The organism is Chromobacterium sp. Rain0013, from assembly GCF_015291765.1.
Classification (GTDB): domain Bacteria; phylum Pseudomonadota; class Gammaproteobacteria; order Burkholderiales; family Chromobacteriaceae; genus Chromobacterium; species Chromobacterium haemolyticum.
Map to the genome: position 1 here is coordinate 793,587 of NZ_CP031514.1, position 108,645 is coordinate 902,231.

Sequence of the window (108,645 nt, forward strand, 5' to 3'; positions counted from 1 at the left end):
GCGCGCAGCCCGCCGCCGCTGAGCGCGCCGAGGATGGACAGCGTGCCGGCGCCCGGCGTGACCACCAGCAGCAGCGAGGCGGCGACAAACGGCCACCAGTCGATTGCCGTCATCAGGGCTGTCCTTTCATTGTTTGGCGGTTCAGGTACGGAAATCGCCCACCAGCGCTTCCAGCCGCGCCGACAGTTCGCGCAGATGGCTGACCGAGGCGGCCACTTGGCGCACCACGTCGCTATTGCTCTGCGCCATGCTGCTGATGCGCTCCACGTTCTGAGCGATCTCCAGGCTGGCCGCGGACTGCTCGCGAGTGGAGGAGGCGATGTCGACGATGCTGCCCACCAGGCCGTGGCTGCGATCCAGCACGGTTTGCATCGCCTGGTTGGCGTCTTCGGCGATGGCGACGCTGTTGCCCACCAATTGGCTGCTCTTTTGCACGTCGCTGACGGCGTCGCGGGTTTCCTGGCCGATGGCGTTGACGATGCGGCTGATCTCCACCGTGGCCTCGGCGGTCCGGCCGGCCAGGTTGCGCACCTCGTCCGCCACCACGGCGAAACCGCGGCCCATCTCGCCGGCGCGCGCGGCTTCGATCGCCGCGTTCAGCGCCAGCAGATTGGTTTGGTCCGCGATGTCCTTGATCACGTTGACGATGGTGCTGACCTCGGTTGAGCGCGCGCCCAGGACATTCACCCGATCCGCCAGCGCGTGCATATTGTCGGTCATGCGGCGGATTTCGGCGGTGACCTGGTTGACGGTGGAAACGCTCTGCTCGGTCAGTCTGCCGGTTTCCCTCGCGGTGCTCTCCGCCAGCTGCGCGGTGTTGGCGATGTGCTGCACGCTGACGGTGACTTCCTCCACGCCGGCGGCGGTGGCGCTGGCGGCGTCCGATTGAGAAGCGGAGGCGCTTTCCACCTGGCGAGCGGACTCTTGCAAGGAGACCGCCGCCGCGGTGACCGCCTGGCTCTGTTCGCGCACCTCCACGAACATATCGCGAAGGCTGGCGATAAATCGGTTGAAGGCGTCCGCGGTGCGGCCGATTTCGTCGCGGTTGCTGATCGGGATGCGGATGGTCAGGTCGCCTTTGCCGGAGGCCAGTTGCTCCATGGTGGCGGCCAGATGGTTCAGCGGCCGGGTCAGCGCGCGCACCACGCCGGCCAGCACCAGCAGAATCAGCGCCAGCGCCACCGCGCCTATCAGCACCGCGGTCAGGCTTTGCCGCTTGGCGTCGGCGGTGATGGCCGCGGTGGGTATGCTGACACCCAGCGTCCAGAACTGGCCGGTATTGGCGACTTTCACAGGGTGGAAGAAGTGGGTGAAGCCGCCTGCCTCGTAAACGAAGTCCTCGCCTTGCTTGATCTTGCCCAGATAGGGCGTCAGCGGGCTGTCCTTGGGCGCGGGTTTGCCCAGCAGGCTGGCCTCTGGATTGACCACGTAGAGGCCGCCTTCGGACAGCATGCTGACATAGCCGGTTTCATATAACCGGATCTGGCCGAATTTCTTTTGCAGGTCGTCCAGCGCGATGTCGGTGGCGGAGACCCCCAGCATTTTGCCCGCGGCGTCTTTGATCACCACGGCCAGCGAGCTTTCCAGGATCTTGCGGTTCTGCACCTCGTAGGGGTAGGGCTCGGTGATGGTGTCGCGGCCGCGTTGCTTGGGCACGTAGTAGAAATCGCCCCAGCCCGGTTTTTCGTAGTCGGGCTGATAGCTTTCCGGGTGATCCTTGAACTTGGGGAATTCCTTGACGCGGTCCGCCGACATCATCACGTCCATTTGCGCTTTGCCCTTGTCGTTCTTGGTGATGTAGGGCTGATAGCGGCCGGTGGGGTCGTGGCGAGGCCAGTCCATGCGGAAGCTGTTGTCGTTGCCGTCGAAGGCGTTCGGCTCCCATAGCATCCACAGGCCCACCGACTGAGGCGCGTTGTCCAGCATCTGCTGGATGGTGTTGTCGGTGTGTTTGCGGTCCGGATGCGCGACGCGTTGTATGCCCAATACCGCGTCGGCCAGGTGGCGCGGCAGGGTGAAGTTGCGGGCAAAATCGCTTTCCGCGTCCTTGGCGTAGCTGCTGGCCTGCTCAGAGGCCAGTTTGTAGCCTTGCTCCACCGCCGAGCGGTAGCTTTGCCAGGCGATCAGGCCGATCATGACGGCGAAGCCGACGGCGATGGCGGCGGCGGCCACCAGAATGATGCGGGTGCTCAGGCGGCCCCATTTCTGCTGTTCCATTCTTCTTTCCCCAGTAGCTTGCGAAGCTTGTTATATGGCGGCTTGCCGCGGCCGCGCGCGAGCGGAGGCGAGGTTCGGTGTCTTGCCCTTATTTATAGACATTAAAGCGATAAGCCCGCACCGGTCCATGCCGACGCGCTAAAAGGCGGACGTTGCTCGGCGGAACGTGGGAACCGCGCCACAACGGCCGCGGCGGCAATATTTACAGCAGCGTGACAAGCGGCGGCGCATTGCGTTATCTAGCAGGCTTTGCGCGAGTTTGACGTCGAATTCGCATGTCATTGTGCGCCGCTTATTTAGCCGCCGGGCTAATGGAATACCTTGCAAATGCCGATAGCGGAGTTGATGCTGAAAGAAGGCGCGCCCGGGCGGCACTGGGCGCGCAGGTCCATTTGCGCCGGCGATTGCGGCCGGCGGGGTCCCGGTGACAGGGTGGCGGAGACGCATGCGCGCGGCCGGCGGCACAGACGCGCGGCGGGATAAAGAGCACAGAATGATCAAGTGCATAGAAGTGGCCGATCTCAAGGTGGGCATGTACATCCACGATCTGAACTGCGATTGGATGTCGCACCCCTTTTTGCTTAAGCGTTTCCTGATCAAGGATGAGGAAGAAATCCGCAAGATTGCCGATTCCGGCATTCACGAGGTGTACATCGACACGCGCAAGGGAATGGATTTGCCCTCCGCGCCCAGCGCCACCGAAGTGAAAAAGCTGTTGGAGGAGCAGATCCGCGAATTCGGCAGCAACGAGACCATTCTGGAGCCGCAGGTGGAGGCGGGCTCCGAGTTTGGCCGCGCTCAACTGATCCACAGCGAAGCCAATCAGATCATCCAGGGCATTCTCAAAGACGTGCGTCTGGGCAAACAGGTGGAATTGGAAATGGTGGAGCCGTCGGTGACCAAGATGACTTCGTCCATTCTCCGCAACGGCGGCGCGCTGCTGTCGCTGTGCCGCATCAAGGACAAGGACAATTACACTTTCCAGCATTCGGTCAGCGTTGGCGCGTTGATGGTCAGTTTTTGCAACGCAATGGGAATGAGCAAGGAGGTGATTCATCACGCCGGCATCGGCGGCATGCTGCACGATATCGGCAAGATGAAGATTCCGGACCGCATTCTCAACAAGCCGGGCAAACTGACCGAGCAGGAGTTCGTGGTGATGAAGTGCCATGTGGTGGAGAGCAAGCAGATTCTGCTGCAAACCACCGGTATTTCCGAAACCGCGGTGCTAGTGGCGGCGCAGCACCATGAGCGTCACGACGGCAGCGGCTATCCGGCGGGCCTCAAGGGAGAGGAGATTTCACAGCTGGGACAGATGGCGGCCATCGTCGACGTATACGACGCGCTGACTTCGGACCGCTGCTACCACAAGGGCATGGCGCCCACCGACGCCCTGCGCAAGATCTACGAGTGGTCCAAGTTCCACTTCAATCCGCAGTTGGTGCAGGCGTTCATGCGCAGCATAGGCATTTATCCTATCGGCACCCTGGTGCGCCTGGAGAGCGGCCGCCTGGGCGTGGTGGTGGAGCAGAACGAAAGCAACCTGATCTCGCCCAAGGTGAAGGTGTTTTTCAGCACCAAGAGCAATGTCTACATTCCGCCGGAGATGGTGGATTTGTCTCGCGGCATGGGGTTTGGCGGCGGCGACCGCATTGTCAAACACGAGTCGCCGGATAAGTGGAAGATTGATCCGCTGCGCTTTCTATAGCGGGCCTAGCTCCCGCGCCGCTCCGGCTAGCGGTAATCCCCCCACACTGTTTGTATCGCCGCCACCGCGGCCAGCGCCGCGGTTTCGGTGCGCAGGATGCGCGGCCCCAGTTTCAGCGGCGTCCAGCCTGCGTCCAGCGCCGCGGCCTCTTCGCGGGCGGAGTAACCGCCCTCCGGGCCGGCCATCAGCCAGGCGCGTTTAGGCTCGGCGGCGATGTCGGCCAGGCGCTGACTGCCCACCGGGGACAGGATCAGCCGCGCGTCGGCGCTCGGCGCCTGTTTCAGCCATTGCTCCAGCGACAGAATGGGCAATACTTCAGGAATGGCGTTGCGACCGCTTTGCTCGCAGGCGGAAATCACGATTTCCTGCCAGCGCGCCACGCGCTTGTCGGCGCGCTCGCCGGACAGTTTGACGATGGAGCGCTCCGCGGCGATGGGCTGAAACGCGGATACGCCCATTTCCACGCCCTTTTGCAAGGTAAACTCCATTTTGTCGCCGCCGGAAATGGCTTGGGCCAGGCCCAGCCAAATCGGCGTTTCACGTGAAACGTCGTCGAAGCCTTCGATGCGGCAATGGGCGTCGCGCTTCATCACCGCGTCCAGCACGGCGGCGTACTCGCCGCCGCGGCCGTTGAACAGGGTGACGGCGTCGCCGGCGTTGAGCCGCAGCACCTGTACATGGCGCACCACCGTGTCTGGCAGGGCCAGCGTTTGGCCGACGCAGAGGTCGGCGTCAATGTAAAACCTGGGCATGACGTATTGAAAGTCGCTGTTGATACCGGTATTTTGCTTTGTTTGCTGCGATTGCAGCAAATAGGATTGCAGCGGCCTTGGGGGAAAACGAATGCAGGTGCTGGAACAGGTGATGCAGGTGCTCAGGGAAGTGGCGCGCGACGAGGTGATGCCGCGCTTTTTGCACGTGGGCAAAAGCCGCAAGGACGACGGCACGCTGTTCACCGAAGCCGATATGGCTTGCCAGCAAGCCTTGCAGGCCGCTTTGCCCCGCATTCTGCCTCACCCGGTATTGGGCGAGGAGATGGAATTGGCCGAGCAAGACCGGTTGTGGGCGGAGAATCAGGACGGCTTGTGGGTGGTGGACCCGATAGACGGCACCACCAACTTCGTCAACGGACTGCCGTATTTCGCTATTTCCGTCGGCCTGATGGTGGGCGGCAAAAGCCGGCTGGGCGTGATCTACAACCCGGTGTCCCAGGAAATGTTTTACGCCAGCCGCGGCGAGGGCGCCTTTCTGAACGGCCAGCGGCTGCCCTTGAAAACCGTGGTCAACACCATGTGCGACGCCATTGCCAGCGTGGAGGTCAAATATCTGCGCTCCGGCAAGCTGGCCGCGCGCATCGGCAGCACTTGCCCGTGCGGCAGCTTGCGCAATCTGGGCTCCAGCACGCTTGACTGGTGTTATCTGGCGGCCGGCCGCTACGATCTTTACCTGCACGGCGGCCAGCGCTTGTGGGATTACGCAGCCGGAGCGGTGATTCTGGAGGAGGCCGGCGGCCAGATCGCCAGCCTCAACAGCGACGACTACTGGAGCGATGTGATCTGGAAGCGTTCCGCCATCGCCGCGCTGAATCCGGAGCTGTTTTCCCAATGGCACCGCTGGGTGCGCGCCAACCAGTAGCCAGGTTTTAGCGCCAGCTCCAAAGTCTCGCGAGCAAGGGCGAGACAAGGCGAAAACGAGCGAAAAAGCGGAATGGTTGAGTGGTATACGGGCATTTCGAGCGTGTTCTCGCCGTACAACGCCTTACCAAGCGCAGCAGCGCTTTGAACAAGCGCTCAGCCGCGGAACATGAAGTAGACCGCGCCCACCAGACACAGCCCAGCCCATACGTAGTCCCAGCGGAAAGGCTGGTTCATGTAAAAGACCGCGAACGGTATGAATACCGACAGCGATATCACTTCCTGAATGATCTTCAGCTGCGACAGCGTCATCACGCCGTAGCCGGCGCGGTTGGCCGGCACCTGCAGCAAATACTCGAACAAGGCGATCCCCCAACTTGCCAGCGCCGCCAGCCACCAGGGTTTGGACGACATGTCCTTCAAGTGGGCGTACCAGGCGAAGGTCATGAACACATTGGACAACACCAGCAGCAGCGGCGTCAGAAGATAGGGCGAGAGATTCATGATGCGTGCTCAGCGGGAGGCGTTCCAGTTGGCGACGGCTTCTTTTTTGTTGTCGGCCTGAGCGCCGATGGCGCTGCAATTGCCGTTGTCCGGGTAGCGGCTGCATTGCACCCAGAAGCGACGGGAGCCCGCCTTGACCAGCAGTGCGGGCGCGCCGCATTTGGGGCAGGGTTTGAGGACAATTTGCGGAGCTTGGTTCATGGCGGGATGTCCGGCTAAAACCGGCATCTTACCCCAAGCCGCCGCGCGATGGCGGCGGCCTGGGGGCTCATTCGCCTAGCGCCGCGTCTTCAGCGCCGCCGTGGCGGAGACCGCCGGATCCGCCGCCTTGACGAAGTTGGCGATGTAGGCGCCCAACAGCTTATGGGTGTGAGTGGTGGGGTGCAGCACGTCCCAAAACACGAAGGCGTCCGGATTGCCGCATTCCGCGCGCGGTTTCTGTTCCCAGATATAGGGCAGGCTGGCGTTGGCGGCGATGTCCAGGCAGGACTGAGTGGCATTGCCGACCTGATACTTGGCCGGGTTGTCGAGCAGGTCGTCGAACAGGGCGTTGCTGTCGAACAGGTTCAGCTTCAGCGTGCTGCCGTATTTCTGTTGCAATTGCGCCACCAGCAGCGCCAGTTTGGCGTTGTAGTCGCGCACCTGCGGCGCCAGTGCGGCGGCCTTGCCGCTGGCCTGGGCCGCCGGGGTGCGGGCCAGGTTGGGCAGGTTCAGCACCACGATGTGGCGCGCGCCGGCGGTGATGATGCGTTCCAGCGCCTTGCCTTGGTCCGCGATCACCTGGTCCACGGTGCGGCCGTAGTTGAGCAGGTCGTTGCCGCCGATCAACATGGTGAACAGAGTGTTCTCCGGCCGGTAATTGGCGGCTTTCTGCATGTATTGCGACCACGACTCCACCTGCTGCAGCAGGCCTGGCACCACCAGATGCTGATCGCCGGCGGAGCCGCCGATCGCCCAATTGTAGATCGGCAGCTTCAACTGCTCGGCCAGATATTCCACCCACACCCGATCATTGCTGAAGCGGCCGATGAACCAGCTTTTGGCGTTGGGCAGCCGCCATTGGGACGCGCCGTACATGTTCTGAGTGTCGGACAGGCTGTCGCCGAACACGATCAGCTTGTTGACGCGCGCCGGCTGGCTGGCGCTGTCCTGGCTCCAGATAGTGTGGTTGTAGGACATCTGGTTGTTGGCGGCGGCGTAGAGCGCCACCGGACGGTTGATTCCCTTGGCCGCCAGCGTTTTCTGGCAGACGGCGGCCAGGGTGTCCTGAGCCACATCGCTATAGAACATATTCTTCAGCGCGACGATGCTGCCGGACCACCAGTAACCGTTGACGCGGTAGTAGTCGCCGCTGCTGGGGTCCAGCGCCCAGTGGTAGCTGGTTTGCGGCTTGGCGGGGCTCATGTCCAGCCGGTAATAGCAGCGCAGATAGGTGTAGGTGGCGGCTCCCAGTGCCACGGCCGGTTTGGCCGCAGCGGCCTTGACCTGGGCTTCGCTGAGCGGCCCGCCTGGAGACAGATAGTCCAATTGCGGGTCCAGCTGGGCGTGAGCCTGGCAGGCGGTGAACAGGCCTGCGGCGGCCAGCAGGCCGCGTAGCAGTTGAAGTTTCATAGTGATTTTCCCGATACGTGATTTGAGTCAAGCTGTCTGTTGCATGCCGTCTAGCGCGGCTGTTTCGGCGTGGTGCCGTATCGGGATCTTTAAGTATTTACAGGTGGAAATAAACGGTAATTTTAAGATGTGAGTAAAAATGCCATATGGTTTAAATGCTGTGGCTTTTTATGCGAAAACGCCCGCGCAAGGCGGGCGTTTGGCGAGATTGGATCTGGCCGCGGCAATCCGGCCGGGACCGGCAGCCGTCAAGAGCACAGATCAGACGCTGAGCGCGACAATCTTCAAGGGATGCTTGCCGTCCGGGCTGGGAAAGTCCGCGTCCGGGATGATCCATTCCGCCGCGCGCACTTCGCGGCCGGCCTTGGCCGCGCTGCGCTTGAGCGCATCCAGCCAGGCGTCGCCGTCCACCTGCGCGACGTTGTTGCAGCAAATCAGCGTGCCGCCCGGCGCGGTGGTCAGCAGCGCCGGTTTGAACAGCGCCTGGTAATCGTTGATCAGGTCCACCACGCCGAAGGGGCTCTTGGAGTAGCGCGGCGGGTCCAGAAACACCAGATCGAACTGACGCGCTTCCAGTTTGGGGAAGGGCGGCATTTTCTTGCCGCGCACGCGCTCGGGCTGGCCGATGCCGGACAGCTGGCGGATGGCGGCGAACACATCGCTCTGCACGCAGCGCGGGCGGGTGGTCAGCAGATTGAGCTTGGCGTTGGCGCGGCCCACGCTGAGGCTGGATTCGGCGAAGTCCACGTTCATCACGAAGCTGGCGCCGGCCTTGGCCGCGGCTACGCCGACGCCGCAGGTGTAGGCGAACAGATTCAGCACGCTTTTGCCGGCCGCCAGCTCCATCACGCGGCGGCGCGCGGCGCGCAAATCCAGGAACAGCCACGGGTCCTGGCCTTTATGGCGAGCGCGGTAGTGGTAGTTGACGCTTAGTTCGCGAATGGTGTGGTCGGCTTCGGCCTCGGCTTGCTGTTCCAGCGTCAGCGCGTTGCCGATGCGGGAGTTGCCGGCGCTGCGGTCGTTGTAGACCAGCGGCAAGCCGGGATGGCTGGCCTGGTAATGGGCGCGGACCGCCGCCAGCTCGTCTTCGCTCAGCGGCTGGTGGAAGGTCTGGGCCAGCAACTGTTCGCCGTAGCGGTCTACGGTCAGGCCGGGCATGCCTTCCACGCTGCCGTGGAATAGACGATAACAATTGGTGTCTTCGGCTTGCAGCCGGGCGATCAGTTCTGCGCGCGCGGCTTCGGCGCTTTGCAGCAATGGGGTCAGGGAGGACATCTGGGGCCTTCGCTTGCGGTTCCGGGCCGGCTCGCTGCGCGGAGGCGGGCGCGCCGGAAAATCCTTCATTGTATGCGCTGCCGTCGTCGCGCTCAAATGCGTGTCCGGAAAAGCCCTTGCAAAACAACAGGCCGCCCGCAGGCGGCCTGTCTGGTGGCGCGGCTTGGCCGCTGCTCGATTCAAGCGGTTTTAGTACCTGCCCAAAGCTTCGCGAACCACAGCGAGACAAGGCGGAAACCGCTGGGAAAGCGGAATACGCATAGGGCGCATCGCGAAGCGATGGTCGCCGTATGGTGGTTCACAAAGCGCGGCAGTCACTGAACGGTCTCAGCGTCGCGGCAGGGCGGCCAAGCCGGCGGAGCCGTTCATGAAGCCGTACACCTCGTCCGCCAGCACCTTATGCGTGCGAGTGGTGGGGTGCAGGGTATCCCAGAACACAAAGCTGTCGGGATTCACGCAGTTGGCCCGCGGGCTCTGCGAACTCAGATAGTTGGTGCTGGAGTCCGCGTTGATGTTGAGGCAAGACTGGGTGGTGTTGTTGAACTGATAGGCGGAGGGGTTGCCCAGCACCTTGTTGAACAGCGCGTAGCTGTCGAACACGTTTAGCTTGAGGCCGCTGCCGTATTTGAGACGCAACTGAGCGGCCAAGGCGTTGAGACGCTGGTTGTAGTCGCGCACCTGGACGGCCACCTGGGCCGCGCCGGACTTGAACTGGAACACTGGCGCCCGTGATACGTCGGGCAGGTTGAGCACCAGAATGTTGCGCGCGCCGGCGTCTATCAGGCTGGTCAGCGCCTGGCTCTGGCCGCTGATCACTTTATCCACCGAGTTGTTGTAGTTCACGAAGTCGTTGCCGCCGATCAGCATGGTGAACAGCGTCGTGGCCGGATCGTAGTCTCGCGCCTGCTTCATGTAGTCTTTCCACGACTGCACCTGCTGTTGCACGCCGGGAATCACCAGTTTTTGCGTGTCCACGCCAGCGCCGCCTATCGCCCAGTTGTACACCGGCAACTGCAGACGGCCGGCCAGGTATTCCACCCACACCTGGCCGTTGCTGAAGTGGCCAAGGAACCAGCTGTTGCGGTTGGGCAGCGTCCACATGGAGGCGTTGTAGACGTTTTGGTTGTCCGACAGGCTATCGCCAAAGGCGACGATCTTGTTGATGCCGGAACCCTGGCCGGCCTTGTCGTTGGTCCATACCGTGTAGTTGAACGACAGTTGGTTGTCCGCGGCGAACACCATCGCCGGGTTCTGCTGAATGCCCTTTTTCTGCAAGGTGCTGCGGCAAACCGACTGCAGCGTGCTTTGCGCCACGTCGGTGTAGTACATGTTCTTCCAGTCCAGCGCGCTGCTGGACCACCAATAGCCGTTCAAGCGGTAGTAGTCGCCGCTGCTGGGGTCCAGGCCCCACACGTAGTCGGTGGTGGGTCTGGCGGCGTCGCCGGTGCGGTAATAGCAGCGCAGATAGGTATAGGTGGAGGGGCCGGGCACCGACATCAGCTCGATATTGGCGTCGCCGCGCGCGGCGCGGCTCATGGGCGCCGGCGGGGCCGTTTTCAAAAGCTGTTCGCGGCTGAGCGGGCCGGACGAAGACAGCACGTGACTGTAGCGAGGGTCGGGCTGAACCGGTTCGGCGGCGGCGGAGTGGCTCAGCGGGCTCAGGGCAAGGCCCAGCAATAGCAGCGATTTCATTGTTGTCTCCTCGTGTGGGGCGCCGTCAGGCGACGGCGCGAACGCATGGACCGCGCCGTTGGCGGCGCGCGATCCGCGTGCCGTCTAGGCTAGCCAAGAAAAATGAAAATTTCATGCAAATGGAATGATTGCTCTATTTCCGGGCGCTCGACTGTCGTATTGCTGCCAGCGCAGCAAAGCCGCATTGATATGCCATATTGAAATCATTCGGCCTGAGTCGCCGCGGGAGCGCTTGCAGATATCGCTCTAGCGGCCGGGTTCCATCGGCATGCGGGGATGAAAGATGCGACAAGCGCGGGAGCTTCTGAAAACGCTGTACACGATGGCGATGATGGTGGAGGCGCGCGACGCCTATACCGGCGGGCATTTATGGCGGGTGTCGCGCTTGTGCTATGCGCTGGCCGACAAGCTGGGCCTGCCGCAGTCCGAGGTGGAGCGCATTGCGCTGGGCGGCTTTTTGCACGACCTGGGCAAGGTGGGCGTCCCTGACGCGGTGTTGAACAAGCCGGACAAGTTGAGCGACGCCGAATACGAGGTCATCAAGACCCATCCTCGAGTGGGCGCCGACTTGCTGAGCGATCATCCTTTGGCTGAGTTGGCGCTGGACGCGGTGCTGAGCCACCACGAAATGCCGGACGGCCGCGGTTACCCGCAGGGATTGAGAGACAAGGAGATACCGCTGGCGGCGCGCATCGTCGGCATCGCCGACGCCTTCGACGCGATGACCAGCACCCGGCCGTATCGGCGGGGCATGCCCAAGGAACGCGCGCTGGCCATCATACGGGAGAATCTGGGCACCCAATTCGACCGCGAACTGGGCGAACGTTTCATCCAGTTGGGCGAGGCTGGCCGGTTCGATCACGTCATCGGCCATAGCGAGCCGGGCATTCCCTTGCAATCCTGCGCGGGCTGCGGCCCCATCATCGCCGTGCCGCGAGCGGCAGCCGACGGCGAGGAGATCTTCTGCCCCAGCTGCGCCGGCGGCTACAGGCTGACGCGGCGCGGCCCGCTGCTGGAACTGGCCCCGTCAGGCCATTCCAACCCGGCGCTGGCTCGCCAGCCGCGTAGCGACCCAGGGCTGATAGACGATTTGCTGTTGGGCGCCGAGCAGTTGTTGCAAACACGCAAACCCAGCCTGCTAGAGCGTTTGTTCGGCTGAAGGGGCACCGGCGCGGCCCGGCCGGCGCAAGTGCCATGGCAAGCCTCCTGGCGCGCTTGCACGGCAATACCAATGGTATAAGCTGCTCAAGTCCCCAGACGGACCGATCGCCTGCGCCGGGCGCGGCAACGGCCCATGCCGGGCATTCCTCTTTCTTTCGCTTGCGCCCGCGCGCCGTCCGTCACGGCTGGGCCGATAGGAGTTTGCATGCATCAGCTTGATCCCGCTCTGGCCGTCTGGCTGGAAGCATACAATCGAGAACTGGCCGAACTGGTGGCCAAAGGTTACAAGGCGACCCCGATCGGCGCGCGCGAAGCGCTGGCCAATCTGACGAGACAGATGGTGACGTCGGGACCGGACATCGCTTGGGTCAACGACGACCTGGTGCCTGGGCGCGATTTCACCGTGCCGGTGCGCATCTACCACCCGAACCCGCAGCGCGCGCTGCCGGTGCTGGCGTTTTTCCATGGCGGCGGACACATGGTGGGCAGCGTCAGCGTTTACGATCCGATTTGCCGGCGGCTCGCCGCCGCCAGCCAGCACGTGGTGGTGGCCGCCGACTACCGTTTGGCGCCGGAAAGCCCGTACCCGGCCGGTTTGCAGGACGCCGCCGTCGTGGCCAAGGGCTTGTGGCAGGCGCTGGACGCGCGCGGTCTGCCCTATGCGCGCGAGCTGTCCCTGGCCGGAGACTCCGCCGGCGGCGCGCTGACGTCCAGCCTCAGCGCTTTGGGCCAGTACGACGCATCCTTGCGGATCAAGCGCCAAGTGTTGATCTATCCCAGCGTCGACTACACCTTGAGCCAGCCGTCGGTGGACGAGAACGGCGAAGGCTATTTGCTGACCAAGGCGCGGGTGGCCTGGTATTTCGATAACTACTTCCAGCACGCGGAGAACCGCTTGCAGGCCTCGCCGCTGCATGGCGAGTTCAGCCGCAAGCTGCCGTCAACCTTGCTGGTGTCGGCCGGCTTCGACCCGCTGCGCGACGAGGCGTTTCTCTACGCGGACAAGCTGCGCGCGGCGGAAGTGGAGGTGGAGCACCTGCACCTGGAAGGCATGGTGCACGCCTTTCTCAATCTGGAGGCCATCGTGCCGGAGGTTTGCCGCGAGGTGTATCAGCGCATCGGCGCCTTCCTCAACCGTTGAGCTATTCAATGTTTGCCGCGCTTTGCGGAGCGCGGTGGGCTGTTGTAACGCGGAACCGCCGCCGGAGAGTCCGGGCGGCGGTTTTTTTGCGGCCGGCGCATGCCTTTGTACTGACAGGCGTCGCTTAGGGCGCGGGGCGTGCCGTCAGCATAATGGCAAGCGTGACGGAGCGGGGAAACTCAATAGTTTTCCGGGCAGAAGTGGCGTTCCACCAGTTCGATCAGAATATGCAGCACCTTGATGTGCAACTCCTGCACCCGGTCAGCAAACTGGCCGCCTGGCGTGTTGACGTAAACATCGGCCAGCGGCTCCAGCCGCGTGCCGGCGCGGCCGGTGAGGATAATCACCTTGACGCCCATTTCGCGCGCCACCTGCGCGGCGTTGACGATGGTCTGGCTGTTGCCGCTGGTGCTGATGCCGATCAGCACGTCGCCGGCGCGAGCGTGGCTTTCCAGATAGCGCGAAAACACGAACTCGTAGCCGTAGTCGTTAGCCACGCAAGTCATGTGGCTGGGGTCGGAAATCGCGACGGCGGCCATGCCGCGGCGGTTCTTGCGGTAGCGGCCGGTCAACTCTTCGGCGAAATGCATGGCGTCGCACATCGACCCGCCGTTGCCGCAGGAAAAAATGCGTCCGCCGGCGGCAAGGCTGGTGATGAGGGTTTGCGCCGCCGCGTCGATGCTGGCTAGCGCTTCCGGGTTGGCCAGCAGATTGGCCAAGGCGGTTTGAGCTTCGACCAGGCTGGCTTCGATGTGTTGAATCATGGTGGTGTCCGTTTCATGCGGTGCGGCAAAACCGCAGTTTACACCCGCAACGTCGGGCTCTGAACCTGTTTGCGCTCTCGCGAACACAGAGCGGGACCAGGCGAAAACGATTGAGACAGCGGAACGCACGCGCATTTCGGAGCGGTGCTCACCGTGTGACGCTAAGCGAAGCGCAAACCGGCTCTTAGCCAATCTGCCGCCCAAACCAGACCACGCGGCCGATGACTTCGAACTCGCCGGTATTGCGCTGCAAGTCCACGGTAAAGGTCTCGTACAAGGGGTTGGCGCTGCGAACCTGCACCGCGCCGCCTGGTAAACGTTGCAACTGCTTGACGAAGATGTCGTCGCCCATGCGGATCACGTAAAGCCCTTCGCCGGGAGAGTGTTCGGCGGTGTTGACCAAGATGGTATCGCGGTCCTCCAGCACGCCGCTCATGCTGTCGCCCTTGACGCTGATTACCGCCAGATCCCGGGCGGAAGCGTTCAGGTGGTTCTTGATCCAGTATTTTCGGAACGCCATATAGAACATCGGCGCTTCTTCGCTGGCATTGGAACCGAAGCCGGCCGAGGCTTTCAGGTTATAGCGCGGGATAAAACAGAACTCTTCATGAACGTTGTCCGGTACAAAACAATCCGGATCTCGTTCTAGTCGGATGGACGCGCCGGGCGGAGGGGCCGCGTCGTACTGCGGGCCGCTACCGTGCAAAAGCCACTCCAGCCTGCACCCGCTAGCCTCCGCGATCTTGCTGGCGGTGGCTGCGCGCGGCACGCCGCCGTGATACCACATATTGGTGAACGAACCTTTGTTGATTCCAATGCGGGTAGCCCAGGCGTAGGGCTTCTCCGCCCCAATCAGCAGTTCCAGCCGCTGTTTGAAGTCACTCTGTTCCAAGTTTTTTTCCATGTAGAACTCCATTTGGCGTGCTAGGCCGGCGCCACGGCCCGGTCAAATGCCCTGTACAAAAGGACAGGGAGTGACATCGTACTAATTGATCAGTTTTATGTTTTGAACTAAAATAGCACTTATGAATTCGAGAAAAGTTCAAAAGTAACCGGGGTTCAGCCAGTCATGTGTCTCAGGGGCTGCCAACACATCCGATTTCAATAGAATTCATGGGCTTGCCCGTGTTTAGAACGGCAGTTCTAAATGCAAATGGCGTGCTTGGCCTTGATTAATTATAACTCATTTAGAACTTATCGTCTTTGTCCCGTGATTCCTAGGAGATCTTCGCGATGACCGTAGCCAATATCGCCCCGGCCCTGCCCGAAACCATGCGCCTGGTGGCTGAGCTGATCGGCTTGCCGCGCACCTTGCAACTGGTGCAGGCCTTGGGCGGCACTACCTTGCCCATTTCCAAAAACCAAAGCAAGGCGGGTCAGTTGCGTTTTGCCGCTTTAGTGGAAGTGATAGGCGAAGACGCCGCCGCCAGCCTGACTCATCACTTTGGCGGCGACATCCTGTACGTGCCGCGTTGCAGCCAGGCCTTGCGTCTGGCGCGCAATCAGCAGTTGTTGAATGACTTCGACCAACTGCTGGAGCAAGGCCTGGGCGCCAACGAAGCGGTCAGCGTGCTGGCCATCCGCTTCCAACTGAGCGACCGCATGGTGTGGCGCGTGCTGAAAACGCCCAGCCAAGATCTGCATTAAGGCTATACGCCGCCTCTCCCTCTCTTCCGATTTCTCCTGTTTGTTTTTAGCCGGTTCCGTCCATGCCTGGCAGGGCTGCGCGCGCGCCGCGCATGACGGCCGGCCAATGTGCCACGTTTCGTCAACAACAAGGAGTCTTCATGGCCAGCAGAGCTATTTCCGACCTGCATCCGCAGTTGCAACCCTTGGCCGAAGCGTTTGTACGGCGCTGCCGCGACGCCGGCGTGGAGGCCTTGATCACCTGCACCTGGCGTTCCGGCGCGGAACAGGACGCCTTGTTCGCTCAGGGCCGTTCCCGCCCTGGGCCGAAGGTGACCAACGCCCGCGCGGGCCAGTCCGCGCACAACGCCATGTTGCACGGCAGTCCGGCGGCGCGAGCTTTCGACATAGTGCCGCTGATCGGCGGCAAGCCGGTCTGGGACGCCCACCATCCGCACTGGCAGGTGATGGGCGAGATCGGCGCCGCGCTGGGCCTGAACTGGTACGGCAGGGCCGATGCGCCGTTCCGCGAGTTTCCCCACTTTGAGTTGAATTCGACCAGCCTAGACAAGGAGAAGAAATGATGCGTCTGTCCGATTTGCTGACCCGGCCCGGCGGCCGCCGGCTGAGCCATTCCCGGCTGTGGGCGAACATCGCCTGCGCGGCCGCCACGCTGTTGTTCGTGGTGGAAGGGCTGCGCGGCACCTTGGGCGCGGATATCTGGCTGATTTATCTCGGCATTGTCGGCGGCTACTCCGCAGGTTTGCGTCTGATCGCCGCCTGGCGGGATCGAGGCGGCCGCTGATGGGCCCGGTGCCCGCGTGGTTGAAGCTGGGAAGCTGGCTGCTGCCGCCGTTGTTGGCGGCGTGCCTGGCCTATCCGCTGGGGCTGCGCCACGGCGCGGAGGGCTGGCGCGCGCGCTTGGCCGAACAGCGGGCGGCGGATCAAGGCCGTCAGGCCGCCGAGGCCGAGCGCGCCCAACGGCAATTGCAGGCCGCTTTGCAGCAGCAGCAACGCTTGCGCGAACTGCTGGGCCGGCAAGAAGCGCGCCTGCTGAGTCAACAACGGGATCTGCAGCAGCGGCTGCAAGACCAGAAACAAAGGATCGAATATGTCGTGCAACAGGATGGCGGCCGCTATGGCGGCCTTGGCCCTGACAGCCTGCGCCTCTACCGGCAAGTCCTCGGTTATTCCACCGCCTCAATGTCCGCAACCGACTCCGTTTCTATTGCAAATCCCAATCAAGCCGCCGCCGCCGGCGCCGGGCTACCGGCAGCAGACCTCCTGGCTCATGCCGCCGACTACGGCGCCTGGTGCCAACAGCTGGAACAAAGGCTGACGGCGCTCGGCGGGCTGTTTACTTCCGAAGGACCACAACCATGAGCGATTTTTTCGATCGGGCCAGCGAGCTGGAGACCGAGTTCCGCGAGCAAGCCATTGCCCGTCATTACCAACAGTTTGATCAGGCCGGCTACAGCCACTGCGAGGATTGCGGCGACCCCATCTCGTCCGCGCGCAGGGCAATCATGCCCAGTTGCACCCGCTGCGTGATTTGCCAACAACTGGCCGAAGGCTGAAAGGTGGGTTTCACGTGGAACATGACAATCTGATGGCCCTGGGCCGCATAGAAGGCAAGCTCGACATGATCGTGGCGCACCTCGCCAAACAAGACAAAAAACTGGAAGAACTGGATGGCCGCCTGCGAGACGTCGAAGTCCAGGCCGCGCGCAGCGGCGCCATGTCCGGCGCTTTGTCCGCGTTGGCGGTGACGCTGCTGGGGGAATTCCTCAAGCGGCTGCTGCACTGAGATCGCAAGCAGGTACTGAGCGGAAGCCTGTCGTTCCCTCCGCCGCCATCCGTGCGGCGTCAAATTTCCCCCATCGTTTTCACTTCGAGAAAGGGCGCCAGATGTCGCCAGCGACGATCTGTATCAAGCCGCAGCCGCTGTTCAAGCCGGCTTGCGGCGAGGGCGCTGTCCGTCCCCGCGGTCGTCAGTCCACTGACATCGCTCAGCTAAGCCCAAAACCGCGGGCGCGAGACAATAGCCTTATCGATAAACCGATGAATCATTGAGGAAATCATGTCCCAGCTGATCCAACTGCAAGACGCCATCGCCGACCGCCTGCGCCAGGGTCTGGGCCGCATGGTGCGCGAAGTGGCGGCCGACTTGGACGAAACCGGGCTCTGCGGGCTGGATCTGGCGCAAGGCCGTCACCAAAGCCGGCTGACGCCGGCGGCGGGCAGTCCGGGCCTGAATCCGCAGGCGCTGGCGCGCTTGCCGGCCTTGTGGACCGTAGCCGGCGGCGTCACCGCCTGCCAGCCCTCGGCCAGCCAACGCCAGCGCTACAAGACGCAGGCCCGTTTCACCGTCATTGTCGGAGATCGGCTGCAGGCGGATCGCGGCTACGCCGGCGCCGGCGTCTGGCAGCTGGTTTACGCGGTGCGCCGCTTGCTGGCGGCTCAGGATTTCGGCCTGGCGGTGTCGCCCTTGATGCCCGAGCAAGTGCGCCCTCTGGGCCAGGCGCAGCGGGACGGCGAACCGTGGAGCCTGGTGGCCTGCGATTTCGCCACTCACTGGCTGGACGAAGCGCTGGACAACGGCCATTGGCCGTCGCCTCAGGGCGAGGCCGATCCGGACCAGTTGTTCGCCCGCTTTGGCGGTCGGCTGGAAGGCACCGCCGCCGAATGGCGCAGCACCCGGCTGAATTATCGCTTGGACGGCAAGCCGGGCGCCAAAGCCCAGGATGTCGTGTTGCAGCCCAAACCGCCCGTTAGTTGATTTTTCGCAGCATCCCGTCGCGCCGTCCGGCGCGGCGACTTTTCCCCAACCGCATCAATCAGGAGCCCATACTTTATGGCCAGCCCCAACATCAGCTTCGACCAGATTCCGGCGTCCATCCGCAAGCCGGGCAAATACTTCGAGTTCAACACCAAGCTGGCGGTGCGCACCCTGCCGGGCAACCCGCAGCGCGTGCTGGTGATTGGCCAGCGTTTCGCCGACGCCGCTCAGCCGGCTCTGGCCGCGCTGGACGTGTTCAGCGACGAGCAGGCCGCCCAGGCTTTCGGCCGCGGCTCCTACGCCCACCTGCTGGCCCGCGCCGCCATCAACGCCAACCCCTATCTGCAACTGAGCGTGATCGCGGTTGACGACGCGGACAGCGCCGCCGCCGCCGTCGGCTCCTTCACCTTTACCGGCCCGGCCACCGGCGCCGGCGTGGCCAGCCTGTTTATCGGCGGCCGCCGTATCGACGTGGCCGTGGCCGCCGGCGACGACGCCGCCAAAATCGCCGCCGCCGCCAAGGCTGCCGTCGACAAGCTGGCGGATTTGCCGGTGACCGCCGCCGTCGCCAAGGAAGTGCTGACCCTCACCGCCCGTCACAAGGGCGCCGCAGGCAACGCCATCACGCTGAAAGCGCAGGAACAGATTGCCGGTCTTGGCATCACCGTGGGCGCGATGAAGGGCGGCGCAGCCGATCCGGACATCGCTCCGGCGCTGGCTGCCGTGGTCAGCGGCGGCCACCACATCGTGGTCAACCCGTTCAATAACGACGCCGCCTTCACCGCGCTGCGCACCCATCTGGACTTCGTGTCCGGCCCGATGGAGCAACGCGGCGCCATCGGCGTGGTCGGCGCCGTTGGCGCGCTGTCGGAAGTCAGCGCCGTCGCGTCCAAACTGGCCAGCGGCCGCGTGAGCGCCGCCTGGTATCGCGGTTCCGCCAAGCTGCCGGGCGAATTGGCCGCCGCTTACGCCGCGGTGATCGCCAGCGAGGAAGATCCGGCCCGTCCGCTGAATACCCTGGAACTCAAAGGCCTGGACGTAGTGGAACTGGCCGCCCGCACCAGCCGCACCGAGCAGGAAAACGCGCTCTACAACGGCGTGACTCCGCTGGAAGTGGGCCCGGGCGAACGCGTGCAGATCGTGCGCTCCATCAGCACTTACACCAAGGACGCCCAGGGCGTGGACGATGTGTCGCTGCTGGATCTGACCACGATCCGCACCCTGGACTACGTGCGCCGCGCCTGCCGCGAACGCGTGGCCTTGCGTTTCCCACGCGAGAAGCTGTCCGACCGCACCCCGTCCAAGGTCCGCTCTGAGCTGCTGGATGTGCTCTATAAGCTGGAAGAGCTGGAAATCATCGAGGCGGTGGAAGCGAATAAGGACGGCCTGATCGTCGAGCGCGACGCGCAAGACGTGAACCGTCTGGACGCCAAGATCCCGGTGGACGTGGTCAACGGCCTGCATGTGTTCGCCGGCCGCATCGATCTGCTGCTGTAAGCGGCGCGGGGTAAACGCGCCGGATGCTCTGCGTCGCCTTGCCGTAGCAAACCTACGGTCCGCGGCGGCGCGGCTGACCCCTGCGCTTTTACCCGAGCGGACCCAGTTTTCCCCGTTAACGCTTGATCCGGCTGCCCGCCGCCAAACCGGCCGGGCCGCCTACATGAAACCGAAAAGGACATTCACATGGCTTTGAAAGAATACGCAGGTTCGATCGTACTGGAAGTCAACGGCCAGGAAATCGACGTCATTGATCTGAACGTCAGCAGCAAGACCGGCCGCAAGCTGGTGAAAACCATGAACAGCAGCGGCCGCGCCCGCGGCTTCGCGCGCGGCATCTCGGAATACGAGCTGTCCGTCACCGTCTCCATCCCGCTGTCCGGCGAGCTGGACTGGGAAGCGATCGAAGGCGCCAAGCTGACCGAGTTCCCCGCGGCGCCAGGAGGCAAGCGCACCAGTTACCTGGACTGCTTCACGCTGGAAGTGGGCGAAAAATACGGCGTGGAAAGCGAAGCGCGTCGCGATATCAAGCTGTTGTCGCTGCGTAAAGTTCAGGAGTGAGCTCAAGCTTATTTAATCGGCTGATTAAATAATGAACGGCTAGATGTGGAATGTGATGCGACAGGAAGCATCTAGCTGTCTTCTCATATATTCCCGCCTTGTCGCCTCAGAAAATCATATGAGCGAATACGCAGTTTTTAGCTGCGATAAAACATCAGTGTATTTTGACAGGTATAGAGCCTTATCTGATGAGTAGCTGATTTCACGGGGCGGTGAAGCATTGACCTGGAGCAGTTATGCTTAAATTAAGCCCGGAGCAGTTGAAGAAGCTAGAAGAAATGGCCGCCAGGAAAAGAGGGAATTATGCGGACATCTACTCTTTTCTGAAGGGCGCGGTTGCAGAAAAGATGAAGCAAGAAGCGCACCAAAGCGCAGTGCTGCCGCATGAGAAAGCCAAGGCAATCAAGCGTTCGCATGAGCTGGATGGGTTGTATCTATGGCTGTCCGTGGCGGAGTCGACCAATGGCGGGTCAGGTGATATTTATGACTCTTTTCTCCGTGCGTCAACCAAGAATTTAATGAAGAAGCATGGGAATAAGCCATACTCCGATGCGATTTACAATCAAGCCTCAAATAAGCTCGCCAAAGAAATCATCCCCCAGATCCTCAAGGATCAGGGTATGGATATCAAAAAAATAGTCCAGGCGGACGCCAAAAATTTTACCGAGGCTTTTGGCTTGCCCGAAGGCAGCTGGCCTGGAACCGCTTTCGATACATTTGCCTTGGGTGGAGACCATGTATCCCTGCCCAAGGACGGCAAGATTGGCCTTGCCGACACGCTGTTGAATGCGGCGGAAAGTTCCATGGATGTGGTCGGCGAGAAAGTCAGCGAAGTGACCGGCCCGATTGAAAAGAAAGTCACAGAATCGCTGGCTGGCGCAGGGCTGGGATTGTACGACACATTCTTTGGCGACAAGAAAAGCCAAGAGCCTGTACCACCGAAAAAACAAGTGCCGAAAAAACAAGCACCTAAAAAATTGCCTCGTCCAGCCAAGGCTCTTGAGGATCTGCCCGCCGGACAGAAGAAAATCCAGCTGGAACAGTTAAGAAAGAAAGTGGCCAGCAAACAGGCCATTCCCGATGCTGCGACATTGGCGGCATCCATTTTGGGGAAAGAGGCCGTGCCGGGCGCATTGGCAAAATTGATACCCCGACTACCCTCGATGATGCCTGGCGTGGCACAGGCCTTGAGCGCGACCAATGATGTTATCGGATTTGGCGATCATGTCATTAATGGCCGATTCCACGAAGCAATGACCGAGGGACTTGGCATCGCTGCTTCTATGGGCGTTGGCGGTAAGGCTGGAAAACTGATGCAGGGCGCCGTTGCGCAAAGGGCCGCGGAAGCCATTGTGGGCAAGGCTGCGGGGGATAGTGTCAAATTAATAACCCAAGGCTTGACCGGTGGAGATTACGTTAATAAATGGGGCCCTCCTCGCACGCTGCCTAATGATGTCGATTTGAAAAAAACCTTGGAAGATAAAGACGGCCACGCTTATTCCGCAGTGGATGTGGATGGCACAGGGGTATTTACTTGGTTTGCTCATAACGACCGCAGCGATCTGATGGGGGCGAGATATACGGAAGTTATGGTCGGAGAGAAAATAGCGGAGCTAAACAGAGACTATGTTAAATCCGTTGAAAAAGAATATGCGGCCAAAACAAGACGGGCAAAGGCAGAGCAGAAACAGGTAGAGCAAGAAAAGGTAGTAAAGCAAGAGCAGCGGAAGGAAGCCAATCTGCCTCCAAAAGTCGGCGTGCAGACGGCCCCTAAAGAGGCAGCCCAAAAAACGACGAGGGATAAGCCGCGAACCACACCAAAAAATGCGTCGCCAGCGCAAAAGCCAGTAAAGAAGACAGCGGCTGCGGAAGGCGTGGCGCTGCCTGGGGCAGAGGGTATTCAGTCTATTCCCGCCGCCCAGGCCGCATTGGCTTCGGCCTCTACACCGCTATCCAATACCGGCCCGTCCGGCGGTCCAAGCGGCAATGCTTCAAACGAGCAGTTGCTGATCGTCATGTCGCAGATCCAGGCCAGTTTGAGTCAGTTGGTCAGTCATCTAGCGCAGCCCACCAATATCACCATTGATGTCCAAAACGGCAATATCGTCGCCGCCGTCAACGCCGCCAATAGCCAACAACAAAGGAGAAGCTGATGTTCAATCTCGGTCTGTTTACCGGCTCCGCCGCCGGCGCGCTGGTGGACGCCAGTTTTCGTGGTGTGCGCTTTGAATGCCTGCGCAGCGTGGACAGCGCCCAACGAGACCAGGCGATGCACGAATACCCTTATCTGGACGGCGCCGACGTAGAAGACCTGGGCCGCAAGGCGCGCAAGGTATCGCTTAGCGTCTTCTTCTGGGGCCGCGATTATCAGCAGCGGCTACGTGACTTTGTCGCCGCGCTGGACCAGGCCGGGTCGGGCGAGCTGATCCATCCGGTATTCGGCAGCATGCCCAAGGCCCAGGTGCTGGATTACCAGATCAGTCACGAGGCCGACGCGCCGGACTCCTGCACCGTGGAAGTGAACTGGGTGGAGGCCACGCCGGGCAATCCCTTTTTCGCCAGCCAGCATCCCCTGCAGCAGGTAGAGGCCATCAGCGCCTTGGCGGCCAAGGCGCGCAGTTTGGGCGGCGAGGCCTTCGCCAAGGCTCAGGGCCTGTTGCAAAACGCCAATACGGCGCTGACTCGCCTGGGCGCGCTGCGCGTTCGCTTGAGCGACACCGTGCGGCAGCTTGCCGGCATGGCGCAGCAAGGCATTGCCCAGGTGGTGGACTTGTTGGCCTACCCGCAAGCCTTCATCGGCCAGGTGACGTCCTTGGTGGACGAGGTCGCCAATTGGCGTTTTGGCGTCAAACTGGATATCTGGCCGGGCCTGAAGTGGGAGGCGGAAGCCAAGCTGCCGCAGGCCACTCTGGCTGATTGGAACGCGATGAAGGACAGGCTCAACGGCGTGTCCAAGAAAATCGGCCGCGCGTCCGATACCTTGAACCAAGCCGGCAAGGCGCTGGAAGTATGGACCGAGGACGAGATTCGCATCGACGCCTTGCTCAAACTGACGGTATCCACCTCAATGGCGAACGCCGCCGCCGACCTGTTCCGCTCGGAAGCCGCACAACCCACGTTGACGCCGCCGGCGCTGGAGCAAGTGGCGGGCGACGTGCGCGCCACGCTGCAGCAAACCATAGAGCAATGGCGCAAGGCGCTGCCGGGCGAGGACGCGCGCCAGGTGATTGAAAGCCTGCGGGATTTGGGCCTGCAGGTGCAACGCAGCGCCGCCGGCCTGGTGGCCGCCAAACCGCCCATCGTTACCCGTAAAGTGGAGTCCGCCGCCAATCTGCGTCAGCTGGCCCACCTGTGGTACGGCGACAGCGGCCGCGCCGCCGAACTGCTGCGCTTGAATCCGCAGCTGGCGCATCCCAACCATCTGCAAGCAGGAGAGCTGATCCATGGCTACGCCCGCTAAGCCCGCGTCGGACAAAAACGAGGTCAGTCTGCAGATCGCCGGCAAGACCCATCGTTACTGGACCCAGTACAGCATCGATTCCGATCTGACCGTGGCCGCCGACGCCTGGCAGGTGTCGCTGGGCCTGCCCGGCGGCGAGGTGCCGCCGGCGGTGGAGCCGGGCGCCGAGGTCAAAGTGCTGGTGGGCGCGGACGTCGTGCTGCTGGGGCGCGTGGACGACATCAGCCACAGCATAAGCGCCGGCAGCCATCAGCTGACGCTGTCGGGCCGGGACCTGGCCGGCATGTTGCTGGACTGCAGCGCGCCGTTGCTTACCGGCAAGGGCATGACGTTGAGCGATGTGCTGGAGAACGTGATCAAGCCGCTGGGCGTCAGCCGCCTGCGCGTGGACGCCAAGGGCAATGGCCAGATCGAGAAAATCAGCGTGGACCCGGGCAACAGCGCCTGGGACGTGCTCACCCGCGCCGCGGCGGCCAACGGCCTCGCCGCCTGGTTCGATCCGGACGGCACTCTGGTGGTGGGCGGCCCGGATTACAGCGCGCCGGCCAAGGCCAAGTTGATCTTGCGCCGCGACGGCAAGGGCAACAATGTGCTCAGCCTGATGGAAACCCGCTCCCACGCGCCGCGCTACTCGCAGCTAACCCTGTTGGGTCAGGGCCACCGTCAAGCCTTGACCCCGGGCAGACACGATCTCAAGCACCAGTCCGCGGACCCGGATGTCCGCTATCACAAACCGCGCATCGTGGTGGAGCCGGACGCCGCCAACCCGGCGGAACTGGCGGCGCGCGCGGACAAGATGCTGGCCGACGCGCGGCTGGCCGGCTACACCCTCAGCGCCACCGTGGCCGGCCACCGCAACAGCGCCGGCGAGTTGTGGACCCCCGGGCAGCGCATTCAGGTGGAAAGCGAGCCGCACGGCATCAAGGGCTGCACTTATTTCCTGATGGCGCGCACCTTCAGCGGCGGGCGCGGGCAGGGCTGCACCACCCGGCTGACGCTGAAAGAGGACGGCCGCTGGCTGCCGGCGATGCACAAACGCTGACGATAGAAAGGTTGAAACGATGTGGAATGACGTAGACCAAAGAATCCGCCGCGCCTTCAGCAATGTGAGGCAAGGCTTTCGCGCGGTGCTGACCCGCGTGGACAGCGCCGGCGATGTGCAAACCGTGCAGGCCGACGCCTTGGCCGGCGAGCAGTTGCAGGACGCAGAACTGTTTCAACACTACGGCTACAGCGCCAATCCGCCGCCGGGCAGCATGGCGGTAGTGCTGCCCTTGGGCGGGCGCAGCAGTCACGGCGTGGTGATCGCCACCGAGCACGGCAGCTACCGGCTGAAACAGCTCAAACCCGGCGAAGTGGCGCTGTACAGCGACGAAGGCAGCAAGATCGTGCTCAAGCGTGGCCGCTTGATTGAGGTGGAGTGCGACACCTTCAGCCTGCGTTGCAAGAACTGGCAGGTCAACGCCAGTGAACAAGCCAGCTTCACCACCCCCACGCTCAGCACCAGCGCGCAGCTGGTGGCCCAAGGCCAGATCAACGGCAACGGCGGGATGGCCATTCAGGGCGGCAACGGCGCCAGCGTCAAGGGCAGCGTCACCGTGAGCGGCGACGTGGTGGCCGGAGGCAAGAGTCTGGTGGGCCACCAGCATAACGGCGTGCATGGTACGACCAGTCCGCCGTTGTAAGAACCTGTTTACGATCTGCTGCGCGTCAGCGATACAGCGTTGAAAACTTACCCTACATGCATTCAGTTTCTTCTGCCGTTTTCGCCAAGAGCGCCGTTGATATCGCTTGGTGGAACGCCTGCCGGCACTGACCCGCGTCCCTTATCCCCAATCCTTTCAAACCCGGAAAATAACGCCATGGACCCTCTATTGGACCCCATTACCGGCGATTACGCCGGCGGCGCCACCGACACCCTGGCCAACGCCGTCTACCTGAGGTTGATGACCCCGCTGGGTGGTTGGTGGGCCGATCCCGAACTCGGTTCCCGCCTGCACCTGTTGTCCCGCAGCAAGGACAGCAGCCAGATCGACCTGCTGGCCTGCCAATACGCCGAGCAAGCCTTGCAGCCGCTATTGCGCGACGGCCGCGCTCGCCGTGTCGGCGTTGAGGCGCAGCGTCCCGGCAGCGGCCGTTTGCTGCTGTTGGTCGAAGTGGAAGAGGCCGGCGGCCAGACCCGACATTTCCAACACCACGTGAGGATAGCCTGATGCCCCTGTCCACCCCGGATTTTGAAACCATACGCGGCGCGCTGCTGCGCGATCTGCAAAACCTGCGCGCCGACGCCGACGTCGGCCCCGACAGCGATTTCTACGTGCGCGCCAGTTCGGTCGCCAGCGCGGTGGAAGGCTTGTACCAGCATCAAAGCTGGATCGCCCGCCAGATCTTTCCGGACAGCGCCGACCGCGACTATCTGGAACAGCACGCCCGTGTGCGGGGCCTCAGCCGCAAGCCTCCGGTGGCGGCCAAGGGCCTGTTGCAACTGAGCGGCAATCCCGGCGCGGGTTTCGCCGCCGGCCTGAAAGTACGGCTGGGCGAGCAGCTCTACACCACTCAGGCCGGCGGCCAGCTGGATGTGGATGGCCAGGCCCGCGTGGCGGTGGCTGCCGATCTGCCCGGCCTGGCCGGCAACGTGCCGGCCGGCACGGTTGCCGAACTGATGGCCGCGCCCAGCGGCCTGGCTAGCCGCGTCAGCTTCGTCAACATGGACGGCGGCGTGGACGAAGAGGACGACGCCGCCCTGCTGGCGCGGCTGTTGGAACTGATCCGTCGTCCGCCGGCGGGCGGCAACCGCCACGATTACCGCCGCTGGGCGCTGGAAGTGCCGGGCGTGTCCGCCGCCTACGTCTACCCGCTGCGCCGAGGCCTAGGCACCGTGGACGTGGTGATCACAGCCCAGAACAGCCTGCCTTCGGCCGACACCCTGGCCGCGGTGCAAGCCCATATTGAAGACCTGCGCCCCGTCACCGCCAAAAACTGCCTGGTGCTGGCGCCCACACCGCGGCCGGTGGACATTGAAGTGGGGCTGGCGGTGGACGGCACCACGCTCCAGGCGCTTACCGAACCGCTGCGCCAGGTGTTGGCCGCCCACTTCTCCAGCCTGGCCCCCGGCAGCAAGCTGTACAAGAGCAGGCTGGAGGCTTTGATCTCCGACCTGCCCGGCGTGGTGGACCGCCAACTGCTGTCGCCTGGCGTCAATATCGAGCCGACGGTAAACGAAACAACGGTGGAATGGCTGCGCCTGGGCAAACTCACGGTGAAGGGGATGCAATGAGCCCGCAAACCCCGCATAGCGAACTACTGACGCGCTTGCTGCCGCCGGTCAGCTACAGTCCTGACGGGCCGCGGCTGCAAGCCGAACTGGGCAGCGAAGGCGCGGCGCTGGACCGGGCGCAGAACAGCGCCCGGCAGTTGGTGGGCGCCACCACGCCGCTGCTGGCCGAAGGCCTGCTGCCGGACTGGGAGCGGGTTTGCGGGCTGACCCCGCCGACGGACGCGCCCTACCAGCAGCGCCAGCAGGCGGTGTTGGCCAAGCTGGCGGAAACCGGCGGCCTGTCCATCCCGTACTTCACCCGGCTGGCGGCTGGCATGGGCTACCGCATCGCCATCAGCGAGCCGCAGCCCTTCCGCGCCGGCATCAACCGCGCCGGTCAGCAGCTGTGGACGGCTGACATCCCCTGGGTGTGGCAAGTCACCGTGTTCGGCGCCAAGACCCGGCCGTACTTCTTCCGCGCCGGCCAGTCGCTGGCGGGGGAGCGTCTCACCACCTTCGGCGATCCGCGGCTGGAAGACCTGTTCAAGGACCTCAAGCCGGCCCACACTCACGTTTACTTCGCCTACCAGCCTTAACGCTCCCGCGCGGCCCCTCCCGCCGTATCCCCCTTCCCCTCACAGCCCCGTCCTCAGCGGGCGGGAGCCTGTGCTCTTTATCCTTTTCCTCAGGAGCGCCTCATGCAAGAAACCATCAAGCCCATTCCCACGCCTGACAAGTTGTTTCACGACGGCAACCCGGTCAGTGGCGAACTTGGCACCATCGTCAGCGCTGAATGGCTGAATGGCATGCAGTCCGCCGCCCAGGCCACTCAGGACGAAGTGCTGGCCGTGATCAAGGACAGCGGCCAGAGCGCCGATCCCAAGCGCAAGGACCAACTGCTGCAGGCGGTCAAGCAGATTGCCTGGGGCGGCAACAACAAACCAACTACGTTGGCAGGCTATGGCATCACTGACGCTTTGCCGTTGAAACCGGCGTTGGGTGTGGTGGATCTGAACGATATGATCGCTCCCGGCATCTATAATCAGCGTGAAAACGCCAAAGCTACCAGCGGCAAGAACTATCCAATGCCCTATGCGGGCAAGTTGCAAGTCTATGCCGATGAGGAGATGGTGTATCAGAGCTATCAGGCTTATAACAATGCTGGCATCTGGTACCGCTGTTGTTACTTGGGTAATTGGGCGCAGTGGCAGAAACAGGCCGACGCCGCTTCCACGTTGGCCGGTTACGGCATTACCGATGGCGCGACCAAGGCCGAGTTGAAGGCCGCGGTGGATGGCGTGGTCAACGGCGCGCCGGGCGCGCTGGATACCTTGCAGGAGTTGGCTGCGGCGCTGGGCAATGACAAGGACTTCGCCGCCACCATCACCAACAAGCTGGCCGGCAAGGCGGATAAGGCCGATTCGCTGGCGGGTTACGGTATCAATACTTTGGCGTTGTCTACCCCGCAGACCGTGCATGTTCAAAAGACCACACCGAATAACTACGACGCAAATATATTCAGCAGCGGCACGATGGAACTGCGCTCCGCCGGCGTGGATTTCCCATCTTTAGGCCTGCATCGGCCGGGATATAGCGCGGTGGCCTTGGTACACATGAACTATGGCGATGACACACTGGTGTTGAAGGAAGCTACGGGGAATGAGTTCCGGGTATGGCATGCCGGGAACGATGGACAGTTTCTCAAAAAGCGCCGTTTCCGTATTGATCCGCAGGATGGGACCTCTCTGGATACCTCTATCACCGGCGGGGAAATGGGATTCAACTATGGCACCTCCAGCGGCGTTACCGGCCCGTTCATTGCCTTTGGTGGGCTGGGAGGCCAGATTGACTACTCCTGCCAACTGACTGCCGACTATCAGCGGGGAAGCACCATGCGTTTTCGTACCCGCAACGACGACGCCAAGCGCTGGAACCCCTGGCATACCTTGATACATGACGGCCATCTGACCGGGCAAGTCGCCTACTTTGCCACGGGCGATGCGCCGGAGGGCTGGCTGAAGGCCAACGGCACCGCGGTAAGCCGAACCGAATACGCCGCTTTATTCGCGGCGATAGGCACCAGGTTCGGCGTTGGGGATGGGGCGACTACGTTTAATCTGCCTGACTTGCGAGGGGAATTCATCCGTGGTTGGGATGATGGGAGAGGGGTCGATGCGGGACGTAATCTGGGGGCATCTCAGAATCCTACCTACATTCGCAATTTGATCGACAAGTTGAGTGGAAGTTATCCGGTAGGTACTTCCGCCATCGGGGCTTGGAATACGGAGGGGTGGTCCACCAATGTCGAGGGCAACAAAACACCCACGGATCTGAGCAATACCACTTTCTACGTTGCAGCTGCCTCTGCTGTCCCTGGCGGTGGAGATAATGGGGCTTTTTCCACACGTCCCCGCAACGTCGCTCTGCTTGCCTGCATCAAGTTCTAAGGAGACCCTCATGCAAGAAATCAAAAACAAAACCGTCTACGCTTACCACCCGCAAACCGGGGAATATTTGGGGGTCACACAGGCGGACCTGTCTCCGTTGGAAAAGGATGTCTGGCTGCTGCCGGCTCATAGCACCGAACAACAGCCGCCGGTTGTTGCGGAACGTCAGACCGCAGTATTCCGCGATGGCGGCTGGGAGGTCATGCCGGATTGGCGTAGTACCAAGCTGTGGAGCCAGCAGACCGCGCAACCGGTCCAGGCCAAACTGGGCGAGACCCCGGACAGCTTGCGCGCCACCTTGCTGGAGCCCTGCGAGTTCGCGGCTTGGGATGGCAAAGGCTGGATCATCAACAAGGCGGCCCAGGCAGCGGCTCTGGCGGCGCAAACTCAAGCACAGTTGAAGCAGCGTATGGCCGAGGCCTATGCCAGCCGCCGTCCCTTGGAGGATGCGGTGGAAATTGGCATGGCGACGGAAGCGGAGTTGGCGCGGCTGCTGGGGTGGAAGCGTTACTGCGTCGAGCTGTCGCGTTTGCCGGAGTTGGCGATGTGGCCGCGGCTGGTGGAGACGGACTGGCCGAAGCAGCCAGCCTGACCCAGAGTTAAAGAATCAAAACGGTAGCCGCGCGCTGCCGTTTTTTGTTTAGAGCCGCTAACAAAACCTCGCAGCGTACCTGAGCCAAGGCGCGCCGACGCAGGCAGTACAAGTGGTACGACAAGGAGGCGCAACGCAGGATCAGGGGTTTTGTTAGCGGGTCTTAAGCCACTGTGGAGTGTTGTCTGATCCATTGGGGCAGGAGGGATAGAACCTTGCTACGTTTCAGAAACAGGAGGGACCAAGTACGAGTTCCGCTTATAGCTCACGCACCATATATGTCTTGCTAAAAGCGATTCGCCAGATTTTGCACAGGGTATAGCGGTTTTTACGGTACTATCCGCCCCCCGGCCCGTCGCCGCCTTGACGCTCCCGCCATCCCCCCTTACTCTCGCCCTTGCGCTGTGACAATCCACAGCCGCGGGACTGGGAGGTCCTATTTCAGTGTGGTAGCAATCGCTAGCCAGCGATTCGCTACGTCCATGCGTCTGCCGCAAACAGGGCAGGTCATGGCACTGAGTCCCCGCAAGGGGGCTGCCGTGCACACTGCGGTCCTCCCACTTTGTCATGAGCCTGCCCACGCCTTCCGCGCGTGCCGCGCAGGCATCCTTATGCAGATGTTTGTGGAGGCTACAATGAATATATTTATTTTCTGCCGACAACACCCTCGTCATCCCCGGTTCGTAGCAACAGAGGCCCAGCCATGAGCGCCCCCATCGCCAAGCTGGAACTGTCGCGCTTGCAGCAGCTGCATGAGCAGATCAAGCAACTGCGCATCATCACCGCTGGTCAGGACGAAGTCTATGACCTGGTCAAGCTTTTGGAGCAGCGCTACTTGCAGGCCGATGAAGGCCTGATCCATGGCATCCTCCACGTTCACGCCGCCAACCAGGGCCTGCACGCACTGATGACGCTGCTGCAGGACAGCCAGGAGAATAAGCAAGTCAATTGCGATCAAATGGCGGCGCTGCTGGAGCCTATCCGCCAAGAGTTGCAAGCCGGCTTTGTACAGATTTCCGATGTGATATAAGGCAGAGCGCCGTGGTTACAGCCGCGGCGTTTTGTCATCACGCACTGACATTCGTCGGCTGCTGGCCCATGCGCGCTTCCCGCAAAATCCCCTCCAATCCTTTCAGTAACGACACCTGTCATCGGCCATGGCCGATTCTTCATTTCCGCGGGAGGCGATTCCATGCAAGAAGCACTCAAGCCCATCAACACGCCGGACGCTTTGTTTCATGACGGCAACCCCACCACTGGCGAGCTGGGCACCATTGTCAGCGCCGACTGGTTGAACAACCTGCAACTAGCGACGCGCTCAGCCCAAGAAGAGCTGATCTCGCTGATCAAGGACAGCGGCCAGACACTGGACGCCAACCGCAGGGATCAGCTGCTACAGGCGGTGAAGCAATTGGCTTGGGGTGGCAATAGCAAGCCCACCACGCTGGCAGGCTACGGCATTAGCGACGGCGCCACCAAGGCCGAGGTGTCGGTCAAGGCCGACAAGGCCAGCACCCTGGCGGGTTACGGCATCCAGGACGGCATTACCGTGAGCATGTTGCCGCGCCGCAACCTGCTGGCGGATGGCGGCCGCTTCTTTGATCCGTTCACACCCGAGGGCATGGTGCAGGCGCGAACCCTTCAGATTACAGTTCCGTTTGCTACCCCCATGCATAACGTTTTATTTAGCCAAAGCGTGGGCTCGGTGGGGCGTTTCATTCACGATAATGGCTCGTTTGAGGGCACGGGTCCCAAATTGGCGCAACCGGTGGTGGACTTGCTGAATAGCATGGGACGTGATCAAAAACGTTATGGTTATGAGTTTTATATTGCGGAACTGCGTTGTGCGGCATTGACTTATTCGCCAGTGTTGATTGATGGCAAGAATATGGCGGTGGCGATGGCCTACGGTGCCGGCACCGAAGGGCCGATTACGTTTATGAACTGGTTGCGTTGCATCAGTGGGTCTATCTACTATGACTACGGCCAATATCGTAATGGCAAGCCCATGGAGAACAGGCGCATCACGCCAAGCGATGGCTGGGTGCACATGGCCGGGGTGGCGGAGTGGGGCGGCGGCTACAGTAACAGCCATGTTTATGCCGAGAATAACTCGATCTTCCAACTGGCCTTGCCGTCGGCCGTATCCGGCAACCATCTTGGCTATGTGCACAAAGCGCCGATCGCGTCATAAACCATTCCAGTTTTCAGTCATGGCAATCCTGTGGGATTGCCATTTTTTTTGCCCGCGCACCACTGACATCCGTCCACTGCTGACGCGCGTCGCTTCCCGGCAAAATCACTGTATTGATTCATTAGCGAAGCAGGTCAGCGGGTAGTTTGCTAATCACCCGCCCGGCCCGGAGTCCGCCCCAAGCCGCCAGCCCGGCCAGCGGGCCAACCCTGTAAATGGAGCGAGAGCGCGATGCAAAATACGATGAAGCCGATCAACAGCCCGGACGGGCTGTTTCATGACGGCAACCCCTACACCGGCGAACTGGGCACGGTGGTGACCTCGGAATGGCTGAACAATGTCCAGTCCGCCGCCCAGTCCAGCCAGGACGAGTTGTTGACGGTAATCCGCGATAGCGGCCAGAGCGCGGACCCGGCGCGCAAGGACCAGTTGCTGCAAGCGCTGAGGAAGCTGGCTTGGGGCGGCAACAGCAAGCCCAATACGCTGGCTGGCTACGGCATCACCGACGCCTTGCCGTTGAGCGGCGGCAAGATGAATGGCCGGGTGGATTTTCAGCCCAATTCCCGTTTCCTGGCGGAAGGCGGGGCGGAAGGCGGGCAGTTCATGCTGCAAGCGCCGCAAGTGAACAGTCAACTCGGCGACGTCATCGTTGATATCAGCAGCAATGCATTTCGCGTGTTTGACAATGGTAAAACACAATCGCGTGGTTTTTATGTGGACCTGACTCAATGCGAGCATGGCCCGACCACCAATCTGCTGACCATGTCCGGCGCGCCTGGCATGGTGGCCCACTTCGCAATGCCTTACACGCCGCCAGGTTGGTTGAAGTGTGACGGCTCGCTAGTCAGCCGCGGCACTTATCCCGGCTTGTTTGCCGTGATTGGAACCACTTATGGCGCCGGGGATGGCTCGACGACGTTCAATCTTCCGGATTTGCGTGGGGAATTTATCCGCGGTTGGGATTATGGTGGCGGGGTGGATGATGGTCGGGCATTTGGTTCATGGCAAAAAGGGACGCTAACAATTTCTGATCCAAGTCTTGACTCCGTTGGCGTTGCGAGTCTGATTCATGCAAATAACAACACCCCAATCGGATATGTGGATTTAGGCGCGGATAAAACCAAGAAGGAATATTACGAGATGCGACGAGCCCAAATGGAAGGTTACGGCATCGTATACGATGTGGACAGTAATGGCTGGGCTGGCGGTTATGGCTCCACCCGCCCCCGCAACGTCGCCCTGCTCGCCTGCATCAAATACTAAGGAGACCGCCATGCAAGAACGCAAACAGAAAACCGTCTATGCCTACCATCCGGAATCCGGCGAGTATCTGGGCACCACCACGGCGGACCTGTCGCCGCTGGATGTTGAGGAAACCTGGTTGATTCCGGCCAACGCCACCGAGCAGGAGCCGCCACAGGCGGGGGAGCGGCAGGTAGCGGTCTACCGCGATGGCGGCTGGCAGCTGGCGGTGGATTTCCGCGCCCTCAAGCTGTGGAGCAAGGCCAGCGCGCAGCCGGTGACGGCGCAAATCGGCGATACGCCGGATAGTCTGCAAGCTACTGAACTGGAGCCGCCGGCCTTCGCGGTATGGAACAAGAAAGCCTGGAAAGTGGATGCCGACGCAGAGCGCTCGGCGCTGACGGCGCAGGCGCAGCAGGAGCTGCAGCAGCGCTTGGCTACTGCTTACGCTCAGCGCCGGCCCTTGGAGGACGCGCAGGAGTTGGGGCTGGCGACGGCGCAGGAGCAAGGCTTGCTGAGCGCGTGGAAGCGTTACTGCGTTGAGCTGTCGCGCCTGCCGCAGCAGGCCGCTTGGCCGCGGTTGAGCGAGGCAGACTGGCCGAAGCTGCCGGCCTGAGGATTTGAAGTAAAGCGCCGTTCCACGTGAAACCACCCGCGCCGGGCATGCCCGCGCGGTTTTCTTAGGGCCTGTTCAAAGTCTCGCGAGCAAGGGCGAGACAAGGCGAAAACGAGCGAAAAAGCGGAATGTACAAGTGGTACATGAGCATTTTGAGCTTGTTTTCAACGCCGTATCGCCAAAGCGCAGCAGACTTTGAACAGGTTCTTATGGCCGCGCCAGTGTGATCTCCACCCTTTCCTTGCCCTGGCCCACGTTTTTGCGTTTGAGCTTTAGTTCTCCCACTTCGCCGCTGCGCCGCAAATGGGTGCCGCCGCAGGGCACGCGGTAAAGGCCGGGCAGTTCCCAGTAGCGGCGCTGGTTTGCTTCGTCGGAATAGGCGCTGACGATGGCGAGATCGGCGTCTATCAGCGCCTGCACCTTGGCTGCGATGGCGGGCAATAGAGGGGTGATGGGCTGCGCCAGCGCAAAATCGATGCGCGCCTTGTCCTCGGCGATGTGGGCGCCAATCTTCTCGGCGTCGGGCAGCTCGCGGCAAATGGTTTCCAGTACCAGTTCGGCGGCGAAGTGCAGCCGCATCAGCCGGTAGCGGCGCGGCCAGTCTATCGCCACCGTCACCGCGTCGCCGGCGCTCAGGCCATGGCCGTCCGGCAGGGTGTAGGCGATGTCCAGGCCCTGTTTCTCCGCGCGCAGCACCGGCAGCCCGGCGATGCTGCCGGCGTCGCTTTCCTGGCCGCCGGAGAAGGCGTAGAAGACGGTGGCGTCCAGCCAGACCTGAGGGCCGTCCACCAGCGCCACCGTGGTGTGCAGCTCGGTCTGGTAGGGATCGGCCCAGAACTGTTTGCGCACGCTCATGCCGCGCTTCCGGCGTCCGCCGCCAGCCGTTGGTAAACCTCGGCGTCCAGCCGCTCCATTAGCCGCTCCGGCCGCGACAGCGCGCCAAAACCGAACTGAGCGTACAGGCCGTGGGCGTCGGCGGTGGCCAGCAGCATACGGCGCAGGTTCTGCAGGCCGGGGTGGGCATTGACCGCCGCCATCAATTGCTTGGACACACCCTGGCCGCGCCAGGCTTCGACCACGAACACGTCGGCCAGATAGCCGAAGGTAGCGTAGTCGGTGATCACGCGGGCGAAGCCGATCTGTTCGCCATCAGCGGCGTAGGCGCCGAAGCATAGCGAATGGGCGAGCGAGCGCTCGAAGATGTCGCGGGGCAGTTGGCGCGCCCAGTAGGACTGTTCAGACAGGTAGCGGTAGATACGCTCGCGGTCCAGCCGCGCGGGGTCGGTGTCGATGTGGAGGATCATGGCGCAGCCAGCCGGGCGAGGGGAATGCCATAAAGATAACACGCTCGGGCTGGCGGGAGCGGACCGGCTTGCCGGCGCCGCTCCCTGCTGTTAGTCGCTTAGAGTCTGTTCATAATCTGCTGCGCTTCGTGAGGCGTGACACGGTGAGTACCGCTTCGAAATGCTCATGTACCACTTGACCATTCCGCTTTCTCAGCCGTTTTCGCCTTGTCTCGCTCTTGCTCGCTAGATTTTGAACAGGCTCTTATAGATTTTTGATTTTTTCCAGCTCCTCCGGGCTGTACTTCTTCTCGCTGGCCTTGGTCAGGTCGGTGAGCAGGCCGGCATGGACGTCGCGCGCCGATTGCACCGCGCTCAGCATATTGCCGCCGCTCCATTGGCCGGCGAAGCCGATGGCGGTTTGCGGCTGGCTGGCGTAGAGGCTGGTCAGCATCGCGTCCACCGCCGGCTGCTGGTCCTGGAACTGCCGCTCCAGCCGCGTCTGCCATTGCGCCAGCACCGGCAGATACTTGTCCGGCTTGGCCTGGGCCAGCGTGGCGTTGGCGCGGAAGGCCCAGTAGGCGGAGCCGCTTTCGTAAGTGGCCGCGCCGGCGCGCAGCGGCGCGGGGATGTCCTTCATCGCGTTTTCGTACATTGGCACCAGCACCGCGCCGGCCGGGCTGCCGAAGGATTGCCAGGTCAGCGCCGCCAGCTCCTTGGGCAGGCCGGCGCGCAGCTGGATGACGTGGGTTTCTATGGTGCGGTCCACGCCCATCGGCCGGTCCGCGTCCTTCAGTTTGGCCAGCGCGGTGCCGTGGAAGGTGGCGCGCAGCACCTTGGCCACGTCGGCCACCGCTATTTTGCGCTCAGGCTTCAGCGTCAGCGGGTATTGAGTCTGCCGCGTGGCTTGGCGCAGCCCCGGGTTCAGCAGGTGCTGGCCCAGCCATTCGCGGTCCACATTGTATTTGTCGCCGACGACGCCGAAGGCCTGGGCGAAGTTGAAGCGCTTGGCGTCTACTTTGGCCAGCAGCTGGTGTTTGGCGGTGAACTCGGCCAGGCCGGGGCTAGCGATCACATTGGCGCGGTCGGCGAGGTCGATGTCGTGCAGGCGCAGGCCGTTGGCCACCATCAAGTAACTATCCTGAGGCACGCGGTAGGCCAGCCAGTGGTGGCCGGAGCCAATCTCCATATACCAGGCTTCGTTCGGATCGGCGATCAGCACGCCGTTGCCTTCCCCTGCGCCGTATTGGTTGAGATAGCGGCCCAGCAGCTCCACGCCTTCGCGCGCGGTCTTGGCCTGCGGCAGGATCAGCGAGGGAATCACCGCTTCCACCACGCCGTTGTCCAGCAAGGGGTCCGCTTTTTTGGCGCGGACGTTGATTTCCGCGCTATTGGTGGCGGATACCGCCACATTGAATTCATTGACGCCGCGTTCCTCGTACAGCCCGTCGCCGCCGGCGGTGTCGCCGTTCCAGTCCATTAGTCCGCTGTAGCGGTAGAACTGTGCCGGAGCCGGCACTTTCAGGCCGTTTTTGAAGCTCAGCGTTTCCTCCTTGGCCGCCGCGCGCGCCGGGTGAAGCACCAGGCGCTTGTTCCAGTTATTGATGTAATAATCCTCGTTGCGGGCGATGATGATGGAGCCATCGGCGGAGGCCTGTTTGCCGACGATCAGCGATGAGCAGGCGTCGGCGAGCGGAGCGGCCAGCGCAAGGGCGGTGGCCAGGGCAAGCAGGGTAGGGCGCGGCGTCATGATGCATTCCTCTTATGGAGCGGTCAGTCGCGGGGGGTGACGGCTCGTGGTGGCCGCGCGCTTTGCGTGCGGCGGTTTGGCGGTGAGGGCAAGCAGATTGTAGGCCGATGGTTCGCGTTAGTTGAAATGAGAATCCCATGCTTGCCTGATGCATATCAATCTTGCGCCGTTTCATTAAAATGTGGCGCAAAGTGTCTGATTTATGCAATTGATTTTGCCATCCGGACGGAAGTCTTATTAAGCTTGGCATTTCATTGTGGCGGCGTGTTCCGCCGCGGCGGGAACGGAAGAAATATGAAAATACTGACGATGGCGCGCAAGCTGTTCTTCACGGTGCTGGCCGCGGCCTTGGCGCTGTGGGCTTACGGCGCTTACAGCGGCGAGCCGCAATGGCAGCAATGGGCGATGTATCTGGGCAATGCGCTGGCCCTGGGCGGCGCCTACCTGGTGCCTACCCTGACCGCGGCGCTGGTGGGCAGCCCAAGGCTGAAGCTGGTGGCGGCGCTTAACGTGCTGGGCGGTTGGCTGATCCTGCCGTGGATTGCGGCGATGATGCTGGCGCTCAAGCGTGACGATCTGGCGGCCGGATCCTGAATCCGTCTGGCACAATAGCGTGTTATTACCGCCCCGTTCAGAGGGCGGCGTAAGAACCTGTTCACGAAGCGCAGCAGACTATGAACCGGTTCTGAATGATTGCACGAGGCGATACCACACTACTCAAGGAGAAACGCATGTTCCAGCACGTCGACGCCTACGCCGGCGATCCCATCCTGTCGCTGGTCGACGCTTTCGGCAAGGACCCGCGCGGCGACAAGGTGAATCTCAGCATCGGCCTGTATTACGATGAGCAGGGCCGCATTCCGCGTCTGAACGCGGTGCAGCAGGCCGAGGCCAAACTGGCGGCTCAGCCGACGCCGCCCTGCACTTATCTGCCGATGGATGGTCTGCCGGCCTACCGCAAGGCGGTGCAGGAATTGTTGTTCGGCGAGGGACACCCGGCGCTGGCCGCCGGCCGCGTCGCCACCATCCAGACCCTGGGCGGCTCCGGCGCGCTGAAAGTGGGCGCGGACTTCCTCAAACGGTATTTTCCCGACGCCCAAGTGTGGGTTAGCGATCCCACCTGGGATAACCACGTGGCCATCTTCGAAGGCGCCGGCATCGCGGTGAACCGCTATCCCTATTTCGACGCGCAAACCCGCGGCGTGAACTTCGCCGCGATGCTGGACACGCTGGAAACCCTGCCGGCCGGGAGCATCCTGCTGCTGCATCCGTGTTGCCATAACCCCACCGGCTCGGACCTGGACAATGCGCAGTGGGACCAGGTGGTGGCGCTGGCCAAGCGCAAGCAGCTGATTCCCTTCATGGACATTGCCTACCAGGGCTTTGGCGCCGGCTTGGATGAGGACGCCTACGCCATCCGCGCGATGGCCGACGCCGGCGTGTCTTTCCTGGTCAGCAACTCCTTCTCCAAGATCTTCTCGCTGTACGGCGAGCGCTGCGGCGGCTTGTCGGTGGTGTGTCCGAACCAAGCCGAGGCGGAGCTGGTGTTGGGCCAGCTCAAGGCCACGGTGCGCCGCAATTACTCCAACCCGCCCACCACCGGCGCGCGCTTGATCGCCACGGTATTGGGCGATGCCGAGCTGAAAGCGCTGTGGGTATCCGAGGTGAACGAGATGCGCGGTCGCATTCTGGAAATGCGCGGCATTCTGGTGGAAGTGCTGAAGCAGGCGCTGCCGGAGCAGGACTTCGCCTATCTGGTCCATCAGCGCGGCATGTTCAGTTACACCGGATTCAGCCAGGCGCAGGTGGACGCTCTGCGCGAGCGTTTCGGCGTTTACCTGGTGGGTACGGGCCGCATGTGCGTGGCCGGTTTGACCCGCGCCAACGCGCCTTATGTGGCCAAGGCTTTCGCCGCGGTGCAGTAAGAACCTGTTCAAAGTCTGCTGCGCTTCGTGGAGCGTTGAACGGTGAGTACAAGCATCAAAATGCTCATGTACCCCTCGTACACTCCGCTTTTTCGCTCGTTTTTGCCTTGTCTCGCTCTGGCTCGCGAGACTTTGAACTGGCTCTAAGACCAAGAGCGGCTGACAAAACCGCTGATGTTGTGTTGCGCCGATTGATGTACTGTCTACGTCGGCGCGCCTTGCCTCAGCCGTAAAACGGAGTTTTGTCAGCCACTCTTAAAACAGGCCCTCAGTCGGCGGCCAGGGCTTGCTTCAAACGGGCCAGCGCCGGCTTGGCCAAGGCGTCCGGCGCGTAGCACAGGCCGACGCGGCGGCTGAGTTCCGCCTGTTCCAGCCGCACGCAGCCCAGCTCGGGGTGGTCCTTGGCCAATCCTTGCGGGACGAAGGCGATGCCGGCGCCGGCCGCGGCCAGCGTCGCCGCCTGTTGCAGGGTGGCGCAACGCGCGGCCACGGCCAACTCCCGCGCCGCCACGCCCAGCAGACTGGCGAAGCGTTGGTGCGAGGGGTGATCCGGGCAGGCGATCAGGTCCTGGCCCAGCAATTGTCCCGGCCGCAGCAAGGGCTGTGCCGCCAGCGGCGAGTCGGAGCGCATCGCCAGCACATAATCCTCTTCCCACAACGGCAGGAACAACTCGTCCTCGCAACGGTTGGCCTCCTCGTCCAGCCGCGCGTCGCCGGCGCAGCCGGCCGCCAGTTCCAGCAGCAAGCCATCCACCGCACGGTAGGCCGCCGCCAGCACGCGCGCCACGTCGGCCTGCCCCAGGTCCGCCGCCACGCCCAGCATCAGCGGCTGGCAGTCCTGCCGGCCGCGAAACAGCTGCGTCAAGCTATCGGCTTCCTCCACCAGCCGCCGTGCCGACGGATAGAGCAACCGGGCGGCGTCGGTCACCTCCACGCCGCGCGGCTGGCGTTGAAACAGCACGGCCCCCAGCTGTTCTTCCAGTTGTCGGATAGTGGCGGACAGCGCAGGCTGGCTCAGATAGAGACGCGCCGAGGCCTGGGTGATGTTGCGTTCTTCGAACACGGCGATAAAGGCTTTTAGCGAGCGAATATCCATAAGTTAAACCGATGACAGCGAGTGGAATAAACGATTTTTAGCGGACTCAAGAGCGGATTATAGTGCTGCTCAACAGTTTGCCATCAGTTATTTCTATTGCTTAAGGAGTGTTGTCATGAGTCAAGGCTTGATCGTCATCACCGGAGCCAGTTCCGGCATCGGCGCCGCCACCGCCCGCTTGCTGTCGCAGCAAGGGCATCCGCTGCTGTTGCTGGCGCGCCGGATCGAACGCCTGGAGGCGTTGACGTTGCCGAATACGCTGTGCCGCGCGGTGGACGTGACCGACCGGGCCCAGTTGGCCGCCGCGGTGGCGGAGGCGGAGGGCCGCTTCGGGCCGGTGGACGCCATCGTGAATAACGCCGGCGTGATGCTGCTGGGACAGATGGCCGAACAAGCGCCAGAAGAGTGGAAAACCATGTTCGACGTTAATGTGCATGGCCTGCTCAACGGCATCCATGCGGTGCTGGGGGGCATGGTGGAGCGCAAGCGCGGCACGGTGATCAATATCAGCTCGGTGGCCGGACGCAAGACCTTCCCCAATCATGTGGCGTACTGCGGCACCAAGTTCGCGGTGCACGCGATGTCGGAGAACTTGCGCGAGGAGGTGGTGGACCACGGCGTGCGGGTGGTGACGATTGCGCCGGGCGCGGTGGACACCGAACTGCTGTCGCATACCAGCAGCGAGGCGATCAAGGCTGGCTATGAGGCCTGGAAACAGGAGATGGGCGGCGTGCTGGCGGCGGAAGACGTGGCTCGCGCCATCGTCTACGCTTATCAGCAGCCCCGGAACGTGTGCATCCGCGAGATCGTGCTGGCGGCGACGCGGCAGCAGCCCTGAGAACCTGTTCCTAGTCTGCTGCGCTTCGTGGAGCGTTGCACGGTGAGTACAAGCTCAAAATACTCATGTACCCCTCGACCATTCCGCTTTTTCGCTCGTTTTCGCCTTGTCTCGCCCTGGCTCGCGAGACTTTGAACAGGCTCTGAGAAGCTGTCAGTCCGCCACGTACAGCTGAGTCTCCGCTTCCCGCATCAGCTCGACGACGGCGGGCGGCGGCGGCTGGTCGGTGAATAGCGCGTCTATCTGCGACAGATGGCCCAGCTCCACCAGGGCCGGACGGTCGAACTTGCTGTGGTCGGCGGCCAGGAACACATGGCGTGATTGCTGAATGATGGCTTCGGCGCTGCGTACTTCGCGGTAGTCGTAATCGCGCAGCGTGCCGTCAAGCTCGATGCTGGAAATGCCGATGATGCCGTAATCGACTCGGAACTGGCGGATCAGCTGCACCGTGGCTTCGCCGGTGATGCCGCGGTCGCGTTTGCGCAGCATGCCGCCCAGCACGATGACTTCGCAGTCCGGGTAGTCGCACATGGTGTCCGCCACGTGCAGATTATTGGTGATCACCCGCAGGCCGCGGTGCTGGTGTAGCGCCTTGGCCACTTCCTCGGTGGTGGTGCCCAGGTTGATGAACAGGGAGGCGTTGTCCGGGATGTGGCGCGCCAGGCATTCGGCGATGCGGCGTTTTTCGTCTATGCACAGCACTTGCCGCGCCTGGTAGGCCACGTTTTCCACGCTGGACAGCACGCTGGCGCCGCCGTGATAGCGTTGCAGCAGCTGGTGCTCGGCCAGCAGCGCGATGTCGCGGCGTATGGTCTGCCGGGTGACGGAGAAGTGTTCGGCCAGCTTTTCCACGCTGACGTAGCTATCGCGTTTGACCATGGCCAGCAGTTCCTGCTGGCGTTGATTCAGAATGAGCATAAGCGGCAAGGCGGCGGGTTGAGACCGTCCGATTGTAAGCGGACAACTCCTCCCGGCGCTATGCCGTCAGCGTTGCCGCCGCGTATTCGGCCAGCGCCAGGCTGGCGGTGAGGCCGGGGGATTCGATGCCGTAGAGCTGGAGCAGGCCAGGCACGCCGTGCTGCGCCGGCCCCTGGACCAGAAAGTCCGCGTCCGCCACTCCAGGGCCGGCGATTTTGGGACGGATGCCGGCATAGGCCGGGGCCAGCGCCTGTTCAGGCAAGGCCGGCCACCAGCGGCGGACGCCAGCGTAGAAGCGGTCGGCGCGGGCTGGGTCCACTTGGTAGTCTATGCGGTCCACCCATTCCATATCCGGGCCGAAACGCGCCTGGCCGGCCAGGTCCAGCGTCAGATGCGTGCCCAGGCCGCCGGCCTCGGGCAGCGGATAGATCAGGTGCTGGAACGGCGAACGGCCCTGCAGCGCGAAATAGGCGCCGCGCGCGTAATAGGGGGTGGGGATGGTTTCACGTGGAACCCCGGCCAGACTGGCCGCAACCCGCGGCGCCCAGAGGCCGGCGGCGTTGACCACCAAGCGCGCCTGGAGCCGCATGCCGGCGATGTCCAGCTCCAGCCCGTCGCCCGCTACACGGCCGCCGTGCAGCGGCGAGTTCAGCGCCAGCGTCGCGCCATGAGCCTCAGCGTCAGCCAGCAGGGCCAGCATCAGGCCGTGGCTGTCCAGGATGCCGGTGGACGGCGACAGCAGTGCGGCGTGGGCTTGCAAAGCCGGCTCCAGGGATTGCAGTTGCTCCGCGTCCAGCCAGCATAGGTCGGTCACGCCGTTGGCGGCAGCGCGTTGTTGCAAGGCTTGCAGACGCGGCAGCTCGGCCTCGTCGACGGCGACAATCAGTTTGCCGCAGCGGCGGTGAGGGATGGCGCGCTGGGCGCAGTAGTCGTAAAGCCGCTGGCGGCCGGCTACGCACAGCCGCGCTTTCGAGCTGCCGGGCGGATAGTAGAGCCCGGCGTGGATGACTTCGCTGTTGCGGCTGGAAGTATGTTGACCGATGGCGCTTTCCGCTTCGACGATGACGACTTCGCGGCCGGCCATCGCCAGCTGCCGGGCCACGGCCAGGCCAATCACGCCGGCGCCTATCACCACGCATTCCACGGTTTCCATCGCGCTCTCCATGCCGGATTGAATAAGGCATGGTGCGACGCCGCGGCGGCGGCGTCCAGCCCGGCGGCGCACAAGCCTATGAGACGGTGGACTGCGGTTGCTGGCCGAGGTGGAGGTGGTGCAGATGCCGTTCGTATTGGTCCAGAATGTCGTCGATGATCTGTTCCTTGCGGTAGCTCCACAGGCTATAGACTTGGCCGCCGTCCTGCAGGTGCACTTCCAGCCGGCAGTCATGGCCGGGCGCTGCGCGGATGGTGAAGGAGGGCGTGGCTGCCACGGCGGCCTGGATGCGGTAGCGAAAGGCGGTGTCGCCGTTGATGAACAGGCCCAGCCGCGGCAGGCCGGTCTGCGGGTCGGTTTCCTGTTCCAGCCGCGCCTTGACGCCGCGCTGGCGCAGCGCGGAGCACACCTCGCGCAGGGCCGGGAGACAGCTGTGTTGCAGCATGGTCCGGGCTCGGTCCGGATCCGGATGGCTCAGCGCCCGGCTCAGCCGCTGTTGCCATCGGTTCAGCCGCCGATCGGCGTGGACGCGGGTACGGCCGGACAGCGAGCCGGCCAGGCTGGCCTGGAGGCTGTCTTCGCGCATGCCTTCGCTTCGCAGCGCCTTGTACAGCCCGGCCATGATGAAGAACATCACGAAGGAGAACGGCAAGCCCATGATGATGGTGGCGTTTTGCAGCGTGGGCACGCCGCCCACCATCAGCATGGACAGCGTCAGGATGCCGATGGCCAGGGACCAGAAAATGCGCAGCCACTTGGGCGCGTCGCTGGCCGGGTCTTTGAGGAAGGAGGTGAAGTTGCCCAGCACCAGCGCGCCGGAGTCGGCTGAGGTAACGTAGAACAGCAGGCCGGTGACGGTGGCGAGCAGGGCGCTGAAACCCGTCCATGGGTATTGCGCCAGCAACGAATAGAACGCCCGTTCCGGCGTTTCCATCGCTGTCTTGCCAAAGCCCTGGTTGCCGGACAGCACCAGGTCAAGCGCGCTGTTGCCGAAGATGGAAATCCAGATCAGCGTGAACACGAAGGGGATGACCAGGGTGCCGATGATGAATTGACGCAGGGTGCGGCCGCGCGAGATACGTGCCAGGAACAGGCCGACGAAGGGCGCCCAGGCCACCCACCAGGCCCAGAAGAACAGGGTCCAGGCATTCAGCCAGTTCACTGGGCGCTGGAAGGCGAAGGTGTTCAGGGTCATGCCGGCGAAGCCGTTCAGGTAGTCGCCCACGTTCAGCACCAGGCCGTTGAGGAGGAACACGGTATTGCCGCTGAACAGCACGAACAGTATCAGCAGGATGGCCAGCAGCACGTTCAGTTCCGAGAGCCGGCGGATGCCCCTGTCCACGCCGGAGACCACGGACAGGGTGGCCATCGCCACCGACAGCAGGATCAGCAAGGCCTGCGGCAGCACCCCTTCCGGAATGTCGAACATGAAGTGCAGGCCGTAATTGAGCTGCACCACGCCTATGCCCAGCGAGGTGGCGATGCCGAAGATGGTGCCGAGCACGGCGGCGATGTCTACGCCGTGGCCTAGCGCGCCGTGAATGCGGCGGCCGAAGATGGGATAGAGGGCCGAGCGGATGCTGAGCGGCAATTGATGGCGATAGCTGAAATAGCCCAAGGCCATGCCCATCAAGGCGTACATGGACCAACCGGTGATGCCGTAGTGGAATAGGGTCCAGGACATGGCCTGGCGCGCGGCGGCGTGGGTGCCGGGCGCGCCCTCGGGAGGGGCCAGCAGGTGGGTGACCGGTTCCGCCACCGAGAAAAACATGAGGTCGATGCCGATGCCTGCGGCGAACAGCATCGCGCCCCAGGTGAACAGATTGTATTCCGGTCGAGAGTGAGTCGGTCCCAGCTTGATGTTGCCAAAGCGGGAGCAGGCGATGACGAGGACAAACAAGATATAGAGCGTGGCGGCCAGGAAGTAGTACCAGCCAAAGCCTTCGGTGATCCAGCCCAATATCAAGGCCATGGCGCGGGAGGCGGCGTCGGCATCCAGCATCGCCCACAGCGCCAGCGCAAGAATGCAGCTGGACGAGCCGAGGAACACCGTGCGGTTGAGGCGGTCTGCCGCCCCGGTTTCCGGTAATGCAGCCATGTTGGGGTCTCCCGATGCTAGCGCAAGGCAAGGCTGAGACTAGCATCGGCCCCAGGAGGGGGCTGGTCAGAATGCGACGCGGGGGCGAGCGCAGGCGACCGGACGCGAAAAAGCCGCCCGTGGGCGGCTTTGGAGTCGTGTGGCGACCGGCTCAACCCGCCATCGCGGCTTCGATTTCCTCCACCGTTTTGGGAATCGGCGCGCCCAGCACGCGGCTGCCGTTGGCGGTGACCAGCACATTGTCTTCGATGCGGATGCCGCCGAAGTCGCGGTATTCGCGGAATTTGTCGTAGTTGATGTACTGGCTGTGGCGGCCTTCGGCGGCCCAGGCTTCGATCAGCGCTGGGATGAAGTACATGCCGGGCTCCACCGTCACCACCATGCCTTGTTTCAGCGGCTTGCCCAAGCGCAGGTAGCCAAGGCCGAACAGCGGGCTGCGCTCGGTGTCTTCGCCGTAGCCCACCAGATCTTCGCCCAGCCCTTCCATATCGTGCACGTCCATGCCGATCTGATGGCCGAGGCCATGCGGGAAGGCGATGGCGTAAGCGCCGGATTCGACGATATCGTTGGCGTCGCCGCGGAAGAAGCCCAGCGCGCTCATTCTTTCCACCATCAGGCGCGCGGACAGCTTATGCACGTCCAGATAGCGTACGCCCGGCTTCATCGCCTCAATGGCGGCCAGCTGCATGTCCAGCACAATGTTGTACAACTCGCGCTGGCGCGGACTGAATTTACCGCCCACCGGGAAGGTACGGGTGATGTCGCTGGCGTAGCCGCCGCCGGAGGTACAGCCGGTGTCGTTCAGCGCCAAGTCGCCGCTTTCCAGACGGTTGTCGTGGTGATGGTTGTGCAGCACTTCGCCGCGGCGCGAGAAGATGGATGGATAGGCCAGTTGCCAGTCGCGGCGGCGCATGATGCCTTCCATCTCGCCCACTACCTCGTATTCCATCACGCCGGGTTTGGCGTGGCGCATTGCGGCGATGTGCATGTCGCGGGTCACCGCCAGCGCCGCTTCCATTTCGGCGATTTCCTCGTCTCCCTTGATCTCGCGCAGCGCCACCACGGCGTGGGTCAGCGGCGCGGAGAAGCCTTCCTTGACCTGGGCCGGATGAACGTTCAGCAGGCGGCCCATTTCGATCAGGGTCTCGCCGCGGTACGGCGCCAGGTAATGCACGGCGCGGCCGGCGGCGCGCGCGGCGGCTACCGTGGAGGCCAGGTTGGCGTAGGCGTTGCTGCGGTCCAGGCCGGCCAGCGCGGCGCGCTCGGCCAGGCTGGGCAGCGGGCCGGTCCAGACGATGTCTGCCACGTCCGGGTCGTTGCCGAACAGCGTCGCTTCGCCGCTGTCGGCGTCGATGACGCCGGCCAGGCCCGGCTCGTTCAGGCCGAAGAAATAACGGAAGCTGGAGTCCTGGACGAAGGGCAGGGTGTTGTCGTGGTAGTTCATCGGCGAATCGACATTGCCGACAAACAACAGCAGGCCGGACAGGCCGGCCGCTTGCAGACGGGCGCGGCGTTGCGCGTATACGGTGGCAGCGAACATGGTTTCCTCGAGGGTGGGCAGGGTCCGCCCGGTCGGTCGCCGCGCGGAATATTGTATCCAGTCCCTTAACTTATCATGCCCGCCGCCGGGCTGCCAGTGCCGGTTCAACCACGCTGGACGATGGCGGCTTCGGCCTGCCGGGGCTTGGCCGGGCGCAGGATCAGCGCCACCGCGCCGCCGGCCAGCAAGGCCCACAGCGGCGCGCCCAGGCCGGCGATGCTGACGCCGGAGGCGGCCACCACGAAGGTGATCAAGGCCGCCTCGCGACGGCCTTCGTCGGCTAGCGCAGCGCTCAGGGAGGACGCCAGGGTGCCGAACAGCGCCAAGCCGGCGGCGGTGGCCACCAGCGCCTTGGGCAAGGTCAGAATCAGGCTGGCCAGCGCGCCGCCGGCCACGCCCAGCACCAGATAGAGCGCGCCGCAGATCACGCCGGCCACGTAACGGCGTTTAGGATCGGGATGGGTTTCCGGCCCGGTGCAGATGGCGGCGGTGATTGCCGCCAGCACCACTCCGTGGCCGCCGAAGGGGGCGGTCAACATCGACACCGCGCCCAGCAGCGACACCGGCGAGCGCGCCGGAATGGAGTAGCCGGAGGAGGACAGCACGGCCATGCCGGGCAGGAACTGGCCGGTCAGCGCCACCAGCGCCAGCGGCAGGGCCAGGTTGAAGAAGGCGCTCCACGACCACTGCGGCGGAGTGAACAGCGGACCGCCGCCGCCGCCATGAGCCGGCAGCGCCTGGAACAGACCTTGAGCCGCCGCCAGCGCAAGCCCCAGCAGGATGGCGGCCGGCAGCGCGTAACGCGGGAAGAAGCGGCGGCCAACGAAGAACAGCGCGGCCATGCTGACCACCAGCAGCGGGTCGTGACCAGCGGCGCTGGCCAGTTCCGCGACGAAGCGGAACAGGATGCCGGCCAGCATCGCCGCCGCCAGCGCGGCGGGAAAGACCTTCATCAGCCGGTCGAACAGGCCGCTGACGCCCAGCAGGGTGACGATGGCGGCGGCGGCCAGGAAGGCGCCCACCGCTTCGCCGTAGGGCACTCCGGGCAGGGCGGCCAGCAATAGCGCCGCGCCGGGGGTGCTCCAGGCGGTGATCACCGGAGCTTTCCAGCGCCAGGACAGCCACAGGCCGGCTACGCCGGAACCGATGGAGACCGCCCAGATCCAGGACCCGAGCTGGGCCGGGGACAGGCCGGCGGACTGCGCGGCGTGGACGATGATGAGGAAGGGGCCGGAGTAGCCTACCAAGAGGGCCAGCACCGCGGCCAGCGCGGCGGAGGGCGACAGGTCGCGCCAGAATGAGGACGGCATGATGCGCTTTCTTGCAATGAAAAGTAGCGCCCAGCCTAGCGCAAGCGCCGGTCCGCGCCTTCCCACAGTCGGCGTAAACAGTTTATGCTGCGCCCAATCTGTTCTATATAACAGCCATGAGTGATTCCCTGTATTTGCGCATCGCCGCCGAAGTCGAGCAAGGATTGGACAGCGGTGAATATCCCCCCGGCAGTCGTTTGCCCTCGGTGCGCCGCCTGGCCGCCGAACACGGGGTCAACGTCTTGACCGCGCTGGCGGCCTACCGTCATCTGGAGCGTCGGCAACGCGTCAGCGCTCGCCCGCGCGCCGGCTTCTTCGCCGCCTTGCCCAGCCGCGCGCAGCAGGCGAGCGCCGAGGTGGACGGCCTGCCGTCGGCCGCTACCCTGGTGCGGGTGGACAGCCGCATGTCGCAATTGATCGAGTGGTCCGGCCTGGACATCGGCACCCAGCTGCACATGGCGGAAGCGCATGGCAGCATGTATCCGGCGGCGGCGTTGGCGCGTCGGCTGCAGCAGACGCTGAACCAGCGCCCGGAACTGATAAGCGCCTACTTGCCGCGCGGCGAGCAGGCCCGGCTGCATCGGCTGGTGTGTGAACTGGCGGCGCAGTGGCAGTTGGAGCTGGAGCCGGACGCCATCCTGTTCACCCACGGCATCACGGAGGCGATCAGTTTGTCTCTGCGATTGCTGACCCGGCCCGGCGACACGGTGGCGGTGGAGACGCCGGTGTACTTCGGTCTATTGCAAACCCTGGAAGCACTGGGGTTGAAGGCGTTGGAAATCCCGTGCACGCCGGATGCCGGCCTGTCGCTGGAGGCGCTGGAGTTCGCTTTGCGCCACGGACCTGCGCCGCGTTGTCTGGTAACGGTGACCAATTTTCAGAACCCCACCGGCGCGCTGATGCCGGATGAAGCCAAGAAGCGATTGCTGCGGCTGGCTTACCGTCATGGCCTGACCATCATCGAGGACGATGTGTTCGGCGAGCTTTACTTCGGCGAGCAGCATCCAACGCCGCTGAAAGCCTGGGACAGCCGCGGCGAAGTGATTTACTGCTCGTCCTTCACCAAAAGCTTCGCGCCTTCCTTCCGTCTGGGCTGGCTGTCCGGCGGCCGCCATCATGCGGCATTGGCGCGGCTAAGCAATAGCAGCAGCCTGGTGAGCTCGGCCTTGTATCAGGGCATGCTGGCGGATGTGTTGGCCAACGGCGATTACACGCGTTTCGCCGAGCGTTTGCGGCGGCAGTTGGCGCGGCAGATGCGTCAGCTGGCCGACGCGGTGCTGGCGGCTTTTCCCAAGGGCACGCGGCTGCGGCGGCCGCAGGGCGGCCTGCTGTTGTGGGTGGAGTGTCCGGAAGGGCTGGACACGGGCCGCCTGTTGGAGCGGGCGTTGGCCGAATCCATCAGCTTCGCGCCGGGCCTGGTGTTTTCCGCCGAACCGCGCTTCGGCCATTGTCTGCGGCTGAACTTCGGCCAGCCGTGGTCGCCGGCGTTGGAGAGAGCCATCGCCACCTTGGGCCGCTTGGCCGGCGAGCAGCTGAGCCAATGAAAACGGCGGAGCGCATGCTCCGCCGCGAGGCAGTCGGCTTGGCGCCGGCTCAGTCTTGACGCGCGCGGCGCGCCTTTACCGCGTCGGCCAGCGTGGTCAGCAGTTTCTCGGTGTCGTCCCAGCCGATGCAGGCATCGGTGACGCTCTGACCGTAGGTCAGCTCGCAGCCCGGTTTCAGGTCCTGGCGGCCTTCCACCAAGTGGCTTTCCACCATCACGCCAAAGATGTTGGCGTTGCCGGCGGCCAATTGGCCGGCGATGTCGTCGGCCACTTCCATCTGGCGACGGTAGTCCTTGCGGCTGTTGGCGTGGCTGAAATCCACCATCAGTTTTTGCGGCAGGCCCACGGAGACCAGTTCCGCCGCCGCGGCGCTGACATGCTCGGCCGAGTAGTTGGGCTCCTTGCCGCCGCGCAGGATCACGTGGCAATCCGGGTTGCCGCCGGTGGAGACAATGGCGGAGTGGCCTGTCTTGGTCACGGACAGGAAATGGTGGGGCACGCTGGAGGAGCGGATGGCGTCCACGGCGATCTTCAGATTGCCGTCTGTGCCGTTCTTGAAGCCCACCGGGCAGGACAGGCCGGAGGCCAGTTCGCGGTGCACCTGGCTTTCAGTGGTGCGCGCGCCGATGGCGCCCCAGCTGATCAGGTCGGCGAAGTACTGCGGGGTGATCATGTCCAGGAATTCGGTGGCAGCCGGCATCCCCATGTCGTTCAGGGTCAGCAACAGGCGGCGCGCGATGCGCAGGCCGCTGTTGATGTCGAAGGATTCGTTCAACAGCGGGTCGTTGATCAGGCCTTTCCAGCCGACGGTGGTGCGAGGTTTTTCAAAGTAGACGCGCATCACCACCACCAGCTCTTCCGCCAGCTTGTCGCGCAGCGGCGCCAGTTTCTTGGCGTACTCGATGGCGGCTTCGGTGTCGTGAATGGAGCAGGGGCCGATCACCACCAGCAGGCGGTCGTCTTCGCCGCGCAGCAGCGCGGAGATATCGCGGCGGGTGGCGTAGATCACTTCCGAGGCGGCTTCGGTGATTGGCAGTTCGTACAGGTGGGCGATGGGCGGCAGCAGTTCCTTGATTTCGCGGATTCTGACGTCGTCGGTCTGGCGTTGCATAAAGCGTGTCCCTTGCTATTTCAGTTTTTGCATAGCAGCAAGATAACCGGATTCGACGACGCTAGACAAGCGGCCGGCCTGCTTTAATGCTCTAAATTCATACTAGACGATCATTAGAGGCAAGCTATCGTCTGTTGATTTATCTGCTTGTTTTTGTTGAACAGAGGAAACGCGGGCATGAAAAACGCCCTGGTTGCGGCCAGGGCGTTTTGCGGGCGAGAGCCGGAACAATCAGTCGGCGTACTGACGCTTCATGCGCTCGCGGCGCTCCTGGGCTTCCACCGACAATGTGGCGGTGGGGCGGGCCATCAGGCGGCGCAGGCCGATCGGCTCGCCGGTATCTTCGCAGAAGCCGTAAGAGCCGTCTTCGATCTGGCGCAGCGAGGCCTGGATCTTCTGCAGCAGCTTGCGCTCGCGGTCGCGGGTGCGCAGTTCCAGCGCGTATTCCTCTTCCAGCGTGGCGCGGTCGGCCGGATCCGGTGTGGCTTCCTGCTCTTGCAGGTGGTTGGCGGTCGCATTTGCGTTAGAGAGCAACTCCTGCTGCATCTGCAACAACCGGTCTTTGAAAAACTCAAGATGGTCGGCGTTCATGTAATCGTCGCCGGTCCAGTTGAGGATATCCTGTTCGGTTAGTTTGGCCATATTTGGTGCTTCCAGCATAGAGTTGGCAACAGGCGGAGAAGATTACCGGCGCCCCGCTATTTCTGCAACTGTCTTAGGCGCTTAGGTGATATTAACTCCCTGTTGCTGACAATCGGTATAGCGTTGTTTTACTCCGGTAACAAGCCTGAGACATCGTTAAAAGGGTATTGGCGCAACAGGCTAGGACATAAAATGTCCCGGACAGTTCAAAGGCGGCAATCCGCCGCCTTTTTCCGTGGGCCGGCGCGCCGCGCGGCGTGCCGGATCTGCAATGTCTGGATGAATTATTTCAGCGACAACACCCACTTGGCCAGCGCGCGCAGGTCCGCGTCCGGGATATTCGGATGCGGGGTCATCGGCACCGGGCCCCATACGCCGGAGCCGCCGTTCTTGACCTTGGCCATCAGCATGGCTTCCGCGCCTTTCTGGCCGGCGTATTTCTTGGCCACGTCCTTATAAGCCGGGCCGACGATCTTCTTGTCCACCGCGTGACAGGCGGTGCAGCTGTACTTTTGCGCCAGCTGCATATTGGCGAAGGCGGGTGCGGCGACAGCGCTCATCAGGGCGGCGGCGAGCAAGGCTTTTTTCATTGGAAGTCTCCTGTGTGGTGATGCAAATCGGTTGTCAGATGAACGGCCGTAAAGCACGGCCGCGAAAAAATATGACAAATAACCTGAATTGCTACAGTACTACCTTGAGTTGGGTCAAGAAGCTTGTTTCAAGCATGCGAACCGGCAGCATCAAAATCACCTGGATGATCAGGAACAGCACGAGCGGCGACAGGTCCACGCCGCCGATATTGGCCTTGCGGAACGGGCGCAGGAAGGGCCGGGTCAGCGCATCCAGCACCGGCATCAGCGGGTTGTAGGGGCTGACCCAGCTGAGCACGGCCTGCACGATGACGCTGCCCATCAATAGGGTCAGCGACTGTTTGAACACTTCCAGCAGCGACAGCAAAGACAAGGCCACCCACACCTGCGGAAAGGTGAAGACTTCCGGCACTGAACTCAGCAGGGTGACCAGCACATTGGCCAGCAGTGAAATCAGCCAGGCCAACAGCATGGTGGCGCTGTCGTAGCCGCGCATTGCCGGCACCAGCTTGCGCATGGGCAGCACCGCGAAGTTGGTGGCGGCCATCACGAACTGGCACAGCGGATGTTTGAACGGCGCGCGCGCCACTTGCAGGTAGAAGCGCAGCAGCAGCACCAGCACGAACAGGCCGGAAAGGGTGTGGATCAGAAAGCGCAAAGTGTCGAAGAACATGATGTGGCTTAGTCCTGGCTGAGTTGTTGGCCCATTTCGATGGAGCGGTCGCGGCAGTCCAGCATGCCGGCGATGATGGCTTGTTTGACGCCTTCCGCCTCAAAGCGGGCGATGGCGCGCTCGGTGGTGCCGCCCTTGGACATCACATTGGTGCGCAGTGCGCTGACCGGCAGCGGGCTTTGCTTGGCCAGCTCCACCGCGCCTTCAAAGGTGGCCAGCACCAATCGGCGCGCCTCGGCTTCGGAGAAGCCGGTCTGTTGGGCCGCCTCTATCATGCTTTCGATGAAGTAAAACACATAGGCCGGGCCGCTGCCCGAAACAGCGGTAATGTCGTCGATGCGTTGCTCGTTTTGCAGCCAGAGCGTGATGCCCGCCGCCTGCATGACGGTGTTGGCGTCCTGGCGGTCGTCTTCGCTGACGCCCACCGATGCGAACAGGCCGGACACGCCCTTGCCTATCATCGCCGGGGTGTTGGGCATTACCCGCACCACGCGCTTGCTGCCAAGCCAGCGGCACAGCGCGTCCAGGCGGATGCCGGCGGCGATGGAGATGACCAGCGCGCCGTTGAGTCTGGGTTCCAGCTCCAGGCACAGGTCGCGAAGGTGCTGCGGTTTGACCGCCAGAACCACGATGTCGCCAATGTCGAAGGCGTCCGGCAGCGCCGCGCCGCCGCTGACGTCGTATTCCTGACGCAGCCGCTCCACCTTGCCCGCGTCCGGGTCCACCACATGGATGCGATGCGCCGCCTGCTTGATCAGGCCGGCGATGATGGCGTTGGCCATATTGCCGCCGCCGATGAAGGTAATCCGCATGATCTTTCCTTAATAAACCGGTCTGAACGTCTGCTGTTTCAAGCCGATGTCATTCAATGATAATGGCGCGCGCCGAAAATGGCGGTGCCCACCCGCACCATGGTGGCGCCCTCAGCGATGGCGACGGCCATGTCGGCGGACATGCCCATGGACAAGGTGTCCAGCGTCAGCCCTTCTGAGTTCAGTTGTTCGCGCAATTGGCGCAACAGGGCGAACTGAGACGCCAGTCGCGCCGCGTCCTCGGTAGGCTCCGGGATGCACATCAGACCGCGCAGGGTCAGGCGCGGCAAGGCCGCCACCGCGCGCGCCAGTTCCAGCGCCTGTTCCGGCGCGCAGCCGCTTTTGCTCGCCTCGCCGGACACGTTGACCTGAATGCACACGTTCAGAGGCGGTAGTGCGTCTGGCCGCTGCGCGGACAGCCGTTCTGCAATTTTCAGCCGATCCACCGAATGGGCCCAGTGGGCCAATTCCGCCACCGCGCGGGTTTTATTGGATTGCAACGGGCCGATGAAGTGCCATTCAATCTCCAGACCGGCCAGCGCCTCGGCCTTCTGCTGCAATTCCTGTACGTAGTTTTCACCAAAGGCGCGCTGGCCGGCAAGATAGGCTTGCTCGATGTCCGCTGCGGGAAAGGTCTTGCTGACGGCCAGCAGGCGCACCGTTCCCGCCGGCCGGCCGGCGGCGTGTTCCGCGTCCGCCAGGCGCTGGCGGACTTGCTGCAAGGGTTGGGAGATGGAGTCTGTCATGGCGTCGAGAAGTTGTGTGCAGCCGGCGGTGCGGTTTGTTGGGGTTTCTACAAAGCAGCATGGCCGCGCATCGTTAATAATATGGGGTGACGGCGATATCCCAAATGGCTGAGTTGAGCTTACAATCAGCGCCAGAGCCGGAAATGCCGAAAGTGGGCCGGCGTCTTGTTTGGACGCGTTGCCGGCGCGCGGCGGTACTTTATGTTAAGTGGTCGCCTGGCGGCTGAAACCATGGCGGCGTCGCAGTCATCGTGGAGATTATATTATGGAAATTTCGGAGCTCTTGGCCTTTACGGTCAAGAACAAGGCGTCCGACCTGCACTTGTCCGCCGGGCTGCCGCCGATGATCCGGGTGAACGGCGACATCCGTCGCATCAACCTGCCGCCGATGGACCACCATGACGTGCACGACATGGTGTACGACATCATGAACGATTACCAGCGCAAAATCTTCGAAGACACCTTCGAGTGCGACTTTTCCTTCGATCTGCCCGGCATCGCCCGTTTCCGCGTCAACTCATTCATACAGAACCGCGGCATGGGCGCGGTGTTTCGGGTGATTCCGTCCAAGGTGTTATCGCTGGAACAGCTGGGCGCGCCCAAGATCTTCCAGGAAATCGCCGCCTTTCCGCGCGGGCTGGTGCTGGTGACCGGCCCCACCGGCTCCGGCAAATCCACTACGCTGGCGGCGATGATAGATTTCATCAACGACAACCACTTCTCCCACATCCTGACTGTCGAGGACCCGATCGAGTTTGTCCACGACAGCAAGAAGTGCCTGATCAACCAGCGTGAACTGGGTTTGCAGACACACAGCTTCGCCAATGCCTTGAAGTCCGCCTTGCGGGAAGACCCGGATGTGATCCTGGTGGGCGAACTGCGCGATCTGGAAACCATACGCCTGGCTTTGACCGCGGCGGAAACCGGCCACCTGGTGTTCGGCACCCTGCACACCAGTTCCGCGGCCAAGACCATAGACCGCATCGTCGACGTGTTCCCGGCCGGGGAAAAGGAGATGGTGCGCTCCATGCTGTCCGAGTCGGTGCGCGCGGTGATCGCCCAGACCCTGCTCAAAACCAAGGACGGCAGCGGGCGGGTGGCGGCGCATGAAATCATGCTGGGCACCCCGGCGATCCGCAACCTGATCCGCGAGAACAAGATTGCTCAAATCAACTCCATGATCCAGACCGGCCAGCAGCATGGGATGCAGACGCTGGACCAGTGCCTGCAGGAGCTGGTGCGGCGCAATATGGTGTCGCCGGCGGACGCCAGGCAAAAGGCCGCCAACAAGGATCAATTCTGAGCGGGCGCTGCTCTACACTTAAATGGCGACCCGCGGGACCTCATCATGGAAAAAGACCAGGCTTCCAAGTTCATACTGGATCTGCTGAAGCACGCCACCGGCAAGAACGCCTCCGACGTTTTCATCGCCGCCGATTTCCCGCCGGCGATGAAGATAGACGGCAAGATCACTCCGGTGGCGCCGCAGCCTCTGTCCGCCCAGCACACCAAGGAACTGGTGCGCGCGGTGATGAACGACCGGCAGACCGAGGAGTTCGAATCCAAGAAGGAGGCGAACTTTGCGATCAACCCGCCGGGTCTGGGGCGTTTCCGCGTTAGCGCCTATGTGCAGCAGGGCCATGCCGGCATGGTATTGCGCAAGATCAACACTGAAATCCCCACCTTCGACCAGCTCAACCTGCCGCTGGTGCTGCGCGACATCGCGCTGATCAAGCGCGGCCTGGTGATCTTCGTCGGCGGCACCGGTTCAGGCAAATCCACCTCGCTGGCCGCGCTGGTGGACTGGCGCAACAGCCATAACCACGATCACATCATCACCATCGAAGATCCGATCGAATACGTGCACCAGCACAAGAAGTCCATCATCACCCAGCGCGAGGTGGGCGTGGACACCGATGATTGGGACATCGCCTTGAAGAACACCTTGCGCCAGGCGCCGGACGTGATTCTGATGGGCGAGATTCGCGATCGCGAAACCATGGGTTACGGGTTGCAGTTCGCCGAAACCGGCCATTTGTGCCTGGCCACGCTGCATGCCAACAACGCCAACCAGGCGCTGGACCGCATTCTCAACTTCTTCCCCGAAGAGCGCCATCAACAGGTGTTGATGGATTTGTCGCTGAATATGCGCTCCATCATCTCTCAGCGGCTGGTGCCGATCAAAAGCGGCCGCGGCAGGGTGGCGGCGGTGGAAATTCTGCTCAACAGCCCGCTGGTGTCCGACATGATCTTCAAGGGCGAAATCGCCGGCCTGAAGGAAGTGATGGGCCGCTCGCGCGAGAACGGCATGCAAACCTTCGATCAGTCCTTGTTCGAGTTGTACGAAGCGGATCTGATCAGCTACGAGGACGCCCTGCGCAACGCCGACTCCATTAACGACCTGAGGCTGAAGATCAAGCTTTACAGCGAGGGCTCCAAGTCGCGTGACCCGCTGGAAGGCATAGACCACCTCGACATCGTCTAATAACCTGTTCACGCGCTGCCGCGCGTCGTGAGACGGCTCACGGTGAGTACCGCTTCGAAATGCTCATGTACCGTGTGTGCGCTCCGCTTTCTTAGAGTCTGTTCACGATCTCGCCCTGGCTCGCGAGACTTTAACCCCCGGCTTGCAAGGCCAACGCAGCCGATGCGCTTTTCAGCAACCGGTCGGAGAGCGCTTCGTCCGAGATGGCGCGAGACAGCAGCAAGGCGCCCACCATCAGTGCCAGGCAGGCTTCGGGCGCCAGCGCCGGCCGCGCTCCGGCCGCCGTGTCGCATTGTTGCGCTTGGCGCAAGGTGTGCAGCAAGGCCTGCAAGCCCTCGGAAAACGCCTGGCGGGTGGCTTTGTCGTGGCGAGCCAACTCCCCGGCCAGCGCGGCGGCGGCGCAGCCGGAGTCGGGAAAATCCCTGTGCGCCGCGCTCAAATAATCCTTGGCAAGCCGTTTCAGCCCGGCGCCGCGCGGCGCCTGTTCCAATTGAGCCTGCCAAATCTCGTTCATATCCAGCAATGCCTGGCGACAGGATTGCGCCACTAGGTCGTCCTTGCTGTGGAAGTGGGCGTAAAAGCCGCCATGGGTCAGTCCCAGATCCGCCATCAGATTGGCGATGCCGACATTGGCCACGCCTTCAGCGCGAAAGCGCAGCGAGGCCATGGTCAGGATCCGTTGACGGGTTTCGGTCTTGTGAGTTGAGCTGTAGCGCATCGTTGACCTTCCTGTTCGACTACGGGGTGGCGCAACGCAATGACGAAGCGGTGATTCCGTTTTAGATGATAAGTATCATTTCTTCAATCGCGATGTGAATCAGCAAGATAGCGCGCCGGCTGTCGCGCGCTCGCAATTGGCAAGCCAATAAATGACGGTGGAATCGTATAGGAATATCTATATTGACTAAAAAGCGGCGTTTCCCGTCTCGCGTCCCATTCCGGGCGCGGTCTGGAACATCGGCCGCGCTCAGAATGTGTTGACGGTCTCGCGAGCTAAGGCGAAAACGGCTGTGAAAGTGGGATGCATGCGTGGTACATGAGCATTTCGCTCACCATGGGGCGTCTCACGATGCGCAGCAGATCGTAAACAGGTTCTCACAGCCGGCTTGTGATCGGCAGAAGTCCTCCTGCGTCCGCCAGCCGCCGCGGCTGCGCGCAGAGAAGGTGGAGACATGCATGCAGCGATGGAGGCGTTCCGCCGCGGGTTTCCTGGCGGCCGCGTGGCGTCAGTTTGGCGTCGCCGCGGCCTATTGGGGCTTGGCGCGGCTATTGATGGCGGGTTTCATGGACGCGGAAACCTGGCTGACGCCAGCCTGGTTTCCGGCCGGCCTGGCCATGGCGGTTGCCTTGCGCGGCGGGCAGCGCTACGGCGTGGGGCTGGCTGCGGGCTCCTTGCTGTTCAGCCTGACGTCGCGCCAGCTGCCGCTGGCGGACGCCTTGTTGATTGCCGGCGCCAACACGGTGGGCAGCTTGCTGGGCGCTTTGCTGGTGCGCTACCGCTGCGGCCGGCGCTTGCCCTTGCGCAGCCTGTCTTATGTGTTGGCCTTCATCGCCGGCGCGGCGCTGGCCGCCGCCATCGCCGCCATGGGCGGCACGGTGGCTCTGCTGCATGGCCAGCCGCAGCCCTTATTGCCGCTGGGTCGCCACTTTATCGCCTGGTGGCTGGGGGACTTGGCCGGTATTTTCAGTCTGGCGCCTAGTCTGCTGCTGTTTAGACGCGCGGGAGCCGGCGAAGGCCAGGCCGGCCTCAACACGCTGGATGGTCTGATCGCCTGGATGACCTTGCTGGCCGCCGGATTGGCCATGTTGGGCATAGACGACAGCACCGGGCGATACGCCGCGCTGCCTTATTGTTTCAGCCTGCCCTTGCTATGGTTCGCGTTCCGTCAGCGGCTGCGGCTGGCGCATGGTTTGTCGCTGGGCATTTTGCTGCTGGCCTTGGTTGGCGCGGTGTTTGGCCGCGGCGCTTTCGGTCACGGGGGGCAGCAGGCTTTGCTGACCCTCAGCATGCTGATGCTGATCCAGACCTCCACCCTACTGGTGTTTGGCGCGTTGGCGGTGGATCTGCGCCGCACCGAGGCCAGGCTGCGAGTTGTCAACCGCCAGCTGGAGGGCAAGGTCCGCGCCAGAACCCGGGATTTGGCGGACAGCGAGGCGCGCTTGAGGCTGATGGCGGACGCCGCGCCGTTTCCGTTGGCGATGAACCGTTTGCAAGGAGGCGAACTGATTTACGCCAATGTCCGCGCCGAGGAGCTGTTCCGCGAGCGCCTTGCGCCCGGAAAGCCGCTGAAGGTGCAGGACTTCTACGTGGACCCGGCCGAGCGCGAGCGCGTGTCCTCGCTGCTGCGCGTAGGCGGCTGCGTGCGGGATCGGGAAGTACGGTTGCGCGCCGCGGACGGCCGGGAGTTCTGGGCGCTGATTTCCTGTTCCGTGGTTCGCGCCGACGACGGCTGGTTCGTGATCAACGGCATCAAAGATATTAGCGAGCGCAAACGGCTGGAGCAGGATTTGCTGCAAGCCAATCAGGCGCTGCGCCAGAATCTGAACGAAATAGAACTGCTGCAACAAGGCTTGCGAGAGCAGACGCTGCGCGATCCGCTGACCGGCCTGTTCAACCGCCGCCATCTGGACGACATTTTGCCGCGCGTCCTCAGCCATATGCTGGCGGTGCATCGCGATGTTGCGGTGTTGATGGTCGATGCGGATCATTTCAAGCATATCAACGATCAGTACGGCCATCAGTGCGGGGACGCGGTGTTGACGACGCTGGCGGCGCATCTGAGCGACGCTTTCCGTAGCGGCGACATTGTCTGCCGCTACGGCGGCGAAGAGTTTTTCATCTTGCTGCCCGGCGCGTCGCTGGACGATGCCCACGTCAAGGCGCAGCAGCTGTGCCGCGATGTGCGCGCCTTGCCCATCGCAGCCGGCGGCCACGACATCCGCGTCACCTTGTCGGTGGGGTTGGCCCTGTGTCCATTGCACGGCACGGATGCCGACAGCGTGGTGTCTGCCGCCGACGCGGCCTTGTATCGGGCCAAGAAAGAGGGGCGCGACCGGGTGTGCGTGGCGGACCCGGCGCAACCGCTGGTGTCCTGACGGCGGAGGGCGCGCCAGGGGCGGTGTGCTACCATCCGGTGATGGAACTTTACCGACTACTGCAACAACAAGGCTTTGGCGGCCGCAAGGAATGCAAGCAGCTGATTGAGTACGGCCTGGTCGAACTCAACGGCGAGATCGTCGACAACTACCGCCAGCAGGTGGAATTGGCCGAGATCCGGCAATTGGTGGTGGACGACAAACCCTGGGACGTGGTGAGCGGCCCGCTCTACCTGCTGTTTCACAAACCGCCCAATTACGAAACCTCGCACAAGCCGCAGCATAATCCCGGCATCTACCGGCTGCTGCCGTATCAGTTCGGCAATCTGGGCATCACTGCGGTGGGCCGGCTGGACGTGGACACCACCGGTCTGATCTTGCTGACCAACGACGGCCAGTTTGTGCATGCGCTCAGCTCTCCAAAGAAGCAGGTTCCCAAGTGTTACCAGGTCACGCTGAAGCACGCGGCCAGCGAGGAGTTCATCGCCAAGCTGCAAAGCGGGGTCTACCTGAATGATGAAGGAGAGGAGTTTGCCGCCGACAGCATTGAACAGCTGGACAGCCACGTGATCCTGCTGACCATCACTCAGGGCAAGTACCACCAGGTCAAACGCATGGTGGCGGCGGCCAGCAACCGCGTGGAACAGTTGCATCGCATCAGCTTGGGCAGCGTTGAGCTGGGTGAACTGCCGCAGGGCGAATGGCGGCATCTGAGCGCGGAGGAATTGGCCGGGCTGGGGTGGTCTTGACGTTATACCCTGCCGCATGAGAACAGGCCGCCTTCGGGCGGCCTTTGCTTTGGCCGTGGGTGGGGCTTTGAGCCGTATGGAGAGGCATGACAATCCGCATGACGCGCGGTATGGCCGATCTGGGTAGCTTGCCTCGCCATTGATATGAACTTCATCGATTGGAAAAAAACATGCTCCACCACATCTCTTTCGGCGTTCACGATTTGGGTCGCTCCGGCGCTTTTTACGATGCGGCACTAGCCCCTCTGGGCTACGTCCGGGTGTTTGAGCACGACACGGCCGTGGGATACGGCAAAGCAGGTGGGGGTGACAAGTTGTCTCTCAAATGGGTGCCGGAGCTCGTGCTCCCCGGAGATGGATTTCATCTGGCTTTTGCCGCCGGCACACCCGAGCAGGTCCGCGCGTTTCATGCGGCGGCCCTTCTGCACGGCGGACGCTGCAACGGCGCGCCGGGCTTACGGCCCCATTATGGGAGTCATTATTTCGCGGCCTTCGTTGTGGACCCGGATGGCTACCGCATTGAAGCCGTCATTAATCAGGCTGGTTGAAACGCGAATTGTCGGAATAAACATGGCAAACGCCGTTGAGTGAGGCCAGTCAATACTTGCTTTTGTCATGATTTGGGGAGTGGGAGGCGGGAGTGTGGATAGAAGCGCGGCGTCTCGAAAATTGGGTACTGGCCTGAGTCTTAATTGAGTCGTTCGCTCTGCGACTTGGAACCTCTTTACGATTTGCTGCGCGTCGGCGTGCCTTGGCGCAGTTTTTCTGCGAGGTTTTGTTAGCGGTTCTTAATTCAACCCCAGGATGGCGTGGTGGCGCCCCTGGGGTTTTTTGCGTTCCGGACCGGGGTGGCGTGAGGTGGATTTGCCTGGTTTTTGGCGGGTATGGAAATTTACAAAACTATCAAAACAAAGGCATCGATTGCCATGATTGTAAATTTTAAAATGAATAACATTTATTATTTACTGCAATAAATTACTGGTCGTGCGAGTGCGTGCTGACACCGGGGGCCATAGTGAGAGTCAAGAGAATGCAGGGACGCGGGCGTCGGGAGGCAGCGGTGATAGGGGAGGGGATTGCGGGTTGGCGCCCAGCGCCCCCCGCGCGGCTTAGCGTTGTGTTGGGTGTTGCTGTGCCAGCCGAGCCGGCAGATGGCGTGAGCTGAAGTAGCCCAGGCGGAAGGTGTCGAAACCGGCGGCGTAGGTCTGTTTGTCGCGTACAGCGGCGTTGTTGGCCAGGAGGGGATTAGCCAACACTTTGGTCATCATGGGCGCGTCGGCCTTGAACAGCATGATGCAGCCTCTGCTGGCCACACGTGTTAACGACCCTTGGGTGTGCGCAAAGTGGGCAGATTGCTAGTCTGTGGGTGCGACGGAGGCGTCGGTATTTTGCTTAGGCGCGGCGCAGGCGCTCAAGGGCAGGGCTCAGCCATAAGCGAAGGACGCCGCGCCGTGGGAGGGAAAAATCGGAGGCCATGGAAATCCTTAGGATACGCGTGTGTGATGGCTCCGATTTTATTTCAGCAAGAATTATCAATATGTATATCGAATGGTCAGCGGCACCAGAGCCTGCCTTGAGCTCATTCATGTTGTTGTTTGAGCCAGCTTTCTTCCTGTTGGCGCATGAGTGTGAACCACTGTTGGCGCATGTGACGGGCAAAGGCCGGCGGCGCTGCGGTGAAGTCGTTCTCGTCGGTGTAGCAGCCGGGCAAGTAGGGCGGTTCGAAGTCTTTTTCCCAACCTTTGGCTTGCAGCGCCCGTTGGCCCTGCGGGCTGCAGTCGTCGGGTAGCGGAAGGCCGGTCAAGTGGCCGCTGTCCGGGTCCAGCCAGCGCACGCCTTGGCGGTCCAGACCGCGCAGTCCGTACTTGGTTTTGCCCACATGAAGGATCAGCTTGTAGTCATTGGGGCTGACGTCGCTGGCGCAGGCGCTGCGATAGCCGACAATGGTTTCCAAGGCGCCGTCGCGGTTGAGGTCCGGAAAGCCGATGGCGTCTAGATCGAAGGCCGCGCTGGCGTCGAACTCGCAACGCGTTACTCCGTCGCTGAGCATCCACAGCCTTCGCGGCCTGTCTTGGCCCAGCACATATTGCGCGGCGTAGAGCGTCGCGTTTTGGGTGCCGTCGGCGCCGCGGGCTTCCTGTTGCTCCGCCAGCACCAACAGGTTTTCGCCGACGTTGTCCGTCCAGCCGTAGGCGGCGCTTAGCTTGCCACGCAGTTCGACGCCGGCCGGCAAGGCGCTCAAGCGGCGCACCTGGCCGGCGGCGGTCGGTGAACTGGCCGTGTCAAGTCTCGTGGCGGGTGGCGGCGGCTCGGCTTTGCAGGCGACGAGCATTAGCGTCAGGCCGATTAGCAGCGAGGTGCGCAGGCCGGCGATGGAGGGCGCGGGAAGCGGTAGCATGCCGTTCTTCTTGTCATTGATAAAACAGGAATAGTACGGAATAGCGGCGGCACGGGACAGCGCCGGTGGCCGTAAAAGGACTTGGGGGCAGGAAAAAGACTGACCGATTTGCCGACTAAACATGACATTGGGGTGATTTTTGCCGGCGGGCAGCGCCATAATCCAGGCGGAGCGCGGGCTTCGCGCGAAAGGGGGACTTATGTTGAAACTGGGCTGGTGGTGGGGAGGGGCGCTGGCGTTGACGTTGGCGCAGATGGTTGCGGCGGCGGAGCCACTGCCGGCGTATCGCGGCGACGCTCGGCAGTCGTCGGTATCCGGCCTGTCGTCCGGGGCCTTCATGGCGGTGCAGTACCAGGTGGCGTTTTCCGCCTCGGTGCGCGGCGTCGGCGTGGTGGCGGGCGGGCCCTATTATTGTTCCAAGGGCACGCTGGCGGGCGCGCCGGCCTGCATGAGCGGACCGCCGCCGGCGGTGGGCGGCCTGGTATTGGCGACCCAGCAGTTCGCGCTGAGCGGGCAGATCGATCCCTTGTCCAATTTGGCCAAGCGTCGCGTCTATCTGTTCAGCGGCAGTCAGGACAACACCGTGAAGACGGCGGTGGTGGACAGCGCTGAGAGCTATTTCCGCAAGCTGGGGGTGCCGGCGGCGCGCATTGAATATCCGCGCGGCCTGCCGGCCGGCCATGCCCAGATTACGCCCACTTACGGCAATGACTGCGGCGAAACCAAGTCGCCTTATGTCAACCATTGCGACTGGAAGGGCGAAGGCTACGATCAGGCGGGCGCGATCCTAAAGCAGATTTACGGCCCCTTGCAGCCGCGCGCTGCCCAATTGAGCAGCCAAGTGACGGTTTTCGACCAGAAGCCGTACGCGCCGCCAGGCAGCAGCTTGGCGGACGAGGGCTATTTCTATGTGCCGCGCGTCTGCGCCGAGGGCGAGGCCTGCAAGGTGCATGTGGCGCTGCACGGTTGCCGGCAGTACGCCGGCGCCGTCGGCGACGCCTATTATGCTCATGCCGGCTACAACGAGTGGGCGGACAACAACCGCATCATCGTGCTGTACCCCCAAACCACGGCGATGCCGCCCGGCAACCCGAACGGCTGCTGGGACTGGTTTGGCTACACCGGCGTGAATTTCGCCTGGAAGAGCGGGGTGCAGATGAGGGCGATCAAGGCAATGGCGGACCGGCTGGTGTCGGCGCCATGAGCCTCTCAGAGCTTGTTCAAAGTCTGCTGCGCTTTGTGAAGCGCTGCACGGTGAGTACAAGCTCAAAATGCTCATGTACCCTTCGTACACTCCGCTTTTTCGCTCGTTTTCGCCTTGTCCCGCCCTTGCTCGCGAGACTTTGAACACGCTCTCAGCCCCCGGGGAAGCCGCGCTCGGCAAAGAAGTCGATGAAGGCGCGCAGCCGCGGAGGCAAATAGGGTGCGCTGGGCCATAGCAGGTAGAGGGTGCCGCGGCGTTCCGCCCAGGCTTCCGGCAGCGCTTGCAACCGTCCTTCCGCCAGTTGGCGGCGCACGGTGAAGTCCGGCAAGCAGGCGATGCCGGCGCCTTGTTCGGCCAACTGGATCAGCGCGTCGCCTGTGTTGCCGCAGGCGTTGACCGGCAAAGTCTGGGCATCGACGCCGCTCAGCGGCCACGGCGCCAGCTTGCCGCTGCGAGGGTAGCGATAATGCAGGCAGCGGTGTCGCGCCAGATCTGCCGGCGACGCAGGCTCGCCGCAGCGGGCGAAGTAGGCCGGCGCGGCCACCAGCCGCATGCGATAAGCGCCCAGCCGGCGAGCGCTCAAGCGTGAATCGCCGGGCTCGCCGCCGCGGATCACTACATCGAAGCCTTCGCCTATCACATCCACCAGGCGGTCGTTATAGTCCAGATCCAGCTCAATTTCCGGGTAGCTTTGCATGAAGCTTGCCAGATGCGGGGCCAGCACCCCGCATTCGTGCGGCAGACCGACTTTCAGCCGGCCGCGGGGAGCGGCCTGACCCTGTTGCAGCTCGCGTTCGGCGGCTTCCACTTCATCCAGAATGCGCAGGCATCGTTGCAAGTATTGTTCCCCGGCCGTGGTCAGGGTCAGCCGCCGCGTGCTTCGCTGAACCAGGCGGGCACCCAATCGTGCCTCCAGCCGCGCCAGCCCCTTGCCGGCGGCTGAGGCGGAAATGCCCAATTGCCGTCCGGCTGCCACCAGGCTACCTTGCTGCGCGATGTGGGCAAACAGCTCGATGCCGCTCATTTTCTCCATGCAAACCTCGCTATTACAGAAAATTTTTCCGTTATCTAAGGAATTAAAGACTATTTTTCCGTTTCGCCAAGAAATCTAGCATAAGCCTTTATTCAATGGCGATACGGGAGAAGAGGAATGGCGGGCAAAAACGGCGAGGCGGCGATGCCGGCAACGGTGTATCTGCTGGGTTTATGCATTTTTGCGATGGCGACGTCGGAGTTCATGGTGGCGGGGATGATGCCGTCGCTGGCGGTGGCCTTGGGCGTCGGCTTGCCGGCGGTGGGCAATCTGGTGTCGGCCTTCGCCGCCAGTGTCGTGCTGGGCGGGCCGGTGCTGACTTGGCTGCTGCGCGCGGCGCGGCGCAAGCACAGCCTCATTGGTCTGTTGCTCTTGTTCCTGGCTGGCCAGGTTTTGGGGGCGTTGGCCGGAGATTACCAACAAATGCTGTGGTCGCGGCTGATCTGCGGCGTGGCGCAATCGGCCTTTTTCGGCGTGGCGCTGGCCTTGGCGGCGGAGTTGGTGGGCGAACATCGGGTGGCGCGCGCCGCCGCGCTGGTGCTCAACGGCTTGATGCTGGCTTCGGTGGCCGGCTTGCCGCTGGCTGCCTGGGTAGATCAGCACTGGGGCTGGCGCTTGAGCTTTTGGTTCGTGGCGATGATGGTGGTGCTGGCCGCGGCGGGCATTGCCGCGCTGACGCCGTCCGGCTCCGCGCCGCGCGCCCTGAGCCTGGGCGAAGAAGGCCGACGGCTGGCGCGTGGCAGTTTGTGGGCGGCTTATCTGAGCAGCGGTCTGATCATAGGCGCGGTATTCGCCGCCTTCACCTACCTGGCGCCCTTGTTTACCCAGATCAGCGGCTTCGACGCCACGACGTTGCCGTGGCTGTTCGCCGGTTATGGGCTGGCGACAGTGGCGGGCAATTTATGCAGCGGCAGGTGGGCGGATCGTCATACCCGCTGGGTGCTGCGCGTTGGTTTGCTGACGTTGTTGGCGGCTTTGGTGGCGCTGGCGTTGTTGGCGCAATGGCGGGCTGCCGCAGCGGCTTGCGTACTGCTGTTGGGCCAGGCTGGTTTGCCGATGAATCCGGCGATGGTGGCGCGGGTAGTGCGCGCCGGCGGCAGCGGACCTATGGTGAACAGCTTGCACATGTCGGTGGTCAACCTGGGCTTGATGTTGGGATCCTGGGGCGGCGGCGCGCTGCTGGACGCCGGCTGGAGCCTGCGCGCGCCGGTTTGGCTGGGCGCGGCTCTGGCCGCTTTGGCGTTGGCCAGCCTGGGGCTGGACCGCGCCGGTCACAGCTGGCAGGTCACCGGCAACTCGGCCGGTTTGCCCAGATAGAAGCCCTGGTAGAGCTCTACGCCCAGCTCCTGCATGGCCAGATGTTGTTCCCGGCTCTCAATGCCTTCCACCGCCATGCGGCAGCCTATCTGCCAGCCCAGTTCCAGCAGCACCGGCAGCCGGTGGCGTTCGCCGGACATATAGTCCAGCAGCAGGCTGCGGTCGATCTTGATCAGGTCCGGGCACAGCAATTTGACCTTGCCGTGACGCGCGGCCACTGCGCCAAAGTCGTCCACCGACAGGCCGAAGCCTGCCTCTGCGGTCAGGCGCAGGCTGTTGATCAATGGTTGGCCGTGGTGCTCCACCTCGTATTCCGGCAGCTCGAAAATCACGCCAGCACTGTCCAGTTCCAAGGAGTCCAGCAGACCTTGCAGCAGGGGAAGGTGACTGCGGCCGTGGTTGTCCACCACCGCTGTCTGGGCCAACAGGTTCAGGCTCAGACAGCCGGACTGGCCGCTTTGTGCGAAGTTGCGGATGTGGATCAGCCGGGCCAGTTGGTCGGCTTCCAGCGCCAATTCCGGCGGCAACCCGGACAAAAAGGCGTCGGGGGGCGGCGTCTGGCCGTCTTGCGTGCGCACGCGCAGCAGCGCTTCATAGCCGAACACGCCGCCGCTGCGGTAGAACAGAGGCTGGAACACGCTGCTGAATTGATAGCCGCCCAGCCGCGCGCAATAGCGGCCGTCCGCGTCGCGGTACAGCTGGCGTTCGGGATGAGGGTCTTGGGGTGGAACCATGGTTTTTTAGCCGCGCGGGGTGGACTTTCAGCATAGCAAGCATTGCGCGGCGATTCTCGGCGTCGGTTCAGGCGCGCGCGCCGGTGCGTGGACGTCTGGCTAGCCACAACCCGGCCAGAAGCAGCGCAGCGCCCAGCAACTGGGTCAGCGCCGGGCGCTCAAGGCCGGTCAGGCGGTCTAGCAAGATGCCGGTCAGCATTTGACCGGTTATCACCAGCAAGGTGGTTTTCATCATGCCCAGCCGCGTCAGCACGTGGCTGTTGACGGCGACGAACAGCGCGCCTAGCGCCCCGCCCAGATAGGCGCTGGCCGGCGCGTTGGCCAGGCCGCCGACGGGCGCGCCGCTTAGGATCGGCAGCAGCGCGCTAAGCAGCAGGAAGCCTATCAGATGGTTCCACCAGGAGGCGGCGAAAGCGCCGCGTTCTTGGGCCATGCGGCCGTTGACGGCGCGGCTGGCGCCGATGCAAACGCCGTTGAGCAGGGCCAGCAGGATGTAAGCGGTCATGTCGCCTCCTTCAGATGGCGGAGATCAGGACGGCGCAACCGCTCAGCACTAGCAAGGCGGCGTGCGCGTCGTGGCGGGTCAACGCGCGCCGCGCGACGAGAAAGCCGCAGCGTTCGCACAGCAGGCTGAACAGCAATTGGCCGGCGATGGCCAAGGCCAGGGTGCCGGCCAGCGCCAATGGGCTATTGACCGCGACAGCGGCCAGCGCCACCGTCAGCGCGCCGGGCAGGCCGCCCAGATAGGCCCAGCGAGGCGGCGGGCGGCAGGAGGCCGGCGCAGGATTCGATCGCGTCGTCGCGCGCCATAGCACCAACGCGGTCAGCGCGCCCAGGCCGTGCGCCAGCCACGAGGCTTGCAGCGGGCCGCTGTGCGCGGCCAGCAAACTATTGCAATGAATCATCCAGGCGAGCATCGCGCCGGCGGCGAGCGCCAGCGGGCTGTCCAGTTGTTTTGCGTCCATGGCTTTGTTCCGTATGAGGCATTACGGACACTATATATCGTGGCGCTTTAGGCGATAATCCGGCTTGTTGGAAACGGATAGTGGAGTAAAAGTGGACAATACGGACGAGAGCGAACGTTTTGCCGCGCTGCCCTTGTTTGTCGCGGTGATCGAATGCGGGAGCTTTGCCGCCGCCGGCCGCAAACTAGGCTTGAGCAAATCCGCGGTCAGCAAACGCGTTTCCTTGCTGGAGGCGAGGCTGGGTGTCCGACTGTTGCAGCGTACTACCCGGCGCTTGCATCTGACCGAGGCCGGCGCGCAATACCATGCTTACGCGCGCCAGGCGTTGGTTCTGGCGCGCGAGGGCGAAGACGCCATTGCTCGTTTGCAGAGCCAGCCGCGAGGGTTGCTGCGCATCAGCGTGCCCATGGTGTTCGGCCGGCTGCATTTGTCGCCGCTGGCGCCGGAGTTCCTGGCCGCTTACCCGGGGGTGCAGCTGGACATGCAGATGGACGACAGGATGGTGGATTTGGTGGAAGGCGGCTTCGACCTGGCGATCCGCATCGGCCATTTGCCGGAGTCCAGCTTGATCGCCCGCCGTATCGCTCCTTGTCGCAGCGTGATCTGCGCCGCCCCCGCCTACCTGGCGCGCCATGGCCGGCCGGAAACGCCGGCGCAGCTGGCCGGGCACAACTGCCTGCGCTATGCCTATTACCGCGGCGGCGCGGCGTGGACGTTGCAAGGTCCTGACGGCCCGGTGGCGGTGGAGCCGCGCGGCAATTATCTGGTCAACAACAGCGAGGCCCTGCGCGACGCGCTCTTGGCCGGCGCCGGTATTGCTCAAATGCCCACCTTCATTGTGGGGGCGGATTTGGCCGCCGGGCGGCTGCTGCCCTTGCTGGAGCGCTACCCTCTGCCGCTGCACGCGGTGTACGCGGTGTTTCCCGAGCGCAAGCACGTGCCGGCCAAGGTGAGCGCTTTTCTGGAGTTCATCGATAGACGGCTGGGCGGCGAGCCGCCGCCGTGGGAACGGGCGCCGACAGATTTCCCCGCCGCCGCCGACTAAGCTCTCATAACCTGTTCATCGTCTGCTACGCATCGGCGCTACCGCGTTGAAACCGGCTTCGAAATGCTCATGTACCCCATGTACATTCCGCTTTCTCAGCCATTTTCGCCTTGTCTCGCTCTTGCCCGCGAGACTTTGAACAGGCTCTCAGGACAGGCTGGTGGGGAGAGCGGCGATGAAAGTGTGGGTAGGCGGGATATTGGCGATGTGGGCCTTGGCGTCGCTGGCTACGGAGGTGGCCGGCTGGGCCAGTTATCAGCATGGGGACTACGCCGCCGCGCGAAGGCAGTTCGAGCAGGCGGCCCAGGCGGGCGACCGGGTGGCTGCTTTCGATCTGGCGATGATGCATTGGCGAGGAGAGGGCGGCGCGCCTGACCGGATGCAGGGAGAGCGCTGGTTGCGTCGCGCAGCCGACGCGGGTCTGCCGCAGGCGCAGCACGCTTTGGGAGTGTTGTACGAAAACGGCCAGCAGGTGGCCAAGTCGCAAGCCGAGGCGACGCGTTGGTTCCGGTTGGCCGCAGATCAAGGCTATCTGCCGGCAGAGTTGGATCTGGGCACTCAGTACTTCCTCGGTCGCGGCGCGGCCAAGGATTACCGGCTGGCGGCGTATTGGTACGAGAAGGCCGCCCGGCAGGGCGACGTGGGCGCGCAGTATCTGATCGCCAGCATGTACGAGCATGGTGACGGGGTGGAGCGGGACTTGCCGGCGGCGATCCGCTGGTACGCCAAGGCGGCCGCGCAGGGCGATGTCGGCGCCAGGCTCAAGGCCTTGGACCTGGCCAAGCGGGCCAAGCCGCCGGCATGACGGCTTGAAACCTGCTCAGGCTCGGGCCGGGCCGCGGCGCATCGCCGCCAGGCACTGGCAGGCGGCCTGCCAATCCTGAACGCCGCGCAGGCCGCGCACGATGATGCCGGCCAGAGTGTCGTTGCAGGCATCCGGGCCGAACTGCATCAGCATTTCATGCAAGGCGAAATGCAGGGAGGCATTGTGCTGAAGCAGCAAGCCCACCTGTTCATGGACGAAGCCGTCCACCGTGGCCTGGCCGTCGCGGTCAACGTGGACATGGTGGCGCGGACAGAAGCCGGAACGGATCAGCGCCTGGTCCGCGCGCACGTCGTCTAGAAAAGCCTGCGCGCTGTGGTGCAGAAAGCCGCACGCCATGATCAGGCTGGCTACGGAGTAGGGTTTGGTGGTGGTGGCGTCGGCGACGAGGGCGTTGTCCGGCAAGGTGGCAAGCATTTATGTTCTCCTGTTATCTTTGTAAACCGCGCTTAAGTGGCATAAATCGTCGGTTTTATTATTTTTTCCGCGTTTTTGTATCATTCATGCGAATGTATTGGCAAGCCCGTCGAAAGGACGGTTGCCAGCCGCGGCTGCCAGGGTTTTTCTTGGGACGATGGCCATTTAGAATGAACGCTTTATTGACTGTTTGTTCCCATCCGCATGCATATTGTCTACCTGCACGGCTTCAATTCCGGTCCTCAATCGCTGAAGGCGAACGAAACCGCCGCTTATTTGCAACAGAACGCGTTCGATGCGACCTTGCATTGTCCGCAGCTGTCCCCCCATCCGGCCGAGGCGATCGAGCAGGCGTCCGCTCTGGTGGCGTCCTTGCCGGCCGACACCTTGCTGATCGGCAGCTCGCTCGGCGGTTATTACGCTACCTTTTTGGCCGAGCGCCATCAACGCCCGGCGGTGCTGATCAATCCGGCGGTGCGGCCTTACGACGATTTGGCGCGTTTCATCGGCGAGCAGACCAACCCCTACACCGGCGTGGTCTACACCTTGAGCGACGCTGATATGCACGCCTTGCTGGGGCTGCGCGTGCCCCAGCCGTCCGCGCGCCGTTACTGGCTGCTGTTGGGCAGTTGCGACGAGGTGCTGGATTGGCGCGAAGCGGCGGCGCTGTATCTGGACTGCCGCCAGACAGTGTTCAACGGCGATGACCATAGACTTGAAGCCTGGCCGCGCATCCTGCCGGAAGTGCTGGCTTGGGGGCGCGGACAATGCTTGGTTTGATGTAGAAACAGCCTGTTCTGCGACAGCGGCTTGCCTGGGACGGCTCCGCCGTCGCACACTGGATTTTTTGCGCCTAGGAGGCCGCCATGACTCAAGCCATCGTTTTCTCCCACACCGGCGGGCCGGAAGTGCTCGGTCTGCAAAGCCAGGAGCTGACCGCTCCGGGACCGGGTCAGGCGCGGGTGCGTCATACCGCCATCGGCGTCAACTTCATCGATACCTATCAGCGCAGCGGTCTGTATCCGTTGCCGCTGCCGTCCGGCCTGGGCCAGGAGGCGGCCGGGGTGGTGGAAGCGTTGGGGCCGGGGGTGTCCGGTCTGGCGGTGGGAGACCGCGTCGCTTACGCCGGAGGCCCGCTGGGCGCTTATAGCACCGAGCGCTTGCTGCCGGCGGCGGTGCTGGTGAAGATTCCAGACGGCATCAGCGACGAATCCGCCGCCTGCATGATGTTGCAGGGCATGACTGTGGAGTATCTGGTGCAACGCACCTACCCGGTGAGGCCGGGCCAAACCGTCTTGTGGCACGCGGCCGCCGGCGGAGTGGGACAGATCGCGGTGCAGTGGCTGACGGCGCTGGGCGCGACGGTGATAGGCACTGTTGGTTCCGACGCCAAGGCCGACATCGTGCGCGGCCTGGGCTGCCAGCATGTGATCAATTACAGCCGCGAAGACGTGGTGGCGCGAGTCAGCGAGATCACCGGCGGACAGGGCGTGCCGGTGGTCTATGACTCGGTCGGCAAGGATACTTTCCAGATATCGCTGGCTTGCCTGAGTCCGCGCGGCATGTTGGTCAGTTTTGGCAATGCGTCCGGCGCGGTGCCGCCGTTCGCGCCTTTGGAGCTGACCAGTCGCGGCTCGCTGTTCTTTACCCGGCCCAAGCTGGCCGATTACATCGCCAGCCGCGCGGAGCTGGAGGCCTCGGCCCAAGCCTTGTTTGATCGGGTGGCGGACGGCAGGGTCAAGGTGGCGCCATCGCATCGTTATCCCTTGGCGGAGGCGGCGCAGGCGCACCGCGATCTGGAAGGGCGCAAGACCAGCGGTTCTATTATCCTGCTGCCTTGAACGGGCAGCGACGCCAGCCAGGCATCGCTTATTCTTGGTGCCAGGGCTGGCGCTGGTGTCGCTCCAGCCAAGCCAACGCCCGGCCGTCGCTGTCGACATGGCCCAGATAGCCGGCCAGGCTGACGTCGGGCGGGCAGCTCAGGTTGGTGTCGCGCCAGCTTTGCAGCCGGTCCACGCGGAAGCTGCGGTAGTCCAGGCGCAGGCCGCACCAGGCGGCCAGCAGCCAGCGGTCGCCCCAGAAAAACAGAGCCAGCGGCAACAGCGCGCGTTGGCTATCGCGGCCGCTTTCGTCGCGGTAATCCACCCAAAGCGCTTGGCGGGAGACGATGGCGTCGCGCAGCGGCGCCAGCCGCTCGCGCGGGTAATTGCCCGCCGTGGGCGCGTACAGCGGCTCCGGCGGCAGGCCGGAGGACCCCAGCACCGCGTGGATGCGGCCCAGCGCCGATTGCGCCGCGGCGGCGGTGTCCCGGTCCGCCCAGGCCGCCAGCATGCGCGCGCCCACTTCCAGCGCCGCCAGTTCGCGCGCGGAAAACGCCACCGCCGGCGGCGTGAAGCCGGCTTCCAGCCAATAGCCCTCGCCGGCTTCGCCGTTGAGCGGCGCGCCGCTGGCCATCAGATCCGCCATATCGCGGTAGACAGTGCGCGGCGTCACTTCCAGCCATTCGGCCAACTGCCGGGCAGTGGTGCGGCGGCGGCCGCGCAGCAGCAAGAGGATTTGAACCAGTCGGTCGGCTCGGCGCATATTAGTCGGGTTCCCGCAGCATGGATGGCGGCAGTGTCGCCCGCATCGCGCGCGCGATCAACAGGAAATCGGCGCGGCTGATTTCCAGGTGGCCGAAGCGAAAGGCGTAGCCCCAGCGCGCCGGATCCGCAATGAAGATCAATTGGCCGAGCAGCGGCCGGATTTCGGCGTCCTCTGCCGGCCAGAACGCGATGTTCCGCCGGTAGGGCTCGAAATCGGCGCTGACCCGGAACGGGTAGACTCGGTCGTCCATCGCCTGGCCGATGGCGGTGAAACGCTGACAGGGCTCGCGCCCTTCCAGGCTGAGCACCGGCGAGTAATAGATCAGGCCGTCGCCGGCCGCCATCCGCTTGAGCGGCGCGGCCTTGCCATGGCAGAGCTGGGCGAAGCTGCCGGCCAGCCCGCGCCGCACATGGTCGCGGCTGGCCACGCCTATCCAGTAGCGACGGCTCATGCGGCGCTGTGCAGGCCGATCAGATTGCCTTCCAGATCGGAAAACAGTGCGATGTGCCCCCAGGCTTCCGGCAAGCGGGTCTTGGGCTGCACCACGATGCCGCCGGCGGTTTTGACCCGTTCCAGCGTGGCGTCCAGATCGGCGCCGCCATCCAGATAGACGCGCACGCCGTCTACGTGGGGGCGGGCTTGCGGGCAGCTCAGCAGCGCGCCGCCGCAACTGTCGCCGGTTTTGGGAAACAGCGCCATGCGGGCGTTGTCGAAGCTTTCCTCGTGCAGTTCTAGCTGCAATGCCTGCTGATAGAAGGCGACGGCGCGTTCGAACTGGAGCACGGGAATTTCAAACCAGTGTAATACAGGGGACATGGCACACTCCTTAAAGGGGTTTTGAGCGATCCGGCCGCGAGCGTTGCTGCCTCGCGTTCAACGGGGCGGAGGCGGCGTCGCGGCCATGGAGGGCAGTGTGCGGCCTCCCTGCTGACAGCGTGTTGTCAGCAGGCGCGCCGCGTCTGCGATTTTTTTGGGCTTGGGCAACTTTGCAGGTGGCCGGGCGAGTAAAAACCGCTAGGCCGGACACGACCCGGTCACGTGGATGTGGCAAACTGCCAGACTGTTTCCCGGCGCGCCGGGACGGCTGTTTTTTCAATCGACCGCAGGAGGAATAACAAGTGGAAACCTTACTGCAGTTTCTGGGCTTCAACGGGTCTGGTCTGCTGCAAACCTTGCTCAGCCTGTTGACGGCTTTCATTCTGGGCTCGGCCATAGGCTACGAGCGTCAGTTCCGTCAGCGCACCGCTGGCCTGCGCACCAATACTCTGGTGGCGGTAGGCGCGGCGGCCTTCGTCGACATGGCGCTGCAGCTGGACGGCACCGGCGGCGCGGCGCGAGTGGCGTCCTACGTGGTGTCCGGCGTTGGTTTTCTCGGCGCAGGCACCATCATGAAAGAGGGCTTGAACGTGCGCGGTTTGAACACCGCGGCGACCTTGTGGGGCTCGGCGGCAGTCGGCGCCAGCGCCGGCGCGGGTCAGATTCCCCAGGCTTTTCTGATCACGCTGTTCGTGTTGGCCAGCAACACCTTGCTGCGTCCGGTGGTGAACTCGATCAACCGCAAGCCTATCGACGACGAAACCAGCGAAGTCACTTACCAGTTGTGCGTGATCTCCAGCCGTTCCGGCCAGAAACACGCAATGGCCTTGCTCAGCGACCTGCTTGAGGAGTCCAAGTATCCGGTGGGGGATCTGGACGTGGAGCCCTTCGGCGACGACGAGGTGGAGATGACCGCCACCTTGCTGTCCACCTCGGTGGAGTGGGAGGAGCTGGAGGAGATCGCCGCCAAGCTGGTGGCCCAGCCTTTCATCAGTCAGGCGTATTGGAATCCCAGTACTTCGGAGTGAGAAGGATGGGGAAAGATCAAGCCCTGGGCCGCTTGTCGGTCCAGGGCTTTTTTATGGGCGGGAGAGCCTGTTCAAAGTCTTGAGAGCAAGACAAGGCGAAACCCGCTGAGAAGGCAGAATGTACGCGTGATACATGAGCGTTTCAAAGCGGGTTTCAACCCATCTATCCATTCCGCTGACGCGCAGCGGGCTTTGAACCGCTTCTTAACCTTCCGCCAGCGCCGCCATCACTTTGGCCGACAGCGCCTGCGGTTGCGCGGTGACGCGCAGCAAGTGGCGTACCGCCGGGTGCGGCGGTCGGTACACGGCGATGCCGTCGGACAGCAGCTGGCGATGGATGGCCTCGCTGCTGGCGGCGTCGCGATAGGCGATGCAGACGAAGTTGGTGTGCGAGGGCATCACCACGAGGTCGCGCGCGCGCAAGGCGTCGGATAGTTTGTCGCGCAGATGGATGGTGGCGGCGATTAGCTGACGGGAATAGTCGGGATCGTCCAGCACGATTTGCGCCGCCAGTTGGGCGAAGCTGGACAGCGCGAATTGCGGCCGAATCTGGTCCGCTTTGGCGACGATGTGTTGCGGACCTATGGCGTAGCCCACCCGCAGACCGGCCAGCGCATAGGCCTTGGACAGCGTGCGCAAACGCAGCGTGTTGGGCAGCGCGCCCTGCGGCGGCGCGTCCTGCGCGTCCACGCAGAAATCGACATAGGCCTCGTCCAGGATCAACAGCGTGGACGAAGGCAGGGTTTCGCGCAGCGCCAGGATGTCGTCCGCGCTCCAGTAGTGGCCGCTGGGATTATCCGGGTTGGCGAGATAGAGCACGGCGGCACGCTCGGCGCGCGCCACTTCCGCCAGCCGCGGCAGATCGGCCTGCAGCCGGTCGCCTTGTTGCTGGTAGGGCACTTCCAGAATGCGCGCGCCCACGCCTTCGGCGAAATAACGGAAGGTGGGATAGGTGCCGGCGGTGCATACCACCGCGTCGCCGACATTACAGGCCAGACGCAAGGCCAACAGGATCAGGCTGTCGGCGCCGGTGTCGAACAGTACCTGGCTCGCGTCCACGCGGTTGTGGGCCGCCGCGCGCTGACGCAGTCCGTGCGCGTAAGGGTCAGGGTAGAGCCGGGCCAGTTCCGTCATCATCTCGCCGAACTCCGACGTTAGCGGAGAGGCCGGTTTGGCCATGCTTTCATTGGAACCGATGCGCGCGCCGATGCGGTGGCCCAACGCCGCTTCCAGCTTCACGATGCCGGGGAAGGGGTTGACGATGGTGTGATGTTCCAGGTGACGGGCGAAGTGAGACATCGGCGGCTCCTTTATCTGCAGATACAGCCTTTGAGTGTAAAGGATATGACTGATGTGCAGGAAACCGCGTGGGAATATCAATATGTCTTCGGCATTTTACGCCGTCGCCGCACCGCCCGGAAGCGCGGCGGGAGCCGTCAGCGAGAGGCGGGAGAGGCGGATTCTGCCGCGGCGCGAGGGGAGGAGGCGTCGGCCTTGACCGCGGGTTTGGCGGCGGGCGCGGCGGCGGCCGGCTTGGCTGCGGGGGCGGGCAAATACAGCGGGCCTTTGAAGCCGCAGGCGGCCAAGAACAGGGTCAGGCTTGCACAAGCCAGCAAGGTGCGCATACGAATGAGTTCCAATGTGGCAAAATCCCGATACTAGCAAAGCTGCGGCGCGCCGTGTGATTACGTTGCGCCCGGCGATCAAGGCCTGAGCCGCGCCAAGACGGCGTCCAGGCCGTCATTCAACGGGAAAGCGCAATGAACGAAACCGAATTTCTGCGGCACACCGACGCCATCTTCACGCGCATCGAAGCCGCCATCGACGACAATGATCTGGACGCAGACTATCTGGTGTCCGGCAATGTGCTGGATATCGAGTTCAGCGACGGCGCCAAGATCATCGTCAACCGCCACACCGCCAATCAGGAATTGTGGATAGCGGCCAAGAGCGGCGGCTACCACTTCGCCTTCCGCGACGGCCGCTGGATCGCCGCGCGCGACGGCTCGGAATTCTTCTCCACCCTCAGTGCCGCCATCGCCGCCGCCTGCGGCGAAACCATAGAGTTTGATGAATGAGCCACTTGGTGTGGCTGGGGCTGGGCGGGTTGGCGGTGTCTGCCTTCACCTCGTCCACCATTTTGCCCGGTAATTCCGAGCTGGCGTTGTCCGCTTTTCTGTACAAATGGCCGGACTGGCTGTGGCCGGCCCTGCTGGTGGCCACGGTGGCCAATACCGCCGGCAGCGTCACAAGCCTGTGGCTGGGGAGGTTGGCGCCGCGCAAGGAGTTGCCGCCGAGGCTGGCCGGCTGGTTCCAGCGTTTCGGCCCGGCGGTGCTGGTCTTGTCCTGGCTGCCGGTGGTTGGCGACGCGATTCCGCTGGCCGCGGGTTGGCTGCGTCTGCCCTGGTGGTCCAGCATTTTGTGGTTGACCCTCGGCAAGGCGGCGCGTTATCTGGCGCTGGCCTGGGGCGTGCTGCTGCTGTCGAGTTGAGAGGGCATAACAAGGCAATAAAAAAAAAGGACATGCGGGAGCATGTCCTTTTTCGTATCGAGCGTGCGGAATCAGCAGCCCTGCTTCAGCGCCAGTTCCAGGCTCTTGTTGTAATGCTGAGCCGCCAGCTCTTCCTTGCCGGTGGCTTCGAACAGCCGCGCCAGTTCGGCGTGGGCGCACAGCGTCGGCGAGATCGAAGCGCTTGCTTCCAGATAGCTTTGCGCCTTGCCCCACAGCTGCTGGCACAAGGCCAGCCGGCCCAAGGCCATCAGCAGCCAGTGGTCGCGCGGCCGCTTCTTCAGCCAGTTTTCCGCGGTTTTCAGCAGCTCCAGGCGTTTATCCTCGCTCAGGTGCTCGGCCAGCTTGCCCAACTCGCGGGACAGCTCCGGGGTGTCGTGATCGTCGTTGGCCAGCGCGCCGGCCAGCAGGGTGGCGGCGTAATCGTAGTCCTGCAACACGATCAGCCGCGCCACCACTTGGTCCATCAGCTGCGGATTGCTGCGCTCGGCTTCCGGGATGCGGCGCAGCCAGTCGCGGATTTCCTGGCCGCCCAGCAGGGTGACCAGCTGTTGCTGATAGGCGGCCAAGCGATAACGCCGCGCCTGTTCCGGCTCCAGCGCGTCGGCCTTGAGCAGTTTCTCGGTCAGCGCCAGCACCGCTTCCGGCTGTTTCTGCAGCAAGCGGACTTTCAATTCCAGCCGCAAGGCGTTGGTCAGATTGGGCGACAGCGCGCGCGCGCGTTCGATGGCGGCCAAGGCGCCCAGCGGGTCCTTGGCTTCCAGCTTCAGCTCGGCGTCCAGCATATGGCGCGCCAGTTGCAGCCGCGGCGGCATGGCGTCCAGCTGCGCCAGATAGCCGTCGCGTTTGTCCAGATCGCCGGCGGCGCCGGCGGAGCGGGCGGCGATCAGCAGGGCCAGGGCCTTGTTTTCCGGCGAGTATTCGTCGTCTAGCGACTTGCTGGCTTCGCGCTCGGCTTTCTGGAAGCGGCCTTCAAAGTAGGAGATGCCGGCTTCGCGCAGTGCGTGGCGGGAGGCTTTCAGCTTCTTCTGGCGCTGGAAGCGGCGCACTTCCGCCGGCAGATTGGCGGCCACCGCCACCATGCGCAGCACCAGATGCACCACGAAAATCAGCACCACCACCGATACGATCAGCAGGTTGAACGACACCTCCATCCGATACGGCGGCAGAAACAGGATGGCGTAGCCGGTGTTCAGGGTGGCGGCCAGGCCGACCAGCACCGCGAGGGCAAATAGCCCGGTAATCCACAAGGCGAATTTCACGGTTTATTCTCCTGCCGCGCCTTGGGCGTCGCGCACCGATTTGAGGCTGGCGTTCATATCCGGCAGCGCCACGTCCAGCGGCGCGCTTTCCAGTTCGCCCAGCGTGCCCAGCCATTGGGTGACGGCCGGCGCGTCGCGGTCGAAGTAGCGCTGCACATAGCTGCGCGCGGCCACGATGTCGGCGGCGAAGGTCTTGCCGTCGCGCTGGATCAACGCCAGACGAGCGTCCAGCAGACGCATTTTCAAGTTTTCCCGCAGGAAGAAAGCCTGCTCCGGCGACAGCAACAGCGCTTCCGGCTTGTCCATGCGGCGGATGTGGATCAGCTCGCCCAGGCTCTTGCTGACGTCGGCCACCAGGCGTTCCCACAGCGGCGCGCTGGCCGCCGTCGCCGCCTTGGCCTGCGGCTTCTGGCTGGCCAGCCGGTGAGCGTCCACCGCCAGCGGCAGGCTGTCGGAGGACAGCATCAGCCGGTCCAGCTTCACGGTGAGCCCGACGCTGTCCAGATAGGGCAGAGCCTTGAGTTTTTCCAGGTCGGTGGCCACCGCTTTTTTCACGCCGATCAATTGCGGGCGGTCGAATTTGGCCAGGCGCGCGTCCACCATCTCCAGCGCGGACACGGCGGCCGGCACATTGCCGGCCAGTTGCAGCTGCTGGCTGGCGATGGCCAGGGTGTGCTCCACCTCGGACAGCAGCCAGTCGGTGCGGTTCTTGGTCAGTTCCTGGTACATGCCGTTCAGCGTCGCGTATTGGCCGGCGGATTCGTTGACGCGGGCCTCCATCAACGCCAGACGGCCTTCGGTGGCGCGGTTGGCGCTGATCGCCTGCTCGGTCATCGCGCGCAGTTCCTTGGCGGATCCGCTGCCTTCGGCCAGCCGGCGCGCCAGTTCCTGGCGGGCGGCGGTCAGTTCCTGCTGGGTGCTGAAGTACTGCCAGCCGGACACGCCCAGCGCGGCGATGGCGATCAGCAGGGCCGGACTCAGCGATTTCTTGGACTCGGGTTTGGCGGTTTCGGTGATCTGGGATTCGCTCATGGGTGACGACAGAACCATTTTTTAAGGCCGGCGACCAGTGCGCTGTCTTCGGCCCGGGTTGTCATGATGCGCGTCGCGCCTTGCGCGGCGAGCCGGTCGGCAACGCGCGGATGCGGCACGCAATACAGCAAGCATTGTAACGTCCTGATTCGACTGGGGCCAGCGAGACGGAACAATTGCTCTACGATTTCGCCGGAAGTGACGATCACGGCGTCCGGCGGCGAGCGGTCGAAGGCCGCCCAGTCCGGCGCGCCGTCCAGGCGGCGGTAGATCTCGGCGAACTCCACCGCCGCGCCCCGCGCGGCCAGGCTTTGCGCCAGCAGGGGCCTGCCGCCGACGCCGCGCACGATGAGCGTACGTTGCCCGCGCATATCGGCCAGTTCAGGCAGGGCCAGCAAGGCTTCGCTGTCGCTGCCCTCGGTTGGGTGCAGCACCGGCCTGCCGCTGAGCGCGGCCAATTTGGCGGCGCTGGCGCGGCCGACGCAAACCAGCCGCTTATCGGCTAGGTCCAGCGTTTGCAGCGTCGGCCAGGCCTGGTCTATGGCGCTGGGGCTGACGAAAATCAGGCAACTCGCCGCCGCCGCTTGCCCAGGCAAAGCGGCCAGCGCGTCTGGCTGCGGCGCGATTTCCATCAGCGGCAGATGGCCGGCGTCGAAGCCCGCTGCGGCGAGCAGACGCAGCAGCTCGGCGCTTTGCGCCTGCGGGCGGGCGACCAGGACGCGCGGCATCGTCGTCTCAGCGCGGGTCGGCCAGCACCGCTTCAATCAGCGGGCCGGCGCCGTCGTCCAGCAGCTTTTTGGCCACAGCGCGGCCCAGCGCATCGGCGTAATCGGCCGGGGCGCTGGCGCTGGCGGTCAACATCACGGAACCGTCCGGGCTGGCGACGAAGCCGCCCAGCGCCAGCGTGCCCTCGTTGAGGGTGGCGAAGGCGCCCAGCGGCACTTGGCAACTACCGCCCAGCTCGCGCGCCAGCGCGCGTTCGGCGCTGACACAGGAGTGAGTGGCGGCGTGGTTCAGCGGCGCGAGCAGCTGCATCAGGTCGGCGCGGTCGGCGCGGATCTCGATGCCCAGCGCGCCTTGTCCGGCGGCCGGCAGGCTTTCCGACGGCGGCAGCTCCTTGCGGATGCGCTCGGAGAGGCCCAGGCGCTTGAGGCCGGCGGCGGCCAGGATGATGGCGTCGTACTCGCCGTCATCCAGCTTGCGCAGCCGGGTTTGCACGTTGCCGCGCAGCGGCTTGACCACCAGCCGCGGATAGCGGGCGCGGATCTGCGATTCGCGGCGCAGGCTGGAGGTGCCCACCACCGCGCCGTCCGGCAGTTCCGACAGGTCCGCGTAGCGGGCGGACACCAGCGCGTCGCGCGGGTCTTCGCGCTCGCATATCGCCGCCAGCGCGAAGCCTTCCGGCAGCACCATCGGCACATCCTTGATTGAATGTACCGCCAGGTCCGCGCGGCCTTCGGCCAGCGCTACTTCCAATTCTTTGACGAACAGGCCTTTGCCGCCGATTTTGGACAGGGTCTTGTCCAGAATCTGGTCGCCCTGGGTGGTCATGCCCAGGATGTCCACGCTGAGGTGGGGATAGAGCGCTTGCAGCCGGGCCTGGATGTGTTCGGCCTGCCACATGGCCAGCCGGCTCTCGCGGCTGGCGATGACGATTTTGTCCATGAAACCGGTTCCCGATCGGACTATGTGCTTGGATGGCGGGCATTCTAGCATGCCCGCCCGGCGCACAGCGCCGCGGCGTCGCCGGGGCGGCGGCGCAAAGCTTGATGTTGCGCAATGCGCACTCAGGTCAAGATCTAAAGGGTTAAATGACAGTAGTGTTGCCACTACAGCGGCAAGCCTGCCTATGATGTTTTGCATGCGAAACGAATCGCCTGAAGCCAGCGACGCCAGCGGCCGCGCTGCCTTGAGCCGATTCAAAAACCGGGAGCGGCCAAGCCGCCCGTCACCATCAAGGAATACCGAATGAGCGATTTAGACAAGGACCTGCCGCTGCGCGCCGATTTGGCCCGCCTGGACCGCGCGCTGGCCGAGGTGTTGAGCGAACAAGCCGGCCCCGAGGTCTACGCCGAAGTGCGCGCCATCGCCGGCCGCAGCGCCGAGGAACGCAGCCAGCCCTTGGCGGCGGAGTTGAGCCCGGCTGCGGCGATGGCGCTGGTGCGCGCCTGCGGCCTGTACGCCCAACTGTTCAACATCGCAGAGGACCTGCACCATGTGCGCCGCCGCCGGGCCCACCGGCAGGCCGGCTCCGCGCCGCAGCAGGGCAGCCTGTCGCGCGCGCTGGGCAAGTTGAAGGCCGACGGCGTCAGCATCGCCATGCTGGCCGACACCCTGGGCGACGCCTATGTCGGCGCCATCCTCACCGCGCACCCCACCGAGGTGCAGCGCCAGAGCGTGCTGGACGGCCACCGCGCGGTGCGCCGTTTTCTGGGCAAGCTGGCGGCGGCGGACCTGACGCCGGAAGAGGAGGAGGAACTGGAGGCCAAGCTCAAGCGCGTGATCGTGGCGCTGTGGCAGACCTCGGAAATCCGCCACTTCAAGCTGGCGGTCAAGGATGAGATCGAAAACGGCGTCGCCTATCACCCGCTGACCTTCTTCCAGGCCTTGCCGGCGCTGTATCAGCGCTTGGACCGGCAGATCGAAGCCACCTGGGGCCAGACAACGCCGCTGCCGTCCTTCATTCGCGTCGGTAGTTGGATAGGCGGCGACCGCGACGGCAACCCCAATGTCGACGCCGCGGTGCTGCGCCACGCGGTGACGCGCCAGGCTCAGGTGGCGTTTGAACATTATCTGTACGAACTGGCGGCGCTGTACCGCGAACTGTCGCTGTCGCAACGCCTGGTCGGCGTCAGCCCGGCCTTGGTCGCCTTGGCGGCGCTGACCCCGGATCAGGAGGAGAGCCGCCGCGAAGAGCCGTATCGGCGCGCGCTGGCGGCGATGGAGGCGCGGGTGTTGGCCACCGGCCTGCAGCTGGGCGTGAGCCTGAGCGGCCGTTGGCCGGCTGGCAGACCTTATGCCGACCAGGCCGAGTTTCAGGCTGACCTCGCCGTGCTGGACGCCTCGCTGCGCGAACACGGCAGCGCGGCGCTGGCCGACGGTCGGCTGGCGGAGCTGATTCGTGCGGTGGACGTGTTCGGTTTCTTCCTGATGCCGTTGGACCTGCGCCAGTTCGCCGGCAGCCACGAGGCGGTGGTGGGCGAGCTGTTCGCCCGCGCCGGGCTGGAGGAGTTCGCCGCGCTGGACGAGGCGGCGCGAAGCCGCGTGTTGCTGCGTGAGCTGGCCACGCCGCGGCTGCTGTATTCGCCCTATCTGGACTACAGCGCCGAAACCGAGAAGGAACTGGCGATCTTCCGCGAGGCGGCCTTGATCCAGCGGCAGTTCGGCGCCGACGCCATCGGCCAGAGCATCATCTCCAACTGCGCTCAGGTCAGCGACATGCTGGCGCTGGCGCTGCTGTTGAAAGAAGCCGGCATGATCCGGCTGGTGGACGGGCAGCCGCGCTCCAGCGTCAACCTGGTGCCTTTGTTCGAAACCATTGCCGACCTGGACCGAAGCGCCCAGGTGATGACGGCCCTGTTCGCCTTGCCGTGGTATCAGCAGTTGCTGGACAGCCGCGGCCGCATGCAGGAAGTGATGCTGGGCTATTCCGACAGCAACAAGGACGGCGGCTATCTGACCAGCCAATGGCAGCTCTATCAGGCAGAGAAGCGTTTGGTGCGCTGCTTTGCCGACGGCCGGGTCAAGCTGCGCTTGTTCCATGGCCGCGGCGGCTCGGTGGGCCGCGGCGGCGGCCCCTCGTTCGAGGCCATCATGGCGCAGCCGGCCGGCAGCGTGGCCGGGCGTATCCGCATCACCGAGCAGGGCGAGGTGATCGCGTCCAAGTATTCGGACCCGGCCATCGGCGGCCGCAACCTGGAAGCCCTGGTGGCGGCGACGCTGGAAGCCAGCCTTAGCGGCTGCGCCAGCTGCGAGACCGACGAGACCGTGTTTGACGAGTTGTCGGACGCCGCCTATCGCGCCTACCGCGAACTGGTGGAAGCGCCGGGCTTCATGCAGTACTTCCTGGAGGCGACGCCGATCAACGCCATCGCCAAGCTCAACATCGGCAGCCGGCCGGCGTCGCGCAAAAGCCTGGCCTCGATCAAAGACCTGCGCGCCATTCCCTGGGTGTTCTCCTGGTCGCAATCGCGGGTGATGCTGCCCGGCTGGTTCGGTGTCGGCTCGGCGGTGCGCGCTTTTATCGAGCGTCACGGCGAAGCCGGACGCGCCCGTCTGCAAAGCCTGTACCGCAGCTCGCCGTTCTTTCAGGTGGTGCTGTCCAATATGGAGCAGGTGCTGGCCAAGGCCGATCTGGGCATTGCTCGCCGCTTTGCCGGCCTAGTGGAGGACCGCGCATTGGCGGAGGCCCTGTTCGGCCGCATCCAGGCGGAGTGGCAGGCTACGCTGGACGCTTTCTACGCCATTACCGGCCAGAGCGCGTTGCTGGAAAAGAACCCGACGCTGCATCGCAGCCTGGAAACGCGCTTGCCGTATCTGGACGCGCTGGGCCTGTTGCAGGCGGAGCTGCTGAGCCGGCTGCGCCGCCAGCCGGACGACGCCGAGGCCTTGTACGCAATCCACCTGACCATCAACGGCACTTCGGCCGGCCTGCGCAACAGCGGCTGAGGCCAGGCCCGTCGCCGCGCAGCGTGCCGCTCTAGCTTTCCAAGCTCAACAGCAGCCGTTGCAGGGCGTCCAGCGCCGGCTGGCGCAGTCCGCGGCGGCGGATCAGCGTGGTCTGGGCCTGGCCCAGGTCCGCCGGCAGCGGATGGGTGGACACCTGGGCCGCCATCAGCGGCATGCTGTCCAGCAGGCTTTGCGGCAGCAGCGCCAGCCCCATGCCGCTGGCGACGCAGCTGAGCATGGCGTGGTAGGAGCCCAGCTCCACCAGGCGGCGCGGCTGTACGCCCTGGCGCTGCATCCAGGCTTCCAGCCGCTGGCGATAGGCGCAGCCGTGGCCGAAGGTTAGCAGCGTGGTCTCGCCCAACAGGCGCAGCGACAGCTCGCGCTGGCCGGCGGCGGCCACCAGCACGATGGTTTCCTCGAACACCAGCGCTTCGTCCAGACGTTCGTCGCCGGCCGGGCCGCTGATCAGCGCCGCGTCCAGCCGGCCTTCCAGCACCGCGCGCCGCAAGTCGTTGGACACGCCGGCCTGCAGTTCCAGCTGCACCGCCGGATAGCGGCGGTGGTAGGCGGCCAGCACCGGCGCCAGCCGCGAGGCGGCGGTGCTTTCCATCGCGCCCAGCCGCAGGCTGCCGGCCGGCTCCGCGCTGGCCACCGCCTGGCGCGCTTCTTCGGCCAGGCTCAGCAGCCGCTCGGCGTAGTCGCCCAGCCGGCGGCCGGCCTCGGTGGGGATCAGCTTCTTGCCTTCGCGCAGGAACAGCGGCACGCCCAGCTTGTCCTCCAGCTGCCGAAGCCGGGTGGTGACATTGGATTGCACCCGGTGTAGCCGGGCGGCGGCGCGCGTCACGCCGTCTTCTTGCAGCACCGCCTGGAAAATGCGCAGTTCGTCCAATTCCATCGTTCTCTCCAAGAGATTATCTGAATCATAATAATTCATTTTTTAGAATGACGTGCGCGGGCTAGCATGCAAGCATTCCCATTCCCGGAGCGTGAACATGTCCACCCTTTCCCTGCGCCAGAGCTATCTGGCCGCCTTCGGCGCCGTCGCCATCTGGACCGGCTTCAACCTGGTGTCGCGCCTTGGCGGCAAGAGCGCGCTGGCCGGCACCGACATGCTGGCGCTGCGCGTCGGTGTAGCCGCGCTGATCCTGCTGCTGTGCGGCGGTCTGCCACGCGGCGCCTTGCGCGATGCACGGCTGTGGCTGCTGACCCTGCTGGGCGGTCTGGGCGTCAGCCTGTTCGCCTACAGCGGCTTCAAATACGCGCCGGCGGCGCATGGCGGCCTGCTGCTGCCGGGCATGCAGCCCTTCCTGGTGGCCTTGTTCGCCTGGCTGTTGGCCGGGGAGCGCCTGCAGCGCCACAAGCTGCCCGGTTACGCGTTGATAGGCGCCGGCCTGGCCTTGAGCGCGCTGCCTCTGTTCAGCGGCGCCGGCGGCGACAGCTGGAAGGGCGATCTGCTGCTATTGCTGGCTTCTGTGAGTTGGGCGGCTTTCGGGGTGCTGGCGCGGCGCTGGGCTTATCCGGCCTGGCCGCTGACGCGGGCGATCACCATCATGGCGGCGCTGATTTATCTGCCCGTCTATCTGCTGTGGCTGCCCAAGCATCTGGCGGCGGCGTCTTGGCCGACGCTGCTGTTCCAGGCCGCCTATCAGGGCGGGGCGGCGGCCATTGTGGCGATGCTGCTGTATCTGCGCGCGATTACGGCGCTGGGTGCGGTGCGGGTGGGGATGTTGTTCGCCTTGATTCCGGTCTTGGCCGGCTTGCTGGCGGCGCCCTTGTTGAATGAGCCGCTGACCGGCTATCTGGCCGCCGGCCTGGCATGCGTCAGCCTGGGCGCGTGGCTGGCGGCGCGCCAGCCGGCCGCCGTCGCGGAGGCGGTGCCGGCGGCGTGCGGCGCGCGCTGAGCTCCATTCAGGGCGCGGGGATTTCCAGCACCTGCCAGCCTTCGTTGCGGGCCTGCAGGAAGTTCATCACCGAATCCACGGTCACGGTCTGGATGCGGTCGGCGTAGCGCATCTCGTTGGGGTGGTCGTCGAAGGCGACATTGGCCTTGAACATGCGGCTGCCCAGCCGCGTCAGCGGCCCCAGCTTGAGTTCCGAGGGCGCGTAGCCGTTGAGCTTCAGCCACATCTGCGCCTGTTCGCGGTTGGCGATGCGGGCTTCCTGGCTGGCCGAGGCCGCCAGCGTTTCCAGCACCCAGGTGTTGGAGTTTTCGTAGCGGGTGGCGAAGGGATAAGCCAGCAGGCTGTACTGCGGGGTGTGCAGTTCGCGCAGCCGCGGCGGCGCTTGCAGCCGTTCGCGCAGCCGCGCGGCCAGCGCCGGAGGCGGCAGCAGCGCCACCGACTCGAAGGAATGCATATCGTCGAGGAAGAAGTTGCCCAGGCCCTCGTACCACAGGTCGGAGTTGGCGCTGCCGCAGTCGTTGAGCAGGTGGGCGACGCGCCAGCGGCCTTCCGCTTGGCGGTAAGCAATGCCGACATGGGTGTAGCGCAGCTTGAAGCGCGACAGGTCCTGGCCGACGCGGCCGATCACGGCAACGTCGCCGCCGCTGGCGTCCAGCTTTTGCCGCAGTTGTTCGGCGGCGGCCATCGCCTTGCCGAAGGTGGCCGGGGTGATGGTTTGCTCCTCGCAGCTGCGGCCGGCCAGAGCGGCTTGCGGCAGCAGCAGGCAGAGCGCCAGGCCGAGGCCGGCGAGACGGGCGGGCAGAGCGTCAGGACGGGACACGGTTGTGCTCCAGAAGGGTCTCGCCCAGCTTGTTGGGGATGAAGGCCAGCACTTTGCCGGAGGTGACCAGCATGGTGCCGCTGGCCACCGCGCTCACTTGCACCGAGGCGCCGACCGCCGCGCCGGTGGCTTTCAGCGCCTTGCCGGATAATTCCACCACCAGCTTGGCGCCGCCCTGCACCGCGTCCAGCGACATCTTGACGGTGTCGCCGGCGCCTTGGGCCAGGCCGGTGATCACATAGGCGCTGCCAGTGACCGCCAGCACCGGAGCCAGCAGCGATTCGCCCTTGCCCTGGGCGCTGCCGGCCACGCTGATTGCCGGGGCGGTGACGATGGACAGGGTGCCGACGGAGATTTTCTCGGAGGCGGTGTCAGTCTGGGACAGGCCGGCCCAGGCGGGCAGCGCGGACAGCAGCAGGCTGGATAGCAGGAGGGCTTTGAGCATGGATAATCCTGGATCACGGAAATGACGCCAGCTTGCCCATTTTATGACGAAAGGGCAATGCTCAGCTTTGGCGCAATAGTGCCAACAGCGCCGCGCCGTCCAGCCGCGCACTGAGATCGCCGCCGTCCAGCAGGCTGTCGGCCAGCTCGCGCTTGCTGGCATGCAGCGCCACGATTTTTTCTTCTATGGTGTGCTGGGCCACCAGCCGGTACACCGTCACCGGCCGCTGCTGGCCCATGCGGTAGGCGCGGTCGCTGGCCTGGTCCTCCACCGCCGGGTTCCACCACGGATCGAGGTGGATCACGTAGTCGGCGGCGGTCAGGTTGAGGCCGGTGCCGCCGGCTTTCAGGCTGATCAGGAATACGTCGCCGTCGCCGGCCTGGAACGCGTCCATGCGCGCCTTGCGTTGCGCGCCGGGCACCGCGCCGTCCAGGTATTGGTAGCGGATGCCCTGCTCGTCCAGCCACCGGCGGACGATGGCGAGGTGGTCGACGAATTGGCTGAACACCAGAGCCTTGTGGCCGTTGTCCAGTAGCTCCAGCATCAGTTCGCGGAACAGCGCCTGCTTGGCTGAGGGCAAGGCGCTGTCCGGCTGGGTCAGCGTCGGGTGGCAGCAGAAGCGGCGCAGCCGGGTCAGTTCGGCCAGCACCTGCATCGCGCCGCCCTCGGCTTCGCCCGGCTGGCCCAGCTTGTCCAGCGCCTGCTGGCGCATCGCCTCGTAGACCTCCATTTCCGCCTCGCTCAGCGGGATGGCGCGGGTGATGTCGGTGCGCGGCGGCAGCTCGGTCAGCACCTGTTGCTTGGTGCGGCGCAGCAGATAGGGGCGGATCAGCGCTTTCAGCGCTTCGCGGGCGTCCTCGTCGCCGTCCGCGATGGGTTGGGCGAAGCGCTGCTGGAATTTGTCCTCGCTGCCCAGCAGGCCGGGCGCGACGAAGCGGAACAGGCTCCACAATTCGCCCAGATGGTTTTCCACCGGAGTGCCGCTGGCGGCCAGGCGGAAATCGGCGTAGAGCGCGTGGGCGGACTGCGCGCGCTGGCTGGCGGCGTTTTTGATCGCCTGCGCCTCGTCCAGCACCACGCTGGCCCAGCGCACGTCGGCGAAGGCGTCGGCGTCGCGCTGCAGCAGGCCGTAGCTGGCGACCACCAGATCGCCGGGGCCGGCGACGTCCAGCCGTCTGTGTTGTTGGTAGGGGAGCAACCGCAGCCCGGGCGCGAAGCGGGCGGCTTCGGCCAGCCAGTTCAGCGCCACTGAAGTGGGCGCCACCACCAACTGCGGGCCGAGCGCGGCGCGACTGAGCAGGAGCGCCAGCGTCTGCACCGTCTTGCCCAGGCCCATATCGTCGGCGAGGCAGGCGCCGGCACCCCAGTGGGCCAGCCGCGCCAGCCAGCTGTAGCCTTGCAGCTGGTAAGGCCGCAACGTGGCGCGCAAGCCGGCCGGCACTTCGGGTTCGAAGTTTTGCAGCGATTGCAGCCGCCGCCATTGTTCATTCCAGCCCGCGTCGCCGTCGAAGGCGCCGGCCTCAGCCGCCAGTTCGCCCAGCCGGGGCGCGGCCAGCGGGCTCAGGCGCAGGCCGCCGGGCCCGGCGTGGTCGGCCAGCAGCGTCAGTTGCCGCAGGCGGGCGGCCAGGGAGTCGGACAGCGCCAGCCAGTCGCCGTCGGATAGGCGCAGGTAGCGGCCGGATTGGCCGGCCAGCGCCTCCAGCAGGTGGCGCAGCGCCAGAATGTTGCCATCGTCCAGCCCCAGTTCGCCGTCCACTTCCAGCCAGCCGCCCTTGCGTTTGGCGCTTAGTTTCAGTTGCGGCAGGCCGACGCCGGCGCGGATGCGCTGGCGCTGGCCGGACGGCCATTCGCATTGCAGGGTGTCGGCGTCCAGCGTCTGCAATTCGGCCAACAGGTCCAGCGCCGTCTGCTGGCCGTCCACCACCCATTCGTTGCCGTCGCGGCGGGCGGCGGCCAGGGTTGGGCAGGCGGCGTGAACCCTGCGCTGGCGGGCGCGTTCGGCGGCAAGGTCGCGCTTGAGCTGCTGCGCGGCGCCGTCCACGCTAACCACCAGGCCGGGCGCGCCGCGGCCGGGCGCGTACAGTGCGCTGGCCGGGTGCGGGCGCACTTTCAGCTGCAGCCGCAGGCCGGCGTCGTCCAGCCGCAGCAGCGCGCGCAGCGTGGCGTCGGCCGGCTGGCTGGGCAGGCTGTCGTCGAAGCTGGCGCTGACGTCGTGCAAGGGCAAGTCCGGCGCGATGTCGCGGATGGCGTCCAGGACTTTCTTGCGGGCGTGCCAGGGCAGGCTCAGGCTGTGGCCGAGCAGGGCGGCAATCTGGCGCACTTCCTCGTCCAGCCGGTAGACCGCGAGCCGGTCCGGCGTGAGCTTGCGCCACAGCACGCCGGCACAGGCGGCGATGCCGGGCGGGCTCAGCCGCAGCGTGATCTGCTCGCCCTGGCGCTCCAGTTCCAGCGCCACTTGGCCGGCTTCCATCCGCAGCGGCTGTTCCGGCGCGTCGGCCCAGTACAGCGCCGGGTGGCCGACCAGCAGCGGCAGCGCGGCGAGTGCGTCCAGCGCCGCATGGCCGTCGGCGGCGATGTCGGCCTGCAAGGCGGCCAGCGCGCGCAGGATCAGCCGGTCCTGGCCGCTGAGCCAGTCCAGGTTGTCTTGCTCCGCCAGCAGTCGGGCCAGCGGCAAGCGCCGGCCGCGGCCATAGCCGTCGGGGCCTCGTGTTTGCGTGCAGGGCTGCAGCTCGACGCCGGAGGCTTCGACGCGCAGCCGCCAGGCCAGGCGGGTGGGGGAGAGGGGCATGCGGGAAGGCGCCGCCGCGCGGAACGCGGCGGCTTTCAGGTTTAAACGCGGCTCAGCGCGCGGCCGGCGGCGGCAATGGTTTGCTCGATGATCTCTTCGCTGTGGGCGCTGGAGACGAAGCCGGCCTCGTAGGCGGACGGCGCCAAGTAGACGCCTTCGTCCAGCATCGCGTGGAAGAAGCGCTTGAAGCGTTCGATGTCGCAACGGGTGGCTTCGGCGTAGGACTTGGGCGCTTGCTCGCTGAAGTAGAAGCCGAACATGCCGCCCACGCTGTCGCTGCTCATGGTCACGCCGGCCGCGCGCGCGGCGTCGGCCAGGCCCTGGGCCAGGCGCGCGGTGCGGCGGCCCAGCGTTTCATGGAAGCCCGGCTGCTGGATCAGCTTGAGGGTGGCCAGGCCGGCGGCCACCGACAGCGGGTTGCCGGACAGGGTGCCGGCCTGGTAGACGTTGCCCAGCGGCGCGATGCAGGCCATGATGTCGGCGCGGCCGCCAAAGGCCGCCAGCGGCATGCCGCCGCCCACCACCTTGCCCAGCGTGGTCAGATCCGGCTTGACGCCGTGCAGGCCCTGGGCGCAGTTCAGCGCCACGCGGAAGCCGGTCATCACTTCGTCGTAGATCAGCACCGCGCCGTGTTGTTCGGTCAGACTGCGCAGCGCCTGGACGAACTCGGCCGACGGCTGGATCAAATTCATATTGCCGGCGATCGGTTCCAGGATGACGCAGGCGATCTGGCCGCCGATTTCGCGGAAGGTCTTCTCCAGTTGTTCGACGTCGTTGTACTGCAGCACCAGGGTGTGCTTGGTGCAGTCGGCCGGCACGCCGCCGGAGGACGGGTTGCCGAAGGTGAGCAGACCGGAGCCTGCCTTCACCAACAGGCTGTCGGAGTGGCCGTGGTAGCAGCCTTCGAACTTGACGATCAGATCGCGCCCGGTGAAGCCGCGCGCCAGGCGGATCGCCGACATGGTGGCCTCGGTGCCGGAGGACACCAGGCGAACTTGCTCGACTGAGGGCAGCAGCTTGCGGATTTCCTCGGCGATCAGCACCTCGCCCTCGGTGGGCGCGCCGAAGGACAGGCCGCCGACGGCCGCTTCCTGCACCGCGCGCACCACGTCCGGGTGGGCGTGGCCGACGATGGCAGGACCCCAGGAGCCGACGTAGTCCAAATACTGTTTGTCGTCGGCGTCCCAGAAATAGGCGCCTTCGGCGCGCTTGACGAAGCGCGGCGTGCCGCCGACCTGGCCGAAGGCCCGCACCGGCGAGTTGACGCCGCCGGGGATGGATTTCTTGCCACGTTCAAACAGCTCCAGATTGCGGGACATGTGCGTTTCCTTGTGGGCGGCCGCGGCCGCGGATGTAGGTTCGGATTGGGGCGGGCGCGGGGCCCGTGCTTAGCCGCCATTTTAACCGAGGCCGACGGCGGGAGGGTGTGGATAAGTCAAACCTCGGCCTGAGTGCTGTGGATAAGCTTGGGGGTGGCTACCAGCGGCTATAGGGGGTCTTGGACAGATAGGCGTTGGTGTAGCGGCCGTCCTCGGTGACTTCCTCGCCTATCCAAGCGGGCTTGTCGAAGGGAGTGCTCTCATCCGGCAGCTCTATTTCCGCCAGCACCAGTCCGGCGTTGTCGCCGAAGAACTCGTCCACTTCCCAAATGAAGCCGCCGTGTTCGATGCGGTGGCGCAGCTTGTCCACCACCATCGGACACATCGCCCCCATGATGGTTTGCGCGTCGGCCAGCGGTACCGGGTATTCGAATTCGTGGCGGCTGACGTTGCTGATATTGCTTTTCAGCGTCAGCCAAGCCTGATCGCCGACCACGCGCACGCGCACGGTGCGCTCTTTTTCCACCGATAGATAACCCTGGCGGTATTGCACGCCGGGGGCCAGGCCGCGCCAGTCGTCGCCGACGACGATGAAGCGGCGTTCGATTTCCACTGCCATTTTATGCGTACTCCTAGGAGCCGGTTCAACGCCGTATCGCCAAAGCGCGGCAGACATTGAACCGGTTCTAATGGGCGATCTGTTCGCCTTTGGGTTTACCGCAGGCTTCCGCCCGAGGCGAGATCTGCAGATACAGCGACAAGCTGCTGCGCTGTTGTTCGACGCCGCTGGCTTGCCCGTAAGGCGAGCTGCGCTGTGGCCAGCTTCCCACCAATTCCGGCTGCGTCCCGATCAGGGTCTGGGCGCTGACCACGCGCTTGCCCTCCTGATCGCTCCAGCTGACGCTGGCGTTCAGCAGCGGCTTGTGCTGGGCGCGCACCGCGGCGACGGTGCCGCCGATGCTGAGCAGGGCGTCACCCACCTCGCGCTGCCCGGAGAAGGCGCCCTTGGCGTCCACGCACATCGGCAGCCGCAGCAGCTCCGCGCCGTCGCGGCGCAGCGTGGCCACCACTTCCGGCGGCAGCGCCGGTTTGGGCGGCAGCGGGGTGGCGGCCCAAGCGGGCAGGCAGCCCAGCCACAATGCAATCCATTTGCGCATGCGATCCCTCTCCTCAGAATGGTTTGACCACCACCAGAATCACCACCGCCAGCAATACCAGCACCGGCAGTTCGTTGAACACGCGGAACCAGGTATGGCTGCGGCGGTTGGTTTTGGCGGCAAAGTCGCGGTAGAGCTTGCCGCACCAGCCGTGATAGCCGACCAGCAGCAAGACCAAGGTCAGCTTGGCGTGCAGCCAGCCGCCGCCTATGCCGAAGCCCAGCCACAGGCCAAGGCCGGTGGCCAGCGCCAGCGCGCCCAGCGGGGTCATGAAGCGATAGAGCTTGCGCGCCATCAGCAGCAGACGCTGGTATTCGGCATCCTGCTCCGCCAGTGCCAGATTGACATAGAGGCGCGGCAGGTAAAACAGCCCGGCGAACCAGGACACCACGAAGAAAATGTGGAAGGCTTTCAGGTAAAGGTAGCTCACGGTGTTTTTGTCGCTGAAGTGGGGGCTTTCGCGGACCGATGGACGGCGCGGAGCCGGGCTTGGCCGGGCGCGTTCACGCCGAGGCCTTGTAGCGTTGTCTGACGGCCTTGGGCAGCTTGGCCAGCACCAGCCGACGCGCATCGGCGATGCCCGCGTGCAACTGTTCCAGGCTCAGCGCTTCCAGCGAGGACACTTCTATCCAGCGCGCCCGCGCCAGATACGGCGCCGGCCGCACGCCGGGCAGGCCGCTGAGGACCAGAAAATCGTCGGCGGCCACTTTGTACATCACGTTATCCTCGTGGAACAGGGCGAACATCTTGCGTTCCAGGCTGAGCACGCGCCGGGTTTCCCACTTGATGTCGAACTCCGCGCCCGGCAAGGCGCGGGCCTGGGCCAGCAGGGCGTCCACATCCTCTTTGCGCAAGGCCATGTTCAGGTTTTTTTAGCCGCCTGATACAGCGGCATCACTTGCGGAATGCGCTGTTGCAGGTCGCGGATGCGGGTGGGGCCGGACGGGTGGGTGGACAGGAATTCGGCGCCGCCGCTATTGCCCGCCGCCATCATCTTGTTCCAGACATTCACCGCGGCGTTGGGGTCGTAGCCGGCGCGCGCCATCAATTCCAGGCCCATGATGTCGGCTTCGGACTCCATGGTGCGGCTGTTGGGTTTTGACAGCGCCACGTCGGCGGCCATCGCGGCCATGTCCATCTGGTTCTGCTTGAGCCCGGCCACCGCGCCCACCAGGGACAGGCCCACTTGCTGCGCGTAGGCCTGGCTCATGCTCTCGCGCGAGTGCTCGCGCAGCGCGTGCGAGATTTCGTGGCCGATGACGGCGGCCAGTTCGGCGTCGCTCAGCTTGAGCTTGGTGATCAGACCGGAGTAGACCATGATCTTGCCGCCTGCCATCGCGTAGGCGTTGGGTTCGTCATTGCGCATCACATTGACTTCCCAGCGCCATTTGGCGGCGTCGGGGCGGAATACCGGCGCTTGGGCGATCAGGCGCTGGGAGATCTTGCGCACCCGCGCCGTCATCGCCGCGTCGGTGTTGAGCTGGCCGGCGGCGCGAGCCTTGCCCAACTGCTGGGCGTAGGACTTGGCCGACATCTGCTCCACTTCCTGGCTGGACAGCAGCATGGTTTGGCCGCGGCTGACGCCGACGGCGCCGCCCTGGGTGGTGTTGACCTGGGCACAGCCGGCGAGGGCGGCAGCGGCCAGCAGGCCGGCCAGGGTTTTACTCCAGAAACTTTTCATTGCGGTATGGCCTCTTGAGCGCCCGGCTCCGTTTGACTGGCGAGCGGCGGCGCGGCGGGATATCGCGGCGGGCACGGGTTGAGCCGGCTCAGATTTCCACCATTTCGAAATCGTCCTTGCGCGCGTCGCAATCGGGGCAAGTCCAGTTGGGCGGAATGTCTTCCCACTTGGTGCCCGGCGGGATACCATCCTCCGGACGGCCGGCTTCCTCGTCGTAGATAAAGCCGCAGATCAGACACATCCAAGTACGCATCGCATCACCTTGTGATCGAGTAAAACAGTTATTCTAAGAGTGGTCCGCGAGACTGACAATGCGCCCGCCGGCCGCTCCGACCCTATACAGAACTAAGAGGTTTCAGTCTTGACCACTCAGCCCACTCCTCCCGTGGTCCTTACCCTGGCGGGCTCGGACCCTTCCGGCGGCGCCGGCATCCAGGCCGACATTCTGACGCTAGCCAGCCTGGGATGCCATCCTTTGTCGGTGATCACCGCGTTTACGGTGCAGGATACCGTCGGCATTAATGACTTTATGGTGTTGGACGCGGACTGGGTCAATGACCAAGCGCGTTTTCTGATGGAAGACATCCCGGTCACCGCTTTCAAGATAGGCATGCTGGGCAGTGTGGAGAACGTGGCGGTAGTGGCGCAGCTGATTGCCGACTACCCTGACATCCCGGTGGTATTGGACCCGGTGCTGGCCAGCGGCGGAGGCCACGAGTTGGCCGACGAGGACTTGATCGCGGCGATGCGCGACATGTTGATTCCGCAGGTGTCCATCCTGACGCCCAACAGCATTGAAGCGCGGCGCATCGCCAGCAACGACGCCGACGAGGACGAGGACCTGACCTTGGAGCAGTGCGCGCAGCGCATCCTGGCGCTGGGCTGCCCGCATCTGCTGATCACCGGCACTCACGAAAACACCAAGGAAGTGGTCAACCAGCTGTACGGCCCCGGCGGCCTGGTGCGTTCCGATTCCTGGGAACGATTGCCGGGCAGTTACCATGGCTCCGGTTGCACGCTGGCCTCGGCCATTGCGGGCATGCTGGCCACCGGCCTGTTGTTGCCGGAAGCGGTCAGGGAAGCGCAGGAGTACACCTATCAAGCCTTGCTGAACGGCTTCCGGCCCGGCATGGGGCAGTTCTTGCCGGACCGCATGTTCTGGGCGCGCGGCGACGACGAGGATGACGATGCCGGCCAGGCTTAAGGGACTGTACGCGATCACGCCGGACACCGAGGACAGCGCGCGGCTGTTGAGCCTGGCGCAGGCGGCTGCGCCGCACATCGATATTCTGCAATACCGCAACAAGAGCCCTAACGCGGCTTTGCGTCTGGAGCAGGCGCGGGCGCTGGCCGAGCTGTGTCGGCGCCACGGCGTGGTTTTCATCGTCAACGACGATGTGGAGCTGGCGGCGAGCGTTGGCGCGGATGGCGTGCACCTGGGACGAGACGATGCCGCCTTGAGCGCGGCGCGGCGGCGGTTGGGCGCAGGCGCGTTGATAGGCGCGTCTTGCTACGACAGCCTGGAGCGGGCGCGGCGGGCGGTAGCGGCCGGCGCCAGTTACGTCGCCTTCGGCGCGGTGTTTCCGTCCGGCACCAAGCCTGACGCGGCGCGCGCGGAGCTGGGGCTGTTTGCCGAGGCGCGAGGCTTGGGCGCGCCCTTGGTGGCGATAGGAGGCATTGATGCGGGCAACGCCGGACAGGTGCTGGCGGCCGGCGCGGACGCGATCGCGGTGATAGGCGGCGTGTTCGGCGCGGCGGATCCGGCTGGAGCCGCCTCGGAACTGGCGGAAATTTGCCGCCGGAGCGGACGCTGAAAGCAAAACCGCCGCGCATGGCGCGGCGGTTTGATAATGCTCTGGTTCTGGTTTGGTGCCTGTTCGCGATTTTAGATTTGGCTGGGTCGCGAACTGCTGTCAATCAAAGCCTTGCTGACCTCGCCGGGCTTGATGATGCCGTGCTCCACGCTGTAAGCCAACAGCTCAAGCAAGTAGTCGTGCCGGAAAATCAAGGAACCTTCCCATTCGCTGCCTTGCGCGCCTTGGATGGCGGGCAGGGTGATGATCACGCGTTCGCCTTCTATCGTGTCCAGCGCGAAGGCTTCCACGTTTCTGGCGATTCCCGATAACGATCTTGCAGAATGCTTGCCATAATTCAAGGCGCGTATGCTCATTGCTGACTCCTGTCGCATCATGGTTTCTCTTTGGCCCGCGTTGATCCTGAAATGGCCGCCGCGACAGCTCCCTGGCGTCGCGCTGCCGGCGCGGCCGTTTTGAGGCGGCGCGCATGGCGGAAGTCGCGGTTTGTGTTGCGCAGGGGGCCTGGCGGCGTTTCAAGTATTTTTTTGTCGAGCGGCCCGCATCTTGATAATGCGCCGCAGCGTCGCGCTGGAGAGCGCGGGCTGGCGGGATGCGTCAGCCGCTCAGGTGTGCCGCGTGATTGGAGCGGCGATGCCGGTATTGGGATGGCAGTCCGGTTGCGCGGCTTACCGCTCCAGGCTCAGAGCATAGCGTTTTTATGCTCATGGGGTAACTCCAGAAAAATGGAGAATGCCCCGTTGGCGATCACAATTGCTTGGAGCCGATCAGCCGGCTGAAAAGCGATGTCGGCATTTTTCGGTGCATGCCGGCGGCAATCAGCGCGTCGCATAATTCAGCGCGCCGCTGAGTGGGCAAGCCCAGTTTTTCGCAAATATAGTTCTTGCTCTTGATAATAGAATCCGCCACACGGGTTTTAGGCTTGGGGCGATATTTGTTCATGAAGTCGGCTATTTGCTTGAAGTCCCAGTTCAGCAACATCAGGAAGCAGACTTCCTGTTCGTACTCCGTCAATTCCACATCAAGCAGTTTCAATTCGCCTTGCACTTGCTCTATGCTGCAGCCGGCGCCAAATTCCAAAATGTAATTGGGCATCAGATTAATGAAGTTGGCGATTTCAATTTCATGAGCGTAGTAAATCGTGCCCAGGATGGAGCGCGTCGCCTCGTGCTTGAGCAGGTGCTTGGAGAACACCCGCGCCTTGAGGCCGTCCCCGTATTCATGCACGTTGAGAATGGAGACTTTGCGTGTAGGGTCGCAGGTCCTCATCAGAGCCAAGTCTTCCTGTACATAGCAATCGGCGAACTGGGCAGTGCCTTCGCAGGGCATTTCCTTATCCAGACGGTCCACTACATCGTCTCCACGTTTAAGCGCAACGATCCTGGCGTAGGCGTCGCTGGATGCCAGATGGCGGGAGTTGACGTCTTTTGCGCCAACGATCATGTCGGTTTGGCAGGAGATCTGGGAAACGGATTGGCGGAACTGAGCCACGAATTCGCTTTGTTCTTCGGAGAAGTGTTCAGGGGATACGAGCTGATAGTCCATAGTGTGCGCCTGGTGCGGAGGTTTGTAATGTGAGGGTGCGCCGCGCTAGCCTCGCTGCCGCGTCGGCTGCGCCTAATGAGCTGTTTACGATCTGCTGTGAGCCGCTAGAGACCGTGTGCGATGCGTGCCGTCTTCGAAATGCGGGTGTACTACCTGTGCATGCCGCTTTCTCAGAGCTTGTTCAAAGTCTGCTGCGCTTCGGCGATACGGCGTTAAAAACGGGCTCAAAATGCTCATGTACCCCTCGTACACTCCGCTTTTTCGCTCGTTTTCGCCTTGTCTCGCTCTTGTTCTCTAAGCTTTGAACAGGCTCTAAGTTGGGCACTTATAGATTTTTTGTTTCGATAGTGTCAATGCGAATGGCCGTTTGGCCTTGATTAACTGTACTAAAGGATTAAAGTGCGCGGAGACCGAGAGAAATGCGAGCAGATTTGAAATAATTGATCGCGTTTAACCGTTCTTTTGTCCGAATTTACAGTTTGTTAGGAATGTCATGAAGGTGATTGATTGGAAGTTGGAGCTTGAAAACGGCGTTTACGACAAGAGCGTGGGCATCAAGATTTTGAAATTGGCCGGCGATGCCGGCTTCAGCACTTATTTAACCGAAATCGCTCCCGGCGTGGCGATCAACGGACATTATCATCGCCATGGCGACGAGCATTACCATATCGTCAGCGGCCGCGGGGAGATGAGGCTGGTGGATGTGGCTACCGGAGCGGCGCGGACCCAGGCCGTTGCGGAGCAGAGTTCCTTCGTGGTGTCGGCCAATACCCAGCATCAACTGAGCAATACCGGCGTCGCGCCGCTGGTGTTGATGTTCAGCTGTCCGGCCAGCCACCTAGCGGACGATCGACATTTTCTGTAGCGGGCGGCGCATCAAAGCGGAACAGCTCGGCAGGGGTGTCGTGGGTGATGCGTCGGCGGCGCTCCATGTCGGGCAGCCATTGCTCCAGTAGTTCCAATGTACGGGCGTAGCGGATGGAGCCGAACTGGGTATGAGGCCAATCGCTGCCCCACAGCAAGCGCCCCGGTCCCAGCGCGCTGTCCAGCAGCGGCAGCGCGGCGCGTGCGATGTCCTCGCCGCGTCCGGCCAGGCCGTTGCGATAGGCCGCGGAGATTTTGACCCAGATGCGGCCGCTGGCCGCGCCGGCGTCCAGCATGCGCCGGAAGCCGGGATCGTCCACCCCCAGCGCAGGATGCGGCCTGCCGAAGTGGTCGATGACCACCTTGACCCCGGCGTCCAGCAGCGGCGGCAGCAAGAGAGGCCAATCCTGTGCCGCGCGGTGCACCTCCACTTGCCAGTCCAGGCTGGCGGCATGCGCCAGACAGCGGCGCCACGCCGGTGAGTTCAGGTCCGGCAGCGGGCGGCCGATCAGATTGAGCCGCAGGCCGACGACCCCGGCGTCGTCCATGGCGCGCATGGCCGGCAGCGGGCAGTCCGGCGCTATCACCGCGATGCCGCGCAGCCGGCCCTCGCTCTCGCGTAGGCCCTGCAACAGATAACGGTTGTCGTTGCCCAGAAAGCTGGGTTGCACCAGCACGCCGCCGGCTATGCCAAATTGGTCCAGTTGCGCCAGATAGGCCTGCAAGGGCGCGTCCCGGTACGGCTTGTAGCGCAGCGGGGCGGCGCCGATCTGCCGGCGCAGGAAGATATGGGCGTGCCCGTCTATCATCGGCGCCGGGTTCAGCCGCAGGCCTGACAGGCGGCGTCGCGCGCCGCGCTCAGGTCCAGCGCCGCGTCGATGTCGGCTGCGTTCAGCACTTTATGCCGGATGCTGTGGGACAAGAGGGCGAGCAGGTAATCGCGCCGGAAAATCGGCGAGCCCTCCCATTCACTGCCGGCCGTGCCCAGGATGATGGGCGAGGTGATGATGACTCGCTCTCCCTGGATGGTGTCCAGGGCGAACTCGTCATCGGTGATCTGGTTGGCGATTTCGTCTAATGCCATGGTGACCTCACAATTTCGATGAAATGGCGCGTTTGCCGTTCAGGCCGGAGCGCGGGCGTTGCGGGGTTCCGGCCCGCGCGGGTCCGGCTGCGCATCATTCAGCGGCTTGCCCTTGGTCTCCGGCAGGCAGAACACGGCCAGCGCAACGATGGAATAGGCAATCGCGGCGCTGACGCCGATGGAGGCGCCCAAGGTCCAGCCGTCGCTCAGGTAACCCACCAGCAAGGGAAAACCGGCGGAGAGGATGCGGCCGAAGTTGTAGCAGAAGCCCACGCCGGCGCCGCGCATGCCAGTGGGGTAGATTTCATTGAACAGCGCGCCCAGGCTGGAGGGAATGCCGGCGGCGAAGAAACCCAGCGGGAAGCCCAGAAACAGCATCAGCGGATTGCTCAGCGGCGCAAACACATAGATCAGCACCGTGGCCACGCAGCAGACTGAGAACAGCAGCAGGTTGAGGCGGCGGCCGATGCGGTCCAGCAGGTAGGCGCTGGCCATGCAGCCGCACCAAAAGGCGACGATGATTACCGCCAGATAGCCGCTGGTGCCGAGAATGGACAAATGGCGCTCGGTCTTGAGGAACATCGGCAACCAGGTCATCAGCGCGGCGTAACCACCGTGCGCGCCGACGCCGATCAAGGCTCCGATCAGAGTCATGCGCAGCACGCCTGGCTTGAAAATATCCAGCAGGGGCACCGTGGGCGCAGCCTTGCGTTCGCTGCGCGGCGGCTCCGGGATATGGCGGCGGATATAGATGATGAAGAAGGCAGGCAGGATGCCGATGCCGAACATCACGCGCCAGGCGATCTCAGCCGGGAACAGCAGGAAGATCACCGAGTAAAGCAGCACCGAAGCGCCCCAGCCCACCGCCCAGGCGCTTTGCACCGAGGCCATCGCCTTGCCGCGGTGCTCCGGCCGAATGATCTCCGCCATCAAGACCGCGCCGGCGGCCCACTCGCCGCCGAAGCCGAAGCCCTGCAGCGCCTTGAACACCAGCAATTGTTCGTAGCTTTGAGCGAAGCCGGACAGCAAGGTAAACAGCGAGAACCAGATAATGGTGATTTGCAGCGCCAACACTCTGCCGATGCGGTCCGATACCGCGCCCATGATCCAGCCGCCCAGCGCCGACGCCACCAGAGTCACGCTGCCTATCATCCCGGCTTCAGCCTTGCTCAGACTGAAGGCGGCGATCAGCGCCGGAATGGCCAAGCTGAACATTTGCACGTCCAGCGCGTCCAGCGCCCAGCCTCCGAAACAACCCCAGAAGGTTTTGCGTTCGCCCGGCGAGACCTGCTTATACCAATGCAACATGATGCTGCCCTTTATGGTTCTTGCTTATTGTCGATGCGCCGCCTTGCGCCGCTGCCATGGCGCGGGCGGCGCGGAATCAGCGGATGTCCGCCTGGTAACGGAACTTGTCGGCGCGGCCGCGCACGCTGCGCCATTCCAGCGGGCTGCCGTCGTAAGCCTTGGCCAGGCGTTCCAGCACGATGGCCGGAGTGCCAGGCGCGAGTTGCAGCAGTTCGGCGTGCGGCGGGGCGATGGCTTCCGCGGTCAGGGTTTCGCGCGCGGAGGCCACCACCTGGTGACAGCAATCCTCATACAGCGGATACAGCAGGTCGCCGAAGCTGGGCAAAGGAATCGCCAGCAGAGCCTGGAATCGCGTCGCCGGCAGCCAGATCGATTCGGCCAGCAGCGGCTCGCGGTCCAGGTAGCGCAAGCGGGTCAGATGGATGGCCTGCCCGCCTGGAGAAAGTTGCAGGCTGTCGGCAATGGCCGGCGGCGGCGTCAGTTGCTCGCGGTGCAGGATCTTTGCTTCAGGGATGCGGTAATTGCCCGCCGCGTCGTGAAAGCGGAAAAAGCGCAGCAGCGAGGATTGGAAGTTGGCCGGTTTGATAAAGGTGCCTTTGCCCTGACGGCGTTCCACCATCTCGTCGGCCACCAATTGGTCCACCGCTTTGCGGATGGTGCCGATGGACGTGTGGAAGCGTCCCACCAGCTCCGCTTCGGTGGGGATGGCCTCACCGGGTTTCCACACCCGGTTGGCGATGTCGCGGGCCAAAGCGTCACGCACTTGCTGGTACAGGGGCAGGCGAAGATCCGCCTGACGCATGTCTGTCATATGGTCATATATATGAATTAATTTGATGGCCGCAACGATGACAAATTAATGAACGCCAAACAAGAGCTAAAACGTTTTATCAGGTCAAATCTGTACTAAAGGACGGTGTTTCTGCGTGAAGACGCGGGGGCGGGACGGGAAGACGGCGGGCAGGCCCGGCGATGCCGGGCTTGAGAATCTGTTCAAAGCCTCGTGAGCAAGAGAGAGGCAGGGCGAAAACGGCTGAGAAAGCGGAATGTCCGGGGGTACATGAGCATTTCGAAGATGCCATGTACCGTGCCACGCCTCACGACGCGCAGCAGACTTTGAACGGGTTCTGAGCGGCTGGCCGCGCGCCGGCGGCCATGCCTTTATGGCATGGCTGGGCCGGGCGAGGGAGGGCGGGCGGTCAGTCAGATGCTGGCGGCGAGGCGCGAGCCTTGATCAATCGCCCGTTTGGCATCCAGTTCTGCCGCCACGTCGGCACCGCCTATCAGATGCACGCTCTTGCCGGCGGCCTGCAACGGCGCCTGCAGCTCGCGCAGCGGGTCCTGGCCGGCGCAGATGATCACATTGTCCACCGGCAGCAGTTGGGCTTCGCCTTTGACCGTGATGTGTAGGCCGGCGTCGTCTATTTTGTCGTAGCTGACGCCGGACAGCATGCGCACCCGTTTCATCTGCAGGCTGGCGCGGTGAATCCAGCCGGTGGTCTTGCCCAGCCCTTCGCCCACCTTGCTGGTTTTGCGCTGCAACAGGTACACCTCGCGCGGGCTGGGGTGCGGCTGCGGTCCTTGAGGGCTGAGGCCGCCCGGATGCTCCACCTCCATGTCCACGCCCCATTCGCGCATGAAGGCGGCGGTGTCCAGCGAGCTGGACTTGCCCTCGTGGGTCAGGAATTCCGCGGTATCGAAGCCGATGCCGCCGGCGCCGATGATGGCGACACGCTTGCCCACCGGTTTGCCGTGCTTGAGCACGTCCAGATAGTTGAGCACTTTGGGGTGGTCCACGCCGGGAATCTCGGGCGTGCGCGGGGCGATGCCGGTGGCCAGCACCACCTCGTCGAAACCGGCGAGATCCTCCGCCGCCACGCGGGTGTTCAGCCGCTGTTCCACCCCGGTCTGCTCCAGCTTGCGTTTGAAGTAACGCAGGGTTTCGTAGAATTCCTCCTTGCCGGGGATGCGCTTGGCCACATTGAACTGGCCGCCGATTTCCGCCGCGGCGTCAAACAGCGTTACCTGATGGCCGCGCTCCGCCGCGACGGTGGCGAAGGCCAAGCCGGCCGGACCGGCGCCAACGACCGCCAGTTTTTTGGCCTGAGCGGTTTTCTCGTAGTTCAGCTCGGTTTCGCGGCAGGCGCGCGGATTGACCAGGCAGCTGGTCAGCTTGCCCTGGAATATGTGGTCCAGACAGGCCTGGTTGCAGCCGATACAGGTGTTGATTTCATCGCCGCGGCCGGCTGCGGCCTTGTTGACGAAGTCCGGGTCCGCCAGGAAGGGACGCGCCATCGACACCATGTCGGCGCAGCCCTCGGCCAGGATCTTTTCGGCCACTTCCGGCGTGTTGATGCGGTTGGTGGTGATCAGCGGAATCTTCACCTTGCCCATCAGCTTCTTGGTGACCCAGGCGAAGCCGCCGCGCGGCACCATGGTGGCGATGGTGGGCACTCGCGCCTCATGCCAGCCGATGCCGGTGTTGATCAGGGTGGCGCCGGCCTTTTCGATCTCTCCGGCCAACTGCGCCACCTCGTCCCAGGAGCTGCCGTCCTGCACCAGGTCCAGCATGGACAGCCGGTAGATGATGATGAAGTCGCTGCCCACCGCGGCGCGCACCGCTTTGACGGTTTCGATGGCGAAGCGGATGCGGTTTTCAAAGCTGCCGCCCCAGTCGTCGCTGCGCTTGTTGGTCGCGCGGGCGATGAACTGATTGATGAGATAGCCTTCCGAGCCCATCACTTCGACGCCGTCGTAGCCGGCCTGTTGCGCCAGCTGCGCGCAACGGGCGAAATCGGCGATGGTTTGCCAGATGTCGGCATCGGACAACTCGCGCGGCTTGTAGAAGTTGATCGGCGCGATCAGCGGAGAAGCGGATACGCATTTTTCCTGGAAGCTGTAGCGGCCGGAGTGCAGGATCTGCAGCGCGATCTTGCCGCCGGCGGCGTGCACGGCGTCGGTCACCAGCTTGTGGTGCGGGACCTCGGCCTCGTCGGCCAGCATCGAGGCGCCCTCGGCGACACAGCCTTCAGGATTCGGGCCGACGCCGCCGGTCACGATCAAGCCCACGCCGCCGCGGGCGCGCTCCGCGTAAAAGGCCGCCATCTTCTCAAAACCTTGCGGGGCTTCTTCCAGACCGGTGTGCATCGAGCCCATCAGCACGCGGTTTTTCAGCGTGGTGAAGCCCAGGTCCAGCGGAGCCAGCAGGTGCGGGTATGCCGTCATGTTTTCGTCCTCGTGTGGATTTCTCGCGCAGATCATTGTGGCCGCGGCCGCCGTCCGGCGCCAGCGCGGCGGGCAAGTGTTTGATTGCTTGGACTTGCCAGTGTTGGCGTTGAAGATACTTACTAGTAAGTAAGGTGTCAATCGACTCGAGGATCAGGCGAGGGCCTGCATGGGAGGCGCTAAATAAAAACGCCGCCGGAACGAACCGGGCGGCGTTGCTTGCAAGTAGCGGTAACGCTTACTTGAAGTTGTACTTGATCGAGTAGATCACAGCGTTCTGGTAAGCCTTGGAACCCAGTTTTTGATCGGCGTAACGGTATTGGATGCCGGTGGTGATCGCTTTAACCGGAGTCCACCACAATGCCAGCGCGCCGTTCTGACCGGTTTTACGGATGTACGGATTGGTGAACTTGTCTTGACGGTTCAGCTCGGTCTCATGCCATTGGGTAATCATCAAATCTTGGCCGAAGGCTTGGAACGGGTACATCATGACGTAGCCGGCCATGTAACCGTTGTAGCCGGAACCGATGCCGAAGGAGTCCAGCTCGTTGTGCACGCCGATGAACGGCTTGATGGTCAGGTTGCCGAAGCTCAGGCTGGTGCCCAAGCCCAGAACGCGGTTTTGGGTGAAGAACTCGTTGCCGCGGGTGTCGTAAACGTGGCCGTACAGTTGAACCGGAACATTGCCGATCTGGGTCATGTTGTAGCGCGCAACCACCTTGGTGGTGTAGCGACGGTCCTTGGTGCCGGTACCGTTGTTGCCTTTGCCCGGGTTTTCCAGGTCGAAGAAGCCGTACAGTTCGCCCCAGTTGCCACCCATGCCGCCTTCGGCTTCGAGGTAGCCGAAATCACGCTTGCCCGATTGCTCGGTGGTGCGGTTAGACCAGTCCAGCCAGTTTGCGCTGACATTGCCGAAGGAGTAATCACCGGCTTGCGCCACGGTACAGCCGCCCACCAGAGCCAGGGCCAGCAGCAGATTGCGAGTTTTCATTGTTTCACCAGAATATTGTGCGTGTAGCGTGTAGTGCGCGCGGACAGACCTGTCGGCGCGGGCGCAGACTAGCTCAGAAATATTCGTTTGCAAAGTATTTACAATGCGCTTGTCGCATTTTTGTCATTTTATGTAAATGCGATGTATTTTTAGCTATAGATATTTTGCGTGAAACATTAAATGTTGTGGAACTACAGTTTTTTGCTACAAAAGTGCGTGTCCGGCCAGCCGTAGCGCCGTAAATCCACCTTGCCGGCCGCGCTCAATTCCACTCCGTCCTCCTCCAGCAACAAGCGCTGCCAGTCGGCCTGCTCGCTGCCGGGCCGCGAGATGCGCCCGCCGGAACCCAGCACCCTAAACCAGGGCACGCTGACGCCGTCCGGCAGGTGGCTGAGCAAGCGGCCGACATGGCGTGAATGGCGAGGATAGCCGGCCTGTTCCGCCAAGGCGCCGTAGGTGGTGACCCGGCCTGGCGGCAGCGCCAGCAACAGCGCGATCACCCTGCGATCAAAGTCGGGCGGCATCGAGATTCAGCGGTAGCGAGGGTTGGCGACATAGGGGTTGCTGCGCTTTTCCTCGCCGATGGTGGTCAAGGGACCGTGGCCCGGCACCACGGTGGTGTCGTCCGGCAACAGGAACAGCTTTTGCTGAATGGCATCGATCAACTGTTGGTGATTGCCCATTGGAAAGTCGGTGCGGCCGATCGAACCTTGGAACAGCACGTCGCCGGCGATCAGCAGCCGCGCGCCGGTGCTGTGGAACACCACGTGGCCCGGCGTGTGGCCGGGGCAGTGGATCACATTCAGCGTTTCCTCGCCCACGCTGACGGTGTCGCCTTCCTCCAGCCAGCGATCCGGCGTCAGCGCCTCGCTGCGCGGAAAGCCGAACATATGGCCTTGCTGCGGCAACTGGTCCAGCCAGAAGCTTTCTGCGCGTTGTGGGCCTTCTATCTTTACGCCCAGTTGTTCCGCCAGCCGCGCGGCTCCGCCGGCGTGGTCGATGTGGCCGTGGGTCAGCAGCAGTTTTTCCACTGTCAGGTTTTGGCGGGAGATCCAGTCGGCGATGCGCTCGATATCGCCGCCGGCGTCCACCACGGCGGCGCGACCGCTGGCGTCGCACCACAGGATGGAACAGTTCTGGGCAAACGGCGTGACTGGAATCACGTGGAAGTGCAGGGACATGGCGCGCTCGGTTCAATGGGGATGCCTGGATTGTGGCATGAGTCGGCGCGGATGAGGAGAGGTCCGGCCATGATGGCGCGGGCCTCCGGCCGGTGTCAGAACATGCTGTTGCCGCTGGCGCTTGCGTCCGGCACCGGCTGGATCACGTCCCAGTGCTCGACAATCTTGTTGTTCTCCACGCGGAAGATGTCGACCAGCGCTCGGCCTCGGTCTTTGGCGTCGTTGACGCTGTGCACATGCAGTACCACCAGATCGTCTTCGGCAATGGCGCGGATGATGGTGCTGCGGCGCTCAGGCGCTTGTTTGAAGCGGTCGGCGAATGTATCGACAAAAGCTTGCTTGCCGTCTTTGACGCTGGGGTTGTGTTGAATGTACCCGTCGTCGATATAGCGGTCCGCCGCGCTCAAGTCGTGCTGGTTGAAAAACTGGTTGTAGAAATCGACCACCAGTTGCTTATTGCTGCTTGCCCGCTGCATTGCGACGGCGGGGGCGACGAGCGGCGTGGAATAACTCAACGCGGCGCTTAGGCTGAAGCTCAGAGCGGCGAGGCCGCTTATCATCCAGTGCGGTTTCATCGAGATGGATTTCCCTTGGGCGAAGGTGGAGATCGGCTTGGATTGTATGAATTTTGAATGCGGCGACGCAGGAGCGAGCTGCGCCGCGTTTGGGGCTTAAGCCGCCGCGGTTAGCCTTTTTGGCCGTCCCAGGACAGTTTGCCCGCGCCGTGGGCGAACACCATCAGCAAGCCGCCGGCCATGGCCAGGTTCTTGGTCAGCTGGATCATTTGCTGGCTATTGCCCGGCTCCAGGTGGAAGAGCAGCGCCGAGGCGACGGAGAAACCCGCTAGCAGCAGCGCTACCCAGCGCGCTTTCACGCCTAGCGCCAAGGCCAAGCCGCCGCCGATTTCCAAGGCGATCACCAGCGGCAGCAAAAATCCGGGCACGCCCATCGCGGCCATATAACCCTGAGTGGCGGCATAGCCCGCGCCTAGCTTGCCGATGCCGGCCAGAAAGAACACCTGCGCCAGCAGCACGCGGGCAAGCAATGTGATCCATTTATCCATCTTGCGTTCTCCTGCCGGCGCGCCGGCTTTGGTTGATGACGCCGGCCGCGGAGGGCGGCCGGCCATGAACGGACTATACGGATAGGCGCGGCGCGAAAAAAGCGCAAAAAACCGCAAGAGTCGATCAAAAAATCCGATCAAGCCGCGGCTACAGCTTGAACTTTCCGATCAGCGAATCCAGTTCCTCGCCCAAGCGCGCGAGCAAGGCGGTGGCCTGCTGCGCCTGGCTGATGGATTCGTCGGTCTGCAGCAACATACCGTGAATGCTCTCGATATGGCGGGCGATTTCCTGACTGGCGCTGGATTGTTCGGCGGTGGAGGAGGCGATGTCGCCCACGGATTCCACCACTTGCTGGGCGTGGCCGCTGATCTGCTGGATCGATTGCGCGGACTCCTCGGCCAGTTTTACCCCCTGGTCCACTTGGCGCAGCGCGCCGTCCATGCTGTCGGAGGCTTTGGCGGTGTCCTGCTGCATGGTCTGGATCACGCCGGAGATTTCCAGCGTGGCCTGCGAGGTGCGCTCGGCCAGCTTGCGCACTTCATCGGCCACCACGGCGAAGCCGCGGCCCATTTCGCCGGCGCGCGCGGCCTCGATCGCCGCGTTCAAGGCCAAGAGATTGGTTTGGTCGGCGATGTCGCGGATCACCGACACGATGCCGCTGATCTGGTCCGAGCGTTGCTGCATGCCGCCCAGCACCTCGGCCAGCTCGCGCACCGTCTGGGAAATGCGGCCGATCTCTCGCACCGTGGCGTCGACATTGGCCGAGGCCTCGCTGGACAGCGAGCCCGCCTCGCGCGCGCGCTGTTCCGCCACTCGCGCCGACTCCGCGATGTGGCTGACGCTGACCGACATCTGCTCCACGCTGGCGGCGGTGGCGTTGGCCGCCTCGGACTGCCGCGCGGAGCTGCCTCGAATCTGATCCACATCGCCGGACAGCTGACGCACCGAACCCAGCACATCGCCGGCGTGGCGGCGCACGTCCAGCATCATCGTGCGCAGCGAGCCGGTGAAGGTATTGAAGGCGCCGGCGGCCAGGCCGATTTCGTCGCGGCTGGCGATGGGGAGCGCGCGGGTCAGATCGCCGCTGCCGGAGGCCAGCTCGCTCATTGCCGACTGTAGCCGGCCCAACGGGCGCAGCAACTGACTGAGCGTGGCGCCTAGCAGCAACAGGATCAGCGCCAGAATGCCCAGGCTGATCAAGGCCGACTGCCAACTGGCGGCGCGTACTGGGGCGAACGCTTCGCTCAGCGGTATGGAAATCCTCACCGCCCAAGGCATGCCGGCC

Annotated in this window: 115 protein-coding genes (2 of these 115 running past the window's edge); 49 read left to right on the forward strand and 66 right to left on the reverse strand. The window is 63.7% G+C overall.

Annotated elements, in window-relative coordinates; translation table 11 throughout:
- Together DXT74_RS03665 and DXT74_RS03670 are read right to left on the reverse strand one after the other, a co-directional pair.
- Positions 1-113 carry the 5' end (the start) of a LysE family transporter gene (locus DXT74_RS03665; protein ID WP_194427349.1) on the reverse strand. 502 nt of this gene lie to the left of the window's left edge, so 113 of the gene's 615 nt are visible here — the first part of the coding sequence; its start codon is at positions 111-113; its stop codon lies off the left edge, out of view.
- A gap of 28 nt (positions 114-141) precedes the next feature.
- Positions 142-2,217 (reverse strand): methyl-accepting chemotaxis protein, encoded by a 2,076-nt coding sequence (locus tag DXT74_RS03670; RefSeq protein ID WP_043640221.1) that lies wholly within the window; start codon positions 2,215-2,217, stop codon positions 142-144.
- 493 nt (positions 2,218-2,710) lie between these two features.
- Between DXT74_RS03670 and DXT74_RS03675 the strand changes: the two genes are divergently transcribed.
- Positions 2,711-3,925: an HD-GYP domain-containing protein gene (locus DXT74_RS03675; protein WP_043640300.1), complete on the forward strand. Its 1,215-nt coding sequence runs from the start codon at positions 2,711-2,713 to the stop codon at positions 3,923-3,925.
- 26 nt (positions 3,926-3,951) lie between these two features.
- Here DXT74_RS03675 and DXT74_RS03680 read toward each other — a convergent pair whose 3' ends face one another.
- Positions 3,952-4,677 carry a 16S rRNA (uracil(1498)-N(3))-methyltransferase gene (locus DXT74_RS03680; RefSeq protein WP_114154159.1) on the reverse strand — a complete coding sequence of 242 codons (726 nt, stop codon included), beginning with the start codon at positions 4,675-4,677 and terminating at the stop codon, positions 3,952-3,954.
- Positions 4,678-4,774: 97 nt separating this feature from the next.
- Between DXT74_RS03680 and DXT74_RS03685 the strand changes: the two genes are divergently transcribed.
- Entirely contained in the window at positions 4,775-5,560 is a 786-nt protein-coding gene (locus tag DXT74_RS03685; protein ID WP_231138325.1) for an inositol monophosphatase family protein, read from the forward strand.
- A 155-nt stretch (positions 5,561-5,715) separates the two neighbouring features.
- On the opposite strand, the gene DXT74_RS03690 is transcribed toward DXT74_RS03685, so the two are convergent.
- The 5 genes from DXT74_RS03690 to DXT74_RS03710 form a co-directional block, all read right to left on the reverse strand.
- Complete coding sequence (locus DXT74_RS03690; RefSeq protein WP_019101577.1) at positions 5,716-6,063, reverse strand: DMT family protein; 348 nt, start codon at positions 6,061-6,063, stop codon at positions 5,716-5,718.
- Positions 6,064-6,072: 9 nt separating this feature from the next.
- Positions 6,073-6,264, reverse strand: a complete 192-nt coding sequence (locus tag DXT74_RS03695) for a Lar family restriction alleviation protein (protein WP_081556088.1) — start codon at positions 6,262-6,264, stop codon at positions 6,073-6,075.
- A 75-nt stretch (positions 6,265-6,339) separates the two neighbouring features.
- Complete coding sequence (locus tag DXT74_RS03700; RefSeq protein ID WP_194427350.1) at positions 6,340-7,674, reverse strand: SGNH/GDSL hydrolase family protein; 1,335 nt, start codon at positions 7,672-7,674, stop codon at positions 6,340-6,342.
- A gap of 261 nt (positions 7,675-7,935) precedes the next feature.
- Positions 7,936-8,949 carry a class I SAM-dependent rRNA methyltransferase gene (locus DXT74_RS03705; protein ID WP_043640291.1) on the reverse strand — a complete coding sequence of 338 codons (1,014 nt, stop codon included), beginning with the start codon at positions 8,947-8,949 and terminating at the stop codon, positions 7,936-7,938.
- 327 nt (positions 8,950-9,276) lie between these two features.
- Entirely contained in the window at positions 9,277-10,641 is a 1,365-nt protein-coding gene (locus DXT74_RS03710; protein WP_194427351.1) for an SGNH/GDSL hydrolase family protein, read from the reverse strand.
- Between the two features lie 283 nt (positions 10,642-10,924).
- Between DXT74_RS03710 and DXT74_RS03715 the strand changes: the two genes are divergently transcribed.
- Entirely contained in the window at positions 10,925-11,800 is an 876-nt protein-coding gene (locus tag DXT74_RS03715) for an HD-GYP domain-containing protein (RefSeq protein WP_081556090.1), read from the forward strand.
- A gap of 207 nt (positions 11,801-12,007) precedes the next feature.
- Positions 12,008-12,943, forward strand: a complete 936-nt coding sequence (locus DXT74_RS03720; protein WP_194427352.1) for an alpha/beta hydrolase — start codon at positions 12,008-12,010, stop codon at positions 12,941-12,943.
- A 179-nt stretch (positions 12,944-13,122) separates the two neighbouring features.
- On the opposite strand, the gene DXT74_RS03725 is transcribed toward DXT74_RS03720, so the two are convergent.
- A complete protein-coding gene (locus DXT74_RS03725) occupies positions 13,123-13,707 on the reverse strand; it encodes an SIS domain-containing protein (RefSeq protein ID WP_043640204.1) in 585 nt (194 codons plus the stop codon).
- Positions 13,708-13,891: 184 nt separating this feature from the next.
- Positions 13,892-14,611, reverse strand: coding sequence for a helix-turn-helix transcriptional regulator (locus DXT74_RS03730; protein WP_043589245.1), 720 nt, complete (start codon positions 14,609-14,611; stop codon positions 13,892-13,894).
- A 329-nt stretch (positions 14,612-14,940) separates the two neighbouring features.
- Here DXT74_RS03730 and DXT74_RS03735 point away from each other — a divergent pair, with 329 nt between their 5' ends.
- The 22 genes from DXT74_RS03735 to DXT74_RS03840 all read left to right on the forward strand — a co-directional run bounded on the left by DXT74_RS03735 (position 14,941) and on the right by DXT74_RS03840 (position 33,977).
- The gene (locus DXT74_RS03735; RefSeq protein ID WP_019102031.1) at positions 14,941-15,354 is read left to right on the forward strand and encodes a Mor transcription activator family protein; all 414 of its coding nucleotides are present in this window, start codon (positions 14,941-14,943) and stop codon (positions 15,352-15,354) included.
- Between the two features lie 140 nt (positions 15,355-15,494).
- Positions 15,495-15,917 (forward strand): M15 family metallopeptidase, encoded by a 423-nt coding sequence (locus DXT74_RS03740; RefSeq protein ID WP_194427353.1) that lies wholly within the window; start codon positions 15,495-15,497, stop codon positions 15,915-15,917.
- A complete protein-coding gene (locus tag DXT74_RS03745; protein ID WP_227105798.1) occupies positions 15,914-16,138 on the forward strand; it encodes a hypothetical protein in 225 nt (74 codons plus the stop codon). Before DXT74_RS03740 ends, DXT74_RS03745 begins: the two co-directional genes overlap by 4 nt.
- Positions 16,138-16,716: a hypothetical protein gene (locus tag DXT74_RS03750; RefSeq protein WP_194427354.1), complete on the forward strand. Its 579-nt coding sequence runs from the start codon at positions 16,138-16,140 to the stop codon at positions 16,714-16,716. The genes DXT74_RS03745 and DXT74_RS03750 overlap by 1 nt, the downstream gene beginning before the upstream one ends.
- Positions 16,713-16,910, forward strand: coding sequence for a TraR/DksA family transcriptional regulator (locus tag DXT74_RS03755; protein ID WP_019102035.1), 198 nt, complete (start codon positions 16,713-16,715; stop codon positions 16,908-16,910). Before DXT74_RS03750 ends, DXT74_RS03755 begins: the two co-directional genes overlap by 4 nt.
- 14 nt (positions 16,911-16,924) lie before the next feature.
- Positions 16,925-17,140: a hypothetical protein gene (locus tag DXT74_RS03760; protein ID WP_081549117.1), complete on the forward strand. Its 216-nt coding sequence runs from the start codon at positions 16,925-16,927 to the stop codon at positions 17,138-17,140.
- Between the two features lie 273 nt (positions 17,141-17,413).
- The gene (locus DXT74_RS03765) at positions 17,414-18,112 is read left to right on the forward strand and encodes a DUF1834 family protein (RefSeq protein WP_194427355.1); all 699 of its coding nucleotides are present in this window, start codon (positions 17,414-17,416) and stop codon (positions 18,110-18,112) included.
- Positions 18,113-18,187: 75 nt separating this feature from the next.
- Positions 18,188-19,609 carry a phage tail sheath C-terminal domain-containing protein gene (locus DXT74_RS03770; RefSeq protein ID WP_194427356.1) on the forward strand — a complete coding sequence of 474 codons (1,422 nt, stop codon included), beginning with the start codon at positions 18,188-18,190 and terminating at the stop codon, positions 19,607-19,609.
- Positions 19,610-19,795: 186 nt separating this feature from the next.
- Positions 19,796-20,170 carry a phage tail protein gene (locus tag DXT74_RS03775; RefSeq protein WP_081556099.1) on the forward strand — a complete coding sequence of 125 codons (375 nt, stop codon included), beginning with the start codon at positions 19,796-19,798 and terminating at the stop codon, positions 20,168-20,170.
- A gap of 236 nt (positions 20,171-20,406) precedes the next feature.
- Positions 20,407-22,323: a hypothetical protein gene (locus tag DXT74_RS03780; RefSeq protein ID WP_194427357.1), complete on the forward strand. Its 1,917-nt coding sequence runs from the start codon at positions 20,407-20,409 to the stop codon at positions 22,321-22,323.
- Positions 22,323-23,630 carry a DNA circularization protein gene (locus tag DXT74_RS03785; RefSeq protein WP_194427358.1) on the forward strand — a complete coding sequence of 436 codons (1,308 nt, stop codon included), beginning with the start codon at positions 22,323-22,325 and terminating at the stop codon, positions 23,628-23,630. Before DXT74_RS03780 ends, DXT74_RS03785 begins: the two co-directional genes overlap by 1 nt.
- Positions 23,614-24,672 carry a phage baseplate assembly protein gene (locus tag DXT74_RS03790; protein WP_231138264.1) on the forward strand — a complete coding sequence of 353 codons (1,059 nt, stop codon included), beginning with the start codon at positions 23,614-23,616 and terminating at the stop codon, positions 24,670-24,672. The genes DXT74_RS03785 and DXT74_RS03790 overlap by 17 nt, the downstream gene beginning before the upstream one ends.
- Positions 24,673-24,691: 19 nt before the next feature.
- A complete protein-coding gene (locus DXT74_RS03795) occupies positions 24,692-25,315 on the forward strand; it encodes a phage baseplate assembly protein V (protein ID WP_043640174.1) in 624 nt (207 codons plus the stop codon).
- A 177-nt stretch (positions 25,316-25,492) separates the two neighbouring features.
- Positions 25,493-25,843, forward strand: a complete 351-nt coding sequence (locus DXT74_RS03800) for a phage GP46 family protein (protein ID WP_043640171.1) — start codon at positions 25,493-25,495, stop codon at positions 25,841-25,843.
- Positions 25,843-26,907, forward strand: coding sequence for a baseplate J/gp47 family protein (locus DXT74_RS03805; protein WP_043640167.1), 1,065 nt, complete (start codon positions 25,843-25,845; stop codon positions 26,905-26,907). Before DXT74_RS03800 ends, DXT74_RS03805 begins: the two co-directional genes overlap by 1 nt.
- Positions 26,904-27,482: a YmfQ family protein gene (locus DXT74_RS03810; RefSeq protein ID WP_043640164.1), complete on the forward strand. Its 579-nt coding sequence runs from the start codon at positions 26,904-26,906 to the stop codon at positions 27,480-27,482. Before DXT74_RS03805 ends, DXT74_RS03810 begins: the two co-directional genes overlap by 4 nt.
- A 102-nt stretch (positions 27,483-27,584) precedes the next feature.
- Complete coding sequence (locus tag DXT74_RS22780) at positions 27,585-29,333, forward strand: tail fiber protein (RefSeq protein ID WP_081862714.1); 1,749 nt, start codon at positions 27,585-27,587, stop codon at positions 29,331-29,333.
- A gap of 10 nt (positions 29,334-29,343) precedes the next feature.
- A complete protein-coding gene (locus DXT74_RS03820; RefSeq protein ID WP_194427359.1) occupies positions 29,344-29,925 on the forward strand; it encodes a tail fiber assembly protein in 582 nt (193 codons plus the stop codon).
- A gap of 703 nt (positions 29,926-30,628) precedes the next feature.
- On the forward strand, positions 30,629-30,955 hold the full coding sequence (locus tag DXT74_RS03825; protein ID WP_194427360.1) for a hypothetical protein: 327 nt from the start codon (positions 30,629-30,631) through the stop codon (positions 30,953-30,955).
- 162 nt (positions 30,956-31,117) lie between these two features.
- Entirely contained in the window at positions 31,118-32,119 is a 1,002-nt protein-coding gene (locus DXT74_RS03830) for a hypothetical protein (RefSeq protein WP_194427361.1), read from the forward strand.
- Positions 32,120-32,350: 231 nt separating this feature from the next.
- Positions 32,351-33,382 carry a phage tail protein gene (locus tag DXT74_RS03835; protein WP_231138265.1) on the forward strand — a complete coding sequence of 344 codons (1,032 nt, stop codon included), beginning with the start codon at positions 32,351-32,353 and terminating at the stop codon, positions 33,380-33,382.
- A gap of 10 nt (positions 33,383-33,392) precedes the next feature.
- On the forward strand, positions 33,393-33,977 hold the full coding sequence (locus DXT74_RS03840) for a tail fiber assembly protein (RefSeq protein WP_194427362.1): 585 nt from the start codon (positions 33,393-33,395) through the stop codon (positions 33,975-33,977).
- A gap of 207 nt (positions 33,978-34,184) precedes the next feature.
- On the opposite strand, the gene DXT74_RS03845 is transcribed toward DXT74_RS03840, so the two are convergent.
- The 3 genes from DXT74_RS03845 to DXT74_RS03855 all read right to left on the reverse strand — a co-directional run bounded on the left by DXT74_RS03845 (position 34,185) and on the right by DXT74_RS03855 (position 37,010).
- Positions 34,185-34,832, reverse strand: a complete 648-nt coding sequence (locus DXT74_RS03845; protein ID WP_194427363.1) for an alanyl-tRNA editing protein — start codon at positions 34,830-34,832, stop codon at positions 34,185-34,187.
- Entirely contained in the window at positions 34,829-35,281 is a 453-nt protein-coding gene (locus DXT74_RS03850; protein WP_194427364.1) for a GNAT family N-acetyltransferase, read from the reverse strand. Before DXT74_RS03850 ends, DXT74_RS03845 begins: the two co-directional genes overlap by 4 nt.
- Before the next feature lie 244 nt (positions 35,282-35,525).
- Positions 35,526-37,010: a C69 family dipeptidase gene (locus tag DXT74_RS03855; RefSeq protein ID WP_194427365.1), complete on the reverse strand. Its 1,485-nt coding sequence runs from the start codon at positions 37,008-37,010 to the stop codon at positions 35,526-35,528.
- Positions 37,011-37,304: 294 nt separating this feature from the next.
- Here DXT74_RS03855 and DXT74_RS03860 point away from each other — a divergent pair, with 294 nt between their 5' ends.
- Positions 37,305-37,604 carry a superinfection immunity protein gene (locus DXT74_RS03860; protein ID WP_157222248.1) on the forward strand — a complete coding sequence of 100 codons (300 nt, stop codon included), beginning with the start codon at positions 37,305-37,307 and terminating at the stop codon, positions 37,602-37,604.
- Between the two features lie 137 nt (positions 37,605-37,741).
- Positions 37,742-38,935 carry an amino acid aminotransferase gene (locus tag DXT74_RS03865; protein WP_043640141.1) on the forward strand — a complete coding sequence of 398 codons (1,194 nt, stop codon included), beginning with the start codon at positions 37,742-37,744 and terminating at the stop codon, positions 38,933-38,935.
- Between the two features lie 268 nt (positions 38,936-39,203).
- On the opposite strand, the gene DXT74_RS03870 is transcribed toward DXT74_RS03865, so the two are convergent.
- The gene (locus tag DXT74_RS03870; RefSeq protein WP_194427366.1) at positions 39,204-40,031 is read right to left on the reverse strand and encodes a LysR family transcriptional regulator; all 828 of its coding nucleotides are present in this window, start codon (positions 40,029-40,031) and stop codon (positions 39,204-39,206) included.
- 115 nt (positions 40,032-40,146) lie between these two features.
- Between DXT74_RS03870 and DXT74_RS03875 the strand changes: the two genes are divergently transcribed.
- Positions 40,147-40,869 carry an SDR family oxidoreductase gene (locus DXT74_RS03875; RefSeq protein WP_194427367.1) on the forward strand — a complete coding sequence of 241 codons (723 nt, stop codon included), beginning with the start codon at positions 40,147-40,149 and terminating at the stop codon, positions 40,867-40,869.
- Between the two features lie 153 nt (positions 40,870-41,022).
- Here DXT74_RS03875 and DXT74_RS03880 read toward each other — a convergent pair whose 3' ends face one another.
- The 5 genes from DXT74_RS03880 to DXT74_RS03900 all read right to left on the reverse strand — a co-directional run bounded on the left by DXT74_RS03880 (position 41,023) and on the right by DXT74_RS03900 (position 47,888).
- Complete coding sequence (locus tag DXT74_RS03880) at positions 41,023-41,787, reverse strand: DeoR/GlpR family DNA-binding transcription regulator (RefSeq protein WP_019102532.1); 765 nt, start codon at positions 41,785-41,787, stop codon at positions 41,023-41,025.
- A gap of 58 nt (positions 41,788-41,845) precedes the next feature.
- Positions 41,846-42,940, reverse strand: coding sequence for an NAD(P)/FAD-dependent oxidoreductase (locus DXT74_RS03885; protein ID WP_194427368.1), 1,095 nt, complete (start codon positions 42,938-42,940; stop codon positions 41,846-41,848).
- A gap of 76 nt (positions 42,941-43,016) precedes the next feature.
- On the reverse strand, positions 43,017-45,038 hold the full coding sequence (betT, locus tag DXT74_RS03890) for a choline BCCT transporter BetT (RefSeq protein ID WP_194427369.1): 2,022 nt from the start codon (positions 45,036-45,038) through the stop codon (positions 43,017-43,019).
- A gap of 151 nt (positions 45,039-45,189) precedes the next feature.
- A complete protein-coding gene (locus tag DXT74_RS03895) occupies positions 45,190-46,578 on the reverse strand; it encodes an aminopeptidase P family protein (protein WP_043639295.1) in 1,389 nt (462 codons plus the stop codon).
- 104 nt (positions 46,579-46,682) lie between these two features.
- Positions 46,683-47,888, reverse strand: a complete 1,206-nt coding sequence (locus DXT74_RS03900; protein ID WP_194427370.1) for a benzoate/H(+) symporter BenE family transporter — start codon at positions 47,886-47,888, stop codon at positions 46,683-46,685.
- A 116-nt stretch (positions 47,889-48,004) separates the two neighbouring features.
- Here DXT74_RS03900 and DXT74_RS03905 point away from each other — a divergent pair, with 116 nt between their 5' ends.
- Positions 48,005-49,432: a PLP-dependent aminotransferase family protein gene (locus DXT74_RS03905; RefSeq protein ID WP_194427371.1), complete on the forward strand. Its 1,428-nt coding sequence runs from the start codon at positions 48,005-48,007 to the stop codon at positions 49,430-49,432.
- 49 nt (positions 49,433-49,481) lie between these two features.
- On the opposite strand, the gene aroG is transcribed toward DXT74_RS03905, so the two are convergent.
- The 6 genes from aroG to DXT74_RS03935 form a co-directional block, all read right to left on the reverse strand.
- Positions 49,482-50,543: a 3-deoxy-7-phosphoheptulonate synthase AroG gene (aroG, locus tag DXT74_RS03910; RefSeq protein WP_019102527.1), complete on the reverse strand. Its 1,062-nt coding sequence runs from the start codon at positions 50,541-50,543 to the stop codon at positions 49,482-49,484.
- Between the two features lie 231 nt (positions 50,544-50,774).
- Positions 50,775-51,185 (reverse strand): RNA polymerase-binding protein DksA, encoded by a 411-nt coding sequence (gene dksA, locus DXT74_RS03915; protein ID WP_019102526.1) that lies wholly within the window; start codon positions 51,183-51,185, stop codon positions 50,775-50,777.
- Positions 51,186-51,469: 284 nt separating this feature from the next.
- A complete protein-coding gene (locus DXT74_RS03920) occupies positions 51,470-51,775 on the reverse strand; it encodes a c-type cytochrome (protein WP_019102525.1) in 306 nt (101 codons plus the stop codon).
- A 91-nt stretch (positions 51,776-51,866) separates the two neighbouring features.
- Positions 51,867-52,448, reverse strand: a complete 582-nt coding sequence (locus DXT74_RS03925; RefSeq protein ID WP_043589318.1) for a YggT family protein — start codon at positions 52,446-52,448, stop codon at positions 51,867-51,869.
- Positions 52,449-52,456: 8 nt separating this feature from the next.
- On the reverse strand, positions 52,457-53,260 hold the full coding sequence (gene proC, locus DXT74_RS03930; protein WP_043639303.1) for a pyrroline-5-carboxylate reductase: 804 nt from the start codon (positions 53,258-53,260) through the stop codon (positions 52,457-52,459).
- Between the two features lie 53 nt (positions 53,261-53,313).
- Entirely contained in the window at positions 53,314-54,006 is a 693-nt protein-coding gene (locus DXT74_RS03935) for a YggS family pyridoxal phosphate-dependent enzyme (RefSeq protein WP_194427372.1), read from the reverse strand.
- A 265-nt stretch (positions 54,007-54,271) separates the two neighbouring features.
- On the opposite strand from DXT74_RS03935, the gene DXT74_RS03940 reads away from it, so the two are divergent.
- A complete protein-coding gene (locus DXT74_RS03940; protein ID WP_043639309.1) occupies positions 54,272-55,309 on the forward strand; it encodes a type IV pilus twitching motility protein PilT in 1,038 nt (345 codons plus the stop codon).
- A 45-nt stretch (positions 55,310-55,354) separates the two neighbouring features.
- Entirely contained in the window at positions 55,355-56,491 is a 1,137-nt protein-coding gene (locus DXT74_RS03945) for a PilT/PilU family type 4a pilus ATPase (protein ID WP_043639312.1), read from the forward strand.
- A 130-nt stretch (positions 56,492-56,621) separates the two neighbouring features.
- Here the strand turns inward: DXT74_RS03945 and DXT74_RS03950 are convergent, their stop codons facing one another.
- Positions 56,622-57,209: a TetR/AcrR family transcriptional regulator gene (locus tag DXT74_RS03950; RefSeq protein WP_043639315.1), complete on the reverse strand. Its 588-nt coding sequence runs from the start codon at positions 57,207-57,209 to the stop codon at positions 56,622-56,624.
- Between the two features lie 458 nt (positions 57,210-57,667).
- On the opposite strand from DXT74_RS03950, the gene DXT74_RS03955 reads away from it, so the two are divergent.
- The 3 genes from DXT74_RS03955 to DXT74_RS03965 all read left to right on the forward strand — a co-directional run bounded on the left by DXT74_RS03955 (position 57,668) and on the right by DXT74_RS03965 (position 60,884).
- The gene (locus DXT74_RS03955; protein WP_052370646.1) at positions 57,668-59,587 is read left to right on the forward strand and encodes a diguanylate cyclase; all 1,920 of its coding nucleotides are present in this window, start codon (positions 57,668-57,670) and stop codon (positions 59,585-59,587) included.
- Between the two features lie 41 nt (positions 59,588-59,628).
- Positions 59,629-60,336: a pseudouridine synthase gene (locus DXT74_RS03960; RefSeq protein ID WP_114153138.1), complete on the forward strand. Its 708-nt coding sequence runs from the start codon at positions 59,629-59,631 to the stop codon at positions 60,334-60,336.
- A gap of 170 nt (positions 60,337-60,506) precedes the next feature.
- The gene (locus DXT74_RS03965; RefSeq protein ID WP_043639320.1) at positions 60,507-60,884 is read left to right on the forward strand and encodes a VOC family protein; all 378 of its coding nucleotides are present in this window, start codon (positions 60,507-60,509) and stop codon (positions 60,882-60,884) included.
- A 561-nt stretch (positions 60,885-61,445) separates the two neighbouring features.
- Here the strand turns inward: DXT74_RS03965 and DXT74_RS03970 are convergent.
- Positions 61,446-61,628: a hypothetical protein gene (locus tag DXT74_RS03970; protein WP_194427373.1), complete on the reverse strand. Its 183-nt coding sequence runs from the start codon at positions 61,626-61,628 to the stop codon at positions 61,446-61,448.
- A 287-nt stretch (positions 61,629-61,915) separates the two neighbouring features.
- Complete coding sequence (locus DXT74_RS03975; RefSeq protein WP_194427374.1) at positions 61,916-62,734, reverse strand: M949_RS01915 family surface polysaccharide biosynthesis protein; 819 nt, start codon at positions 62,732-62,734, stop codon at positions 61,916-61,918.
- A 199-nt stretch (positions 62,735-62,933) separates the two neighbouring features.
- Here DXT74_RS03975 and DXT74_RS03980 point away from each other — a divergent pair, with 199 nt between their 5' ends.
- Positions 62,934-63,938: a PHB depolymerase family esterase gene (locus DXT74_RS03980; RefSeq protein WP_194427375.1), complete on the forward strand. Its 1,005-nt coding sequence runs from the start codon at positions 62,934-62,936 to the stop codon at positions 63,936-63,938.
- 151 nt (positions 63,939-64,089) lie between these two features.
- On the opposite strand, the gene DXT74_RS03985 is transcribed toward DXT74_RS03980, so the two are convergent.
- Positions 64,090-64,971: a LysR family transcriptional regulator gene (locus DXT74_RS03985; protein ID WP_194427376.1), complete on the reverse strand. Its 882-nt coding sequence runs from the start codon at positions 64,969-64,971 to the stop codon at positions 64,090-64,092.
- A gap of 117 nt (positions 64,972-65,088) precedes the next feature.
- Here DXT74_RS03985 and DXT74_RS03990 point away from each other — a divergent pair, with 117 nt between their 5' ends.
- On the forward strand, positions 65,089-66,288 hold the full coding sequence (locus tag DXT74_RS03990; protein ID WP_231138266.1) for an MFS transporter: 1,200 nt from the start codon (positions 65,089-65,091) through the stop codon (positions 66,286-66,288).
- On the opposite strand, the gene DXT74_RS03995 is transcribed toward DXT74_RS03990, so the two are convergent.
- The 3 genes from DXT74_RS03995 to DXT74_RS04005 all read right to left on the reverse strand — a co-directional run bounded on the left by DXT74_RS03995 (position 66,243) and on the right by DXT74_RS04005 (position 67,987).
- The gene (locus DXT74_RS03995) at positions 66,243-67,022 is read right to left on the reverse strand and encodes an EAL domain-containing protein (RefSeq protein WP_194427377.1); all 780 of its coding nucleotides are present in this window, start codon (positions 67,020-67,022) and stop codon (positions 66,243-66,245) included. The two genes, DXT74_RS03990 and DXT74_RS03995, sit on opposite strands and share 46 nt — an antisense overlap.
- Before the next feature lie 67 nt (positions 67,023-67,089).
- On the reverse strand, positions 67,090-67,527 hold the full coding sequence (locus DXT74_RS04000) for a DMT family transporter (protein WP_043639339.1): 438 nt from the start codon (positions 67,525-67,527) through the stop codon (positions 67,090-67,092).
- A gap of 10 nt (positions 67,528-67,537) precedes the next feature.
- Positions 67,538-67,987 carry a DMT family transporter gene (locus tag DXT74_RS04005; RefSeq protein ID WP_194427378.1) on the reverse strand — a complete coding sequence of 150 codons (450 nt, stop codon included), beginning with the start codon at positions 67,985-67,987 and terminating at the stop codon, positions 67,538-67,540.
- A 91-nt stretch (positions 67,988-68,078) separates the two neighbouring features.
- On the opposite strand from DXT74_RS04005, the gene DXT74_RS04010 reads away from it, so the two are divergent.
- The gene (locus tag DXT74_RS04010) at positions 68,079-69,032 is read left to right on the forward strand and encodes a LysR family transcriptional regulator (RefSeq protein WP_081555929.1); all 954 of its coding nucleotides are present in this window, start codon (positions 68,079-68,081) and stop codon (positions 69,030-69,032) included.
- Between the two features lie 175 nt (positions 69,033-69,207).
- The gene (locus DXT74_RS04015; RefSeq protein ID WP_081555928.1) at positions 69,208-69,837 is read left to right on the forward strand and encodes a tetratricopeptide repeat protein; all 630 of its coding nucleotides are present in this window, start codon (positions 69,208-69,210) and stop codon (positions 69,835-69,837) included.
- A 15-nt stretch (positions 69,838-69,852) separates the two neighbouring features.
- Here the strand turns inward: DXT74_RS04015 and DXT74_RS04020 are convergent, their stop codons facing one another.
- Entirely contained in the window at positions 69,853-70,272 is a 420-nt protein-coding gene (locus tag DXT74_RS04020) for a hypothetical protein (RefSeq protein ID WP_043589344.1), read from the reverse strand.
- A 204-nt stretch (positions 70,273-70,476) separates the two neighbouring features.
- Between DXT74_RS04020 and DXT74_RS04025 the strand changes: the two genes are divergently transcribed.
- A complete protein-coding gene (locus DXT74_RS04025) occupies positions 70,477-71,052 on the forward strand; it encodes a YqiA/YcfP family alpha/beta fold hydrolase (RefSeq protein WP_043589346.1) in 576 nt (191 codons plus the stop codon).
- 86 nt (positions 71,053-71,138) lie between these two features.
- Positions 71,139-72,113 (forward strand): quinone oxidoreductase, encoded by a 975-nt coding sequence (locus DXT74_RS04030; RefSeq protein WP_043589348.1) that lies wholly within the window; start codon positions 71,139-71,141, stop codon positions 72,111-72,113.
- 28 nt (positions 72,114-72,141) lie between these two features.
- Here DXT74_RS04030 and DXT74_RS04035 read toward each other — a convergent pair whose 3' ends face one another.
- The 3 genes from DXT74_RS04035 to DXT74_RS04045 are packed head-to-tail and all read right to left on the reverse strand — an operon-like array spanning position 72,142 to position 73,674.
- Positions 72,142-72,855 carry a YafY family protein gene (locus DXT74_RS04035; protein ID WP_043589350.1) on the reverse strand — a complete coding sequence of 238 codons (714 nt, stop codon included), beginning with the start codon at positions 72,853-72,855 and terminating at the stop codon, positions 72,142-72,144.
- A gap of 1 nt (position 72,856) precedes the next feature.
- Positions 72,857-73,309: an EVE domain-containing protein gene (locus DXT74_RS04040; protein ID WP_194427379.1), complete on the reverse strand. Its 453-nt coding sequence runs from the start codon at positions 73,307-73,309 to the stop codon at positions 72,857-72,859.
- Positions 73,306-73,674: a VOC family protein gene (locus tag DXT74_RS04045; protein WP_194427380.1), complete on the reverse strand. Its 369-nt coding sequence runs from the start codon at positions 73,672-73,674 to the stop codon at positions 73,306-73,308. The genes DXT74_RS04040 and DXT74_RS04045 overlap by 4 nt, the downstream gene beginning before the upstream one ends.
- Positions 73,675-73,976: 302 nt before the next feature.
- Here DXT74_RS04045 and DXT74_RS04050 point away from each other — a divergent pair, with 302 nt between their 5' ends.
- Positions 73,977-74,702: an MgtC/SapB family protein gene (locus DXT74_RS04050; RefSeq protein WP_019103569.1), complete on the forward strand. Its 726-nt coding sequence runs from the start codon at positions 73,977-73,979 to the stop codon at positions 74,700-74,702.
- Between the two features lie 204 nt (positions 74,703-74,906).
- Here DXT74_RS04050 and DXT74_RS04055 read toward each other — a convergent pair whose 3' ends face one another.
- Positions 74,907-76,001, reverse strand: a complete 1,095-nt coding sequence (locus DXT74_RS04055; RefSeq protein ID WP_194427381.1) for a histidinol-phosphate transaminase — start codon at positions 75,999-76,001, stop codon at positions 74,907-74,909.
- A gap of 137 nt (positions 76,002-76,138) precedes the next feature.
- Positions 76,139-76,342: a lipoprotein gene (locus tag DXT74_RS04060; protein ID WP_196783820.1), complete on the reverse strand. Its 204-nt coding sequence runs from the start codon at positions 76,340-76,342 to the stop codon at positions 76,139-76,141.
- Between the two features lie 120 nt (positions 76,343-76,462).
- On the opposite strand from DXT74_RS04060, the gene cyaY reads away from it, so the two are divergent.
- Both cyaY and DXT74_RS04070 read left to right on the forward strand, forming a co-directional pair.
- Positions 76,463-76,780 (forward strand): iron donor protein CyaY, encoded by a 318-nt coding sequence (gene cyaY, locus DXT74_RS04065; RefSeq protein ID WP_043589353.1) that lies wholly within the window; start codon positions 76,463-76,465, stop codon positions 76,778-76,780.
- A complete protein-coding gene (locus tag DXT74_RS04070; RefSeq protein ID WP_019103565.1) occupies positions 76,777-77,193 on the forward strand; it encodes a YqaA family protein in 417 nt (138 codons plus the stop codon). Before cyaY ends, DXT74_RS04070 begins: the two co-directional genes overlap by 4 nt.
- A gap of 71 nt (positions 77,194-77,264) precedes the next feature.
- Here the strand turns inward: DXT74_RS04070 and DXT74_RS04075 are convergent, their stop codons facing one another.
- Genes DXT74_RS04075 through hemC form a run of 4 tightly spaced genes read right to left on the reverse strand, consistent with a single transcriptional unit; the run spans position 77,265 to position 81,170 of the window.
- Entirely contained in the window at positions 77,265-78,473 is a 1,209-nt protein-coding gene (locus DXT74_RS04075) for a heme biosynthesis protein HemY (protein WP_019103564.1), read from the reverse strand.
- A 3-nt stretch (positions 78,474-78,476) separates the two neighbouring features.
- Positions 78,477-79,505: a uroporphyrinogen-III C-methyltransferase gene (locus DXT74_RS04080; protein WP_019103563.1), complete on the reverse strand. Its 1,029-nt coding sequence runs from the start codon at positions 79,503-79,505 to the stop codon at positions 78,477-78,479.
- Positions 79,502-80,233, reverse strand: a complete 732-nt coding sequence (locus DXT74_RS04085) for a uroporphyrinogen-III synthase (RefSeq protein ID WP_194427382.1) — start codon at positions 80,231-80,233, stop codon at positions 79,502-79,504. Before DXT74_RS04085 ends, DXT74_RS04080 begins: the two co-directional genes overlap by 4 nt.
- Before the next feature lie 7 nt (positions 80,234-80,240).
- Complete coding sequence (gene hemC / locus DXT74_RS04090) at positions 80,241-81,170, reverse strand: hydroxymethylbilane synthase (protein ID WP_043639368.1); 930 nt, start codon at positions 81,168-81,170, stop codon at positions 80,241-80,243.
- Positions 81,171-81,473: 303 nt separating this feature from the next.
- Here hemC and ppc point away from each other — a divergent pair, with 303 nt between their 5' ends.
- Complete coding sequence (gene ppc, locus DXT74_RS04095) at positions 81,474-84,173, forward strand: phosphoenolpyruvate carboxylase (protein WP_194427383.1); 2,700 nt, start codon at positions 81,474-81,476, stop codon at positions 84,171-84,173.
- A gap of 31 nt (positions 84,174-84,204) precedes the next feature.
- Here the strand turns inward: ppc and DXT74_RS04100 are convergent, their stop codons facing one another.
- A complete protein-coding gene (locus DXT74_RS04100) occupies positions 84,205-85,068 on the reverse strand; it encodes a LysR family transcriptional regulator (protein ID WP_081555920.1) in 864 nt (287 codons plus the stop codon).
- Positions 85,069-85,165: 97 nt separating this feature from the next.
- On the opposite strand from DXT74_RS04100, the gene DXT74_RS04105 reads away from it, so the two are divergent.
- On the forward strand, positions 85,166-86,074 hold the full coding sequence (locus DXT74_RS04105) for a DMT family transporter (protein ID WP_194427384.1): 909 nt from the start codon (positions 85,166-85,168) through the stop codon (positions 86,072-86,074).
- A gap of 7 nt (positions 86,075-86,081) precedes the next feature.
- Here DXT74_RS04105 and DXT74_RS04110 read toward each other — a convergent pair whose 3' ends face one another.
- The 10 genes from DXT74_RS04110 to DXT74_RS04155 all read right to left on the reverse strand — a co-directional run bounded on the left by DXT74_RS04110 (position 86,082) and on the right by DXT74_RS04155 (position 94,537).
- Entirely contained in the window at positions 86,082-86,894 is an 813-nt protein-coding gene (locus tag DXT74_RS04110; protein WP_231138267.1) for a DUF2145 domain-containing protein, read from the reverse strand.
- The gene (locus DXT74_RS04115; RefSeq protein ID WP_043639380.1) at positions 86,881-87,339 is read right to left on the reverse strand and encodes a hypothetical protein; all 459 of its coding nucleotides are present in this window, start codon (positions 87,337-87,339) and stop codon (positions 86,881-86,883) included. Before DXT74_RS04115 ends, DXT74_RS04110 begins: the two co-directional genes overlap by 14 nt.
- A 61-nt stretch (positions 87,340-87,400) precedes the next feature.
- Positions 87,401-90,127, reverse strand: coding sequence for a DEAD/DEAH box helicase (locus DXT74_RS04120; protein ID WP_081555918.1), 2,727 nt, complete (start codon positions 90,125-90,127; stop codon positions 87,401-87,403).
- A gap of 41 nt (positions 90,128-90,168) precedes the next feature.
- Entirely contained in the window at positions 90,169-91,446 is a 1,278-nt protein-coding gene (gene hemL / locus DXT74_RS04125) for a glutamate-1-semialdehyde 2,1-aminomutase (RefSeq protein WP_081555917.1), read from the reverse strand.
- 157 nt (positions 91,447-91,603) lie between these two features.
- Positions 91,604-92,065, reverse strand: coding sequence for a CYTH domain-containing protein (locus tag DXT74_RS04130; RefSeq protein WP_019103557.1), 462 nt, complete (start codon positions 92,063-92,065; stop codon positions 91,604-91,606).
- A gap of 67 nt (positions 92,066-92,132) precedes the next feature.
- Positions 92,133-92,603: a hypothetical protein gene (locus DXT74_RS04135; RefSeq protein WP_081555915.1), complete on the reverse strand. Its 471-nt coding sequence runs from the start codon at positions 92,601-92,603 to the stop codon at positions 92,133-92,135.
- Positions 92,604-92,616: 13 nt separating this feature from the next.
- Positions 92,617-93,033, reverse strand: coding sequence for a CopD family protein (locus tag DXT74_RS04140; protein WP_043639393.1), 417 nt, complete (start codon positions 93,031-93,033; stop codon positions 92,617-92,619).
- Positions 93,034-93,106: 73 nt separating this feature from the next.
- On the reverse strand, positions 93,107-93,463 hold the full coding sequence (locus DXT74_RS04145; RefSeq protein WP_194427386.1) for an MmcQ/YjbR family DNA-binding protein: 357 nt from the start codon (positions 93,461-93,463) through the stop codon (positions 93,107-93,109).
- A 2-nt stretch (positions 93,464-93,465) separates the two neighbouring features.
- On the reverse strand, positions 93,466-94,284 hold the full coding sequence (locus DXT74_RS04150) for a M48 family metallopeptidase (protein WP_043639399.1): 819 nt from the start codon (positions 94,282-94,284) through the stop codon (positions 93,466-93,468).
- An 88-nt stretch (positions 94,285-94,372) separates the two neighbouring features.
- Positions 94,373-94,537: a rubredoxin gene (locus DXT74_RS04155; RefSeq protein WP_039756174.1), complete on the reverse strand. Its 165-nt coding sequence runs from the start codon at positions 94,535-94,537 to the stop codon at positions 94,373-94,375.
- Between the two features lie 108 nt (positions 94,538-94,645).
- On the opposite strand from DXT74_RS04155, the gene DXT74_RS04160 reads away from it, so the two are divergent.
- Both DXT74_RS04160 and thiE read left to right on the forward strand, forming a co-directional pair.
- On the forward strand, positions 94,646-95,488 hold the full coding sequence (locus tag DXT74_RS04160; protein ID WP_194427387.1) for a hydroxymethylpyrimidine/phosphomethylpyrimidine kinase: 843 nt from the start codon (positions 94,646-94,648) through the stop codon (positions 95,486-95,488).
- The gene (gene thiE / locus DXT74_RS04165; protein WP_194427388.1) at positions 95,472-96,098 is read left to right on the forward strand and encodes a thiamine phosphate synthase; all 627 of its coding nucleotides are present in this window, start codon (positions 95,472-95,474) and stop codon (positions 96,096-96,098) included. The genes DXT74_RS04160 and thiE overlap by 17 nt, the downstream gene beginning before the upstream one ends.
- A gap of 71 nt (positions 96,099-96,169) precedes the next feature.
- Here thiE and DXT74_RS04170 read toward each other — a convergent pair whose 3' ends face one another.
- On the reverse strand, positions 96,170-96,454 hold the full coding sequence (locus tag DXT74_RS04170) for a hypothetical protein (RefSeq protein ID WP_194427389.1): 285 nt from the start codon (positions 96,452-96,454) through the stop codon (positions 96,170-96,172).
- Between the two features lie 391 nt (positions 96,455-96,845).
- Complete coding sequence (locus DXT74_RS04175) at positions 96,846-97,643, reverse strand: hypothetical protein (RefSeq protein ID WP_081555911.1); 798 nt, start codon at positions 97,641-97,643, stop codon at positions 96,846-96,848.
- A 493-nt stretch (positions 97,644-98,136) separates the two neighbouring features.
- Here DXT74_RS04175 and DXT74_RS04180 point away from each other — a divergent pair, with 493 nt between their 5' ends.
- Positions 98,137-98,508, forward strand: coding sequence for a cupin domain-containing protein (locus DXT74_RS04180; protein WP_194427390.1), 372 nt, complete (start codon positions 98,137-98,139; stop codon positions 98,506-98,508).
- On the opposite strand, the gene DXT74_RS04185 is transcribed toward DXT74_RS04180, so the two are convergent.
- The 11 genes from DXT74_RS04185 to DXT74_RS04235 all read right to left on the reverse strand — a co-directional run.
- Positions 98,462-99,316 (reverse strand): amidohydrolase, encoded by an 855-nt coding sequence (locus DXT74_RS04185; protein ID WP_081555910.1) that lies wholly within the window; start codon positions 99,314-99,316, stop codon positions 98,462-98,464. The two genes, DXT74_RS04180 and DXT74_RS04185, sit on opposite strands and share 47 nt — an antisense overlap.
- Positions 99,317-99,327: 11 nt before the next feature.
- On the reverse strand, positions 99,328-99,591 hold the full coding sequence (locus DXT74_RS04190) for a hypothetical protein (RefSeq protein ID WP_081555909.1): 264 nt from the start codon (positions 99,589-99,591) through the stop codon (positions 99,328-99,330).
- A 39-nt stretch (positions 99,592-99,630) separates the two neighbouring features.
- On the reverse strand, positions 99,631-100,899 hold the full coding sequence (locus tag DXT74_RS04195; protein ID WP_114153164.1) for an MFS transporter: 1,269 nt from the start codon (positions 100,897-100,899) through the stop codon (positions 99,631-99,633).
- A gap of 76 nt (positions 100,900-100,975) precedes the next feature.
- The gene (locus DXT74_RS04200) at positions 100,976-101,710 is read right to left on the reverse strand and encodes a GntR family transcriptional regulator (protein WP_196783821.1); all 735 of its coding nucleotides are present in this window, start codon (positions 101,708-101,710) and stop codon (positions 100,976-100,978) included.
- Positions 101,711-102,102: 392 nt separating this feature from the next.
- On the reverse strand, positions 102,103-104,124 hold the full coding sequence (locus tag DXT74_RS04205) for an NADPH-dependent 2,4-dienoyl-CoA reductase (protein ID WP_194427391.1): 2,022 nt from the start codon (positions 104,122-104,124) through the stop codon (positions 102,103-102,105).
- A gap of 238 nt (positions 104,125-104,362) precedes the next feature.
- A complete protein-coding gene (locus DXT74_RS04210) occupies positions 104,363-105,115 on the reverse strand; it encodes an outer membrane protein OmpK (RefSeq protein WP_081548629.1) in 753 nt (250 codons plus the stop codon).
- Between the two features lie 191 nt (positions 105,116-105,306).
- Entirely contained in the window at positions 105,307-105,639 is a 333-nt protein-coding gene (locus DXT74_RS04215) for an MGMT family protein (protein WP_043639430.1), read from the reverse strand.
- A 6-nt stretch (positions 105,640-105,645) separates the two neighbouring features.
- A complete protein-coding gene (locus tag DXT74_RS04220) occupies positions 105,646-106,296 on the reverse strand; it encodes an MBL fold metallo-hydrolase (protein WP_196783822.1) in 651 nt (216 codons plus the stop codon).
- A gap of 95 nt (positions 106,297-106,391) precedes the next feature.
- Positions 106,392-106,871, reverse strand: a complete 480-nt coding sequence (locus DXT74_RS04225; protein WP_194427392.1) for an ester cyclase — start codon at positions 106,869-106,871, stop codon at positions 106,392-106,394.
- Between the two features lie 110 nt (positions 106,872-106,981).
- Positions 106,982-107,359: a DoxX family protein gene (locus DXT74_RS04230; protein ID WP_194427393.1), complete on the reverse strand. Its 378-nt coding sequence runs from the start codon at positions 107,357-107,359 to the stop codon at positions 106,982-106,984.
- Between the two features lie 148 nt (positions 107,360-107,507).
- A protein-coding gene (locus DXT74_RS04235; RefSeq protein ID WP_181248020.1) for a methyl-accepting chemotaxis protein crosses the window boundary here: on the reverse strand, positions 107,508-108,645 show its 3' portion. The gene runs 845 nt beyond the window's last position; only the last 1,138 of its 1,983 coding nucleotides appear in the window; the start codon falls outside the window, past its right edge — the gene reads right to left on this strand; the stop codon is at positions 107,508-107,510.

What these genes read in the sequence shown, in the direction of transcription:
- DXT74_RS04000 (WP_043639339.1), bottom strand. Translation starts at nt 67,527, where the DNA reads ATGACCGCTTACATCCTGCTGGCCCTGCTCAACGGCGTTTGCATCGGC.
- DXT74_RS03940 (WP_043639309.1), top strand. Translation starts at nt 54,272, where the DNA reads ATGGAAATTTCGGAGCTCTTGGCCTTTACGGTCAAGAACAAGGCGTCC.
- DXT74_RS03995 (WP_194427377.1), bottom strand. Translation starts at nt 67,022, where the DNA reads ATGGTTCCACCCCAAGACCCTCATCCCGAACGCCAGCTGTACCGCGAC.
- DXT74_RS03730 (WP_043589245.1), bottom strand. Translation starts at nt 14,611, where the DNA reads ATGGAAAAAAACTTGGAACAGAGTGACTTCAAACAGCGGCTGGAACTG.
- ppc (WP_194427383.1), top strand. Translation starts at nt 81,474, where the DNA reads ATGAGCGATTTAGACAAGGACCTGCCGCTGCGCGCCGATTTGGCCCGC.
- DXT74_RS03875 (WP_194427367.1), top strand. Translation starts at nt 40,147, where the DNA reads ATGAGTCAAGGCTTGATCGTCATCACCGGAGCCAGTTCCGGCATCGGC.
- DXT74_RS04035 (WP_043589350.1), bottom strand. Translation starts at nt 72,855, where the DNA reads ATGCGCCGAGCCGACCGACTGGTTCAAATCCTCTTGCTGCTGCGCGGC.
- DXT74_RS03675 (WP_043640300.1), top strand. Translation starts at nt 2,711, where the DNA reads ATGATCAAGTGCATAGAAGTGGCCGATCTCAAGGTGGGCATGTACATC.
- DXT74_RS04145 (WP_194427386.1), bottom strand. Translation starts at nt 93,463, where the DNA reads ATGGCCTTGCGCAAAGAGGATGTGGACGCCCTGCTGGCCCAGGCCCGC.
- DXT74_RS04025 (WP_043589346.1), top strand. Translation starts at nt 70,477, where the DNA reads ATGCATATTGTCTACCTGCACGGCTTCAATTCCGGTCCTCAATCGCTG.
- DXT74_RS03680 (WP_114154159.1), bottom strand. Translation starts at nt 4,677, where the DNA reads ATGCCCAGGTTTTACATTGACGCCGACCTCTGCGTCGGCCAAACGCTG.
- DXT74_RS04180 (WP_194427390.1), top strand. Translation starts at nt 98,137, where the DNA reads ATGAAGGTGATTGATTGGAAGTTGGAGCTTGAAAACGGCGTTTACGAC.
- DXT74_RS04105 (WP_194427384.1), top strand. Translation starts at nt 85,166, where the DNA reads ATGTCCACCCTTTCCCTGCGCCAGAGCTATCTGGCCGCCTTCGGCGCC.
- dksA (WP_019102526.1), bottom strand. Translation starts at nt 51,185, where the DNA reads ATGGCCAAACTAACCGAACAGGATATCCTCAACTGGACCGGCGACGAT.
- DXT74_RS03965 (WP_043639320.1), top strand. Translation starts at nt 60,507, where the DNA reads ATGCTCCACCACATCTCTTTCGGCGTTCACGATTTGGGTCGCTCCGGC.
- DXT74_RS03825 (WP_194427360.1), top strand. Translation starts at nt 30,629, where the DNA reads ATGAGCGCCCCCATCGCCAAGCTGGAACTGTCGCGCTTGCAGCAGCTG.
- DXT74_RS03970 (WP_194427373.1), bottom strand. Translation starts at nt 61,628, where the DNA reads ATGCTGTTCAAGGCCGACGCGCCCATGATGACCAAAGTGTTGGCTAAT.
- DXT74_RS03805 (WP_043640167.1), top strand. Translation starts at nt 25,843, where the DNA reads ATGCCCCTGTCCACCCCGGATTTTGAAACCATACGCGGCGCGCTGCTG.
- DXT74_RS03925 (WP_043589318.1), bottom strand. Translation starts at nt 52,448, where the DNA reads ATGTTCTTCGACACTTTGCGCTTTCTGATCCACACCCTTTCCGGCCTG.
- DXT74_RS03785 (WP_194427358.1), top strand. Translation starts at nt 22,323, where the DNA reads ATGTTCAATCTCGGTCTGTTTACCGGCTCCGCCGCCGGCGCGCTGGTG.
- DXT74_RS03860 (WP_157222248.1), top strand. Translation starts at nt 37,305, where the DNA reads ATGAAAATACTGACGATGGCGCGCAAGCTGTTCTTCACGGTGCTGGCC.
- DXT74_RS03735 (WP_019102031.1), top strand. Translation starts at nt 14,941, where the DNA reads ATGACCGTAGCCAATATCGCCCCGGCCCTGCCCGAAACCATGCGCCTG.
- DXT74_RS04215 (WP_043639430.1), bottom strand. Translation starts at nt 105,639, where the DNA reads ATGCCGCCCGACTTTGATCGCAGGGTGATCGCGCTGTTGCTGGCGCTG.
- DXT74_RS04195 (WP_114153164.1), bottom strand. Translation starts at nt 100,899, where the DNA reads ATGTTGCATTGGTATAAGCAGGTCTCGCCGGGCGAACGCAAAACCTTC.
- DXT74_RS04055 (WP_194427381.1), bottom strand. Translation starts at nt 76,001, where the DNA reads ATGTCTCACTTCGCCCGTCACCTGGAACATCACACCATCGTCAACCCC.
- DXT74_RS04175 (WP_081555911.1), bottom strand. Translation starts at nt 97,643, where the DNA reads ATGGACTATCAGCTCGTATCCCCTGAACACTTCTCCGAAGAACAAAGC.
- DXT74_RS03810 (WP_043640164.1), top strand. Translation starts at nt 26,904, where the DNA reads ATGAGCCCGCAAACCCCGCATAGCGAACTACTGACGCGCTTGCTGCCG.
- DXT74_RS03830 (WP_194427361.1), top strand. Translation starts at nt 31,118, where the DNA reads ATGCAAGAAGCACTCAAGCCCATCAACACGCCGGACGCTTTGTTTCAT.
- DXT74_RS04100 (WP_081555920.1), bottom strand. Translation starts at nt 85,068, where the DNA reads ATGGAATTGGACGAACTGCGCATTTTCCAGGCGGTGCTGCAAGAAGAC.
- DXT74_RS03700 (WP_194427350.1), bottom strand. Translation starts at nt 7,674, where the DNA reads ATGAAACTTCAACTGCTACGCGGCCTGCTGGCCGCCGCAGGCCTGTTC.
- DXT74_RS04030 (WP_043589348.1), top strand. Translation starts at nt 71,139, where the DNA reads ATGACTCAAGCCATCGTTTTCTCCCACACCGGCGGGCCGGAAGTGCTC.
- DXT74_RS04085 (WP_194427382.1), bottom strand. Translation starts at nt 80,233, where the DNA reads ATGCCGCGCGTCCTGGTCGCCCGCCCGCAGGCGCAAAGCGCCGAGCTG.
- DXT74_RS04155 (WP_039756174.1), bottom strand. Translation starts at nt 94,537, where the DNA reads ATGCGTACTTGGATGTGTCTGATCTGCGGCTTTATCTACGACGAGGAA.
- DXT74_RS04070 (WP_019103565.1), top strand. Translation starts at nt 76,777, where the DNA reads ATGAGCCACTTGGTGTGGCTGGGGCTGGGCGGGTTGGCGGTGTCTGCC.
- DXT74_RS03670 (WP_043640221.1), bottom strand. Translation starts at nt 2,217, where the DNA reads ATGGAACAGCAGAAATGGGGCCGCCTGAGCACCCGCATCATTCTGGTG.
- DXT74_RS04040 (WP_194427379.1), bottom strand. Translation starts at nt 73,309, where the DNA reads ATGAGCCGTCGCTACTGGATAGGCGTGGCCAGCCGCGACCATGTGCGG.
- DXT74_RS04190 (WP_081555909.1), bottom strand. Translation starts at nt 99,591, where the DNA reads ATGGCATTAGACGAAATCGCCAACCAGATCACCGATGACGAGTTCGCC.
- DXT74_RS03725 (WP_043640204.1), bottom strand. Translation starts at nt 13,707, where the DNA reads ATGATTCAACACATCGAAGCCAGCCTGGTCGAAGCTCAAACCGCCTTG.
- DXT74_RS03895 (WP_043639295.1), bottom strand. Translation starts at nt 46,578, where the DNA reads ATGTTCGCTGCCACCGTATACGCGCAACGCCGCGCCCGTCTGCAAGCG.
- DXT74_RS03795 (WP_043640174.1), top strand. Translation starts at nt 24,692, where the DNA reads ATGTGGAATGACGTAGACCAAAGAATCCGCCGCGCCTTCAGCAATGTG.
- DXT74_RS03845 (WP_194427363.1), bottom strand. Translation starts at nt 34,832, where the DNA reads ATGAGCGTGCGCAAACAGTTCTGGGCCGATCCCTACCAGACCGAGCTG.
- DXT74_RS03710 (WP_194427351.1), bottom strand. Translation starts at nt 10,641, where the DNA reads ATGAAATCGCTGCTATTGCTGGGCCTTGCCCTGAGCCCGCTGAGCCAC.
- DXT74_RS03955 (WP_052370646.1), top strand. Translation starts at nt 57,668, where the DNA reads ATGCAGCGATGGAGGCGTTCCGCCGCGGGTTTCCTGGCGGCCGCGTGG.
- DXT74_RS04020 (WP_043589344.1), bottom strand. Translation starts at nt 70,272, where the DNA reads ATGCTTGCCACCTTGCCGGACAACGCCCTCGTCGCCGACGCCACCACC.
- DXT74_RS04205 (WP_194427391.1), bottom strand. Translation starts at nt 104,124, where the DNA reads ATGACGGCATACCCGCACCTGCTGGCTCCGCTGGACCTGGGCTTCACC.
- DXT74_RS03920 (WP_019102525.1), bottom strand. Translation starts at nt 51,775, where the DNA reads ATGAAAAAAGCCTTGCTCGCCGCCGCCCTGATGAGCGCTGTCGCCGCA.
- DXT74_RS03900 (WP_194427370.1), bottom strand. Translation starts at nt 47,888, where the DNA reads ATGCCGTCCTCATTCTGGCGCGACCTGTCGCCCTCCGCCGCGCTGGCC.
- DXT74_RS03800 (WP_043640171.1), top strand. Translation starts at nt 25,493, where the DNA reads ATGGACCCTCTATTGGACCCCATTACCGGCGATTACGCCGGCGGCGCC.
- DXT74_RS03880 (WP_019102532.1), bottom strand. Translation starts at nt 41,787, where the DNA reads ATGCTCATTCTGAATCAACGCCAGCAGGAACTGCTGGCCATGGTCAAA.
- DXT74_RS03695 (WP_081556088.1), bottom strand. Translation starts at nt 6,264, where the DNA reads ATGAACCAAGCTCCGCAAATTGTCCTCAAACCCTGCCCCAAATGCGGC.
- DXT74_RS03835 (WP_231138265.1), top strand. Translation starts at nt 32,351, where the DNA reads ATGCAAAATACGATGAAGCCGATCAACAGCCCGGACGGGCTGTTTCAT.
- DXT74_RS03780 (WP_194427357.1), top strand. Translation starts at nt 20,407, where the DNA reads ATGCTTAAATTAAGCCCGGAGCAGTTGAAGAAGCTAGAAGAAATGGCC.
- DXT74_RS03975 (WP_194427374.1), bottom strand. Translation starts at nt 62,734, where the DNA reads ATGCTACCGCTTCCCGCGCCCTCCATCGCCGGCCTGCGCACCTCGCTG.
- DXT74_RS03870 (WP_194427366.1), bottom strand. Translation starts at nt 40,031, where the DNA reads ATGGATATTCGCTCGCTAAAAGCCTTTATCGCCGTGTTCGAAGAACGC.
- DXT74_RS03855 (WP_194427365.1), bottom strand. Translation starts at nt 37,010, where the DNA reads ATGACGCCGCGCCCTACCCTGCTTGCCCTGGCCACCGCCCTTGCGCTG.
- betT (WP_194427369.1), bottom strand. Translation starts at nt 45,038, where the DNA reads ATGGCTGCATTACCGGAAACCGGGGCGGCAGACCGCCTCAACCGCACG.
- DXT74_RS03840 (WP_194427362.1), top strand. Translation starts at nt 33,393, where the DNA reads ATGCAAGAACGCAAACAGAAAACCGTCTATGCCTACCATCCGGAATCC.
- DXT74_RS04135 (WP_081555915.1), bottom strand. Translation starts at nt 92,603, where the DNA reads ATGCGCAAATGGATTGCATTGTGGCTGGGCTGCCTGCCCGCTTGGGCC.
- DXT74_RS03790 (WP_231138264.1), top strand. Translation starts at nt 23,614, where the DNA reads ATGGCTACGCCCGCTAAGCCCGCGTCGGACAAAAACGAGGTCAGTCTG.
- DXT74_RS04045 (WP_194427380.1), bottom strand. Translation starts at nt 73,674, where the DNA reads ATGTCCCCTGTATTACACTGGTTTGAAATTCCCGTGCTCCAGTTCGAA.
- DXT74_RS03990 (WP_231138266.1), top strand. Translation starts at nt 65,089, where the DNA reads ATGGCGGGCAAAAACGGCGAGGCGGCGATGCCGGCAACGGTGTATCTG.
- DXT74_RS04150 (WP_043639399.1), bottom strand. Translation starts at nt 94,284, where the DNA reads ATGAAAAGTTTCTGGAGTAAAACCCTGGCCGGCCTGCTGGCCGCTGCC.
- DXT74_RS04120 (WP_081555918.1), bottom strand. Translation starts at nt 90,127, where the DNA reads ATGCCCCTCTCCCCCACCCGCCTGGCCTGGCGGCTGCGCGTCGAAGCC.
- DXT74_RS03980 (WP_194427375.1), top strand. Translation starts at nt 62,934, where the DNA reads ATGTTGAAACTGGGCTGGTGGTGGGGAGGGGCGCTGGCGTTGACGTTG.
- DXT74_RS22780 (WP_081862714.1), top strand. Translation starts at nt 27,585, where the DNA reads ATGCAAGAAACCATCAAGCCCATTCCCACGCCTGACAAGTTGTTTCAC.
- DXT74_RS04130 (WP_019103557.1), bottom strand. Translation starts at nt 92,065, where the DNA reads ATGGCAGTGGAAATCGAACGCCGCTTCATCGTCGTCGGCGACGACTGG.
- hemC (WP_043639368.1), bottom strand. Translation starts at nt 81,170, where the DNA reads ATGGACAAAATCGTCATCGCCAGCCGCGAGAGCCGGCTGGCCATGTGG.
- cyaY (WP_043589353.1), top strand. Translation starts at nt 76,463, where the DNA reads ATGAACGAAACCGAATTTCTGCGGCACACCGACGCCATCTTCACGCGC.
- DXT74_RS04115 (WP_043639380.1), bottom strand. Translation starts at nt 87,339, where the DNA reads ATGCTCAAAGCCCTCCTGCTATCCAGCCTGCTGCTGTCCGCGCTGCCC.
- DXT74_RS03750 (WP_194427354.1), top strand. Translation starts at nt 16,138, where the DNA reads ATGGGCCCGGTGCCCGCGTGGTTGAAGCTGGGAAGCTGGCTGCTGCCG.
- DXT74_RS03755 (WP_019102035.1), top strand. Translation starts at nt 16,713, where the DNA reads ATGAGCGATTTTTTCGATCGGGCCAGCGAGCTGGAGACCGAGTTCCGC.
- DXT74_RS03715 (WP_081556090.1), top strand. Translation starts at nt 10,925, where the DNA reads ATGCGACAAGCGCGGGAGCTTCTGAAAACGCTGTACACGATGGCGATG.
- DXT74_RS03885 (WP_194427368.1), bottom strand. Translation starts at nt 42,940, where the DNA reads ATGGAAACCGTGGAATGCGTGGTGATAGGCGCCGGCGTGATTGGCCTG.
- DXT74_RS03865 (WP_043640141.1), top strand. Translation starts at nt 37,742, where the DNA reads ATGTTCCAGCACGTCGACGCCTACGCCGGCGATCCCATCCTGTCGCTG.
- DXT74_RS04200 (WP_196783821.1), bottom strand. Translation starts at nt 101,710, where the DNA reads ATGACAGACATGCGTCAGGCGGATCTTCGCCTGCCCCTGTACCAGCAA.
- DXT74_RS03985 (WP_194427376.1), bottom strand. Translation starts at nt 64,971, where the DNA reads ATGGAGAAAATGAGCGGCATCGAGCTGTTTGCCCACATCGCGCAGCAA.
- DXT74_RS03850 (WP_194427364.1), bottom strand. Translation starts at nt 35,281, where the DNA reads ATGATCCTCCACATCGACACCGACCCCGCGCGGCTGGACCGCGAGCGT.
- DXT74_RS03960 (WP_114153138.1), top strand. Translation starts at nt 59,629, where the DNA reads ATGGAACTTTACCGACTACTGCAACAACAAGGCTTTGGCGGCCGCAAG.
- DXT74_RS03950 (WP_043639315.1), bottom strand. Translation starts at nt 57,209, where the DNA reads ATGCGCTACAGCTCAACTCACAAGACCGAAACCCGTCAACGGATCCTG.
- DXT74_RS04230 (WP_194427393.1), bottom strand. Translation starts at nt 107,359, where the DNA reads ATGGATAAATGGATCACATTGCTTGCCCGCGTGCTGCTGGCGCAGGTG.
- DXT74_RS03775 (WP_081556099.1), top strand. Translation starts at nt 19,796, where the DNA reads ATGGCTTTGAAAGAATACGCAGGTTCGATCGTACTGGAAGTCAACGGC.
- DXT74_RS04015 (WP_081555928.1), top strand. Translation starts at nt 69,208, where the DNA reads ATGAAAGTGTGGGTAGGCGGGATATTGGCGATGTGGGCCTTGGCGTCG.
- DXT74_RS03770 (WP_194427356.1), top strand. Translation starts at nt 18,188, where the DNA reads ATGGCCAGCCCCAACATCAGCTTCGACCAGATTCCGGCGTCCATCCGC.
- DXT74_RS03935 (WP_194427372.1), bottom strand. Translation starts at nt 54,006, where the DNA reads ATGACAGACTCCATCTCCCAACCCTTGCAGCAAGTCCGCCAGCGCCTG.
- DXT74_RS04210 (WP_081548629.1), bottom strand. Translation starts at nt 105,115, where the DNA reads ATGAAAACTCGCAATCTGCTGCTGGCCCTGGCTCTGGTGGGCGGCTGT.
- DXT74_RS04170 (WP_194427389.1), bottom strand. Translation starts at nt 96,454, where the DNA reads ATGAGCATACGCGCCTTGAATTATGGCAAGCATTCTGCAAGATCGTTA.
- DXT74_RS03945 (WP_043639312.1), top strand. Translation starts at nt 55,355, where the DNA reads ATGGAAAAAGACCAGGCTTCCAAGTTCATACTGGATCTGCTGAAGCAC.
- DXT74_RS04185 (WP_081555910.1), bottom strand. Translation starts at nt 99,316, where the DNA reads ATGATAGACGGGCACGCCCATATCTTCCTGCGCCGGCAGATCGGCGCC.
- thiE (WP_194427388.1), top strand. Translation starts at nt 95,472, where the DNA reads ATGCCGGCCAGGCTTAAGGGACTGTACGCGATCACGCCGGACACCGAG.
- DXT74_RS03765 (WP_194427355.1), top strand. Translation starts at nt 17,414, where the DNA reads ATGTCCCAGCTGATCCAACTGCAAGACGCCATCGCCGACCGCCTGCGC.
- DXT74_RS04225 (WP_194427392.1), bottom strand. Translation starts at nt 106,871, where the DNA reads ATGAAACCGCACTGGATGATAAGCGGCCTCGCCGCTCTGAGCTTCAGC.
- DXT74_RS03905 (WP_194427371.1), top strand. Translation starts at nt 48,005, where the DNA reads ATGAGTGATTCCCTGTATTTGCGCATCGCCGCCGAAGTCGAGCAAGGA.
- aroG (WP_019102527.1), bottom strand. Translation starts at nt 50,543, where the DNA reads ATGCAACGCCAGACCGACGACGTCAGAATCCGCGAAATCAAGGAACTG.
- proC (WP_043639303.1), bottom strand. Translation starts at nt 53,260, where the DNA reads ATGCGGATTACCTTCATCGGCGGCGGCAATATGGCCAACGCCATCATC.
- DXT74_RS04080 (WP_019103563.1), bottom strand. Translation starts at nt 79,505, where the DNA reads ATGAGCGAATCCCAGATCACCGAAACCGCCAAACCCGAGTCCAAGAAA.
- hemL (WP_081555917.1), bottom strand. Translation starts at nt 91,446, where the DNA reads ATGTCCCGCAATCTGGAGCTGTTTGAACGTGGCAAGAAATCCATCCCC.
- DXT74_RS03705 (WP_043640291.1), bottom strand. Translation starts at nt 8,949, where the DNA reads ATGTCCTCCCTGACCCCATTGCTGCAAAGCGCCGAAGCCGCGCGCGCA.
- DXT74_RS03745 (WP_227105798.1), top strand. Translation starts at nt 15,914, where the DNA reads ATGATGCGTCTGTCCGATTTGCTGACCCGGCCCGGCGGCCGCCGGCTG.
- DXT74_RS03740 (WP_194427353.1), top strand. Translation starts at nt 15,495, where the DNA reads ATGGCCAGCAGAGCTATTTCCGACCTGCATCCGCAGTTGCAACCCTTG.
- DXT74_RS04220 (WP_196783822.1), bottom strand. Translation starts at nt 106,296, where the DNA reads ATGTCCCTGCACTTCCACGTGATTCCAGTCACGCCGTTTGCCCAGAAC.
- DXT74_RS03820 (WP_194427359.1), top strand. Translation starts at nt 29,344, where the DNA reads ATGCAAGAAATCAAAAACAAAACCGTCTACGCTTACCACCCGCAAACC.
- DXT74_RS03720 (WP_194427352.1), top strand. Translation starts at nt 12,008, where the DNA reads ATGCATCAGCTTGATCCCGCTCTGGCCGTCTGGCTGGAAGCATACAAT.
- DXT74_RS04005 (WP_194427378.1), bottom strand. Translation starts at nt 67,987, where the DNA reads ATGGACGCAAAACAACTGGACAGCCCGCTGGCGCTCGCCGCCGGCGCG.
- DXT74_RS03690 (WP_019101577.1), bottom strand. Translation starts at nt 6,063, where the DNA reads ATGAATCTCTCGCCCTATCTTCTGACGCCGCTGCTGCTGGTGTTGTCC.